Origin of the sequence: Nostoc sp., from assembly GCF_036916975.1 — a bacterium.
Lineage (GTDB): Bacteria > Cyanobacteriota > Cyanobacteriia > Cyanobacteriales > Nostocaceae > Nostoc.
The window spans coordinates 1-94537 of sequence record NZ_JBALFF010000006.1; the positions used below are offsets into that span (position 1 = coordinate 1).

Annotated in this window: 92 protein-coding genes and 6 pseudogenes; 19 read left to right on the forward strand and 79 right to left on the reverse strand. The window is 44.8% G+C overall.

Annotation, left to right across the window (positions count from 1 at the left end):
• Nucleotides 1–47 precede the first annotated feature (47 nt).
• The 3 genes from V7K73_RS00575 (at nucleotide 48) to V7K73_RS00585 (ending at nucleotide 1941) form a co-directional block, all read left to right on the forward strand.
• On the forward strand, nucleotides 48–554 hold the full coding sequence (locus V7K73_RS00575; protein ID WP_334876159.1) for a DNA polymerase: 507 nt from the start codon (nucleotides 48–50) through the stop codon (nucleotides 552–554).
• Nucleotides 555–1145: 591 nt separating this feature from the next.
• Nucleotides 1146–1448: a hypothetical protein gene (locus V7K73_RS00580; RefSeq protein ID WP_069069453.1), complete on the forward strand. Its 303-nt coding sequence runs from the start codon at nucleotides 1146–1148 to the stop codon at nucleotides 1446–1448.
• Between the two features lie 277 nt (nucleotides 1449–1725).
• Nucleotides 1726–1941 (forward strand): hypothetical protein, encoded by a 216-nt coding sequence (locus V7K73_RS00585; RefSeq protein WP_334876161.1) that lies wholly within the window; start codon nucleotides 1726–1728, stop codon nucleotides 1939–1941.
• Nucleotides 1942–2056: 115 nt separating this feature from the next.
• Here V7K73_RS00585 and V7K73_RS00590 read toward each other — a convergent pair whose 3' ends face one another.
• From V7K73_RS00590 to V7K73_RS00600, 3 genes are all read right to left on the reverse strand, one after another.
• The gene (locus tag V7K73_RS00590; RefSeq protein WP_334876163.1) at nucleotides 2057–2839 is read right to left on the reverse strand and encodes a helicase-related protein; all 783 of its coding nucleotides are present in this window, start codon (nucleotides 2837–2839) and stop codon (nucleotides 2057–2059) included.
• A 168-nt stretch (nucleotides 2840–3007) separates the two neighbouring features.
• On the reverse strand, nucleotides 3008–3226 hold the full coding sequence (locus V7K73_RS00595; protein WP_442936717.1) for a hypothetical protein: 219 nt from the start codon (nucleotides 3224–3226) through the stop codon (nucleotides 3008–3010).
• Between the two features lie 58 nt (nucleotides 3227–3284).
• Nucleotides 3285–3947 carry a Uma2 family endonuclease gene (locus V7K73_RS00600; protein WP_334876165.1) on the reverse strand — a complete coding sequence of 221 codons (663 nt, stop codon included), beginning with the start codon at nucleotides 3945–3947 and terminating at the stop codon, nucleotides 3285–3287.
• A 117-nt stretch (nucleotides 3948–4064) separates the two neighbouring features.
• Between V7K73_RS00600 and V7K73_RS00605 the strand changes: the two genes are divergently transcribed.
• Both V7K73_RS00605 and V7K73_RS00610 read left to right on the forward strand, forming a co-directional pair.
• Nucleotides 4065–4337 (forward strand): hypothetical protein, encoded by a 273-nt coding sequence (locus V7K73_RS00605; protein WP_334876167.1) that lies wholly within the window; start codon nucleotides 4065–4067, stop codon nucleotides 4335–4337.
• The gene (locus tag V7K73_RS00610; RefSeq protein ID WP_334876168.1) at nucleotides 4334–4699 is read left to right on the forward strand and encodes a clan AA aspartic protease; all 366 of its coding nucleotides are present in this window, start codon (nucleotides 4334–4336) and stop codon (nucleotides 4697–4699) included. The genes V7K73_RS00605 and V7K73_RS00610 overlap by 4 nt, the downstream gene beginning before the upstream one ends.
• A 34-nt stretch (nucleotides 4700–4733) precedes the next feature.
• On the opposite strand, the gene V7K73_RS00615 is transcribed toward V7K73_RS00610, so the two are convergent.
• From V7K73_RS00615 to V7K73_RS00625, 3 genes are read right to left on the reverse strand one after another with little or no spacing between them, the layout of a single operon-like run.
• Nucleotides 4734–6095, reverse strand: coding sequence for a hypothetical protein (locus V7K73_RS00615; protein ID WP_334876170.1), 1362 nt, complete (start codon nucleotides 6093–6095; stop codon nucleotides 4734–4736).
• Nucleotides 5995–6501, reverse strand: coding sequence for an ImmA/IrrE family metallo-endopeptidase (locus tag V7K73_RS00620; protein WP_334876172.1), 507 nt, complete (start codon nucleotides 6499–6501; stop codon nucleotides 5995–5997). Before V7K73_RS00620 ends, V7K73_RS00615 begins: the two co-directional genes overlap by 101 nt.
• Entirely contained in the window at nucleotides 6488–6874 is a 387-nt protein-coding gene (locus V7K73_RS00625) for a helix-turn-helix domain-containing protein (protein ID WP_334876174.1), read from the reverse strand. The genes V7K73_RS00620 and V7K73_RS00625 overlap by 14 nt, the downstream gene beginning before the upstream one ends.
• Before the next feature lie 227 nt (nucleotides 6875–7101).
• Here V7K73_RS00625 and V7K73_RS00630 point away from each other — a divergent pair, with 227 nt between their 5' ends.
• From V7K73_RS00630 to V7K73_RS00640, 3 genes are read left to right on the forward strand one after another with little or no spacing between them, the layout of a single operon-like run.
• A complete protein-coding gene (locus V7K73_RS00630) occupies nucleotides 7102–7380 on the forward strand; it encodes a multiubiquitin domain-containing protein (RefSeq protein WP_334876176.1) in 279 nt (92 codons plus the stop codon).
• Between the two features lie 9 nt (nucleotides 7381–7389).
• The gene (locus V7K73_RS00635; RefSeq protein ID WP_334876178.1) at nucleotides 7390–7776 is read left to right on the forward strand and encodes a hypothetical protein; all 387 of its coding nucleotides are present in this window, start codon (nucleotides 7390–7392) and stop codon (nucleotides 7774–7776) included.
• Nucleotides 7773–9008 (forward strand): hypothetical protein, encoded by a 1236-nt coding sequence (locus V7K73_RS00640; protein ID WP_334876180.1) that lies wholly within the window; start codon nucleotides 7773–7775, stop codon nucleotides 9006–9008. The genes V7K73_RS00635 and V7K73_RS00640 overlap by 4 nt, the downstream gene beginning before the upstream one ends.
• Nucleotides 9009–9013: 5 nt before the next feature.
• On the opposite strand, the gene V7K73_RS00645 is transcribed toward V7K73_RS00640, so the two are convergent.
• The 8 genes from V7K73_RS00645 to V7K73_RS00680 form a co-directional block, all read right to left on the reverse strand.
• Nucleotides 9014–9442 carry a DUF7680 family protein gene (locus V7K73_RS00645; RefSeq protein WP_334876182.1) on the reverse strand — a complete coding sequence of 143 codons (429 nt, stop codon included), beginning with the start codon at nucleotides 9440–9442 and terminating at the stop codon, nucleotides 9014–9016.
• 2 nt (nucleotides 9443–9444) lie between these two features.
• Complete coding sequence (locus V7K73_RS00650; RefSeq protein ID WP_334876184.1) at nucleotides 9445–12681, reverse strand: ATP-binding protein; 3237 nt, start codon at nucleotides 12679–12681, stop codon at nucleotides 9445–9447.
• 86 nt (nucleotides 12682–12767) lie between these two features.
• Complete coding sequence (locus V7K73_RS00655; RefSeq protein ID WP_334876186.1) at nucleotides 12768–12995, reverse strand: hypothetical protein; 228 nt, start codon at nucleotides 12993–12995, stop codon at nucleotides 12768–12770.
• Between the two features lie 32 nt (nucleotides 12996–13027).
• Nucleotides 13028–13183 (reverse strand): hypothetical protein, encoded by a 156-nt coding sequence (locus V7K73_RS00660; protein ID WP_334876188.1) that lies wholly within the window; start codon nucleotides 13181–13183, stop codon nucleotides 13028–13030.
• Nucleotides 13180–13473, reverse strand: coding sequence for an HNH endonuclease (locus V7K73_RS00665; RefSeq protein WP_094345565.1), 294 nt, complete (start codon nucleotides 13471–13473; stop codon nucleotides 13180–13182). Before V7K73_RS00665 ends, V7K73_RS00660 begins: the two co-directional genes overlap by 4 nt.
• A 350-nt stretch (nucleotides 13474–13823) precedes the next feature.
• Nucleotides 13824–14513 carry a hypothetical protein gene (locus V7K73_RS00670; protein ID WP_334876190.1) on the reverse strand — a complete coding sequence of 230 codons (690 nt, stop codon included), beginning with the start codon at nucleotides 14511–14513 and terminating at the stop codon, nucleotides 13824–13826.
• A gap of 2 nt (nucleotides 14514–14515) precedes the next feature.
• Nucleotides 14516–14650 (reverse strand): hypothetical protein, encoded by a 135-nt coding sequence (locus V7K73_RS00675; protein WP_334876192.1) that lies wholly within the window; start codon nucleotides 14648–14650, stop codon nucleotides 14516–14518.
• Between the two features lie 208 nt (nucleotides 14651–14858).
• Nucleotides 14859–15941 carry a tyrosine-type recombinase/integrase gene (locus tag V7K73_RS00680; RefSeq protein ID WP_334876194.1) on the reverse strand — a complete coding sequence of 361 codons (1083 nt, stop codon included), beginning with the start codon at nucleotides 15939–15941 and terminating at the stop codon, nucleotides 14859–14861.
• A 215-nt stretch (nucleotides 15942–16156) separates the two neighbouring features.
• Here V7K73_RS00680 and V7K73_RS00685 point away from each other — a divergent pair, with 215 nt between their 5' ends.
• Complete coding sequence (locus tag V7K73_RS00685; protein WP_334876196.1) at nucleotides 16157–16297, forward strand: hypothetical protein; 141 nt, start codon at nucleotides 16157–16159, stop codon at nucleotides 16295–16297.
• Nucleotides 16298–16519: 222 nt separating this feature from the next.
• Nucleotides 16520–16696: an FAD-dependent oxidoreductase gene (locus tag V7K73_RS00690; RefSeq protein WP_334876198.1), complete on the forward strand. Its 177-nt coding sequence runs from the start codon at nucleotides 16520–16522 to the stop codon at nucleotides 16694–16696.
• A gap of 245 nt (nucleotides 16697–16941) precedes the next feature.
• Here V7K73_RS00690 and ppk1 read toward each other — a convergent pair whose 3' ends face one another.
• From ppk1 to V7K73_RS00720, 7 genes and pseudogenes are all read right to left on the reverse strand, one after another.
• Complete coding sequence (gene ppk1 / locus V7K73_RS00695; protein WP_334876200.1) at nucleotides 16942–18966, reverse strand: polyphosphate kinase 1; 2025 nt, start codon at nucleotides 18964–18966, stop codon at nucleotides 16942–16944.
• Nucleotides 18967–19253: 287 nt separating this feature from the next.
• Nucleotides 19254–20075: a phosphate ABC transporter ATP-binding protein PstB gene (gene pstB, locus V7K73_RS00700; RefSeq protein ID WP_334876202.1), complete on the reverse strand. Its 822-nt coding sequence runs from the start codon at nucleotides 20073–20075 to the stop codon at nucleotides 19254–19256.
• Between the two features lie 135 nt (nucleotides 20076–20210).
• A pseudogene (locus V7K73_RS29730) lies at nucleotides 20211–20318 on the reverse strand (histidine phosphatase family protein); the annotation flags it as partial.
• The gene (locus V7K73_RS29735) at nucleotides 20290–20529 is read right to left on the reverse strand and encodes a DUF1816 domain-containing protein (RefSeq protein WP_442936718.1); all 240 of its coding nucleotides are present in this window, start codon (nucleotides 20527–20529) and stop codon (nucleotides 20290–20292) included. The pseudogene V7K73_RS29730 and the gene V7K73_RS29735, both read right to left, overlap by 29 nt.
• A 235-nt stretch (nucleotides 20530–20764) precedes the next feature.
• On the reverse strand, nucleotides 20765–23296 hold the full coding sequence (locus tag V7K73_RS00710; RefSeq protein ID WP_334876204.1) for a glycogen/starch/alpha-glucan phosphorylase: 2532 nt from the start codon (nucleotides 23294–23296) through the stop codon (nucleotides 20765–20767).
• A gap of 58 nt (nucleotides 23297–23354) precedes the next feature.
• Nucleotides 23355–24989, reverse strand: a complete 1635-nt coding sequence (locus tag V7K73_RS00715) for an alpha-D-glucose phosphate-specific phosphoglucomutase (protein ID WP_334876206.1) — start codon at nucleotides 24987–24989, stop codon at nucleotides 23355–23357.
• Nucleotides 24990–25587: 598 nt separating this feature from the next.
• A pseudogene (locus V7K73_RS00720) lies at nucleotides 25588–27118 on the reverse strand (hypothetical protein).
• A 52-nt stretch (nucleotides 27119–27170) separates the two neighbouring features.
• Here V7K73_RS00720 and V7K73_RS00725 point away from each other — a divergent pair.
• Nucleotides 27171–27338, forward strand: coding sequence for a hypothetical protein (locus V7K73_RS00725; RefSeq protein WP_334876208.1), 168 nt, complete (start codon nucleotides 27171–27173; stop codon nucleotides 27336–27338).
• A gap of 614 nt (nucleotides 27339–27952) precedes the next feature.
• Complete coding sequence (gene glgX / locus V7K73_RS00730; protein WP_334876210.1) at nucleotides 27953–30043, forward strand: glycogen debranching protein GlgX; 2091 nt, start codon at nucleotides 27953–27955, stop codon at nucleotides 30041–30043.
• Between the two features lie 509 nt (nucleotides 30044–30552).
• On the opposite strand, the gene V7K73_RS00735 is transcribed toward glgX (V7K73_RS00730), so the two are convergent.
• Entirely contained in the window at nucleotides 30553–30684 is a 132-nt protein-coding gene (locus tag V7K73_RS00735; protein WP_334876212.1) for a hypothetical protein, read from the reverse strand.
• A gap of 1107 nt (nucleotides 30685–31791) precedes the next feature.
• Between V7K73_RS00735 and V7K73_RS00745 the strand changes: the two genes are divergently transcribed.
• Nucleotides 31792–32898, forward strand: coding sequence for an amidohydrolase family protein (locus V7K73_RS00745; RefSeq protein WP_334876214.1), 1107 nt, complete (start codon nucleotides 31792–31794; stop codon nucleotides 32896–32898).
• Nucleotides 32899–33093: 195 nt separating this feature from the next.
• On the opposite strand, the gene V7K73_RS00750 is transcribed toward V7K73_RS00745, so the two are convergent.
• Entirely contained in the window at nucleotides 33094–33258 is a 165-nt protein-coding gene (locus tag V7K73_RS00750; protein ID WP_334876216.1) for a hypothetical protein, read from the reverse strand.
• Between the two features lie 104 nt (nucleotides 33259–33362).
• Between V7K73_RS00750 and V7K73_RS00755 the strand changes: the two genes are divergently transcribed.
• Nucleotides 33363–34370, forward strand: a complete 1008-nt coding sequence (locus tag V7K73_RS00755; protein ID WP_334876218.1) for a sensor histidine kinase — start codon at nucleotides 33363–33365, stop codon at nucleotides 34368–34370.
• A gap of 366 nt (nucleotides 34371–34736) precedes the next feature.
• Here V7K73_RS00755 and V7K73_RS00760 read toward each other — a convergent pair whose 3' ends face one another.
• Nucleotides 34737–35150 carry a DUF3775 domain-containing protein gene (locus V7K73_RS00760; protein ID WP_334876220.1) on the reverse strand — a complete coding sequence of 138 codons (414 nt, stop codon included), beginning with the start codon at nucleotides 35148–35150 and terminating at the stop codon, nucleotides 34737–34739.
• Between the two features lie 316 nt (nucleotides 35151–35466).
• Here V7K73_RS00760 and V7K73_RS00765 point away from each other — a divergent pair, with 316 nt between their 5' ends.
• Nucleotides 35467–37776 carry an NACHT domain-containing protein gene (locus V7K73_RS00765; protein ID WP_334876222.1) on the forward strand — a complete coding sequence of 770 codons (2310 nt, stop codon included), beginning with the start codon at nucleotides 35467–35469 and terminating at the stop codon, nucleotides 37774–37776.
• 287 nt (nucleotides 37777–38063) lie between these two features.
• Here the strand turns inward: V7K73_RS00765 and mgtA are convergent, their stop codons facing one another.
• The 49 genes and pseudogenes from mgtA to V7K73_RS01010 form a co-directional block, all read right to left on the reverse strand.
• A complete protein-coding gene (mgtA, locus tag V7K73_RS00770; protein WP_334876224.1) occupies nucleotides 38064–40727 on the reverse strand; it encodes a magnesium-translocating P-type ATPase in 2664 nt (887 codons plus the stop codon).
• Nucleotides 40728–41206: 479 nt separating this feature from the next.
• Nucleotides 41207–42052: a potassium channel family protein gene (locus V7K73_RS00775; protein WP_334876226.1), complete on the reverse strand. Its 846-nt coding sequence runs from the start codon at nucleotides 42050–42052 to the stop codon at nucleotides 41207–41209.
• Entirely contained in the window at nucleotides 42049–42384 is a 336-nt protein-coding gene (locus tag V7K73_RS00780) for a chaperone modulator CbpM (protein ID WP_334876228.1), read from the reverse strand. The genes V7K73_RS00775 and V7K73_RS00780 overlap by 4 nt, the downstream gene beginning before the upstream one ends.
• On the reverse strand, nucleotides 42381–43325 hold the full coding sequence (locus tag V7K73_RS00785) for a DnaJ C-terminal domain-containing protein (protein ID WP_334876231.1): 945 nt from the start codon (nucleotides 43323–43325) through the stop codon (nucleotides 42381–42383). Before V7K73_RS00785 ends, V7K73_RS00780 begins: the two co-directional genes overlap by 4 nt.
• Before the next feature lie 221 nt (nucleotides 43326–43546).
• Nucleotides 43547–44011, reverse strand: a complete 465-nt coding sequence (locus V7K73_RS00790; protein WP_334876234.1) for a hypothetical protein — start codon at nucleotides 44009–44011, stop codon at nucleotides 43547–43549.
• Between the two features lie 184 nt (nucleotides 44012–44195).
• Nucleotides 44196–44564: an AtpZ/AtpI family protein gene (locus V7K73_RS00795; protein ID WP_334876236.1), complete on the reverse strand. Its 369-nt coding sequence runs from the start codon at nucleotides 44562–44564 to the stop codon at nucleotides 44196–44198.
• Complete coding sequence (locus V7K73_RS00800) at nucleotides 44561–44971, reverse strand: F0F1 ATP synthase subunit epsilon (RefSeq protein ID WP_334876237.1); 411 nt, start codon at nucleotides 44969–44971, stop codon at nucleotides 44561–44563. Before V7K73_RS00800 ends, V7K73_RS00795 begins: the two co-directional genes overlap by 4 nt.
• Nucleotides 44968–46389: a F0F1 ATP synthase subunit beta gene (gene atpD, locus V7K73_RS00805; protein WP_334876239.1), complete on the reverse strand. Its 1422-nt coding sequence runs from the start codon at nucleotides 46387–46389 to the stop codon at nucleotides 44968–44970. The genes V7K73_RS00800 and atpD overlap by 4 nt, the downstream gene beginning before the upstream one ends.
• A 178-nt stretch (nucleotides 46390–46567) precedes the next feature.
• Nucleotides 46568–47518: a F0F1 ATP synthase subunit gamma gene (locus V7K73_RS00810; protein WP_334876242.1), complete on the reverse strand. Its 951-nt coding sequence runs from the start codon at nucleotides 47516–47518 to the stop codon at nucleotides 46568–46570.
• Between the two features lie 2 nt (nucleotides 47519–47520).
• Nucleotides 47521–49176 (reverse strand): alternate F1F0 ATPase, F1 subunit alpha, encoded by a 1656-nt coding sequence (locus V7K73_RS00815; protein ID WP_334876244.1) that lies wholly within the window; start codon nucleotides 49174–49176, stop codon nucleotides 47521–47523.
• Nucleotide 49177: 1 nt separating this feature from the next.
• Complete coding sequence (locus V7K73_RS00820) at nucleotides 49178–50017, reverse strand: F0F1 ATP synthase subunit B family protein (RefSeq protein WP_334876246.1); 840 nt, start codon at nucleotides 50015–50017, stop codon at nucleotides 49178–49180.
• 4 nt (nucleotides 50018–50021) lie between these two features.
• Nucleotides 50022–50330 (reverse strand): F0F1 ATP synthase subunit C, encoded by a 309-nt coding sequence (locus V7K73_RS00825; RefSeq protein WP_334876248.1) that lies wholly within the window; start codon nucleotides 50328–50330, stop codon nucleotides 50022–50024.
• On the reverse strand, nucleotides 50317–51000 hold the full coding sequence (locus V7K73_RS00830) for a F0F1 ATP synthase subunit A (RefSeq protein WP_334876250.1): 684 nt from the start codon (nucleotides 50998–51000) through the stop codon (nucleotides 50317–50319). The genes V7K73_RS00825 and V7K73_RS00830 overlap by 14 nt, the downstream gene beginning before the upstream one ends.
• Nucleotides 50990–51295 (reverse strand): ATP synthase subunit I, encoded by a 306-nt coding sequence (locus V7K73_RS00835; RefSeq protein WP_334876252.1) that lies wholly within the window; start codon nucleotides 51293–51295, stop codon nucleotides 50990–50992. Before V7K73_RS00835 ends, V7K73_RS00830 begins: the two co-directional genes overlap by 11 nt.
• A 594-nt stretch (nucleotides 51296–51889) precedes the next feature.
• Nucleotides 51890–52060 carry a hypothetical protein gene (locus V7K73_RS00840; protein ID WP_334876254.1) on the reverse strand — a complete coding sequence of 57 codons (171 nt, stop codon included), beginning with the start codon at nucleotides 52058–52060 and terminating at the stop codon, nucleotides 51890–51892.
• Between the two features lie 53 nt (nucleotides 52061–52113).
• On the reverse strand, nucleotides 52114–52845 hold the full coding sequence (locus V7K73_RS00845; protein ID WP_334876256.1) for a ZIP family metal transporter: 732 nt from the start codon (nucleotides 52843–52845) through the stop codon (nucleotides 52114–52116).
• Nucleotides 52846–52891: 46 nt separating this feature from the next.
• Nucleotides 52892–53641 carry a DUF6920 family protein gene (locus V7K73_RS00850; RefSeq protein WP_334876257.1) on the reverse strand — a complete coding sequence of 250 codons (750 nt, stop codon included), beginning with the start codon at nucleotides 53639–53641 and terminating at the stop codon, nucleotides 52892–52894.
• A 469-nt stretch (nucleotides 53642–54110) separates the two neighbouring features.
• The gene (locus V7K73_RS00855; protein ID WP_334876259.1) at nucleotides 54111–54446 is read right to left on the reverse strand and encodes a hypothetical protein; all 336 of its coding nucleotides are present in this window, start codon (nucleotides 54444–54446) and stop codon (nucleotides 54111–54113) included.
• A 4-nt stretch (nucleotides 54447–54450) separates the two neighbouring features.
• Nucleotides 54451–54987 (reverse strand): hypothetical protein, encoded by a 537-nt coding sequence (locus tag V7K73_RS00860; RefSeq protein WP_334876261.1) that lies wholly within the window; start codon nucleotides 54985–54987, stop codon nucleotides 54451–54453.
• Between the two features lie 126 nt (nucleotides 54988–55113).
• Nucleotides 55114–56250 carry a ferrochelatase gene (locus V7K73_RS00865; protein ID WP_334876263.1) on the reverse strand — a complete coding sequence of 379 codons (1137 nt, stop codon included), beginning with the start codon at nucleotides 56248–56250 and terminating at the stop codon, nucleotides 55114–55116.
• Nucleotides 56251–56260: 10 nt separating this feature from the next.
• Nucleotides 56261–56569, reverse strand: a complete 309-nt coding sequence (locus V7K73_RS00870) for a hypothetical protein (RefSeq protein ID WP_334876265.1) — start codon at nucleotides 56567–56569, stop codon at nucleotides 56261–56263.
• A 143-nt stretch (nucleotides 56570–56712) separates the two neighbouring features.
• Nucleotides 56713–57267 (reverse strand): HdeD family acid-resistance protein, encoded by a 555-nt coding sequence (locus V7K73_RS00875; protein WP_334876267.1) that lies wholly within the window; start codon nucleotides 57265–57267, stop codon nucleotides 56713–56715.
• Between the two features lie 39 nt (nucleotides 57268–57306).
• Nucleotides 57307–58581 (reverse strand): FAD-dependent oxidoreductase, encoded by a 1275-nt coding sequence (locus V7K73_RS00880; RefSeq protein WP_334876269.1) that lies wholly within the window; start codon nucleotides 58579–58581, stop codon nucleotides 57307–57309.
• Between the two features lie 70 nt (nucleotides 58582–58651).
• Nucleotides 58652–60190 carry a phytoene desaturase family protein gene (locus V7K73_RS00885; protein ID WP_334876271.1) on the reverse strand — a complete coding sequence of 513 codons (1539 nt, stop codon included), beginning with the start codon at nucleotides 60188–60190 and terminating at the stop codon, nucleotides 58652–58654.
• Nucleotides 60191–60259: 69 nt separating this feature from the next.
• Nucleotides 60260–61831: an oleate hydratase gene (locus V7K73_RS00890; RefSeq protein WP_334876273.1), complete on the reverse strand. Its 1572-nt coding sequence runs from the start codon at nucleotides 61829–61831 to the stop codon at nucleotides 60260–60262.
• A gap of 162 nt (nucleotides 61832–61993) precedes the next feature.
• A complete protein-coding gene (locus V7K73_RS00895) occupies nucleotides 61994–62731 on the reverse strand; it encodes an SDR family oxidoreductase (RefSeq protein ID WP_334876275.1) in 738 nt (245 codons plus the stop codon).
• A gap of 80 nt (nucleotides 62732–62811) precedes the next feature.
• Complete coding sequence (locus tag V7K73_RS00900) at nucleotides 62812–63165, reverse strand: DUF5335 family protein (protein ID WP_334876277.1); 354 nt, start codon at nucleotides 63163–63165, stop codon at nucleotides 62812–62814.
• 132 nt (nucleotides 63166–63297) lie between these two features.
• Nucleotides 63298–63837: a general stress protein gene (locus tag V7K73_RS00905; protein ID WP_334876278.1), complete on the reverse strand. Its 540-nt coding sequence runs from the start codon at nucleotides 63835–63837 to the stop codon at nucleotides 63298–63300.
• A gap of 158 nt (nucleotides 63838–63995) precedes the next feature.
• On the reverse strand, nucleotides 63996–64421 hold the full coding sequence (locus tag V7K73_RS00910) for a hypothetical protein (protein ID WP_334876280.1): 426 nt from the start codon (nucleotides 64419–64421) through the stop codon (nucleotides 63996–63998).
• 661 nt (nucleotides 64422–65082) lie between these two features.
• Entirely contained in the window at nucleotides 65083–65463 is a 381-nt protein-coding gene (locus tag V7K73_RS00915; RefSeq protein WP_334876282.1) for a hypothetical protein, read from the reverse strand.
• A gap of 53 nt (nucleotides 65464–65516) precedes the next feature.
• Nucleotides 65517–65699: a hypothetical protein gene (locus V7K73_RS00920; RefSeq protein ID WP_334876284.1), complete on the reverse strand. Its 183-nt coding sequence runs from the start codon at nucleotides 65697–65699 to the stop codon at nucleotides 65517–65519.
• A gap of 172 nt (nucleotides 65700–65871) precedes the next feature.
• Nucleotides 65872–66003 (reverse strand): hypothetical protein, encoded by a 132-nt coding sequence (locus V7K73_RS00925; RefSeq protein ID WP_334876286.1) that lies wholly within the window; start codon nucleotides 66001–66003, stop codon nucleotides 65872–65874.
• Entirely contained in the window at nucleotides 65996–68128 is a 2133-nt protein-coding gene (locus tag V7K73_RS00930) for a plasma-membrane proton-efflux P-type ATPase (protein WP_334876288.1), read from the reverse strand. The genes V7K73_RS00925 and V7K73_RS00930 overlap by 8 nt, the downstream gene beginning before the upstream one ends.
• Before the next feature lie 31 nt (nucleotides 68129–68159).
• Nucleotides 68160–69350: an acetate/propionate family kinase gene (locus V7K73_RS00935; protein WP_334876290.1), complete on the reverse strand. Its 1191-nt coding sequence runs from the start codon at nucleotides 69348–69350 to the stop codon at nucleotides 68160–68162.
• Complete coding sequence (gene glgX, locus V7K73_RS00940) at nucleotides 69347–71554, reverse strand: glycogen debranching protein GlgX (protein WP_334876292.1); 2208 nt, start codon at nucleotides 71552–71554, stop codon at nucleotides 69347–69349. The genes V7K73_RS00935 and glgX (V7K73_RS00940) overlap by 4 nt, the downstream gene beginning before the upstream one ends.
• Nucleotides 71555–71648: 94 nt before the next feature.
• Nucleotides 71649–72656 carry a slipin family protein gene (locus V7K73_RS00945; protein WP_334876294.1) on the reverse strand — a complete coding sequence of 336 codons (1008 nt, stop codon included), beginning with the start codon at nucleotides 72654–72656 and terminating at the stop codon, nucleotides 71649–71651.
• Between the two features lie 182 nt (nucleotides 72657–72838).
• Nucleotides 72839–74617 (reverse strand): alpha-glucan family phosphorylase, encoded by a 1779-nt coding sequence (gene glgP / locus V7K73_RS00950; protein WP_334876296.1) that lies wholly within the window; start codon nucleotides 74615–74617, stop codon nucleotides 72839–72841.
• Nucleotides 74618–75382 (reverse strand): DUF3417 domain-containing protein, encoded by a 765-nt coding sequence (locus V7K73_RS00955; RefSeq protein WP_334876298.1) that lies wholly within the window; start codon nucleotides 75380–75382, stop codon nucleotides 74618–74620.
• A complete protein-coding gene (pgm, locus tag V7K73_RS00960; RefSeq protein ID WP_334876299.1) occupies nucleotides 75379–77073 on the reverse strand; it encodes a phosphoglucomutase (alpha-D-glucose-1,6-bisphosphate-dependent) in 1695 nt (564 codons plus the stop codon). Before pgm ends, V7K73_RS00955 begins: the two co-directional genes overlap by 4 nt.
• A 55-nt stretch (nucleotides 77074–77128) precedes the next feature.
• Nucleotides 77129–78061, reverse strand: a complete 933-nt coding sequence (locus V7K73_RS00965; protein WP_334876301.1) for a polyphosphate kinase 2 family protein — start codon at nucleotides 78059–78061, stop codon at nucleotides 77129–77131.
• A gap of 34 nt (nucleotides 78062–78095) precedes the next feature.
• Entirely contained in the window at nucleotides 78096–79727 is a 1632-nt protein-coding gene (pgi, locus tag V7K73_RS00970; RefSeq protein ID WP_334876303.1) for a glucose-6-phosphate isomerase, read from the reverse strand.
• Nucleotides 79724–80512 (reverse strand): triose-phosphate isomerase, encoded by a 789-nt coding sequence (gene tpiA, locus V7K73_RS00975; protein WP_334876305.1) that lies wholly within the window; start codon nucleotides 80510–80512, stop codon nucleotides 79724–79726. The genes pgi and tpiA overlap by 4 nt, the downstream gene beginning before the upstream one ends.
• 20 nt (nucleotides 80513–80532) lie before the next feature.
• Nucleotides 80533–81152: pseudogene (locus V7K73_RS29740) on the reverse strand (histidine phosphatase family protein).
• Nucleotides 81149–82201, reverse strand: coding sequence for a class I fructose-bisphosphate aldolase (locus V7K73_RS00985; protein ID WP_334876308.1), 1053 nt, complete (start codon nucleotides 82199–82201; stop codon nucleotides 81149–81151). Before V7K73_RS00985 ends, V7K73_RS29740 begins: the two are co-directional and overlap by 4 nt.
• Before the next feature lie 185 nt (nucleotides 82202–82386).
• Nucleotides 82387–82833: an RpiB/LacA/LacB family sugar-phosphate isomerase gene (locus tag V7K73_RS00990; protein WP_334876310.1), complete on the reverse strand. Its 447-nt coding sequence runs from the start codon at nucleotides 82831–82833 to the stop codon at nucleotides 82387–82389.
• Nucleotides 82834–82924: 91 nt separating this feature from the next.
• Complete coding sequence (locus tag V7K73_RS00995; RefSeq protein ID WP_292793293.1) at nucleotides 82925–83101, reverse strand: hypothetical protein; 177 nt, start codon at nucleotides 83099–83101, stop codon at nucleotides 82925–82927.
• 58 nt (nucleotides 83102–83159) lie between these two features.
• Nucleotides 83160–85568: a phosphoketolase family protein gene (locus V7K73_RS01000; protein ID WP_442936719.1), complete on the reverse strand. Its 2409-nt coding sequence runs from the start codon at nucleotides 85566–85568 to the stop codon at nucleotides 83160–83162.
• A 22-nt stretch (nucleotides 85569–85590) separates the two neighbouring features.
• Nucleotides 85591–86115, reverse strand: coding sequence for a universal stress protein (locus V7K73_RS01005; RefSeq protein WP_334876312.1), 525 nt, complete (start codon nucleotides 86113–86115; stop codon nucleotides 85591–85593).
• 31 nt (nucleotides 86116–86146) lie between these two features.
• Complete coding sequence (locus tag V7K73_RS01010; RefSeq protein ID WP_334876314.1) at nucleotides 86147–86710, reverse strand: DUF3611 family protein; 564 nt, start codon at nucleotides 86708–86710, stop codon at nucleotides 86147–86149.
• A gap of 25 nt (nucleotides 86711–86735) precedes the next feature.
• Here V7K73_RS01010 and V7K73_RS01015 point away from each other — a divergent pair, with 25 nt between their 5' ends.
• Nucleotides 86736–86927 carry a hypothetical protein gene (locus tag V7K73_RS01015; RefSeq protein ID WP_334876316.1) on the forward strand — a complete coding sequence of 64 codons (192 nt, stop codon included), beginning with the start codon at nucleotides 86736–86738 and terminating at the stop codon, nucleotides 86925–86927.
• 30 nt (nucleotides 86928–86957) lie between these two features.
• Here V7K73_RS01015 and V7K73_RS01020 read toward each other — a convergent pair whose 3' ends face one another.
• On the reverse strand, nucleotides 86958–87326 hold the full coding sequence (locus tag V7K73_RS01020; RefSeq protein ID WP_334876318.1) for a Crp/Fnr family transcriptional regulator: 369 nt from the start codon (nucleotides 87324–87326) through the stop codon (nucleotides 86958–86960).
• A 525-nt stretch (nucleotides 87327–87851) separates the two neighbouring features.
• Here V7K73_RS01020 and V7K73_RS01025 point away from each other — a divergent pair.
• Nucleotides 87852–88025, forward strand: a pseudogene (locus V7K73_RS01025) (IS701 family transposase); the annotation flags it as partial.
• A gap of 219 nt (nucleotides 88026–88244) precedes the next feature.
• Here V7K73_RS01025 and V7K73_RS01030 read toward each other — a convergent pair.
• From V7K73_RS01030 to V7K73_RS01040, 3 genes are read right to left on the reverse strand one after another with little or no spacing between them, the layout of a single operon-like run.
• On the reverse strand, nucleotides 88245–88952 hold the full coding sequence (locus V7K73_RS01030; protein ID WP_334876322.1) for a hypothetical protein: 708 nt from the start codon (nucleotides 88950–88952) through the stop codon (nucleotides 88245–88247).
• Nucleotides 88915–90270 carry a replicative DNA helicase gene (gene dnaB / locus V7K73_RS01035; protein WP_334876324.1) on the reverse strand — a complete coding sequence of 452 codons (1356 nt, stop codon included), beginning with the start codon at nucleotides 90268–90270 and terminating at the stop codon, nucleotides 88915–88917. Before dnaB ends, V7K73_RS01030 begins: the two co-directional genes overlap by 38 nt.
• Nucleotides 90267–91160: a MarR family transcriptional regulator gene (locus V7K73_RS01040; protein ID WP_334876326.1), complete on the reverse strand. Its 894-nt coding sequence runs from the start codon at nucleotides 91158–91160 to the stop codon at nucleotides 90267–90269. The genes dnaB and V7K73_RS01040 overlap by 4 nt, the downstream gene beginning before the upstream one ends.
• Before the next feature lie 283 nt (nucleotides 91161–91443).
• Between V7K73_RS01040 and V7K73_RS01045 the strand changes: the two genes are divergently transcribed.
• Nucleotides 91444–91812, forward strand: a complete 369-nt coding sequence (locus V7K73_RS01045) for a transcriptional regulator (RefSeq protein WP_104906684.1) — start codon at nucleotides 91444–91446, stop codon at nucleotides 91810–91812.
• A gap of 703 nt (nucleotides 91813–92515) precedes the next feature.
• Here V7K73_RS01045 and V7K73_RS01050 read toward each other — a convergent pair.
• Both V7K73_RS01050 and V7K73_RS01055 read right to left on the reverse strand, forming a co-directional pair.
• A complete protein-coding gene (locus tag V7K73_RS01050) occupies nucleotides 92516–92974 on the reverse strand; it encodes a hypothetical protein (RefSeq protein ID WP_094333533.1) in 459 nt (152 codons plus the stop codon).
• Nucleotides 92967–93752: pseudogene (locus tag V7K73_RS01055) on the reverse strand (ParA family protein). Before V7K73_RS01055 ends, V7K73_RS01050 begins: the two are co-directional and overlap by 8 nt.
• A 564-nt stretch (nucleotides 93753–94316) precedes the next feature.
• Here V7K73_RS01055 and V7K73_RS01060 point away from each other — a divergent pair.
• Nucleotides 94317–94537, forward strand: a pseudogene (locus tag V7K73_RS01060) (hypothetical protein); the annotation flags it as partial.

Sequence of the window (94537 nt, forward strand, 5' to 3'; positions counted from 1 at the left end):
TATTAGACTTATTCAAATAGCTGCACCAAACCATCCAGTACTGCTAATTGATTTACCAGCTATTCCCAAAAGCGATCGCCAACTGCTCAAAAAACAAACTCCAAATTTATGCCCAAGTAAAATATGGAGTAGCAATGACATTAGAACAAGCAAAAGCTTTCAGTCAACGATTCTTTGAAGCTTATCCTGGAATAGCTAGGTGGCATGAAAACATCAAACGTAAATACATCCAAGGCATTAAGGAAAGTCGTACACTAGCAAATAGACGACGGAGATGGGTAAACAAGCCCCGACTATCAGAGCTATTTAATCATCCAGTACAAGGTTTAAATGCCGACATCAACAAATTAGCTATGGTAAAACTTTCAACGCCATTAGCTAAATTCAGAACAAAACTCATCTGTGTAAGACATGATGAAATTGTACTGGAATGTCCAGAGACTGAAGTTGACCAAGTTAGCCATATATTACACAATTGTATGGTTGCTGCTGCCCAAAAGTTTCTCAGCCCTATTCCAGTTGTTATAGATATTAAAACATCAAATAGCTGGTGAACTATCCCAACTTGCCGAGTCCGACTGAAGTTGGATTTGCAGTCAAGCTATTCTGAGAAGATTTATCAAAAACTCAATTGCTCTCCTCACAGTATAGCTCGTGCAAAAATGTGGTTAGAGGGCATTTCGTTTTTGACTCGAAGCACTATCCCCGCCCTATCCCAATACCGTTTCGTTAAGGACATTTATCTGTTGGGCGGGCTGTTCTTGAGCAGGGGAAGCAGGGGGAGAAAAAGGCTTAACCAAGTGTATTACACCCTATCCACTATTTATGGCTATTCCTGAATGGCTATTCTAGCCATCATAAATAATGGAACTATTTTAACTATATCTGCTTACGCAGATTTAGAGTGAATCCAGAGTTTAAAACCCGCTTAATTGGGTTTGATTTGTGTGTCTATAAACCAATACGGTTCAGTTAAGCAAAGCGCAAAACAAAGCCCCGGAAATGTTGGGTTTCGTTCCTCAACCCAACCTACGCAGCTTAAGGTTTTTGGCGCTAACTGAACCGTATTAGTCTATAAACTCTGTGACTGACAAATACCTGATGTCATAAATGAGTTAAAGCTTTTAACTATTTGAGGTGTATTAATGTCTAATCCCCGGATTTTGGGGGCAAGAGAAATTCATCTAATTTCACTCTACAGTCACTGGGAATTTGGTATGAAACCAGAAGAATTTTATGCCAAATGGGATGTGAGTTATGAACAAATTGCCTTAATATGCTGTCGTTCCGATTCTACGGTCAGAGGTTGGTTTAAGCAAGGTAAATTTAGACGCTATCCTCAGCCTAATGATTTACGACATTTGGCATTCATGGACTTTTTACTGGAACATTTTGAAGAAGTTCCCGAACAACTTTGGCAATTGCTATGTCTGACTCATTCGCCTTGATCTCAATAACATTTCTCTTCTACATATAGCAATCCGGTTTGATTCATGAAAGGTTTTTAAAACAAAAGCTTTGCCCTGCAAGGTTTTCAGATTGAGTACACAATATTCATTCCAGTCTGAACGCTATATATCTGTCCAATAAATCTAATGCACACATAATTCTAATTGTCAATATCAATTTGACCTGTCTTTGAGTATACCTCCTCGTTTAAGGTAAATATTGGCGATTTAAAAGCACATAACATGGTTATTTTACAGCATTTTTAAGGGGTAAAATATGACTTATTCTGAGCAATTAAAACCGTGGTGTATTGTCCATGATATTCCCAATCAAGAAAATATTGTTGTGAAAAGATTCCGCCGACGTGATGATGCTGTTGCTTATCTGCAAGTGTTGAGGCAGTCAGGCAGAGATATTGTTTTTAAAATCATTTTTAAGGCTAAAAACGTCAAGATGCCACGGGGAAATGAAGCTTTGAACGGTTCGTTTTGAGAAGATTTGAAAATAATAAGAATACTAACTTACCGGATAATATAATCCCGTATTTTTGTTAGATTACCACCCCATACCCCACTAAGCCAGTAATATAAATCTTAAAACTGTAGTCTCAACAATTAATGGTTTGTAGCAATTTTTCAAATAAGGGATCGCCAAAATTCATTAAACCTAGTGAAGGCATTTCATCAAAAACATTGGGATAAAAAGTAACAGTATAATTTTGCCCTTTGTAATTCAGTTGCCAAGTACGTTCGCTCCTTCTCTCAAACTGCACACCATTAGCTTTTAAAATTGCTGAGTAGGTGAATAACTGCTCAATAGTTTCTGGCGTAAAGGGAGCTGAAGCAATTGGTTTTTGAATTTCCGCTAAGTCAGCTTCTAAATCCATTGCTACCATTTCTTCAATTGCTAGACGAGGTGGTGGGCTGTTTAACACAGAATCGAATTGAGACATTAAAACATCCTCTTCTTCTGGATCAGCACTCATAACAGCCCTTTCAATAAAGGTAGGAACTTGGGCTAAAATCGGCTGAAGATTACCAACAACAGTGGCAAAGGCATTAATGCGATCGCGCAATTTTCGATAAACTTTCGCCTCGACAGTGCCATCATAGTAAAAATTGTGAATTCGCACAGTTGGATATCTTTGTCCAATGCGGTCAATTCTCCCAATACGCTGTTCGACCCGCATGGGATTCCAAGGCATATCATAATTAATCAACACACCGCAATTTTGTAAATTCAACCCCTCAGAAGCAGATTCAGTACAGAGGAGAATTTTGATTTCATCTTGGCGAAATCGGCGTTTAATTTCTTCCTTGGGAACTAGACACCACTCCCCATTCTGGTACAGTTCCCCACCACGACCTGAGTAACAAGCTACTTGGCTCACTCTAAAGCAGGAATGTAGAAATCACTGATGGTATTATGGGTGTTGCTGGTGTAACTAATTTTCCAAGGATATTCACGTAGGTTTTTCAAGTTTCTAACCAGTTATCTAATTTTAATTATCAATGGAGTCTAAAGTTCTGCCTTGATAAGTATGGCGCTGTTAGTCAATTTATGTAAATATTTCTGTTAATTCCGGTTGGTTCTTCCAAGCTCCAAATAATTGATTTAGTCTAGCTAGTCTCTCCTCGTCTGTTAATGGTGGTTGTGGTTCTGTAATTTGATTGGTAATAAATTCTACGTCTATGATTATTTCTGTCCCATCGGGAATATTATTAAGTTGTTCTATAATTTCAATATTTTGACCACGCTTGATACCTCTAACCTTCATATTTGATTATCTCCTTATTAGTTAAGTGATGACTAATGACTGTTAACCGTCAACAAAATTAAAGTGTATTTGGGTCAATTCCTTGCTGTTGTAATCTGGCTAATAAATTTTGCAATTGTTCTTCTGGGGTTTGGTATCTGTTCCCATTTTCGTCATACCAAAATAGCCATTCTCTTGTTCGTCCTTGATAATTACCCTGTTCCCGTCCAATACCTAAACCAATTTCGGGCATCCAAATTTTATCCCCTGGTTGTAAAATGTATTCACCATTAATTAAGCGATAAACTTCTAAACGTTGACGTTTACGACGTAACCGTGTTGGTGCATAAATAACATAATACAAAATGCCTAATTGTGCATAATCAATTTTTTTCTGTTCATATTCGCCATTGTAAGTTTGAGAAACAACTTCTAAAGCTAAAATTGGTGGAATACCCTCTTCTTCCCACAAAACATAACTAGAACGTCCATTTTCTCCCACAAAACGTTCAACACCCAAACTCAGGAATCCATCCGGGACTATGGCTCCTTTATTGGGTGTATAGTAAACTCCCATGTTAATGCCGAAAAACCAGTCATCGCGGTTTTGCCAAATAGCGGCTAAGATAGCTAACAATAAGTTAGGAATTAATATTTGTAGTTCGTTATCCACAGGGGTATCATCTGAATCTGGTAATTCTGCCGATGAAGGTAGGCATTCTAAAGGATTGTAGTTATACATAACTTTTAAGCGAAGACAGAATACTGTCACTACAGGCTAACGCCTACATCAAATTTTATCAAATAAATACTACTAAATACTACAATGCTTTAAGAAGTAAAAATAGGTGTAATTGTGATGAAATCAATTTTCTGGAGTGTAGAAGAAGTAGCCCTAAGAGCTAAACAGTTTTACGAAAACGATATTCGTCAAAATGTCGAGTCTGGTGACAATATCGGTAAGATGATTGTAATTGATGCAGAAACTGGTGAATATGGGATTGATCCAACTGGTGTAGAGACTGCGTTAAAGTTAAAACAGAAAAACCCTAATGCTAGATTGTTTACTATACGGATTGGTTATGATGTTGCTGTAAGTTTTGGTGGTGCAATGGAGCGTACTGCTGAATGATTTATGGAAAAGTAATCGATGGTAGGGCAATAATTCCAGTGGTTTTTCGTTTACCTTCGCAACCAGATTTTTCTTTAGATTTTGTCATTGATACTGGATTTAATGACCATCTTACTTTACCATCACAGGCAGTCAGTGCGATGAATCTTCCCTTATATTCTAGTACCGAAGCCAGGTTAGCCGACGGTAGTCAAGCTTTATTATCTATACATTTGGCAACAATTGTATGGGACGGTATAGAAAGATTAGTTCCAGTTTTAGCTGCTGGTTATAAACCTTTGCTTGGAACTTCTCTCATGGCAGGATATCATCTAGAAATAGATTTTCAAGATAATGGTTTAGTTTCCTTAGAAAAACTCTAATCTATTAGTTGTTGTTTGGCTGGGTTCTGAATTATCAGAATAATTTCAATTGTCCACCTTCATTAAATGGTATCTCAGGTTGCACATAAGACACTTTCGCTTTGATTTCATCCATAGCCAACCACAAATCTAACAACGCTTTTTCTTCGGGAATACGTTTCTTTTCATCACCAATGCGCGGAATTACTTTCAACGCTACTTCAAATGTCCGCATAAATAAATCGTTGCTAACTAAGCCAGTATTTTTGAGAAATCTACGGACTGGTTCTGTATTGTCTTCCTCTTGGTAAAGGGCAATAATGGCGTGGAGTCCATCAACTAAATATCTGGCAGAAAATTCCGTATCCGTGACGGAGAAGGCGCGTTTTTTCAAGCGTTGTTGCGGGGTGAGTAATTTACAGTAACCGCTTCCAGAATCGAGTATTTTGTGTTTTTTGACTAAATCGGAAACATCAAAACCACCGACTGCTAAAGCCAGTTGTCTAGCTTCATCGAAGGGGAATTCTCGCGCTTCAAAGGTATCCCATGCCAAGATGTACCATTGGGTTAAAGGGTCGATACCGTTGAAGTCTTTACCTTCTAATAGCTTTTGTAGTCGGTATTCGACTACTGCTTGGCGTACTTCTTCAAATGCTGCTTTGGGTTCAACTTGATTCCCGGCGCTGTCGAGAATGGAACTATATTTGGTAAACACACTCAAAGCTGAACCGAAAGCACTTAAGCACAAGTTTATACCAGGGGGTTTAATGCGGCGTTGCGGATCTGCTACTCTATCAGCAGCAGGACGTGAATCTTCAGTTAAGCATTTTTCGAGTTCTGGCGCTTTTTCAAAGACGATATTTCGCACGTCAATTCGCACGTCATCCCACCATGCTTGTTCGGCGTTAGGGTCGCGTTTGCGGCATACTAAAAGCACTGTGCTGGATACTGCGTTTTTCTGTGCTTGGTGTAAGTTTTGCGGGTTTTCGGTACTGACTGCCCAAGATGCGGTAATCTCAAAACCAGCATCGATGAGGGATTTGGCTAAGACATCCCACGCGCCGGAGTCTTTGTGGTTGAATTGTACTGTCATCACGCCGTCGTCGCGTAATACTCGATGGTATTCAGCGAAGGCCATTGCCATTTTTGCTTCATAGTCTTGGTTGGCGAGTTTTTCAGGGTTATCGCCCATATTGCGGAAGCGCGAAGGGTTGGCGACTGCTTCGCGGTCTTTGTCAGTGAGTTCTAGGTAGAATAATTCGGGGAAGATGTCGCCAAGGGTGCGTTTTAGCCAGACGTAGAAAAAGTCTGAGATATCAGCGTAGGGAATTGTGCCATAGTAAGGTGGATCTGTGATAACAGATTTCTGGATTACATTCTCCCTTTTTGACCGCCATTTGAACCAAAAAATCTTCAAAGTCTTTTTCTGGAAACATCAGTTCAGCAGCAAACACCTCTGCGCCAATTTCAATTTTGTCGTTTACATTGTCATCACCACACCACAACGTTTTATAGTCACGGTCAACCAAAAAATGCTTTAGTTCATGACCCATTGTAAAAATTGCAGGTGCGTCAGGAAGAAAGCGGTTAACCATAATAGTTACACCGTGTTCATCGTTAAAGAAAGCCCCCCGCAAACTTTTGAGTTTTACTCTGGGGGGCGCACCTTTTACAGGCCATAAATCAAATTTAATCCCGTATTTCCTATAAATAAGTCGTATATCTGACCGCAGTATCCGTGGAGTATTCAAGCTATACTCTGTCCTAATTTTGCGTGCAAGGGCTTTCATCTCCTCGTAGTACTCATAATCAGTCTGCTTCATCCTGTTTTTTCCTCTTGCGCCCTGGTTTCGACTGCTTCTGAAAACTTCGAGCTTTACGAAATTCTGCGTATTTGCTTAGTTCCTCTATGTCTTCAGGAGACAACTGTTTAGCTGCGCGTAACAATGCAGTGAGTTGGTCGTTAGCTGGAGCTTCTTCTGGCGGGAAAAAAGTCAAAATTGACACTCCAAAGAACCGCGCAAGGCGTTCAAGGTCTTCAATGGTTGGGCGATAAGTGGCAGTTTCCCAGCGAGAAATTGTGTTAGCAGTAGTTCCCAGATCCTTAGCAAGCGCTTCTTGGGACAACCCCTTACCTCCTCCATAACTCACACGTAAATTTCGGATTTGTCCTCCGATATACTCCATTAAACTCATGTGTTTTGTAATTTTTGCGACTATCCTCATCTACTTAACTATCCTTTTATAGGATATTACTTCCTTTTGCTGTTGACGTTTCCTTGTAGTAAAAGTTATCCTCCTGAAATAGGAAGACAATTCAACACCAATAGGATGATAAAGCTGCTTCAGTATTTTTACGGCAAAGTGTCATCCTTAGACAATCAGTACTCAAAAGTTCAATTCAATACATAAGGCGTATTCCCATGCAAATTGATGCTGCAAAAGATACCGAATCCATCTCCAAAAAACCAAAAACAATTACTGTCAACGTCAACGAACGCCCTGTAACCTTCTCAGAGCATAAGGCTACAGGCTTGGAAATTAAGCAAACTGCCATCAAACAGGGCGTAGCGATTCAGGAAGATTTTGTACTGTTTGAGGTCAAAGGCAATTCTCCCCTTAAGCAAATTGGAGACTGCGAAACCATTACCCTGCATGAAGGGCAAAAGTTCCGCGCCACTGCACCCGATGACAACTCATAGGGGATACCGATGACACCTGAAATTGAACAAGCGATCGCAGAAATCAAGCAAGCCTTTCCAGAGCATCCTGTTGATATAGAAGTAGAACCAAATGGAGGCGCATACATCATCGTCAATAATATGCTAATTGGCGAACAGTACGTACCTTCCACTAGCTGGGTAGGCTTCTTGATTACCTTTCAGTATCCCCATGCAGATGTGTACCCACATTTTCTTGATGGGGGGTTGCGACGGGTTGATGGTGGTCTAATCAAAGGCGATGGATTATCTGCTTCTAACTCTTGGCGAGATCGTCCAGCAATCCAAGTATCGAGGCGTTCCAAGCGATTGAACCCAGCTATTGATACGGCTGCAACCAAGTTAACCAAAGTTATTTCGTGGTTGAGAAGCCAATGAACAAACCTATTGAATTCAGAATTGATCAGCCACTTTATCAAAAGCTTCATCAGCATCTTTTTCCTGGCGATGGTGATGAACATGGCGCGGTGATTGCAGCAGGTATTGTAGAAACCTCTCGCGGTATCCGCCTGCTGGCGCGTGAAGTTTTTCTAGCGCCAGACGGGATTGACTATGTACCTGGCACTCGTGGCTACCGTGCTTTGACTGCAAAGTTTGTAGCTGAAATATCAGGTTACTGTGCAGAACACAACCTCTGTTACTTTGCCGTACACTGTCATGGCGGTAGAAACGAAGTTTGTTTCTCAGCTGATGATATCGCATCTCACGAACGAGGTTATCCGGCGCTGCTCGATATTACTCGTGGCGGCCCGGTGGGGGCGCTAGTGTTTGCCAAAAACGCCGTAGCAGGGGATATCTGGACTCCCTCTGGTCGCTTTCAACTCGACCACATGACCGTTATCGGTTCGCATATTCGGCGACTTTATCCTGCGCCCCAACCCCGACTGTGTGCCGCCAATCCCATGTACGACCGCCACGCACGCTTGTTTGGCGATGTCGGACAAGAAATTTTCGCCAATTTAAAGGTGGGAATCATCGGACTTGGCGGCGGAGGCTCGTTGATTAATGAATGGTTATCCCACTTGGGAGTAGGACATATCATCGATGAAGCGATCGCACATTTGCTAGTAGATGCCGATTTCTTGTTCTTGGCAGCGGACTCAATGCAAAGCCGTTTAGTTTTCAACGCGCTGGTGCATCAGTACCTGATTCCAGGGATTCAGATTGGTGCTAAGGTTGCTGTTGATAAGCAAACAAGGCAAGTTGGAGATATTTTTACTGCTACTCGACCCGTACTTCCTTATGCTTATGGTGGTTGCCTGCACTGCCATGAATTGATTCCGGCTGGTAGGTTACAACAAGAAGCATTGAGTGAGGAAGAACGGCGAACTCAGCGGTATGTTGAGGATGAAGATATCGCTCAACCCAGCGTCATTACACTCAATGTTAAATCTGCCGAGCAAGCTGTGAACGATTTTATGATGATGTTCACAGGGCTTTATCAACCAGAAGTCCAACTGTGCCACCAATTAAGGTTTGCACGAGAACGCAGCATTATTAATGTGGAGCGGCGTGCCAACGATGATTGTTTGGATTGTAGCAGCAGTTCTCGCAGTCGTCGCGCCAGGGGCGATCGCTATCGTCTCCCCTGCCGAATGCCAATAGCATAGTGATACTAATCACCAAGCAACACTCGAATAGCCTTTAATGCAGCATTGCGCCGCCCATTACTCACTTTAGAAAACCAGTAATGGGACTCCTCATTACTCATCGCTGTAATCCCAGCAGTAATATTAGCAATGCGTTCTGGTTTAGAGAGGGGCTGCAATACTTGAAACAACAGTGCTAAGTTTACTCCCGACTCTTCATCAAGAACGTAAGGTGACTGGCGACTATGACTTAGGGTTTTTGGGTCGTAATTGTTACCTTTCAAACAATTATATATTGCCTGTTTCGCCTGCACTAAAGCATTGCCCTTTAAACGCCCAATTCTTTTAGCAGAAGGACGCTTTTTTTCACCGGCTTTTTTATAAGCACATTGATACAACTCCAGGGCAAAGTTATTATTATCTGTAGGAACCACTCGCAATTGAAACTCTTGCATCTTTAGTAAGTTACTTTCGCCGTCAAGTTCAGCCTGTCAACCGGATTACGATTCAGGGCAACTTTGATATTACTGATTTCTGCGCCGTTTGGTTGCACTGGAGATGAAAATTCAAATACTAGCTTCAGCGACACGTCAGCTTTTACATCCGGGCTACTTAGCAAAGTGTTAACAGCCCCCTGAAAACTCTGAAATCCTTTAACTGGCCCTTGATACTCTAACCTGATAAACTGTTCATTAACAGTAATAGTTGCCGTTTGATCGATTTGCAAGGGTAGCTTGATCAACATAGGGAAAACCGTCATCAACTTGCGGTAGTCCATCACTTGCCCAACGGAGATTTCCAGCGACTGGATACCCTGAACTTGATGATCTTGGATGCGATCGCTTAATTCATTAAACACCCTATCGAGTGTTCCCTCCAAATCAAATTCTTCCGGTTTAGCTTTAAACAGAGATAAATCATCCCAATCATCGCCAATTTTTTCCCTACCGTTAGGTGTGCGGGGTGTACCAGTACCGTAGGTTAAAATGCTTGCTGGGGTTTCCTTCTGGGCAACTTCGCCATTGCCGTAGTCAGCTACAATTTTGAAAGTTGTGGTTTTAGCGATCGCTGTCTCATGTTCATCACTAGGGCGAAACTCTCCTGTAACCAAATTCCCATCCTGATACAGCTTAATCGTCAAAGCCCCTGATGCTTTCCACCGTATCCGCACAGGTTTTACCGATTCTGTATTGGACAAGACTTGAGCATTCAGTTCAATTTCTCGCGGTTTCGGTGGTTCGAGAATTCCCCGGCGGTAGAGTTCCATCCTCTCAGAAAATTCTATGGATTCGGGTAGGGTAATTTTACCGTCATCAGTTTTTATAAACAGCTTTTCTCCCACCTTCATATCCCAACTACCAGTCTGCAAACCTTGGCGGATGGTATCTCGCAGCTTAGATAATTCGGCATCGACAAATATATTTAAACTCAAATCTTTGGCGAAAGCTTCTTTTAATGCTTTAGTTGTCCAATGGTTTAACCCAGACAGCCACACCTTCTGCAAAATATAAGCAGGGGCATAGGATGGTGCGTCATCAGCACGAATTTTCTGACAATCTTTCAGTGCTTTTAAGATGACATCTTGTTGATTATTTTTACCCTTCACATCGCTAGAATCTTGGGCGGGAAGAGTATAGTGCATCAAACCCTTGGGAGCTTTTACTGGGTCATTAGCAGGGTAAAATAAATGGCGGTAGGCATTTGTTAAAGATACTCTTACCCCTAAATCAAGAGAACCTTTTTTATCTTTGAGTTGTTTTTGCTGATTTTCTGATAAATCTTGCAAGCGATTGGGAGAATTTAGAATATTTTGAATAGCCCGAAACTCCCTAGCATTGTCAATTGCTCGTTCTAATTCTTGCCTGTTGGCAACTAAAAATAACAAACGATTTCTAAAAGTACGGAATTTACCCGACTCACCTGTTTCATTAAAAATTCTCTCCACCATTGGCGGTGAACCTTCGGTAGTTACAGAAATAGTTGCCTCGTTAAAGTCAATTAAACACAGGGCAATACTATCCGATACATCATCCACATCTGCTGGTGATTCTGGTGCAGAAACTAGCTTGAAGAATTTATCAGCAAAAATCGTATCGCGGCGATTTCGCAAATCGTCTTTCGCCTCGGTAATTCCAACTTGGGCTTTTTCTTCGGCAATAATTTTATTGATTGATGGTTCTTCCTTGAAACGAGCCAGAGTCGTCATTGGATCATTTTCCAAGTACCAAGCAACTTCACTCAGTCTTTCTAAGGCAGTATCAACAAAGCCAATTTCTAACCCTGGTGTCAACAAAGATAAATTTAATTCGGCGCGACGAATCCCCGCAGATATACCTTGAGTGATGGAATGCAAAAAAATAGTCCGGGCTACCCAGGTTGAAAAGGGAGGTTTACCAGCAGCAATCCATTCTGCATCTTGTAACTGAGCGTGTGCCTCTCTACCATCTTTGTTGTAAATGTCTGCTTGGATCGTAATCCGCATCAAGGGACGTTCTAAACGGGCAGTTAAATCGCTGGTGATTTCTTCTTCAATACCAACAGGAATGTGGTGAGAATGAATTAGCGGTATCCATACAGTAGTATCGTCCCACAGATAACGTATAACTCTAGCAAATAACCGCAAAGCGCCTCTGGTGCGTTGGAAGTTTGGGATCGAGGCAATCTTTTTAGTCAGCAGAGTAAATAATTCCGGGTGAAAGGGATAACTCTGCTCGATACTGTCGGCATAGCGTGCATCTTTGCAACCATCTGGTAAATTAATCCGACTAGCTTTATAAGTTTGTAAATATTCTCTAGCAGCACTGGTGGCAGCATTGAAGCTAATGCTGCTGAACATCCTTTGTTTAACTATATTGTAAATTTCAATATCAGTGCTGGGTTTAATGATCCGCTCTTGCCTCGCGGTAGCGGAAATGGTTTCCCGGATTTCGGTAGTTTCTTCGCCAAAACTGTCAGTGGAGGAAGCCAGCGTGTAAACAAATACTAAATTATTACAAGATGCTGCTAAATCCATGAGGGCGAATAAAAAAGCAACAACCTGTCCGGCTAAATCGCTATTCCCAACTATAACAGCTTTGGCTTTTCTCAAGTATGTGGCAATTTCATCAAGGATAATAACAGTGGGCTGACCCTGTGTTATCCTTTCTAAAACTACAGTGCCTGGACTAACTCGCTGCTCATCGGAACCTTTAAGCAAGCTATAACCTGCTACACCATTAATTTGATAAGCAATTTCTCCCCAAAGGGTATAAGTGGTAACGCCAGTGTCCGCATGGAAAACACCGTTAACTGGATCGAGGTCTTGACAAGCGATCGCCGCTGCTTGAATCGGTCGGTCTGGAATTAAATTAATGTTATCAGTAAAACGGTCTAGTCCAGAAATCTCTCGTCCATGTTTGGCAATATGCCACAAAGCAATTTCATCGTGAGTTTTACCACCACCAAAGCTGGTTTCCAGTCGGATAATGGGGGAGCCGACAGCAGCACCCACCAACCGCCCGAATACTTCAGAGATTAGGGTTTTTAAACCATCGGTAGCAAATGTATTGGCGAAAAATGCTGTAGGGTCTTGGTAGACTTGGGGCGCTTTCCCTTCCACAACCAGTCGCAGCTTGGCGGCGAATAATTCGGGGGAGAGTTCCCCTGCTAAAATTTCTTCTCTGGGAAGACACGTTTGAAATACTGGCGAAAGCATTGGTATATATCAATAGTTGTTAGTTGACAGTTGCAGCTATTTTCAGGTAAATAGACCACAAGGTGGGGGCAATTCATGAATTGCCCCTACGACAGATGTGGTTCAAATACACGAAAACTGCTGTAACTAACAACCGCCAACAGTAGCTTGTTTTTAAATATACAATAAGTATAAGTGTAAAAAATTCTGATTTCCATAATATTGTAAGCAACAGTATACAAAGTCCCCAAAGCAAAGATTTGCGATCGCCTCCGGCGGGCGGGTACGCCATCGCGCTCATCTGCTTTGCCCCTGCCACTCTCATCAACCACCATGCGATACTCCCGGAGGGAGTCAGCCCTTTGGGCTATCGCAGTCCTGAAACTGACCGACAAGTGTTTGCTCCCGCAACTGCACTCTCATAGCGTGAGTGTGAAAGCGCAGATATTACAAAGGGCAATCGCACTTCATGTAGTGCCAGGGTGCGTTCATCAAGGTTCTGCAATGTTCGTGCATCACTCATTTGAACAATGACAATTGACCAGGAGAAATATTGCCTCGTCGGAATCGATGGTAGTAAAGATGACAACCGCTACATAACGGGGCAAGATTTTCTAAGCGATTGTCAGAAGGATCAAAATTAAAGTGGTGTACCTGAAGTGTATAGACTCGGCGCTGGGATAAAGTTAGCTCTGGTGGCTTTTGTCCAGGACGCAGGCAAACGCGATTACATCTAGTACAGCGCCAATCAAAAGATTCTTTGATAGAGGTGGCGATTTCTTTCCAATTCTGGGGATAGCGGCTGGTACTCATGAAAATACTTGAGAGAGCAACAACATGAGGTAATTCTAATCGATTAAGTACTCTTAAGGTAGTATTTGTGGCACAGAAACGTGTTTAGAGCTTTGATGAGTATAGTACAGACAGCTTTTATACCAACAATAGAATCAGGACTAAAAGTGATTGAGAAGTGGTGAGGCAGAAAGCGATCGCCTAACTATCTCCTAAGTACAAAGGAATATTTATTACGCTTTCAATAATATTAATATTTAAAGCTGCTATTTTTTTGAGCAAAAAAAAATCTAGCACTCGTGAGAGAAATTAAACTGGTGTTATGCCAAAAATCAACAAGTGTGTAGGCGTATTTAAAATTAATAAAAATACTAACTTACCGGATGATATAATCCCGTATTTTCGTTAAATTCCCATCCCATACCCGATTTATCCTTCCCCTTGCACCATGCCACAAAAAGCGGTGGGTGCAGCTTATTTCGCTGCTCGCGTATAGTTTCTACACTTACACCAAGTCTTGAAGCTAAACCTTCTTCCGTCAACGGTTGGATTCGCGGAGTATGCCCAATGAATGATGAATTGTTGTTGTACGATTTATTGCCCCGCTTTTGTTGATTGTTGAGATGATTTTGAATTTTAATAATCGCCTCAGTAAACTGTGTCATTCGGGCTGTTATCCCCTCAATTTTTTCTGATAAATCGGCGAGATTATGGATTGCTCCGGTTTCGTTGCTAGATTCACTTGAAAACTGTGACTCGAGCTTATCAAGTCGTGAGCAAATAGCTAATATCGTTTCATTCGTAAGACTGGGGTGACTATTGTTACCAGCAACCAAGTACTCCTCAACACTTGCCTTAATCTTAGAGTCCAGGCGTTTATCTAAATCATTGCCACCAATTGCATCAAGGTTATCTATATCATCTAGGTAGAGTTCGATAAATTGGATCAGCGTGGCTGTTGCCGTCGTGCCTTTCTCCCGGCAGCGGGCGATAAACTGCTCCCACATCTTTTGGTCACAGTTGAAAGATGCCAGTTTCTTGTTTTTCCCTGTTTGGCTCATGTCTAGGTAATGTCTAGGTAAACCGGGACTGGACGCAACCGAGTGAGCGCGTCATCCATCTTGATAACTACCTTGACACTATCATTTTGGAGCGCATGAGCGCGATGGCGTACCCGCCCCGCCCAGGGCAAACGCATCTTGTCAACAGAAAGAGCTTATTGTCAATAAGCTGAAAAATAGTCGCATTAATAGCTGCTTATTGACATAGATTTAGCGATCGCTTTGAAGCTTAGAAAATAAATCAAACGCGAAATGCTGATTTTTTCGTTGGTTCTTAACCTTGGTTGTGATCAAGAGTAATTTAGATGCGTTTGCCCTGCCGCCCCGCCGGAGGCGATTGCTTTTTTACCGATGTTTGCTTTTTTTACGCAGTGCGTGAGAAGTCCCAACACGCCCGACATGGTGAATGTACTTTGCAGTTGTCGCAGGGGAGGCATGGCCCAAATCTGCCTGCAAGTCAAAATCAGAAGCTCCATTTTTCTTAGCCAGCGTCGCATGAGTGTGGCGCAGAAAATGGGCACTGAACTTAATTCCCGCAAAAGCAGAAATTTCCGCCATCATCAACCGCAATCCGCGATCGCTTAGAGGTTTACCCCTATCCCGCCGACTGGGACTGGGAAACACCGGCTGATCATTGCTGGCATCGCCACGGTAATCTAGTAGCACTGCACTCGTCTCCGGATCGAGACTAATAGTCCTGGTTTTATTTCGTTTCCCCGTCACAGTTAACAATAGACAATCTCCATCCTCCCGAAACTGCCGCCAAAATAACCCCGGCGTAACTATACGCTTACCATAATCAGAAGTTTGCCGCGCAATTTCTCCCGCCCTCACCCCACTGTAAAAGACGAGAGTCAACAGTAGCCAATGCATCTTATTAGTGTTGTGTTGCAAATCTACTTCAATCGCCGCTTTTTCCAACTTAGCAATCTCGCGTTCCGACAGAATGCGCTCTGCGAGCTTATCGTCCCACTGGATACTTAAGTCCTTGCCCAAGTCGATAGCAAAATAACCAATAGAAGCTCTAGTACCCCACTCCCACAAACTTTTAATCGCCGCAGTGTATTTAGCTGCCGTATTTTTACTAAGCCCATAAGTATTTTTCTGTCCCCGTACTGGCTTTTTATCCTTCAGCCAAGCAAGATTTGCGTGTAGATGGAATAACGTTACCATCCTCAAATCAGATATCCCAAACCGCGACTGCATATAATCAGCAAGCTCATAACCAATTTGCCGATATGCCCGTCGCGTTTGGTCGCTTTTAATAGTGACAGAATGTACCCATAGCTCAATTAGCTGCTCCGTCGAATTAATTCTCTGGCGGTTGGGAAAATAATAATCCACAAGCGCAACCCGGGCTTCATCAAGGGGCAGAGTCACCATCTCCACAGCAAGTGATTCTACGCTTAATACAGGTAAATTTTCCATAAGATAAATCCCCAACCCCCACTGATGATTATGATGCCGAGAATAACAATTCTCGGTATCTTTATGATAGTTGTTTCCCAGACACGATCCAATTGCCCATCTAGAATCATCTATATCGTATATACGTGGATATCCTGTATGCGATGATAGTAGTGAGAAGAGTAGGGGAAGTAGGGGGAGATGGGGAAGTAAGTAAATATTAGACAGAGAAGCAAATGGTAAAGAACTGGTTAGAAATCACTTCTCCACAACAAAAGCGCGAGGGACTGGTGGAATATCCGCAGATAAATATAAAACTTCTGTCAGAAGAAGACCGGGAATTGAAGAATGGGGACGGCGTAAAGCCTGCGGCATAGCTACGCTTAACGCGCAGCGTCTCGTAGAGAATAAATTCGCCTGCTTTCTTGCATCATTTACAGCACTTTTAGATCAAACCCGCCACAAAAATGAATCCTAAAACAAAGCTTAGTATTGGTTTTAGTACTTTTATCTGTGGCACGTTTGATTGCAATTCGCTGTAAGAGTTGCTAGGTGGCACGATACTAAGAGCAGTTCACAAAGCAGCAACTCATACACCTATGCAGCAAGCGTCTCATCCCACAGTCATCCTGGGTGGTGGCTTCGCTGGACTGTTTACAGCTTTACACTTAAGCCAGCAAAATTATTTCCATCCGATTATTTTAATTGAACAGCGCGATCGCTGTGCGAAAACACTTGCGCCACTTGTGCTGAACGGATTATTCCCGCCTCATTGAACGGATGACTTAACGTGTATAAAAACAACAAGAATAGTAGATGATAATCATCCCTTGGAACCTAAAGCAATTATCCCAGTAATGCAAATCCAAGGGTCTACTTTTCTCATTTCAGTAAATTCACTGCAACAGTATTTCTCTAGAAAGGTACATAAAAGTATAAGTTAACTTTCAGGAAAATCTGCATCGTGGGCTGATATGCCTGATTGTGCCATTCGTACATACAGCCTATTTTTATTAGAGAATTACTGCATCATTTCTATCAAAATATTTTGAGCGCTACGTTCTGGCTCATTTTTATTAGGGTAACGTTGGATGTAAGAGCCATCTGGCTGCAACTCCCAAGCTTGGCGATTATCTGCTAGCATTATTTTGAGAATTTTTTGTAAATTCTGCACAATATCATCATCTTCAACTGGTACAACTGCTTCCACGCTGATCGCACGAATATTTTCGCTAACTTTTGGAACACCAGGACGCAAACAACAAATACCCCGCACAATTAGGTCAATTTGTACTCCAGCAAGAGATGCTTTGTATAAAGTGGCAATAATTTGGGGGTCAACCAAAGCATTCATCTTAGCGATGATATGACCTTGATTACCGTTTTTGCAGTGTTCGATTTCTCGCTGGATCAGGGCAGTAATGCGAGCGCGCATATTAATAGGTGATACCAGCAACTTGCGGTAAGAATCTTTACAGGAATAACCAGTCAAATAATTAAATAAATCAGTTAAATCTGCCCCTAAGTCTTCTCGACAACTAATTAGTCCTAAATCTGTATATAAATTTGCTGTTTTGGAATTATAATTTCCAGTCCCAATATGGAAATAACGACGAATATTTTCTCCCTCTTGACGCACCACTAGCAAAGTTTTGCTATGAGTCTTTAGTCCCACCAATCCGTATACTACATGAACACCAGACTTTTCTAATTTATTAGCCCAAGTGATGTTATTTTCTTCATCAAAGCGAGCTTTTAATTCTAAAATAACAGCAACTTGTTTGCCATTTTCAGCCGCAGTAATCAAAGAACTGACAATTTCCGAATCTCCCGAAGTCCGATAAAGTGTCATTTTAATTGCCAACACATCAGGGTCATGAGCAGCTTGAGCAATAAATTCCTCTACAGAAGCGCCAAAGGATTCGTAAGGATGATGTACTAGCAAATCTTTTTGCTGAATCACCGAGAAAATACTTTTTTCCTCATCATTGAAGTTGGCAATTTGACTTTGTTGATGAAGATGACGCAGACGAGACGGAATTACTGATGCCCAAGGTGGATCTTTAAATTCAGGTAAAGGTAGCACCATAAACGACATCAAATCTTTTAAATTCAGCAGCCCTTCTATCTCATAAACATCACTCTCAATCAGTTTCATTTCTGTCATCAACATCTGTCGTACTGATTGAGGCATTGATGGTTGAATTTCTAACCGCACCACCGAGCCAATGAATTTGCGCTTATATAACTCTTGTTGAATTGCTAATAGTAAGTCATCGGCTTCTTCTGCTAATTCTAAATCTGTATTGCGGGTTAATCGAAATAGGTGATATTCCTCAATGACCATTCCAAGAAATAAAGCTTCTAAATTGTGAGCAATTACTTGCTCTATCGGCATACCTGTCCAGTGATTTAATTTCCCATTATCTATTTGCAATTCTTGAGGTAAGGGAATAAATCGAGGTAGAATAGTGGGAATTTTGACTCTAGCAAACTTTTTCTCTCCGGTGTTTGGGGCTTTTACTACTACTGCTAAATTTAAACTGAGATTCGCCATTCGTGGAAAGGGATGGCTAGGATCGACGGCTAGAGGAGTGAGAACTGGAAAAATCCTTTCTTGAAATAGTTTTTGAAAGTAACTACGCTGTTCGGGATTAATGTCAACATAATTAAGTAGATGAATGCCTTGCGCTGTCATTTCTGGTCGAAGCGTCTGCTCAAAATAATGATGCTGTTGAGTCACCATTGGATGCAGATATTGATCGATTGCTTCTAATTGTTGTTCTGGGGTGCGACCATCGGGAGTTCGCTGAATTAACTGTGCTTTAACTTGTTCTTTGAGAAGTGCAACACGAACCATGAAAAATTCATCAAGATTAGCACTAAAGATGGCAATAAACTTGAGTTTTTCTAGTAATGGAGTCCGAATATCTAACGCCTCATGTAAAACTCGGCGGTTAAATTCTAACCAGCTTAATTCTCGACTAAAGTAGTACTCCGAGTCATGCACATTAATAGTTTTACTAATATCTTTGACTTTAGACATATTTGGATTTACTAAAAGAATGGTATGACATGACAATTATCAAAAATAATTCAAATCTAACTTACGCACTGTACAAATTAATCATGGTATACATTTACCAATAATATGTAGGTCGTTTTAGGCTTTCATTAATCATTCTTTGATGCTAAATAGATCCACACTGTAGGGGCAATTCATGAATTAACTGTACGACTCTAAGACTTTTTAAATTTTGGATCATGGAATTGAATTATTCAAAATCCAAAATTCGCTTAATTTATCAAAACACTTGCTCTCAAAACCCATATTTAACCAAATCGACCGCTGACGTAATCTTTTGTATCTTTCTGCTTAGGGTTATTGAAAATAACTTGTGTTGAGTCGTATTCTACCAAATAGCCAGTACGATCGCCTGTTTCTGTGGCGCTAACATTGAAAAAAGCTGTTTGATCAGATATTCGTGCCGCTTGTTGCATGTTGTGAGTAACAATGACAATGGTATATTGCTCTTTGAGTTCCTGAATCAGTTCTTCAACCCGCAAAGTGGATAGGGGATCAAGGGCGGAACAAGGTTCATCCATAAGTATAACTTCTGGTTGCCCAGCGATCGCTCGCGCAATACACAACCGTTGTTGTTGACCACCAGATAAGGCTAAACCACTTTGTCGCAGTTTGTCTTTGACTTCATCCCACAAAGCCGATCGGCGTAGACTCCGTTCTACCAATTCATCCATGTTATCTTTGTAGCCGCAGACTCTGGCTCCAAAAGCAACGTTGTCATAAATTGATTTGGGAAACGGGTTTGCTTTTTGAAACACCATCCCAATTCGACGACGCACCTCTACAGCATCAATTTCTGGTGCATACAAATTTTTATCGTAAAAATAAACTTTACCTTCGACTCGAGATGACTCAATGAGGTCGTTAAGACGGTTATAGCATCGCAGTAATGTACTTTTACCACAACCAGAAGGGCCGATAAAAGCTGTAACCTGATTTCTGGGAATATTTAGCCAAATATTCCGCAACGATAGAAACTTCCCGTAATAAACGTTGAGGTTTTCTGTGCGTAAAACGGTGTCAGTATCATTTACTATGCTAGTGTTATTAACTGTCAAATTGTTTAGCATTGATTTTATTGGTCGCTCTATATGGACTAAGTAAAGCTTTGCGTAAAATTGTGGCGAATTGAGGGTTGAAATTTAAACGCTCCAGGTCCGCAAAGGTACGCAGAGAATTCGCGCTCGTATTAATGAAATATTGTACTAAGTGCCTGGTAAATTCCGCAGATGTTCTGGTAGATGGTAGCGATCGCCCAATACTTGCAGTAAAGGGCCATGAATATCAAATTTGAAAATACTGACTGAAGCCACAAATCGTCAGGACATCAGGCTGACATTGTTTGACTAGTGCAACGATATCCCTGGCTTCTTCCTGATATAAGTCTTCAACGTAGCCACTTTTATAAAGTTGTGCCTCTTTTTCACTATCAAAAGGGCCAAAGTAATAAATACAGCGCGGAATATTGGTGTTAATTTCTACCCACCAAGCAAACTCTAACTGATTAGATTGAAATAAATTCATCACAGATACCAATGATAAAAAAAATAACAGCGAGCAAGATGTTTGTCCTTCCGTGCGGGAGGCTGTGCCAACGGACACGCTCTCGCGTTCGCACTACAAATAAATCTGCCAAATCGGGATGCATCCACATAATTTTGTTTGTAGTTGGTGCTTTAGCGCTAAAGCACAACTACAAAACGAACTTGATTGACTCAAACTTAACTAATTCGTAATTACGAATTACGAATTATTTTACCTACACTTTTAAACCAGCCTTGGCTTGAACATATTCTGCTAGTTCAATATTTACTGGTACCGTATTCCAGATTTCTTGACAATATTCTTGGATGGCTCGGTCAGAAGAGAATTTGCCCATCCGTGCTGTATTGAGAATTGACATCCGCGTCCAGTGTTCCGGGTCACGGTAAGCTTGATTAACCTGGTCTTGAGAGTCAAGATAGGACTGGTAATCTGCAAACAGCATATATTGGTCTTGGTGCAATAGCGAGTCTACTAATGGACGGAACAGATTAGTATCACCATGAGAGAAAAATCCGGAATTGATCAGGTCGATCGCTTCTTTCAGTTGAGGATTGTTATTGTAATAATCCCAAGGGTTATAACCTTTGGATTTTAAATCATATACTTCTTCGGTTGTCAATCCAAATAAGAAGAAGTTTTCATTTCCCACTTCTTCGCGGATTTCGATATTAGCACCATCAAGTGTGCCAATAGTCAGCGCCCCATTCATGGCAAATTTCATATTGCCAGTACCAGAAGCTTCTTTACCAGCAGTAGAGATTTGTTCTGAAAGGTCGGCGGCTGGATAAACTCGTTGACCAAGCCTCACATTGTAATCTGGTAAGAATATTACTTTCAAGCGATCGCGCACATCAGGGTCATTATTAACAACATCACCAACGGCGTTGATTAATTTAATAATCAGTTTCGCAATGAAGTAGCCAGGAGCAGCTTTACCACCAAAAATAAATGTGCGAGGTGTAATTTCAATGCTGGGATCGTGCTTGATGCGGTTGTAGAGCGTGATAATGTACAGCACATTCAGATGTTGCCGCTTATACTCATGCAATCGCTTCACCTGAATATCAAACAGCGATTCTGGATTCACTTCAATACAATTGGTTGTCTTAATATATTCTGCCAAATTGCCCTTAATATCCTGCTTAATCTGCCGCCATTCTCGACGAAAATTAGCATCTTCAACAAAGGCTTCGAGTTGCTTAAGATCGTCTAAGTGATTAATCCAATTTGTACCAATTTTGCGACTGATTAAGTTAGTCAGTTGGGGATTACTTACTACTATCCAACGGCGTGGTGTGACACCATTGGTCTTGTTGCTAAACTTCTCAGGGCAAAATTCGTAAAAATCGCGGAGAACATCACGCTTGAGTAACTCTGTATGTAAGGCGGCGACACCATTAATCGCATGAGAGCCAACACTTGCTAGGTTTGCCATGCGGACATACTTTTCACCAGTCTCATCAATCAATGATAGCCGCGCTAGGCGATCGCCATCATCAGGATATTTAGCGCGAACTTGGCCAAGAAAACGCTGATTGATTTCATAAATAATTTGTAAATGCCTGGGCAGTAAACTATTAAATAAGCTTAAAGACCACTTTTCTAAAGCTTCTGGCAACAGAGTATGGTTAGTGTAGCCGAAAGTGTTTTGGGTGATTTGCCAAGCCTGATCCCAATCTAGCTGATGTTCATCTACCAACAACCGCATCAATTCAGCAACACCGATGGATGGGTGGGTGTCATTGAGTTGCACAGCATAAGACTGGTGAAAGTTATTTAAGCTTTCTTCTTTTCGTAAGTGAAGACGGATCATGTCTTGCAGGGAACAAGAAACGAAAAAATATTGTTGTTCTAAGCGCAGTTCCTTACCTTGAATTAACTCATCATTAGGATAGAGAACTTTGGTAATATTTTCTGAAACCACCTTTTTGTTCACTGCACCGTAGTAGTCACCGACATTAAACGCCTGAAATTCAAAGGATTCAGGAGCTTCAGCTTTCCACAGACGTAAGGTATTGGCAGTGTTGACTTTATAACCGAGTATGGGTGTATCGTAGGGAACACCTTTAACAACATTATGGGGAATCCAACGTACCCGATAGTGACCCTTTTCATCGTTATAGGCTTCAGTGTAACCGCCGAACTTGACATCTATGGTTTCCTCTGGACGAGGAATTTCCCAAGGATTGCCGAAACGCAGCCATTTATCAGTGATTTCAACTTGCCAACCATCCCGAATTTCTTGGTCAAAGATCCCAAATTCGTAGCGAATTCCATAGCCAATTGCAGGGATTTCTAAAGTCGAAAGTGAGTCCATATAACAGGCGGCGAGACGACCTAACCCACCATTGCCTAAGCCTGGTTCCTCTTCAAGTTCGCGCAATTGTACAAAGTCTAGCCCAGATTCCTCAACTGCTTGGCGCACTTGGTCGTAAATTCCCAAGTTGATTAAGTTGTTACTCAAGTGCGGCCCCAAGAGGAATTCTGCTGATAGATAACAGACAACTTTGACACCTTTTTTAATGTAAGTTTCTACGGTGTTGAACCAGCGTTGTAAAATGCGATCGCGTACTGTGTAAGCCAAAGCCATGTAATAATCATTGGGCGTGGCCGCAGCCGGAAACTTACCCTGAATGTAAAAAAGATTATCAGCAAGCGCCCGTTTGAGGGTTTCTATACTTAACCCTGTGCGATCGTCTTCAAATTGCAAATTTTGCAGTATTGGAGATTTCTGAAATGTCGTCATAATTATTTCCTGTGGGGAATGGGGAGTAGGGAAGGAGGAAATAACTCCTAACTCAGCACTAAGTAATCACAGTTGGCTGTTCTCGTCCTGTCAGTTCGCGGATCTGGGCTATCTCCTCAACAATGGTGATTAAAGAAACAAGTGCTTGCTGTGGATCGAGATCATGTTTTGCCGGATCTGGCTCGTAGCTTTCTAGATAAACTCTAAGGGTTGCACCTTGAGTACCCGTACCAGAAAGTCGCACCACAATTCGGGAGCCATCGGTAAAGCCAATGCGAACACCTTGTTTTTCGCTCACGCTGCCATCAACAGGGTCGGTATAACTAAAGTTATCACTGTATTCAACTTCATAATTACCGAACTGCTTGCCTTTGAGAGTTGGCAACAAAGAACGCAGTCTTTCTATTAAGTTATTAGCTGGCGCTGTCTCTATCTCTTCATAGTCATGGCGCGAGTAATAATTGCGTCCATAAGTCTGCCAGTGTTCCCGGACAATCTGCTCAACAGATTGTTGTCGTACTGCTAGGATATTCAGCCAGAAGAGAACAGCCCATAGCCCATCTTTTTCGCGGATATGGTTAGAGCCGGTACCAAAGCTTTCTTCACCGCAGAGAGTCGCTTTACCTGCGTCTAAAAGATTGCCGAAGAACTTCCAACCAGTGGGGGTTTCATAGGATTCAATGCCAATTTGAGCGGCGACTCGATCCACTGCTTGACTAGTAGGCATCGATCGCGCTACTCCTGCTAAACCCGAACTATAACCAGGGACTAGCTTGGCGTTGGCGGCTAATACTGCGAGGCTATCGCTAGGAGTGACAAAGAACTTACGCCCTAAGATCATATTGCGATCGCCATCTCCATCAAAAGCTGCCCCAAAATCAGGCGCATCCTCGCCGTACAAAATATCCACCAACTCATGGGCATAAACTAAATTTGGGTCAGGATGTCCGCCGCCAAAGTCTTCTAGGGGTGTACCATTACATACAGTTCCCACTGGTGCGCCCAAACGTTGCTCAAAAATGGCATGGGCATAGGGGCCAGCTACCGCGTGTAAGGCATCGATGCTAATCCGAAAATTTCCTCTGGTTAACAGTTGGTGAATCCCTTCAAAATCAAACAGGGACTCCATTAACTCTTCATAATCGTGTACAGAGTCAATCACCTCAACTACCGTCTCTGCCAAATGTGACTCACCTAAAGTTTCTAAATCTACATCTGGTGCTTCGAGAATTTGGTAGCTATCAATGATTTTACTGCGATCATAGATCGCCTCTGTCACCTTTTCCGGCGCTGGGCCACCATTATTGATGTTATATTTCACGCCAAAGTCACCATTTGGCCCGCCCGGATTATGACTTGCAGACAAGATGATGCCACCAAATGCCTGATACTTGCGAATAATAGCGGAAGTCGCAGGAGTAGATAAAATCCCCCCTTGACCAACTTTAATCCGCCCAATGCCATTAGCCGCAGCCATTTTCAAAATGATTTGAATGGCTTGGCGATTGTAATAACGACCATCACCACCCAGGACTAGAGTTTGCCCCCCCAAGTCCCCTACAGAATCAAAGATAGATTGGATAAAATTTTCCAGGTAGTGGGGCTGCTGAAAAGCTTTAACTGCTTTCCGCAGTCCAGAAGTACCGGGCTTTTGATCGGGGAAGGGAGTCGTAGAGACTTTACGCATATTCATAGATAATCTTTAACAAGGCATTTTCTCTTACAGCTTTGCATAAGTTTGTTACAACAAAAATTGCCACGTATTAAACTTTTAGACATCGACCGAATTTAAATATGCGTTATGCAGAACCCTTGTAGAGACGTAGCACTGATACGTCTCTACATTCTTAGTCCTGACGAGATAATTGTGATTGCGATTGTGAAGCTTTATAGCCAGCCAGTGCTAGCTCTGTACTCTTTTCCATTTCCTGAGTGTACATGCCAAGGCTTGCAGCACCGTTACACTTTGCCCGATAGCGACAAGTTTTGGTGAACTCATTATTTAAAACCTTTTAGCTCTAAAGGGTTGATTTTTTATTTGCAGATGCGATCGATATATAAGAGGATGTTTGAAAAGTCCTTTTCTTAGTAGCAAAATGTTTTAGATCCCCTTAAATCCCCCCTTTTTAAGGGGGGACTTTGATTCCAGTTCCCCCCTTAAAAAGGGGGGTTAGGGGGGATCAACAAGTGCCTAAAATCACAGCTAAATACTTTTCAAACAACCTTTAAGACCAGTGCGCTAAAACGCAACTACAAACCTTAGTGCTACGAATTACGAATTACGAATTATTTTAGTAAGGCCATTTCCAGTTGACGATTTCTGGCTGATCAATACCGTGCTTGTGAGCATAATTCCGGTTGTTAATAATTTCGTTCTTCATGCGTTCTCTAACATAGACAGCAGCAGAACCCAGCTTTGGAACCCGATCAATCACGTCAATCACCAGATTGAACCGATCAACTTGGTTGTTGATCGCTAACTCAAGTGGTGTGTTAATGCTGCCCTTTTCCTTGTAGCCGCGCACATGAATATTTTGATGGTTAGTCCGATGATAAGCAAGTTTGTGAATCAGCCAAGGATAGCCGTGGAAGTTGAAAATTACAGGCTTATCTGTGGTGAAAAGACTATCGAAATCCCAGTCTGATAATCCATGTGGATGTTCTGTATCTGGTTGCAACTTGTACAAGTCAACAACATTAATAAACCGCACCTTGAGGTCGGGGAACTCATCTCTTAAAATGGCAGTTGCAGCTAAGGCTTCCATAGTCACAACATCTCCACAAGATGCCATGACGACATCAGGAAGATCGGGTTCTTGCCCATGATGGTCATTGCTTGCCCAGTCCCAAATACCGATGCCTTTAGTGCAATGTGCGATCGCTTCTTCTATGTTGAGAAACTGGAGGTGTTTTTGCTTATCTGCAACGATGACGTTGACGTAGTTGGTGCTACGTAGGCAATGATCGGCTACAGAAAGTAGACAGTTAGCATCGGGAGGTAGATAAATCCGGGTAACTTCAGCACTCTTATTAGTAACCAAATCTATGAATCCTGGATCTTGGTGGCTAAAACCGTTATTGTCTTGTCGCCAAACAGTAGAGGATAGTAAGATATTCTCAGAAGAAACAGGCGATCGCCAAGCAACTTCATTTTTGCTGATTTCCAGCCATTTGGCGTATTGGTAAAACTGCACCATCCCGAATGGGGTTGATAAATTTATTGGAATGCCAAGCCGTTGCCAGAGGCCCAGTTTCTGCTTCACCATCACCAACAACTGCCGTCACAATCAAATGCGGGTTATCGAAAGCAGCACCGTAGGCGTGGGAGAGGCTGTAACCTAACTCGCCGCCTTCATGAATCGAGCCAGGAGTTTCAGGTGTGCAATGACTACCAATTCCACCAGGAAAGGAGAACTGTTTGAAAAACTTCAGCATACCTTCCTCGTCCTCGCTCTTATCAGGATAAACCTCAGAATAGGTTCCTTCTAAGTATGTCGGCCCAAGGATGCCCGGAGCGCCATGACCGGGGCCTGCGATGTAAATCACGTCCAAATCATATTTCTTGATTAAACGGTTGAGATGAACGTAGATAAAGCTCAAACCGGGACTTGTACCCCAGTGTCCTAACAGGCGATTTTTGATGTGTTCTGGCTTGAGGGGTTCTTTTAGCAGTGGGTTGTCCTGCAAATATATCATGCCTAGAGCTAGATAGTTGCATGCACGCCAGTAAGCATTTATCTGACGCAGTTCTTCAGTACTAAGTGTGGCAGATTTGTCTTGTTTTAAATCTGAAGACTTGGGCTTAGAAGGAGAAATAGTCATAGATTTTGAATCCTACTAATCTATTTTTAGTTAAAGAATCTTTGAACACGCGATGTCTGAAGACAAGCCGCTTGCGATCGCCCTACAGCCCTTCTCAAGACAGGAGACGCTACGCATAGCTTGGCTTTTGAGTCGGGGTACGGGCATCTTACGACGGGTGTCTCCTATTATTCCAAAGAGAGAAGCTAGCGCCTACCGTAGGATGCCCAAAGGGCTGTAGGCAGAAGTCGATCCGCCGACGCTCAGAGTTATCTGAGCGTCTACACAGTTTTAAAACCCGATGTTTCAAGACTAAATATGAATATCAAAGAAGTGATGTAGTACAGTGCATCTACCATTGGGTACTACATTGATCAATCTCAAAATAGTTAAGCGGATATCAATCGATAACTACGGTTTTAGTCGCGGTTTACTTACACAATCAGCTACTTCCAATACAGTTTGCATAAGGTTAGCAATTAACAAGACCCTGAAGTAATTGAGTCAAAAAATCGATCTTTCCCCATTACAAAAATCTCGATTTTTAGCTAACCCAATCCTATTGTCCGCACTTCACTATTCACTACTATCTTGTTTAAAATTACCTGATGTCTGGATTAAAAGGGTGAATATGCAGTACATACGCTATAAGTACCTATATTCTGATATATCTTCTAACTTTAACATCTAACCAAGGGTAGAGAAAATATAGTTTAGAAGTTAAATAAATTACGCTATAAGTTTAGTGTTATATCTAAAAAAATAGATTAGTTATAAATATTTGCATTTTAGTTATAAAAACTGGCATAAACTCAGTTAAATATTAACCAACTATTAACCTATTTATGATTTTTTATGTCCCTTTTTACCAAAATGCTTCTTGATATTTTGCCAGGTCAACCTTTTCCAATTGGCGCTACAGTTACTCCTAATGGTGTCAATTTTTCGGTATTCTCTAAAAGTTGTACTGGACTGGAATTATTGCTCTTTGATGAGCCAAATTCAGCCCAACCCAGCCGTGTAATTCAGCTACACAAAAAGCATAATAAAACCTTCTACTATTGGCATATCTTAGTCTCAAATATTGGTGCTGGGCAAGTTTACGCTTATCGGGCGTATGGACTTTATGCGCCAGATCAAGGACTAAGGTTTGATAGCAGTAAGGTACTACTTGACCCCTATGCGCGAGCGGTAGCAGGTTGGGATAATTATAGTCGTGAAGCTGCTAGCTGTTTTGGCAAGGATAATTGCGCCCAAGCGCTACGGGCGGTGGTAGCACCAGATCCCAAAACCTACGACTGGGAGGGGGATCTTCCCTTACGGATTCCTTATGCAACAACAGTCATTTATGAACTGCACGTAGATGGTTTTACTCGTCATCCATCTTCTGGTGTGTCTTCCGAAAAACGCGGTAAGTATGCAGGACTGATTGAGAAAATTCCTTATTTGCAGGAATTAGGAATAACCGCAGTTGAATTATTACCAATTCATCAGTTTGATCCTGATGATGCACGTCCTAGTCACAAGAACTACTGGGGCTACAGTACGATCAGCTTCTTTGCACCCCACAGCGATTACAGTTCCCGTAGCGATCGCCTAGACCCCATAAATGAATTTCGCGATCTGGTCAAAGCCCTTCACCGCGCCGGGATTGAGGTGATTTTAGATGTTGTCTTTAACCATACGGCAGAAGGTAGCCAGGATGGGCCAACATTGTCATTTAAGGGATTAGACAACCAGGCTTATTATCTTCTGGAAGCAAACCAAGCTGAATATAGTAATTACAGTGGTTGCGGTAATACTTTGAAAGCGAATCATCCGATGGTTACGCGGATGATTTTAGATAGTTTATACTACTGGGTAGCCGAAATGCACGTAGACGGTTTCCGCTTTGATTTAGCATCTGTCTTATCTCGGAGCAAATTAGGTCAACCCTTTGCCGATTCACCTGTTCTCTGGGCGATAGAAACAGACCCAGTTTTAGCGGGAACCAAGGTAATTGCTGAAGCTTGGGACGCGGCTGGACTATACCAAGTAGGAAGCTTTTTAGAAGGTAGCAGCGATCGCTTTGCAGAATGGAATGGACCTTACCGCGATGATGTGCGCCGTTTTGTAAAAAGCGATCGCGGTATAGTAAGTCAGTTAGCGGCTCGCGTCATGGGTAGCCCAGATATCTACTTACGACCAGACTACGAACCGAATCATAGTATTAACTTTATTACCTGTCACGATGGTTTCACCTTAAATGATTTAGTTTCTTACAACTACAAGTACAACGAAGCTAATGGGGAAAATAACAGTGACGGCACAAACAACAACAATAGTTGGAATTGTGGCGTAGAGGGGGTTACGGACGATCCAGAAATCGAAATACTGCGCTTGCGACAAATCAAAAACTTCTTCACCATCCTTTTATGTTCCCAAGGAACGCCGATGTTGCTCATGGGAGATGAGATTAGGCGATCGCAAAAGGGGAATAACAATGGTTACTGCCAAGACAATGAACTGAGTTGGTTTGACTGGAGCAGTATCGAAAAACACCAAGATTTATTGCGCTTCGTTCGAGGACTGATTCACTTTATCCAATCCTTAAAAATCTTTCGACAAAAGAAACTTCTCAGTGTTACTCATGGCTCTCGTAAGCCACACATCATCTGGCATGGTACAAAACTAAAGCAGCCTGATTGGGGGAATGATTCTCGTAGTCTGGCATTCACCCTGCGTCACCCAAAATTTAATGAGCATCTACATATTATCCTCAATCTTTATTGGCAGCCGTTGACATTTGAATTACCACTTTTGGGTAGTGGAGAAGGCTGGCATCAAATTGTAGATACTGCTTTGCCATCTCCTCAAGATTTCTCCAATTTGAAAACTGCACCCTTAATTGCATCTCAAGAATATCAAGCTGAGAGGCGGTCAGTGGTGGTGCTGATGGCACGTTAGCCTACCACCCCCGTTTTCTAAACGGGCATTTCCTGATAGCAGTAACTACAGCGCCAGTAAAGTTCTCCCAAACGCACATGACGGAGTAAAATGTCTGAACAGTTAGGGCAAAAATGCTTACTTATCATCGATTGACTGATTGTTGTAGATATACTCAATTTGCGAGGACTCGTTAATAAAGCTTTATTAAGCATATATTTCACTAAACTTTGTCAATTTGTTGATGAAGGTTAGTATGACACTCTAATGTTAGAAATCATGTTTAACCAAGCGTTTGATTGGTGTATAAGTTGTACAAGTTTTACTAAGATATTTTATTTTTAACCTTTATCTAATAACTTTTGAGCGTTTATCTGTCCTATGGTGTAATTCCATTTAAAAAAATATTTACAACATATAAATTGGCTGTAGTAGAAGTATGCATCTGTATGCCTCTACCCATATATCATTATTCTTGAATAAATTCTGTCTCTTGTTCTTTTTGGGATAATTTATTCTTTGGAGGTCTCTTAACCAGCCGAAGTTTCATCCACTGGAAGGAAACAAGGTTGATTAACAGACCGATGATGAACAAAATCAGCATAAGCACAACCTGATACCAAGCGATCGGTTGCACCATCAAATCTGCAACAAGATGGCAAAAATTTAGTACGGTATATAATACGGTTAAACCAAACTGAATGCTTCAGTAGCGACTCGAATCAGTAAACACAGTAGCAACGATCGCAGCCATCGGGAACACAAAAAAGCCCAACATTGGACTCTAGATGTCACTTTTGCTGAAGATGCTTGTCGCGTCCGTACTGGTCATGCTCCACAGAACTTGGCATTGCTGCGACGGATTGCACTTAATGTTTTGAATTTGGAGCAATCTTTTCAACGTAGTAATCGTCAAAATCGAATCGAGCAGCTATGGATAATAATTATATGCTGATGATTCTTGCTGCTTGTTTATCCCAAAATAATGATGCATCTTTATCCGCTTGTCAATAGGATTTGAGATGCGCTTACCCTGAGTGGGGTAGACGTTGGGCGACAGCGGACGAATCGCGCTTATGTGCAATATCTTTGCCTAAAGAAAGCGGTGAAAGTTCGCCTGCGACGCTTCTCTAGGAAGTTATTGGTAAGAGCAATTATGTTTTAGCAAGCAAATGAAATCGCGTGTGATTTGTATAAGTTCTACTAAAACATTCTACAGGTAGATATTATATTGGGCAAATTTTGTAAACATTCAATTTAGAGCAAAAGAAACCATAGCTCTCGATTCAATCGAAACTTGACTCGGTTCAGACAAAGCTAAAAGCTAAGTTTCTTAAATTCGACGATTAACGGGTCTGGCTCAGAAAACAAGAGCGAAAAATCAAGTTTCTTGACTAGCGATTTTAGATTTTGGATTAAAAGAATTTTTGGTTCATGCCCCGACGCCACTTGCTTTATGCCGGGAAACCCGTCCACCGCAGTGGCTCCCCCTTGTGGGCGGAATAAATCTAAAATCCCATTGCTCCTAAATCTGACGCTCGTTCGCTCTTAGCGTCTCCCCTTGGGAGATGACTCGCTAACGCTTCTCTACGAGAGGCTTCGCCAACGCTATCAAGCCTTCTCCCCTTGTGGGCGAGGTTAATCCAAAAGACGCTCTCTACGAGACGCTAAAAGCGAACGCGGACTCGCTAACGCTCCGCTATCGCAAATCCAAAATCCAAAATTGTTTGACCATCGTGCAGACAAATTGCAATAAAGGAAACAAACTCATGACACCCCCAAACGGAACGGAACACCGGGCAATCGTCGATACCCACCGGCATCCGATCGGACCCAAGCTCGCCGCCAAAATGGCGGAGTCAGGTCTGTACGACCCGAAACAACCATTCCCGCAGGCCAACGATAAGGACTTGATCTGCTATCGCGAGTTTTTCGATTTGGACTACGCCATGCCCAAGCAGCGCGAGGGCGGCGTTACTCTCAGCCTTGCTAGCAATGGTGGCGAGGTGGAATGGTTTGCGCGGGACCTACTTCAAGTCAGCACGGGCGACGCCCTCAAGATCCTGAACGACGAATACCTAGAGATCAGGGATCGCTATCCCGGCGAGTTCGAGCTGATGGCCAACGCACACGCGCTCGAAGAGGACTGTCGGCCGATTGTCGAGGACATGATCCGCCAAGGCGCCGCCTTGGCGATTGCGGTTTCGTCCAGTTACGGCGACGGCGCGCACCGCGCCTTCCTCGACAGCCCCAAGGCGGAATGGCTGTGGGAGTTTGCGGAAGCGAATGACATCGTGGTGCATATCCATCCACCGATGCAGTCAATCGGGCACGAGGCGCTTATGCAATACCGCCTCAACGAGGCGGTTGGCCGACCCTTCGACTCGACCGTGAACGGTGCCCGGATGATCGGCTCCGGCGTGTTCGATCGCCACCCGAAGCTGCAGGTGCTGATCGTCCACATGGGCGGCGGACTCGCCTCGGTCCTTGGACGCCTCGAATTCAATTGGCACCTCAACTACAACGGTATCCGCAACCCGCCGGCCGGCAAGCCATACACGAACAAGCGGTCGCCATTTGACTATTTCAAGACCAACATCCTGGTCGACTGCGTGGGGTTCAACCCAATTGGACTACGCGCCGCGGTTGAGATGTGCGGTGTAGACCGAGTGGTGTTCGGCTCCGATTACGGCCCGATTCCATACGGGATCAAAGAGCATGTGCAGATCGTCGAAGACGTGCTTCCGAGCCCGGCTGAGCGCCAACAGGTGTTCTGGAAGACGAGCAACCGCGTATTCCGCCTGGGCCTATCCGATACCAGTGGTGTGGAGCAGTCGGGTAGCTGTGGTGAAGCAGTTGGGGTGGAGTCAATATAACTCTCTTTGAGGAATTAACCGACAAAGCGATCGCCATTCCCTCTCCTTAAATTCCTTTTGTTGTCCTGACGATTTTTCAGGAGAAAGCAGAAGAGAAAATATTTAGTTCTTGAAGCCTGTTTCGCAGATATAATCCAAGTTGCTAGTTACTCTTATGAGCGATCGCTTTCGGACGATAATTGATAAATATTTACATTAATTAACAAGAAACTCATGGGTTAAATACTGAGCCTCGGCGAGGGGATGGGAGATTGTTCTGGGGTGGATTGGGGTGGGTGCGATTGGCTCTGCCACTGCCCCTTGGGCAATCGCTGTTCTAGCGATCTCCTGATGGTAGAATAAGTCTAAAATTAAGAACATTCATAATGTTACATGAATTTCTCTTAGCAGAACGTGACGAAATTCTCGCCTTGTGTTCAAAAAAGATCGCGCGTCTTGCTGATTCCAGAAGTTCGAGCGACGAAATGGAAAAAGGATTACCTGTGTTCTATGATGAACTCATTGAGGTATTACGTGCTGATATAGATGAATCTGGGGAAGCACATAACAATTCTATAGAAAGTGTTCACAGAGCCTCCGCAGAGCGCCGGGGGAAAGAGTCATTAAAACTTGGCTACAGCATTTCTCAGGTTGTTCATGGCTACGGCGCTCTTTGTCAAGCTATCACTCAGTATATTCAGGAGAATAGTAGTGAAACAGCATCCCCTCGTGAATTCAATCGATTAAATTTCTGCCTCGATATCGCTATCGCTGAAGCGGTTACAGAGTTTAATCGAGGTCAGCGCGAGAATGCAGAGCGGGATGAGGTTCAGCGTCTTGGATTTCTAGCACATGAGTTGCGAAATGCGTTGACCTCCGCTACTTTAGCTTCCCAACTTATAATCACAGGGAAAGTCGGAACCAATGGAAGTACATCTCGTATTCTTGAAAATGCCCATAGGCGTATGAGAGACATTATTGATCGTTCACTTGTTGAGGTGCGACTGTGGAACGAACCAACTGTCCAATATCAGAGATGTCGAGTTATTCACCTAGTCAGTGAAGTTGAGGCTACTGCATGGTTTGAAGCAAGTGCGAAATCAATTGAGGTGCGTGTTGAGGTAGCGCCCGAATTGGAGGTTTTAATAGATCGTCACCTAATAATATCTGCCCTATCGAATCTGGTTCAAAATGCCATTAAGTTCACCAAGCAGGGTGGGATTGTATGGATACGCAGTAAGGCTGTAGGTGGGCGTGTTTTGCTTGAAATAGAGGATCAATGTGGAGGACTCCCGCCTGGTGAGGCGGAAGAACTCTTTAAGCCTTTTTCTCAGATGGGAACAGATAAATCAGGATTGGGGATTGGGCTTACAATTTCACGACGCGCCGTGTCGCTAAACAAGGGTATACTCTCAGTTCGCGATGTCCCCCATCAAGGATGTGTGTTCTCAATTGATTTACCCTTAGCCTCCTCCCCTCTCCCCACTACATAATCTTCTAGCTCCATCTTCGCTGCGCTCACTTATGTAAACTCCAACTATTTTTCTAGTCTTTTTAGCTTTGGATAAAAAGAAATAATTTTAGTTACTAAATCTCTATTATCACTACAGATTTACCACTACCAAAATGTTTAGACTTGCTAAAAATCAACTATATGTTAGTATTTCCAAAGCATAACGGTAACCAAGGTTAGGACTCAACTATTTAACAACGCTATAGATGTTATTAGTTATGAGTTTCATACTCAACCAAAATATCCACTCTATCTTGCATTTCTAGGTCGTATATCTCCAGACAAGGAGCGACATCATTATTAAATGCTGCTATCAGATAGAAAAGACCGCACGCAGCTACTCAACTTAATTGTTGCAGTGATTATTATTTATTTTTTTTAGCCCTGAGCGAAGATATTTAGGTAGGAAAGCCTTTTCGATAATATAACTAGTTGTATAGTTTTGAGGGATGAGATGTAGTGCTTGTGCAGTTAAATCGTTTAAGTCTAGTGGTTGTTCACAGGATACATATTGACCAAGCCATATAAGGGCTATAACTTGTCCTTTTTCTTCTGAAGAAAAATCGTCTAGATATTTATGTAGTACTCTGACTGATGTTCTTCCTGTCATTTCAAAATCTTCTAAATAATTAGACAATTTGTCTAGAAAAGTTTCTGGTATATTTACTTTACTAAACAGTATATCTGATGACTTTGGGCAATAGATTAACTCAGCAAGCTCAATGATTTTATATACTTTACTAATTAATAAAAAATTCATATTTATCTTCAAGCTAAAATCACAGTGAATAAGGACGAATATTGATAAGCCCTTAATCTGTACTTCATAGAGTATGACAGATGGGTGCTTGAGATTAAATATTTATTCAAGTTTGAAATGTATAAAATAAGTTCATAGTGTTTGAGTTTATTACAAAAATTAATATATGTAACAGGATCTCACTATAGCTAGAGTATTTTTTCTTAATTGTGTATATCCTTAACCAAGGAGAGAGTGATCACCACAGAAAAAGCTCTAGGATGAAAGATGTTAATAAAAGTTTGAGTTCTTGATTTTAGGATCAGGTTTTTGTCCTATGGTCAAGCGATCGCTTGAAGCATCACTCACCGGGATTCAAGAGGCTAAAAGAGCGTTTGCTCGCAAGGATTGGACACAAGACAATCTAGCAGCAGAAGTCAACCTCAAGACTAGACAACCAATTTGGAGGTTTTTCAGTGGTCGTCCAGTTGAGCGTCATACTTTTATTGAAATTTGTTTAGTGTTGTCACTGAATTGGCGGGAGATTGCGACTAATCCTCCAGCAGAATTCTTGTCACGAGAAGAATACGCCCAGCCTCCTGTACTGGATATTGATAAACTAGTGCAAAAAGTGCGATCGCAACGCTTCGACAAAATTCAAGACCAGTGTGGTATTTTGCAGTTATTGGATATCAGCCGTCCAGTTGCGATCGATGACATATATGATGTGAATATTTTGGAGTCAATTGCCAGTCTTCAGTGGTTAGAAATCACTGATTTGCAAAACCTTGATCCTAAAGAATTTGACCGTTTTGGCTTAGGTGAAGCTGACGAAAAACAAATACCTGGTACACAAGCAGTTGAAACCTACTCCAAGCTCAGGGTGCTGGGCAAACCAGGAGTAGGTAAAACCACCTTTTTGCAATATCTCGCCATTCAGTGTAACCAAAACGCATTTGCGGCAAATCAGGTGCCGGTCTTCATCACACTGAGAAACTTTGCCCAAGAGTCTAAGATTACCAACGAGTTCAGCCTATTAAACTACATCCGCCAGGAATTTATCACATCTGGAATTTCCGATCCCTCAGTCATCGAAACCTTGCTGAATGAAAGTAGGGTATTACTGTTGCTTGATGGCATGGATGAAGTTCTTAACCAACAAAGCAATGCTGTCTTAAACGAAATTCGGAGGTTTTCAGAGAAGTATCACAAAAATCGGTTCGTGGCGACTTGTCGAACAGCAGCTCAAAAACTCAGACTCCGAGGCTTTACCGATGTTGAAATTGCCCCATTTACCTTAGAACAAATCCGAGCCTTCGCTCAAAAATGGTTTGTGGCCTTTACCAAGACCAACCAAAAAGATGGTCAAGCCCACTCCGTTAAGTTTATTCAGAAGTTGGAATTAGATGAAAATTGGCAATTTCGCCAACTCGTCGTCACACCCCTATTTTTGCATCTTGCCTGTTGGGTGTTTCACGGTAAAGAAAAATTTCCGACTAAGCGGACTGACTTTTATAAGGAAGGTTTAGACCTTCTATTAGGCAAATGGGATGAGGCCAGAGGCGTTGAACGGGATGACGTTTACCGAGGGTTTTTATTATCACAAAAACTCAAGTTATTCAGTCAGATTGCAGCCGCGACATTTGAGCAGGGTCAGTACTTTTTTGAGCAACGCATCGTTGAGCAATACATTGGTGACTATATTGACAATCTAAGCAACGTGCCAATGGATGCAGAAGAACTGCAAATAGAAAGCGAAGCAGCGCTGAAGTCAATCGAGGCTCAACATGGGCTACTGGCAGAACGGGCGCGGGGAATTTTTTCCTTTTCCTATCTAGCATTTCAAGAATATTTCACAGCGAGGAAAATCGTTGCCAGCCATAACCTAGAGGCATTTGGGCAAGCGCTATCCGGTCTAGTCAGTCATATCACCGACCCCCACTGGCGCGAAATCTTCTTGTTAACCGTTACCATGCTCAGGAGTGCAGACTCTCTAGTACAGTTGATGAAGCAACAGATTGATACACTCGTTGCCCAAGATGCTTATTTACAAGAGTTTTTGACCTGGGCTAGCCAAAAATCTCGCAGTATTCCTACCGAATCAAAAGATGCGACAGTTCGAGCATTTTACCTAGCCTTGAGTCGGACTCCTCACATAGCTTCGCACTTTGCCCTAGCCAGCAGCCTCGACCAGGGGATGTTTCTGGATGCGGCATTAGATGACCTGCTGGTGGAGTGTGCAATTGATGGAAACCAGGACTTTGCTCACATCCACGCCTGCGGAGAAGCTATGAGCAACATTCTGGGTATTGTTCTGGATGTAGGACTCCATAAATCCCTGCAACAACTCTCTGACGAATTGCCAAATTCTCATCAAAGCCAACAACGGTTTGAGCTATGGTCGCAAACGAACTATTCAGCTTGGGCTGAACAGGTAAAGAAGACGGTCGTTAATTATCGCAATATTAACCACGAGTGGCAGTTTAGCTCTGAGCAACAGCAAGTGCTGCAACGCTACTATGATGCTAATCAGTTACTACTCGATTGCCTGCATAGCAATTGTGAAGTGACGGCTGCTATCAGGCAAGAAATTGAAGCCACTTTATTGTTGCCTCAGAAGGAACTTGAGGATAGGGAATGGCAATAATTCTTTTGGTTAATTCCTGAAAGAGGTTTGGATTGCAAAAATCATCAAGAATTAAGTTTTGTGTCGTAGTTAATCAACTAATTCACAAAATCAAACAACACCAAATCATAGTACAGGAGCAGAATATTTTATCTGAACCATTCAAATGATTCTCTCGTACTTTTGATTCAGACTACCCGGTTATTGAGCCTCCCTTGTAGTTACGGTTTTTTCAATCCCGCTTTGCACTTAAAATCTTAATCGCAGGTTTTGTTATGAATTTAAGTATTGCCTATACAGAATTGGTATTAGGTATACCCATATTTCTTGATAAACCAAGTTTTTACAAATTGAGTCAATACGCAATAGCAAGTTAGGATTAAAGCTAACCAAAGAAAATAAACGGCTGGCAAAGGAACAAACCCCAAACTAGCCCCAATTGGAGAAAATGGCAGATACATTCCGACTCCCATCACAGTAGCGGTGATCAACAGCATGGGCAAAGAAGCCCGACTCTGGAAAAAAGGAATCTTAGGCGTGCGAATCACATGGACAATCAGCGTTTGAGTCATCAGACTTTCGACAAACCAACCTGTTTGGAACAAAGCTTGATTGTCTACAGAAGTCGCCCCAAATACAAACCACATCAGGGCGTAGGTGGAATAGTCAAAAATGGAGCTAACTGGGCCAATGAAGATCATAAAGCGCCGAATATTATCAACTTTCCATTTTGGCGGCTTGATTAGGGCTTCTTGATCCACATCATCGAATGGGATGCCCGTTTGCGAAAAGTCGTAGAGGAGATTATTTATTAATATCTGCACTGGCTGCATCGGTAAAAATGGCAGAATCGCACTCGCACCCAAGACACTAAACATATTGCCAAAGTTAGAGCTAGTGCCCATTCTAATATACTTGATGATGTTGGCAAAAGTCTTGCGACCTTCGATTACCCCAGATTCCAAGATTAACAAGTTTTTTTCTAACAAAATAATGTCTGCGGACTCTTTAGCAATATCGACTGCCGTATCAACTGAGATGCCCACATCTGCCTCCCGCAAAGCGGCTGCATCATTGATGCCATCTCCCATGTATCCGACAACGTTGCCTTTTTTTCGTAGCACCTGTATAATTTTTGCTTTTTGAGTCGGAGAGAATTTAGCAAAAATAGTTGTGTTTGCAGCAGATGAAGCTAATTCATCATCTGATAGAGATTCAATATCGCTACCTAATAAAATGTTTTGGACAGGCAAGCCAACATCTTTGCAGATTTTACGAGTAATGATTTCATTGTCCCCGGTGATAATTTTTATATCAACTCCATGTCCTTTGAGGGCTTTAATCGCTTGGGCTGCGGAATCTTTGGGTGGATCGAGAAACGCAATGTTGCCCAACAGAACCAAATTACTCTCATCGGTAATGGCATAATGCAATTGATCGGTTGGCATCATTTTGTATGCCACCGCAACTACCCGTAACCCTTCAGAGTTTAGTTTTTGTTGTAAATCGGCAACCTTGATATGGACTGACTCATCCATTGGCAAAACCTTCTCATCAACTTTGAGTTGGGTGCAGACTTTTAGGACTTCTTCAACTGCACCTTTGCAAATTAGGATATGCTGTTTTCCCATTTCTTCGACAACGACAGACATCCGACGACGCACAAAGTCAAAGGGAATTTCATCAAATTTCTGGTAGTTTTTCTCAATGTCTAAAGATGCAAGTTCTTGATTGTGAGCGAGAACGGCGACATCTAATAAATTTTTTAAGCCAGTCTGGTAAAAGCTATTGAGATAGGCATATTTGAGAACGTCTGTACTCTCTTTACCGTAGGGATCTAAGTGTCTCTGTAAGACGATTTTATCTTGAGTTAGAGTGCCTGTTTTGTCAGTACAGAGAATATTCATGGAGCCAAAATCTTGAATTGCATCAATATTTTTGACAATCACCTTTTTCTTAGACATGGTAATTGCCCCCTTGGCCAAATTGGCCGTGACAATCACAGGTAACATTTCTGGAGCCAATCCCACAGCCACAGATAAACCAAATGTGAATGCCTCGATCCAATTGCCTTTAACCACCCCATTGATCAAAAAGACTAGTGGAGCCATGACCAGCATAAAGCGCAACAGCAGCATAGTTACGCCATTCACGCCTTTGTCAAAGCTCGTTCGTGGTTTGCGTCCACTAACGGTTTTAGCCAGTGATGCTAGATAAGTATGACTACCCGTTTCGGCGACAACGGCTGTTCCAGAACCACTGACTACGGTAGTACCCATAAAACAGAGATTAACTAACTCTAGTGGGTTTTTCTCCTTGTGATCTGGGAGTTCTGGGTGTTTTTCAGTGGGTAGAGATTCCCCGGTGAGGGTTGACTGACTGAGGAATAAATCTTTGGTAGCAATCAGCCTGACATCGGCTGGAATCATATCTCCGGCTGAAAGAAAGATGACATCACCAGGAACCAGCAACTTTACGGCAATTTCCTTTCCTGCTGTTATTCCCTTCTCTTTTTTCGGTGCGGCACCCAAGCGACTCACCGTTGCCGTTGCGCTCACCATTTCCCGCAGCTTTTCGGCAGCTTTGTTCGACTGAAATTCTTGCGAAAAGCGCAGTAAACCACCGAAAATAACCATCGCAAAAATGATGAGGGCGGCTGTGGGACTCCCAGTTAACAGTGAAATCGTCGCCAGAACAATGAGTAAAAGCGAGAGGGGATTAGTCACCGTTTTCAGCAGTTGGATATACCACGCGATCGCTTTTTCACGGGCGATCTCATTCAACCCAGATTTTCCTAATCTCTGCTTGGCTTCAGTCTCAGTCAGCCCCTCCAAAGAAGTGTCAAATAAGTGCAGAACTCCATCTACATCATGTTGAGCGATATCGATGAGCGCGTTAGATGCATCTCCAGATGAGCTAGATCCCGTTTTAGGCTTTTTGGATGAATTGGGAGACTGGCTTAACGTCTTCATAAGGTAAGCTCCAAAACGTGGAGAGTTGGGGATTCATCGGTTTGATTTTTTGGGTTTAGTCAACTGATTTGCGTTAACTTAGGGACTTCCAAGAAATAAATTATCCAAATAAGTAGAGCGGCGTGAATAATTCAAGGTTTGTAGTGAGGACTTTAGTCCTCATTTAAGAGATCGAGCCACTCACTAGGAACTCATCTCAAAATTTTTTACATTACTTAATCTACTTTGATTTATTCTCGCCTACTTACTTAAACGAACCACAGAGACACAGAGAACACAGACAAAGGAGAAATAGAGAGGGTTTTTGGGTCAGTTTTGGGACATTTTTTATTTGGAAGTCACTAAATCTTTTTGCTGCTTAACGCGACTCGGCAAAGTGGTGTCGAATTTTTGCCGCGATTTGTAGTTTATTGTTAGCTTACCCTTTAAAATTGGTGAAGGTATTGTTCTTGAGGAAGATTTTCTATGAAAGCAAGGTTTTATTTAATTTGCGATGCTTTGGAAGTTATTGGTCTAAATCTTGTCCTGAAGCCGGCTTGAATTTCAGTTCGCAGTGCGGTAATTTCTGCTTGCAGGGCTTGAATTGATTTTGCACCTGCCAGTTCTGCTTGATCATTCTCGGCATCCTGATCAACAAAAAATACTGCTAGGGTTGCTGTTGCATAACCACAGACCGCGATCGCATACAGTGCTAGTAAAAAGCATAATACCCTTCCTTCTGCCGTCTTTGGAAAGTAATCAGATCCCATCGTGGTCATCACCATTGCCGTCCACCACAGTGCAGTGCCATAGTCAGTGATGCCAACAGTACCAACAGAAAGTTTGTGTTCAAACGCATAAATTCCAGTTGCTCCAACCAGGATGACGATCGCGGTTAGTCCCACCACATAGCCCACTCCTCGACGCTGAACACTTGTTGCGAGTAACCGCATTCCTCTATTGGTTCGTGCCATAACTCCCAACAAATGTAACCCACGAATCACATGAACTGATTGCAAAGACTGTATGACTCCCACAATCCGAAAGGTTCGCACAGCCGGGATCAGCAGAGAAAAGACGATTAACCAGTTGTGTTTGAGGTAAGAAATTTTGCGGGGAGCGAGAAGAAATTTGATCCCAAAATCCACGATAAAGGTGATCCAAATCATGATCCCGATCCCTACTAGGAGAGAATTCAATCCCCAAACTAGCTCAACGATAAACAGTCCTAACCAAGCGAAGCCCAGCACCAGCATCGGCATTTCTAGCCAATCTTCCCACTGTTGCAGCACTTCGCTGCGCTCTTGATCTAACGCGGGCTTTGACCGTTGGTTCAGATCGCTCATAACGGGTTCGTTCGCGTAGCGTGTGCAAAGCACTCTGGATGAGACTGATACACCTTTAGCTGTGCCCGTAATTGGGCAATTTCAGTCGTCATATCTAGCACCATTGCCGCTCCGACTAAGTTCAGCCCCAAATCTCGACGTAAGCGTTGAATCTGAGCAATTCGCGCAATTTCGCGGGAATGCAGCAAATCACCGATGGGTTCGATTACGCCTAACTCAACGTAAAACTTCACCAGCGTCATCGAAGTCTTGGTGATTAACGCAGCATATTCAAAGCTGTAGAGTTGCTCACCTTCGGGTGAAACCACGATTTTGGAAAGGCTGAAAGTCATAATTTTATCTCCTCTAACTGGGCGCGTGGATTAAAGCTAGTGTTTGCCTGGATTTTTTCGTAGTATTCTTGCTCGATCGTACTCAGGTCTTTTGGTGTGACAATTTGAAGTTTGGCAAATAAGTCACCTCGTCCCCCTTTGGGCAATGTCCAGCCTTTGCCGCGCAGCCTCAGCGATTGCCCCGAGCGCACCCCTTTAGGAACTTTCATCGTCACGCTACCATCGGGGGTTGGTACGCTGATTTGTGCCCCTAAAACCGCTTCATCGGGGCGAATTGGAATGTCACAAACCAAATCATCGCCCTCAAATCGATAGAAGGGATGGGTTAAAACTTCGATAGTTAAATACAAATCGCCACGCTGTTGAGAGAACGGACTAGGAAGACCTTTACCCTTGAGCCGAATTCGACTGCCTGGTTTTGCACCTGCGGGAATGCGGACGTTGATCGTTTCCTCGTCGAGTTGCAGTCGCTTTTGAACACCGTGAAATGCTTCGGAAAATGTGAGTGCGATCGCAGCTTCAGTATCCGGTGCAGGAGCTTGAGAACGAAATCCACCATTAAAATCATCAAAGCCACCAGTGGAGGTTTGACGTCTCGATCGACCCAGCAGATCGTTAATAAACGAATCAAAATCGCCGTACTGATCGAAGTCGCCCGTCCCAGCATTAGTTCCGCTAGGTGTCGGCGTTTCAGTGTAACCAGGGTGATTCCAGTGCTGACCAAAGCGATCGTACTTCTCCCGCTTCTCTGGATCAGAGAGTACTTCATTCGCTTCGTTCAGTTCTTTGAACTTTGCCTCTGCATCTTTGTCTCCAGGATTGAGGTCAGGATGGTACTTACGGGCAAGTTTGCGGTAAACTCGTTTGATTTCTTCAGGGGTTGCGGTTTTACTCACTCCCAAGATGGCATAGTAGTCTTTAAAGTCTGTTGCAGTTGGCATCACTGACCTCTTGATTGCGGGTTATTCTGCGGTGGGTAGTAAGTTAGTCCCGATTCTCACAATTTTTCATGTCCAGTTCCTCAGCCTGTTGGTGGAGTTTTTGTTGCCTTTACTGACATCTTGCACCTTCTCAATAGGGGTTGGTGGGCAGTGCCACCCTACGAAACTATCTGTGATAAGCGCCACCCTTAGCTACAAGCAGCCGCTTATGCTGTAAAACTCTAAATTTTCTGGCAATTCGCATAGATAAAATAGTTATCTGTCACATTGACTTGGGCTTGAAACCCAATTTTTTCTAGGTGTTCTTGTAATTCATCAGCCTGATAAAAAACTTTAACTATAGCAAATTCCTGCCCATTATTTAATTTGCGAAGTTTATAGATGTTCCGATCATCTTGTAACAGATGATTTTTAGCTGTAGATGTAGGTTCAAAGCGAGAATCAATAATAAATATTTGACCACCAAGACGTACAGATTGATAAACTTTTTGCAAAAAGGAATTGAGTAAGTTCGGTGGTACATGAGAAAGCCAAAAACTAAAAAAAACTAAATCATATTCAGCAAACCATTGTTGATTCAGTTTTTCACCACGCTCATAACGTCCTATTCTATAGAACCATTCATCATACTCTGTAGCTCTATTTCGGTAGTAATCTATTTGTTGTTGAATAATTTCAATTGTCATAATTTTTGTACTTTTTTGATTTTTTGATTTAGGACTATTGAATCTCTAAAATATATTCCTACACTCCATAAATTATTAACACCGAATAATCTCAATATTTTTTGTAATTCTTATTGAAGCACAAACGTATGATATTTTGAAGTGCAGAATGTGGGTTTTACCTAACTGCAACCCATTGTCCTAACTATTCTTCTGGGTTGAGATCATCTGCTGAAGATGGGGGAAAATCATCGGGTGGTTGAGTTCTTGCCATACGTTTCTGCTCCTTCGATACCCATTCCCATGCAATCAAACAACCAATGGTTAAACCTGCCAGCATCAGGGCTAATGTCCATGAAAACTGACCGGGAAATCGGAAATCGAGCCAGATGCCTAGTGCCATCGCTAACAAAGTTGGTGCGACCACTGACCAACCGATCAAGCCTGCAAAACCTAAACCAAACCAAACACCACCATAAGGTTTTGCTTGGCGAGCATAAAGTTTGCGACGTTCTTTATTAGCGATCGCTTTGGCAAAGAGATGCATTTGCGACTTCCGGGAGGGAGTTTTCATACATATTCACCTAACTGAATAAAGTGCCGAATTGTGTTTATCTCTAGCTTTTCTAAAACTGAACGTGCTGTTTTTTCCCGTTCATCGATTAAGTGAAACTGCTGCTCAACCGTTTTTTTCAACATTCCCAAATCACCACCTTGGACGGCATTTTGGGTAGCAACTGTTACCTCATCGTCATGTTTGATCAAAATTCCTTGGTCGATAGCGAAGAATTGTTCTTGTCCTTGCGGTGAGACAAAGGATAGCAAACTCGGTATCAGCGTCGCCACAAAATCTATATGGCGAGGTAGTAAGCAAAATATCCCATTCTCCGCTTCAGCAATCACTTTAATCGCAGCTGTTTCAATCAGGATTTTGGTGGGTAAGACAACTTTGAGCCGCATTTCTGATGGTGGGTCGGTCATGATTTTTTGCTCTCCTCTGGTGCTTTTACGACTTCATTAATTGAGCCGATCATGTAGAGCGATCGCTCTGGTGTATCAGAAAACTCGTCATTGAGAATGCGATCACATCCATCTAGTACATCGTCTAATTCGACTAATTTCCCTGTCAAACCTGTAAACTGGGCAGTGGAAAAAAAAGGTTGAGTCAAAAACCGTTCTAAACGTCGCGCCTGGGATACTACTTTGCGATCGCCAAGGGATAATTCTTCTAAGCCCAACATTGCAATGATATCTTTCAGTTCCTCGTAAGTGGTGATGGTTTTGCGGACTGCTTGGGCAATCTGATAATGGCGATCGCCAACGATATGAGGCATCAGCATTTTGGAATTCGATTGCATCAAATCCACGGCGGGATAAAGCCCTTCACTCGCCCGTTTGCGTGACAATACAATTGCTGCTGATAGATGTGAAAACACAGCAACAGCCGAGGGATCGGTGAAGTCGTCCGCAGGTACATAAACCGCTTGAATAGAAGTAATCGCCCCCGCCGATGTATTGCAAATGCGCTCCTCTAGTTGAGCAAGTTCGGTGGCGAGGGTTGGTTGATAGCCCACCCGCGAAGGTAGTATCCCCATCAGTCCCGATACTTCTGAACCCGCTTGGATAAAGCGAAAGATATTATCGATCAAAAGCAATACATCTTTTTGGGAGCGATCGCGGAAGTATTCTGCCATTGTCAGCGCTGCGTGTCCTGCCCAAAATCTGACTCCCGGCGGTTCATTCATCTGTCCGAAGACCAAGACAGCATTTTGGAGAACGCCCGTTGCTGCCATTTCTTGATATAAATCCAGACCTTCGCGGCAGCGTTCGCCAATGCCACAAAATAAACTTACGCCTTGGTGCTGCTTCACCATGTTATGGATCATTTCCGTAATTAGCACCGTTTTACCAACGCCTGCACCGCCAAGCAAACCTGTTTTACCGCCCCGTTCCAAAGGTGTGAGCAGATCGATCACTTTGATCCCAGTTTTGAGAATTTCGGCTTTGGTAACTCGTTCTGACATGGCGATCGGCGTGGCATGAATCGATCGCCATTCGCCACCTGTGATTGCTTCTTTCTCATCGATCGCTTCGCCAAATAGGTTTAACATTCTCCCTAAGAGGCGATCGCCTACGGGAACTTGTAATGGGTGCTGAGTATCAATGACAATCTCGCCGCGTGTCACCCCGGCGGTTGGGACAAGTGCTACACCCCGCACTACCTGAGCGCTCAGATGTGCAACCACCGCGATCGCAATATTACCTGCTTGTAACTGGGTATGTATATCTGGCAACCGTTTGGGAAAATGGATATCGATGATGCTGCTCCGCACGGAGAGGACGGAACCAAGATTTTGCTCTTGGGAATGATTTGAGGTGGAAGATGTAGAATTTTGCATAAATTCGTGGCGAATTGAGGGTGGAAATTTAAACGCAGAGGAACGCAAAGGTTAACGCAAAGGAACACAAAGGTTTAATTAAGGCAATTCTTTTTGCTAGGAATTTGTGAAATTATGTATTTAGAACATCCCCTTCCAAGTTTTCCCAGTCCCCAGTCCCTAATCCCCAGTCCCTTTTTCAATGGCTTAATTCAAAGGCTGAAGTAATTTCTAGTAATTCATCTGTAATTGCAGTTTGGCGTTGTTGCTGAAATTGACCAGTAAACTCTGTAAGCCGCTCTGCGATGTTTTTCTCGGCAACTTGCATAGAAGCGAGACGGCTAGCATTTTCGCCGGCGAGGGACTCACCAAAAGCACGATAGAGCAAGATAAAGAAATATTGTCGTAATAGAGACGCAACCAAAACATCGCTCGGCATCGTAAAAGTTGGTAGAGTCCGCGATCGCGGTTCGACTGCGCTCACCTCTGGCCATGTTTCGTTTTCGATATGTTGTAGCCATGCGCGATCAAGTGGCAACAGTTGCAGCTTGTACGGTTCGCATAAGGTATTGGAATGTAAGTGGTTGTAGAATAAGAAAATTCGGACAATTTGCTTGCTATCGCGCCATTCGGCAATGTGTAGTAAAATTTCTTGAACCATTGATGTAATCTCAGTTAGCGAACCTGCCATAGGGAAAGTTTGCTCGATCGCATAGCCTGCGGTTTCTAAATGGGAGATAATTCTCGATCCGACGGCAAAAATCGCCAGATGTTCGGGTGAGATATTCAACTTCTCTAATTCCGCGATCGCATAACGGCTAATCTGTTCGTTAAATTGACCGCACATCCCTTGCTCAGAGCCAAAGATAATCACGCCGCAGGAAGCAAAGGGTAGGGGGCAGGGGGCAGGGGTATCAAGCCCCCATATTTGTCTCCCCTGCTCCGTTCTCCCTGCCCCCTGCCTCTCATGTATTGCCTTTAGTACGACATGCAAACCCATTTCGATTGTATGGTTATACTCAGCGAGGGAAGTAACCGCCTGTTCATACTGATGGATATTTAACGCTGCTAATACTTTCATCATTTTCACCACGGCTTGCAGTTCTTGTGCAGTGTTGATTTGGCGTTGGAGAAGCTCAATAGATGACATAGCTACTCCTTTATATCTTTTGTATCAACTGGATCTTTTGAATCCTTTGTATCAGTTGAATCCTTTGTATCAGTTGGCTCTTTTGTATCAGTTGAATCCTTTGTATCAGTTGGCTCTTTTGTATCAGTTGAATCCTTTACAACTGTCGCAATCGCAGTTTTGGCAGTCTTTAGTAAGAGATCGCGATCGCTATCAGTCAATACGGCTCCGCTTTCGATTTGTAGGCAAAGATCGGCTAACTGGGTGGATATGGCTTGGGCGATCGCTTGCTCTGCAATGGCAATTTTAGCGATGGGAACGGAATCGAGCAAGCCTGCTGTCACCGAAAGCATCACGGCTATTTGCACAGCAGCCGGCATTGGCGCATATTGCTTTTGTTTGAGCATCTCCCGCACCCGTTGCCCGCGTTCTAAAGTGAGCCGAGTCGATTCTTCTAGGCGCGTACCAAAGCGAGAGAAAGCCTCTAGTTCTTCAAATTGAGAATAGGAAAGACGTAAATCTCCTGAAACAGCACGATAGGCAGGAAGTTGAGTTTTGCCACCCACCCGCGAAACCGACTTACCGATATCGATCGCTGGCAATACTCCCTTTTGAAAGAGGATTGGTGAAAGATAAATCTGTCCATCGGTAATGGAAATTAGATTAGTCGGGATATATGCAGCAATGTTTTGAGCCTCTGTTTCGACAATTGGCAGCGCAGTTAAGGAACCACCACCTCGTTTGTCGTTGAAATGCGTAGAGCGTTCGAGTAAGCGCGAGTGAATATAAAAAATATCCCCTGGATAAGCTTCGCGTCCAGGTGGGCGGCGCATTAAGAGGGATATTTCTCGATAGGTGCGGGCATGGTTGGTGAGGTCATCGTAAACGATTAGCACATCACGCCCTTGATCTGCAAAATATTCCGCCATCGCAGTAGCGGCATAAGGAGCGACATACTGTAAGCCCGGTGGCTCTTCTCCTGCTGCCATGACAACTGTCGTGTATGGCATTGCGCCCTGTTCTTCGAGGTCAGCAATTAGCTTGGCAACAGCCGCACTACGCTGTCCGATCGCGCAATAGATACAGAGAATATTTTTGCCTTTTTGATTGATAATTGTATCGAGGGCGAGACCGCTTTTACCCGTTTGGCGATCGCCTAAAATTAATTCTCTCTGTCCGCGTCCAATGGGAATCAGGGCATCGATCGCTTTGATTCCCGTTTGCAAAGGCACATTCACGGGCGCACGATCCATGATCGCTGGGGCATTGCGTTCGGAGGCACGGCGTTCTGAAGTTCGCACTATGCCTTTGCCGTCGAGGGGACGACCGAGGGGATCGATCACTCTTCCTAGTAGCGTGTCGCCCACAGGCACATCAAGTACTTTACCAGTGCGTCGCACTTGGGTACCTGACTGGAGTTGATCGCTAGAATCCAGCAAAACTACGCCAACTTCTTCGGGATCGAGGTTAAACACCAATCCCAGACTACCACCAGTAAAACGGACAATTTCTTCTGACTGCACATTGGGCAAACCGATGATTTTGGCAATTCCTTGCCCAATGGATTGGACAATCCCAATCTCCTGCGATCGCAATTTTGCTTCCTGCTGATCAAGAGCTTGAGTATAAAGTGCAAAAGTATTTTGTAAAACTGTCTCTAAACCTTCTTCCTTTTTCACATCATGCGTCCTCTGAGTTCTGATTTGTTCCAGCTTCTTCTGCAAAAACCGTAACCAAATTTTCGGTGATGCTATCTAAGTAAGTATCCATACTCCACGCTAGTTTGTAGCCTGTGCCGCGTAGTTCGATCCCACAAATCAGACTAGATTCAATTTCATAGGTCGGTTCGATTTTGCCTGCAATTTCATAACTCGATTCGATTTTGCCTGAACCCACCGCCTTAAAGTAGTCTTGCAAAACCGTGGCGATCGCTGCACAAATATCCGTCGGTAGGGTGAACGTACTAACCAACGTCAACGGAATGCTATCTTTTGTCGAAGCTGTTAAAGTCGTCACCAATTCGGCACGCTCTGTTTCGGTGAGATCGCGCAACTTCTGCAAAAATACCCTAGCAATCTGTGTTTCTAACTCTGACTCCGCCAAATCTGTCAACACCCGCCGCACGGTTGCTTGTAATTGCTGCATGGTGCGATCGCCCACCTCGTGCAAAAAAGCATCTTTTTGGCGTTGCAGACTGGTTTGCCATTGCGATCGCTCTGTCGCCACTGATTCCTGCATTTCTTTCAACAAGCCTTGGCGGGTTTGCTCTACTTCTGATTTTGCTTGAGTGAGCAATTCTGTCTTTTCGTCTGTGAATTTCTGCTGCATTTCCTCATAATGCTTAACCTCCTGTTGTGCTTCTTCTTTTTGTTGAGATGCGGACGACAAGCGATCGCCAATAGTCTTCTCGCGGCGTGCCATTGCTTTCGTAATCGGTTTATATAGGAAGCGTTGCAGCACAAAGATCAACACAAAAAAGTTGAGGATTTGGGCACAGAAGGTAAACCAGTTAATCTCCACTTGATTAGCCTCCTGCTTTGGCGATCGCACCAATCACATAGTTCCAAAATGGATTGGCAAATAGGAGAATTAGCGCGATCACAAAGCAATAAATAGCGATGGATTCGATAAATGCTAATCCCACAAATAAGGTGCGGGTAATTGTATTTGCTTCGTCAGGTTGTTGGGCGATAGAACTGAGTGCTTGGGAAACAGCTTTACCTTCGCCGAGGGCTGGGGCGATGGAGCCGATGGCCATAGTCAGACCCGCCGTTAAGATTGACGCAGGGCCAATAATTCCTAGTACAATTGAAAGCGATTCATTTTGAGCCATAGTCTTCATCCCTCGCAGAACCAATATAAACAACTGCTAAAATTGCGAAAATATATGCCTGAATTAAGCCTGTCAATAAACCTAAAGCCTGCATAATTGCTGGAAAGAAGAAAGGCGCGATCGAGATTAAAATCGCCGCAATCATCCCGTCACTCATCACATTCCCAAACAAACGCACTGCTAAAGCTAAAGTCCGTGAGAGTTCGCTAATTATATAAAAGGGAAATAAGATAGGATTTGGCTCTAGGTAATGGTGCAGGTATTTCCAGATTCCTTGCTCACTGATATTGAAAACGGGAACGGCAAAGAATACACATATCGCTAGGGCGGCAGTGGTGGAGAGTGAAGCGGTGGGTGGATGATAACCAGGAACAATCACTAATATATTCGAGGTGGCAATAAAAATAAACAGGGTGCCGACAAAGGGCAAATAGCGATCAGGGTTTTGTCCACTGGTTTGCTGAATTTGATCGCGTAAATTGGCAACTAAGACTTCCAGCAGATTTTGCCAGTGGGATAGCTGTGTGTCTGTAGAGAGTTTGCGCGTTACCAACCAAGCACCAACGCCCAGCAGTAGCATGATCATCCATGTAAAGACCAAAGTGGCATTAATCGATACAAATCCCCACTGCCAAAACACGATCTCATCTGGACTAAGACTAATGTGCATGGAGTCTCCTAGGCCATTTCTGCTGCAACTTTTCAATGGTGCGATTGCGTACCCAAATGAACGCACCTAAGCAAACGAGCAGATGCCAAAGTGCGTTTTCTTGGGCGATCGCTAGCACGAAAGCAAATCCGGTGATGGCGATCGCTAGCCGTCCAAAAAAACTGCCTAACGTTAATAAAATTGGGCTTTGGGCTGTAGGTAATTTCTGCACCGTCATCCACAAGCCACGAAAGTAGAGATTTCCCAGCAAAATTCCTAACACTAAAGTAATAGGTAAAAAGAAGAGGCTGTTCATCTTAAATCTCCTAAGAGGCTTTTTCAGACTCTAATATTGGAATGTATTTGATAATGACTATTGGTTACTGAAAGAAACATTTTTTAAACACAAAATAAACATTAACCAATGACTACCGCCTCAATCATCCAGATAATAAGCCCCCAAAAGTGTGAAAGTAACTGCATCACTGGGCTAACCATTTCTTTGGGTAAGTCGTTGTAGCCATCTTGCGATCGCCATTAATTAGTCTGACACACTTCTGTTAGAAATCATGTTTAACCAAGCGTTTGATTAGCGTATAAGTTGTATTGTTTGTACTAAAAACTTTCAAATCGTTACGAGCAAGTAAAATGTTCGTCATGTTTGCTTATAAGCTATATTTACTAATAAAATCAGCTTGATTCTAAATTCTCACTTAAGGGACAGTAGTCAGAGCAATCAAGTGCTTGTTCTGTGAGGACATGTGCAGTATAAATAATGGTTGTTTGTAAAGAAGCGACAGTTCTGACAGGGAAGTTGATGGAAGCAGTTGAGCGCTATAATTTTTGCTCTTGTAACTTTCCAAACATCTAGCAATTTGAAAATGAAAATTCCCAAAAATATCATCGAGCATCAGGGAATGAAAAACAATGCTTCATCAGGTGTAATGGCTTTTTCCAGTCTTAGCAAATCTGGTTTTTTCACAGCCGGTTTGACAATAATCAGCTTGGCTTTACTTAAAGGAACGAGATTTAAATTCCTTTTCTCCAAAATATAAAATTTGATAAGTTTATCAGTAGACATATTATTTACATTCATAGAAACGAGAGTTTTGTGAACAATACAGAATTGGTGAGTTATTCAAGATAAGACGAGAACAGCATTGAAAGTGCAAAACTCCCGATAAACGTCAAGGTAGATAAGTTTGTATCTTGAGTTTGATGCGCTTCGGGAATAATTTCTTCAACGATCGCCACCATCAAAGTACCTGTTGTAAATGCAAGCACAATTAACTTGGGCAGATCAGTTTGTCCGCGCAACCCCCAATAGCCCAGCGTCGCCCCCAGCCAGACAGGAATCAGAAATGCCGCAAGTAACCAAAATCGCTGTGTTCGCGGCATATTTTGACTCTTAAACTCTGCATTGGTGACAAATCCTTCGGGAATGTGAGCCACAACTCTCCCCGATGCTAGCACCACCCCTAAATGAGGCGCGATCGTCAAACTGGTGCCAATCATTAATCCATCGCCAAATAAGTCGATGGCAATGCTCAAAAAGATTACCCAACTAACGGTATTGTGATCAACGCCCCGCAGTCGATTCTTGCTTAAGTTGAGAAACTGATTAATCCACACAAAAAAAGCTCCACCCAAAAACAACGCTAAAATCGTTGCCCAAACAGGTTTAGCGATCGCAACTCTCGGTATCAGTTCCGTGGATGCGATCGCTAGCAGTACGCCAGCAGCAGCGTGCAGTGCAAGTCCTAATGTTTGTTTTGATGACGGTAAGGCTTCAGCAATCATTGCTCCCATAAAGTTGCTGACAACGGGCAAAGCTGATAGTGTTAGAGCAAATAGAAATTCCTGCATGGTCACGCTCCGCTAGTCGTAACAAACTTTTTGATGTTTGATCGGTCTACCGATAGATTGCATCATCGATTGTGGCTCGGAAGAATTCGCCCTCTGACTCAAACCGCTCAGTGCCGAAGTACCATCCAACTCGCAGACGGGTCGGAATGGTGTAGCCACAAAATGTACCTTCTTCATCTACAATTGCACCGAAGTCCACATCATGAAACTCAGCACCTTCTGGATTGCCCCAGCGCGGCAGCTTGAAAGTCTTGAGCCGACCCGTTTGATCAATGGTAAAATCAAGTTCTGCTCTCTCGCCTTGCACTACAAAACTGGAATGTAAATGTGATGAATCTGTTATTGTCCATGACACATCATCACCACAAAATACAGATGGCAAACACACTGACTCAGACTGAAGACGACCAACATTAGATCGCGTAATATCAGCCCCTGAACCTATCATCACCGGAAAAATTCCTAAAAGCTTCCATTGCATAGCACCTACGCCGTCTATGAGGCGATCCGATCCCCAAATTGGTAAGCCGTTCATCCATGCCGTAGCACTCCAAATCAGTCCACTCTTCCAGCAAATGACCTGCTCTGCTTTGAATGGAATCCAATTCTTCAATTTTATTTCGCCGTGCATCTGCAATCTAACCGCAGATGCGATCGCAGTTCCAGGAGCGATCGCGTGTTCGAGATATCGTCTTACTGCTTCTGGTAGATGAGCGAATTCGTCTGAATGAAATACACGATCCTTAGATGTCGCTGAATCCCATAGCGTATTGAGAGAAATCTGTTTAGTCATCATTGCCGCCAGTATTTTTAATTCAGAATTTGATAGATTGTAATGATAAGAATAATTGCGAAAATAGCTGTATAGATCGATTTAGTATATTTGGCTAGCCAATTGGGAAGATAAATAGAAAAATTGCCTTTTGTGGAATTTGAATATTTACGGGCGATTAGAGTTAATGGGCAGGAAAATTTAAAATTCAGTAGGGTTATACCTTCTATAAATACAAATCCATAACCAATCCAGAGCCAGAAATCGAGTTTATTTGCGTAGCTTGCCGCCGTAGGCATCGCGGCATAAAGCATATAGAAAATCACAAAGTTGAAGAATACCTATATCAACGTGTGAATAATTTTAATCAGCGTCAATTTGGTTTCACTTTTCATAAAAGCAACGCAAGAGCCAAAATGTCTTTACTTTATTTCGACTACCTACTTATCGGTATTTTTGACTTAATTAGTATTGACTCATGATAAATTACCCATCATTTCCGTATAAACCAATCAACGGGGCGGCGTAGTGAAACTGGCGAAGGATAATTCTTCAAATAACCCGATCGCAAGATAAATTGAATATTTTCGCTAATCCCAATTGATTGATTTAGAGTTTGTCTCGTTGAGGCTTCTTCCAATATCTGAGTCATCGGATGAATGGCTATACTCTTTTCCCGCACTTTCAGGAAAAGTCTTTGCATTCGTTTGCCAGTTTCCAGCAGTGTTGCCACCGAATTGTCCTTACTGGTAATGAGAAGCCAACCAGCCGATTGCGACACTTCCTGTTTAATTTTATCAAGCCCTGTCTCTCGAAAATCCTTTTTCATTACATTATCTTTGAAGATATTTGATATCTTCTTTTTTCAGCACATTAGTTAAAAAATCGGAACGAACAGTGCGGCGATTTTTTATTTTTGCGATATCAAAAGCATTTTTTAACTCTTTTTTTTTCAATTTTACTTCCATCACTTGTTTGTCCTGATTGGTCTTAGCTAGCAAATTCCAATTGCAGCCGTAGCCAAAATAAGTAGCGGCATATTCCAGATTTTGAATAAAAGTACCGATTGATAAAATCGTTTCTCTCTGAGTTGGGTCAACGGCAGGTAGCCATTTACTTTTATCGTTGCCGATAATCCAGTGATAAGGTTCGAGATATTGAACAAACCACGGCTGCGTGTTGTGTCCACTCGGCGCGAGGGAGGCGAGAAACAGAATTTCTTTTTCATCCAGTTTGAGAGCTTCTTTGTTATCGTTTGCTGGTTTTATATCCGCCCTTAAAAGATTCTTTTTATCACTCAACAAATAAGATGTTGTCACAGTTGCAATTATTGTCCCTCCTGCAATACTGATAAAATTTTTCCTGTTCATAACGCTCGTAATTGAGGGTAAAGAGCAACTAATTTGAATTATGAAAAATTAAAAAATGCGGAGTATCCTTTTATATAAAGATTGGTGGATAAATCCCGCACTGTGGTTTTTAACCTATTTCAAAGTTCAGTCAAAATCAAGTCTTCTAGTTTGAATATGCTCGTGGTGTTGCGGCACTGACAGCATTGCTTCAATGTGAGGATTTGCCCATTCTGCGGCTATTTTCAGAAAATCAGGATCGTCATTGACACAATCAAGTCGTGTGTAAGTCACCGTTGGATATTGACGCTGCAAAAATTGAATCGCATCTTCGACATCGAGAATAGTTTCATAATTATCTGTCACCCAGCCGAGGGGTTTAAATAGAATAGTTTGGGCACCTGCTGTAATCAAGCTTTTGGCAGCTTGTTTCAGATCGGGCTGTGACCAATTGATGAAAGGTGTGTCATGATTCACCCAACCGATGGAGACTAGCGGATATTGATGCTGCAACTGTGCTTGGACGCGATCGTAAAGAGCTTGTCCATCAATTACCCCAGTTAACAATCCTTGCGCTTTTTCTGGGCCACCGTGAACCGTTAATACAATGCCAATCTGAGATTCAAAAAAGCGATCAACAAATAGCTGATTCAGAGTTTCCTTAATCCGTCGCGCCATCAAATCAATGTAGGCAGGTTCAGTCGCAAAGGCTGGAATATATCGAATTGCTTTGAATGGCGAATGTTCAGGCTGATTTACAGATGCAGTTGCAGCAATAACTTCATTGACTTGCTCGACAGCTATTTTGCCCGTGAATGCAGAATCGACCACAAGCATTGGATAAATTAGCAAATTCTGAAAGCCTTGCTCAATAATATCTGTTACAACTTGTTGTACAAAGGGCTTACAGAAATAAAATCCTTTGAACACTTGCACCCGATTTCCCCATTGGTGTTGTAACTGTTCCTCAATACCAAGACGTTGTTTTTCAAAAATCTCATTTTCGGGCGACATGAAATGATCATGCTTTACCCCAAAATTGTACAAATCTTGAAGTGCGAGAAACCAACCAGCAAGAGGGTATAGCCATTCTGGAATCGGCACAAATTGAGATGCAATGTACTTAGTTGCAGCTTGGTTATAAACACTCAGAGCGCGGTAAGATTGCACTTCACCATACCCTGCAAGCAAAACTGCAACGCGTTCGCGCAGCGTCGGCTCTGCCGAATCGCTATTTTGGGTTCCGACGGGTTGCGTCCCTTGAGATTGATGACTAATAATCATTGCTTTAAGCCTAAGTAGATTGTTTTTTAGAAGTACGTCGTAGATGAAGCCACATAGAAATTCCCGTAAAAAGTAATATCAGCAAGCCGAGAGCATTCAGGAAGGGATAAATTACTTCTAGATTAAGTGCCCCAAAGTGTCCCTTGTGCAAATTTAATAACCAGTCAAATGCATCTCCTTTGCCTGCCAAATCAACGATCTGATAAACCGAGCCTGTAATGGCTGTCAGCAATAGAGGCAACAACATAATGGGAGCAAGTATGCGATGAAAACGGCGAATATCTTGAAAATATTTGCTGTTCTTTTTGGAGGTTGTCATAAAATAATTCCTTATTTGTTGCTTCAAAGCTTTAGACAGCTATCGACAGAATAATTTTGTCTAAGTAGAGCGGCCTGAATAATTCAAGGTTTGTAGTGAACGCGAACAGCGTCTCGTAGAGAAGACTTTAGTCCTCTGCTTTTCTACTGTAAAGCGGGGCGCTGTCCTGAATGCAGAGTTAGCATCCAAACTCCATCGAACAAAAGATTGATTCCAATGAAAGTGCCAATCAGCCAAGCTGCGTTAAATGGAAAGTTAGACCAAATGAAAATACCGAAAATAATGCCGATGATTCCGCTCACCAGCATTAATCCCCAGTTAGATGAAATCCGGCGCATTTGAAATGCGATCGCTACTTGAATCATGCCTTGCACAAAAATAGTAATACCCAACACTAAGGTCAGGGCAAGCACCCCATCAAATGGATTTGCCACTACTAAAATTCCAGAAAGGAGATACAAAAGACCTAAAATTAGCTTCCCGACAACTTTACCTGCACCTCTTGATTGAAAGGCATAAACAATTTGAGTAATTCCAGCAAAGATGAATATCCAGCCAAACATTAAGGTTGAAGCAACGCTGGCAAAGAAAGGAAATGCAATCGCTATTATGCCCAACACAATCATGAGAATAGCGATCGCGGTTGTCCATCCAGAACTAACAACTTGCCTATCAATTTCAGGCTCAATAACTCTCATCTTGATCTCCTTTTAAATTTATATAAAAAATTTGATGGATCAATTTTGTACAAATTGTGCTACTAATTTACGATTTGTGATATCAATCGAGCCTTGGCTTAACCCAACTAGTTGAGCGACTCGAAAGGCAGAAGCGATCGCTCCTTCATGCAAGCCATCACCAAGGTAGGCTCCCGCATGGTAAGTGTTGTTCTCGCCATTACTGGCAACTACTTCATCTCGATATTGAAAAGATTCAGTGGTATATAACGGAGTGTGATGTTTTTGAATGTGAATGAGGCGATCGCTAGCAATCAACTCCTCTAGTTGGAACGAGAGAAAATAATTTGGTGGTGATGAGATGTCACAAATCTGATTCAGGCAACTGTTATAACCCCATCGGCTTTCTGTCTGAAAAAAATCAAATTCTGAGGGTTGTTTAACGCCATAGCGGTTGTATATGGAACTATCTGTATGCAGTAAGGTGGTCGCATAATTGGCTTTCCAGGCAGAAAACCGTTTGATTTCAGCATCGGTTGGATCTGCTAACAGCGCCATCACTTGGTCGGGTGGCGTAGCAAACACGACTTTATCAAACTCCTGAATTTCACCCGTCCTTCGCACAATTTTCACAGCATCCGAGCTTCTGAAAATCCGGTCAATCTCTACATTCAGCAAAACCTCACCCTGGAATCGCGCCAGAATTTTTTCAATGTAAGAATACACACCGCCTTTAACCCTGAGCCAGTGGACTGCGACATCCTTGCGTAAGACAGGCATTGCCAATTCTGCCGGAAAATCATCAATCAGTGCCAACGGCATTGAATAGCTATACATAATTAGCAATTTTAGCCAAGTATTACGAATACAGGGCTGTTTCAAGTATTGCGACAAAGGCTGATTGTAGAAATCTTGCAGGTGAGCAAATCGTATTCTTAGCCATAATCCAGCAGAACGGGCATAGAGGGTATCGAGGCGTAGATATTCGAGCAGGCGGCGAATACCTGTGAAGTTCTTCTGGATTGTGACTCCCGATAAAAAGTGGCTGCCATTTTTTAAAAACATCGCTGAACCCATATTCACAGGTTCTAGTTCCACCCCTAACTCTTCCATGAGGGCGATGAAGTGGTGAAACACAGTCGGAAATTCCAGTACTCCATTTTCCAAAATTTCCTGACAATCGGATTGGTTCGGCTGAACGTTCTTGTTCAGTGTCCGAATATGTCCACCTAAAGTAGGTTGCCGTTCAAACACAGTGACATGATGCCCCTGTTTATCGAGCAGATAGGCTGTCACCATGCCACTGGCTCCTCCCCCAACGATAGCAATTCTCATGATTTACCTCTCTCTCAATTAATAAAATAGATAAAGTGCGGCAGCTACGCCCGTCGTAGACATCGCCTGTTTAGCTGTTGCCTAAAATCACGTCACCTGATAACCGTTGATACAGCAGTGCGCCTGTCCAAAAAGTTGCAGCAAAACCCGGATAGCCAGATGAGGCATTGCAGAAATAGAAATGGTTGAGTGAGGTTTCGTGATTCAGTCGTCCCATACCCATATTGCGCGGTGTCAGACTGGAGCCGTAGGAATTACCATTGGGACACCAGCAAAAACGCTCATTGGTAGTAGGGCTACCTGTGATATGGAAGACCATGTATTTTCTAAAGTTCGGTACATAATGTTTTTCCACAACATCAAGGATGGAATCTAAGATTTCTTGTTTTTTCTGGTTGTAAGCTTTGCCATCGCTCTCCCGTAATTCCTGGAAGTAGTTGTAATTGGCAACGGTAAGGAATTCCACAATCTGGCAGTCTTCTGGGCAATCCCGGCTCGCTTTAGTCAATAAAGTAGGCGTTGTGATGGCAAAACTAGGATTAGAAAAGTCATTGCGATCGTACATCTGTGCAAAGGCTTCATTTAGATCGTGATGCCCTGTATGAAAGAGATTCCACTTGCCAAATCCATATTCTCGGAGGTCGATATTTTTGACGACACAATAAGCCATGTAGTTAGATGCCGAATATTCATAGTTGAGTTTTCGACGCACACTTTTAGAGAATTGTGATTCCCCGATCATCTTGGCGGCTTTTTTGGGGTCAATATTGCAAATTACGGTGTCGCTTGTAAATTCATGGGTTTGATGGGTGGTGAGATCCATCGCCTGAACTCCCGTAACCGTTCTGTCTGTGACTCTAAAATTCGTAACTTCATGGTTGAGCAACACCTGTCCCCCATGTGATTCGATGACATTGACCAACGAATTAATCACGTGTTCAAAATGCTGGGTTGGGTAAAATGCGCCCGCTTGATAGCCTCGGAATAATATAACCCAAGCATAGAAGGAGAGTTGATTTGGAGGCAGCAAAAAATCAGGCCATTGCAGGGCTAATAGAGTTTGAGCGGCTTGGGGTAGCTGAAACTTGTCAAATACATCCTGAAGTGTGCTGTTGAGATACTGGATAGTAGAGAATACCTCATTTGGATGTTTTAACAGTTCAATTGGCTTGATCGGTGGAGATAGTCTTTTCAAGCCTGCACTAGTCTTTTCCACTTCGTTGACAAATTGGCGAATCAGATCGCCATGAGCCGGAAACAGATTAGACAATCGCTGGATCAGTTCCTCTGGCTCCGAGGGAATATCCAACCTATGCTCTGGCATTCGCATGTGATCAAAGCCGTCCGAGTCATAACGTTCAAAAGTTACTTCTTGCTCTAACCCTAGTTTTTTGAGTACCCGATTGACGGTTTGCCCTTCACCGCAGTCCCAGACATAGTGAAATTGAGCGTTAAACGTATATTTTTTAGCCATCGTAAACGTATGCCCAAAGCCTCCGGGATGCTCATGGGCTTCGAGAATTTGCACAGTCTTGCCAGAGTTTGCCATCAAAGCGCCAAAGACTAATGCTGATAAACCACTACCGACAATCAGGTAATCCGGTTTCATGAGAGAGTTCCTCGAACAATAAAAATCTGAGTTCTGTCCCGTTGAAACGCCCGTTAGTGAAGGCAAAACTTACCTAAACGCTTTGACTAAAGCCTTAAACTCGACTTGCAGTGACTTGTCATGAGGCGAGATAGGTGGGATCTGGCGATCGATACCGAGGAATTTGTAGACCGCCATCTGAGCAGCTCGCACCGAATACTCAACGGTGAAGACGACATCATCAGGAATTTCCACAAATTGGCTGATGAAAGCGAGGTTCTTCGAGCTATGAGGGATCGGCAATGGTCGATCGCTGCGTAAACGAGGCATAAACATACTGGTGATGTACGGCATTCTGCAAGGAATGCAGTTTGCCGATTCCACAGTGTCCAAATCGAATCGTAAATGACCGCAGAGTTCTCGCAGAATTTCTTCACCGTTGCACTCGCTCATGGGCTTAGGCACGAAGTTACCCACGCGATCGCCAAAAAGGGCATATCCCCAGAAGACTTGTACATCAGCAGGCTGGTTTATAAAGTGGGGTTGATAGGCGAGTACAATGGACATCAGCCAATTTGAGTCTTTGAACGTGATTAGTCCCCCAGTCCCCGCTTGATTGCCGCTAAATTTGGCGATTTTATCGAAGAATGCGGGGTTTTTCAGCGTCACCGTAAAAGACTCCCATAGAGATTCGGCAATGCTGCTATTGAAAACAGCCGGATTACCAAAATCTGGGCTTTCCGCCGCCAGCTTTTCCCACAGAGTCCAACTGGTGCAGTCCTGTTTATTCAGCTTCTTGGGCGCAGTTGTCATCGACCCTAGACTTGAGGCATCGGTCATCGATCCGTTCTGTAAAAAAACCAGGTCGCTATCTTTAACCGCGATGGTTTTGCTTTCACCACTCTGCTGATAATGAATACCTGTCACTACTAGCTTACCCTCTGCGGTGGTGCGCTCCAGATCCGTCACCTTGCAATCGACGAGGAAATGGACATTTTGGGCAGCAAGCCAACTCTGTAAGGGAAGAATCAATGAATCGTACTGATTGTAGATAGTGCGCTTAACCCCTGCGAGGGTTTCAATCCGAGAGAATTCCAGCATGAAGCGATGCAAGTAACGCTTAAATTCAACAGCACTGTGCCACGGCTGGAAAGCAAACGTAGTAACCCACATATACCAAAATTCAGTCTCGAAGAATTCTGGGGAAAGCCAATCTGTGATACAACTAGCACCCAACTCAGTTTCATCAGCTTGGGTAAGCTTCAGCAATTCCCAACGATTTTGCATAGAAAAGCCCATCGAACTTACAGGGACTTTCGCCCGTCGCCTGTCAACCAGACGCGCCATAGAATTTGACTTGTGCTGCTCATTGAACTCCATCGTTTCGTCAAATACCGTTTTACCGGGCGAACTCAGGGAGGGAATCGACTTGAAAAGATCCCAAGTGCATTCGTAATTGTCCGTCGTTAACATCCTTCCCCCCCGCATCGAATAGCCATCTGTAGGGTTTCCGGCTCCATCCATACTCCCGCCCAGGAGGGGTTTTGCTTCTAGGATAAAAATATTTCCGCCAGGGAGTCCGCCGTCTCGAATCATGAAGGCGGCGGCGGCCAAAGAGCCAATACCACCACCTAACAAATAGGCATTAGATTCTTTACCCATATCAACTAAGTCTTTGCAAAGCTTGGTTTAATCGTGTCTTATACCATTTCACACAAACCCTGATACATATAGATTTCTCGTAGGGAACATTGCTGTGCCCCTACCAACGTATTTGTATCATTATTAAAGTCAAAGGGTATTACGTCTTTTTTTAGCCTAAATCTAAAGTTCTTGACGTGTGGGACGGATGATGATTTCATTCACATCAACATCACCGGGTTGCTCAATGGCATAAGCGATCGCCCGCGCAATAGCATCTGCATCAATAGCGATCGCATAAAGTTGATTAATTCCTGCTGCTGTGTCTTTATCGGTAATGGTAGTAGTCAACTCAGTAGCAACCGCTCCTGGTGAGATATTAGTCGAACGGATTTCACCGTTTGACTCTAGTCGCAGCCCTTCAGAGATCGCTCGCACTGCGTATTTAGTAGCACAGTAGACTGCTGATCCCGGAAACACTTTATGTCCGGCCACGGACGATAGGTTAATGATGTGACCAGACTTTTGCTGACGCATAATCGGCAACACAGCAGCAATCCCATAGAGAACGCCCTTAATGTTGACATCGATCATCCGATCCCACTCCTCCACCTTTACTTGGTCGAGGGGAGAGAGGGGCATCAAGCCAGCATTATTAATTAATACGTCGATCCGGCTGTATGTACTCAAAGTTTCCTTCGCCAAGGCTTCCACTTGTGAGCGATCTGTTACATCTGTCACTTGGTAGGTTGCAGTCCCTCCTAATTTAGCGATCGCTGCAACCAAATCTTTGAGCCGATCTTCGCGGCGGGCGGCCAGCATCAGTTTGGCTCCACTAGCAGCAAGTCGCTTCGCGGTCGCCTCACCTAAACCACTGCTGGCTCCGGTGATGATGACCACTTTGTTTTGAATAAGAGACATATTGATTCTTGCGGGTTATTGAGTGTGGGTTATGAAACATTGGGTGGTGTTTCAGCTGAACTCAGCATTATGCAACCATATCAAGTAGCTTGTAGCTGAATCAACGTTTTTCTCCCAGCAGCGTCAGTAATCCAAATCGCTATCATCACACCGTTGGAGTTCTGTCCTGTTAAAACTTCAGTTGGTGAATCGATCGTGTGACCGTATGTCATTTCATCTTTACCGACTTCGATCGCCAAATTATCACCCTTCCCGGGGCGATCGTAAATCATCCCCATTAAAGGTGCGTTCTGAATCAGTTCTTCGTCACCAAGTTCTGAATCGATGATTTCGATTGAAATATGCCGTCCCCGATTACCATTTGAAAACTGATCAAAAAATTCACCCCATCGCTCACGCGGCACAGATTTGTTGATGTCAATTTTACTTACCATGATGATTCCTTTAAATAATTTCCAAAAATTAAATATGCGTTATCTAGAACCCTTGTAGAGACTTAGCAGTGCTACGTCTCTACATTCTTTGTCACCAGATATCTAATGTTGGCAGGTTAAGAGTTCAAAGCCTTAGGCAGGAACTGAAATGCTGATTTCATGACTAATTCTGTCTAGCAACTGCTTCGCCTGACTAACATCATCGTTGCTGCCTGTCACAAGGATTATGAACTCGCCTGCTCGGATTTGAGTTTCGTACTTCAGTATCTCGTGCTTCGGGATTCCTAACCCGGATAAAGCACCCGCCAGTCCTCCTACAGCAGCAGCACCAGCAGCACCAACAAGGGTTCCTTCCAACCAACCCGCCAATATTCCCGCAATGGGGCCAGCAATGATGATCGGAGCTACTCCGGGAATAAACAGCACTCCAGCTCCTGCTAAGATGCCAAATAAACCTCCGACGAAGCTACCCCAATAACCACCTCCTACGGCTCCAGCTTTGGCACTATCTTTCCAGGTGAGAAATCCCCGGACATGTTCAGTAGTTTGGTAGTCTTTACCAATGATTGAGAGCTTTTGCATATCGAAGCCTGATTTTTGCAGATATAATACAACCCTTTCTGCTTCTGCATGGGAGGGGAAATGAGCAACAACCGTATGTGTATATGTCATGAGTTTGTCTCCTTTCTCTATGTCAAGCTAATTCATAATTATTAATTCATAATTCATAATTAAAAAGGGTTTATCCCTAATGCTTATCAAGCATTTGGAGTTTTTTTAGGGTCTGAAACAGTCTTTAATTACGAATTACGAATTATTTTTATCGTGTCTTACTTCTTTGTAGTTACTGTTGCGGCTTCGGCATCTAGTCTGGCGGCGATCGCTTCTAAAGTTGCTTTTTCAGCCTCTTCGAGGGTTGCGATCGCTAAGAACGTCGCCGTAGCTGCATGGTTTTCAGCTCTATCTGCCCGATGTTCGAGTTTCTTTGCTTTGCGACCCGTTTTCCATTCCTCGACATGGGACTTCACTTCAGATTCTTTTTCCTCGAATTGAGCTTTGAGCTTTGCCCGGTACTCATCGAATTCTTGTTTCTTAGCGTCTAGCTTTGCTTTCGCTTCATCAAGTTGAGATTCAATCTCAATTTGAGTTTTTTTCGGTGCAGATTGAATACTTTCTCTCAGCGATTTTACCCGCTCTTCAACCGCTTCTAAATTGTCATGAAGATTTTTGGTGAAGTTATCAATTGCAGTACTCATGATAATTGCTCTAGTATGTTGAATTTCGGAAATATGGCTCTATTATGCTTCAAGTTGAGATTTAATCCCAGATTGAGTTTTTTGGCCGCACACTTAATAGTTACAAATTTTGACAAATTTAACCTCCACCTTTGGAACGTTTTAGTAGAAGTTATACAATTCACACACTATTTAAAACCTTATTAAAACATAATTGCTCTGATAAACGATTCTCCTTTGTTCCTCTCAGCAAGACTTTCGCTGCTATATTTAGACCGAAGGCTTTACACTGCGCTATCCGCCAGTCGTACAGAATTCATTCTGAATTCTGACTCCTGACTCCTGAATTCTATTTCGATAAACAAATACTCTCGAGTTTTTGAACTTTTCTATCGTATTATCTATAGCGATCGCTTGATTACTTTCAATACCCAAGATGAAAATGTGAGATTTTTTAATCAACCAATTTAAGAAAAATTCAGCTATCCTGAATGGGCTAAACGCCTCGCTATCGCTAACAGGAGCGGAGCCGGAGACGTTTCGGTTAGCTCCGGTCAGAATCAAGATGCTCTCTACGTTCGCGCAGCGTGTCGCAGACAGACACTACGCGTAGCTTGCTTCCACGGAGTGGTACGCTATCAGTCCCCATATTTCTCACAATTTTTCATTCTCAATCCTCACTTCAGGGACAGTAGTCAGAGCAATCAAGTGCTTGTTCTGTGAGGACAATAGAGGGGTGTACTGTGCAGTATAAATAATGGTTGTTTGTAAAGAAGCGACAGTTCCGACAGGGAAGTTGATGGAAGCAGTTGAGCGTTGTAATTTTTGCTATTGCAACTTTCCAAATATCTAGCAATTTCAAAATAAAAATTGCCAAAAATATCATCGAGCAGAAGGGGATGAAAAACAATGCTTCATCAGGTGTCATGGCTCCTTGCTGTCTTGTCAAATCTGGTTTTGTCACAGCCGGGTTGACAATAATCAGCTTGGTTTTACTTGAAGGAAGCAGATTTAAATTCTTTTTATCCAAAATATAAAGTTTGATAACTTTATCAGTAGACATATTATTTACGCTCATAGAAACTAGAGTTTTGTGAACAATACAGAATTGGTGAGTTATTCAAGATAAGACGAGAACAGCATTGAAAGTGCAAAACTCCCGATAAACGTCAAGGTAGACCAGTTTGTATCTTGAGTTTGATGCGCTTCGGGAATAATTTCTTCAACGATCGCCACCATCAAAGTGCCTGTTGTAAATGCAAGTACAATTAACTTGGGAAGATCAGCTTGTCCGCGCAACCCCCAATAGCCCAGCGTCGCGCCCAGCCAAACAGGAATCAGAAATGCCGCAACTCACCAAAATCGCTGTGTTCGCGGCATATTTTGACTCTATACTCAAGTGCTTTTTAGAGGACTCCTTTGTTTTGACCGTGGTGGGAGCAAAAGCCGGTAAGCGAGCAGTTTCACGCGGTCATTCACGACGAACCACGCCAGCGCATAGCCCCAAACGAACAGTGCCCAACCCCAGCCGAGAGGTGTCATAAATAGCCCATATACCGCGATTAACGTCGCCACGACTTGTGTACCAAGTACGGCTATCCATAAAATCCGCGCGGGACGAATAGCACCGTGGAGATCCCCAGCACAAGGCGCATATTCCATGCCTCGGGCTTATCTCGGTAATGAACATTGTCATAGGCGATGGACAGGATGGCACCATCGTTGAGCAACGCCAGCATCACAATCATCACCGCCGTCACCGGGTAAAAGTTAAAGAACAGGATCGACAAGGTCATGAACAACAGCACACGCAACGTCTCGGCGATACGGTAGATCGCGTAGCTGTTCATCCGTTGGAAAATGCGGCGGCTTTCCTTAATCGCGTCAATAATCACCGACAGTCCGGGCGTTGTCAGCACAATGGAAGCCGCCGCCCGCGCTGCGTCTGTTGCGCCTGAAACGGCGATGCCGCAGTCGGCTTTCTTCAGCGCGGGGGCATCATTCACCCCGTCACCCGTCATACCGACAATATGTCCGTGTTTTTGCAGGACATCTACAATGTGGAACTTGTGTTCGGGGAATACCTGGGCAAAACCGTCGGCATTCTCAATGGAATCGGACACTTCTGATGTCTCTTGCTTTTCCGAGTCGCCCAAGCTACCAGCATCGAGGATATTTGCGCCCATGTCCAACTTTTTGGCGGTTTCCTGAGCGATCGCTAATGCATCGCCCGTCAGCATCTTGATGTTTACGCCCATCTTTGCTGCGCTTGCAATGGTTGCCTTGGCATCTTCCCGTGGCGGATCGAACAGCGGCAATACACCAAGAAACTGCCATTTTCCATCGCCCTCAGCCCGCGCCACGCCCAACGAACGAAAGCCACGGGTTGCAAATTCGTTGACCGCTTTCTCGACAGCCGACTTCACCTGCCCAGCATTGGTGGATAATGCTAGAATGACTTGCGGCGCACCCTTGGTCACTTTGAAAGTTTTTCCGTCTTTGGCTTTAACGGTGGCTTCGGTGCGTTTATGCACTGGGTCGAATGGCGTGAAGTGAACGACTTCGTAAGCCTTTAACAAATCCTTGTCTTTCAGTCCATCCACAACGGCTAGATCAATCGTGTCGTTGTTTTCCGCGCGCGACGCCAGCGCCCCGTTGAGGATGATTTGATCAGTCGGAACATTATTCACGCTGAACGGATCGCCCAGTGTCAGCTTGTTCTGGGTCAGGGTGCCGGTCTTGTCCGCGCATAACACATCCACGCCGGCCAGTTCCTCAATAGCGACCAATCGGCTGACAATCGCTTTTTTCTTGGAGAGCAGGCGTGCGCCAACCGCCATCGTTACCGATAACACTGTTGGCATCGCCACGGGAATCGCAGCTACGGTCAGCACCAGAGCGAACTGCAACGTAGTGAGGATCGGGTCGCCACGAGAGATCGCGACGGTAATAATCAACGTCACCAGAGCCAGCGCGAGGAGGATTAGGTAGTTGCCGATCTTTAAAACCGCCTTTTGAAAATGGCTGACAGTTTGCGCCTTCTGCACCAGTTGCGCCGTCTTGCCGAAGTAGGTGTTCGCACCCGTGGCATAGACCAGGGCGCTGCTCTCACCCCGGCGAACGATCGAGCCGGAAAACACCGCGTCGCCAGGGTTAAACGTGGCAGGCAGGGATTCGCCCGTCAGCGCGGACTGATCCACCGACATGGGATCGCCGTCCAATAAGCGGGCATCTGCTGGCACGATGTCGCCAAGCCGCAGTTGGATGACATCGCCAGGCACCAACTCACGCGCTGGCGGGGTAATCCACTTCCCATCTCGTTTCACCTGGGTCTTGGTTGCGAGCTTTGCCTTCAGGGCAGTAATGGCGTTGCCCGCAGCACTTTCTTCCCAGAATCCCACCACAGCGTTGGTAACTAGCAGTAGCAGGATGATGAAGAAATCCGGCCAGTGCCGCACCAGGCCCGAAAGAATCACCGCCGCCTCGATCATCCACGGGATCGGTCCCCAGAAATAAGTAAAGAATTTCAGAAATGGATTGGTCTTCTTTTCCTCGATCTCGTTAGGACCATATTCAGTCAGGCGCTTCTTCGCCTGTGCTTGGCTGAGTCCGTCTGGCGACGACTCCAATTTTTTTTCCACCTCCGGCAGTGGCAGAGTTTTCAGATCGTCTTTCGCATCGGGTTTGGATTTGGTAGCTTTGGGCTGATCGGCAACGAGTTTGATCATGGGTATTCCTTTGGTTTATTTTTTCCTTTTTTCAGCCAAATTTAAGGGTGTGGCAGACCAAGCGGGCAATCATCAGTGCTTCATCTGTGTGAATTACGCGGACGGGAACCCTGCTGGTCTGTGCAGAAATCACGTCCTCATTCGCTGCGTTTCGCTTTGCTTCGAGTTCGATGCCAAGGAAACCCAGCCCATCGCAAATCCGGGCGCGGACTGTGGGGGCATTCTCCCCGATGCCCCCTGCGAACACCAATGTGTCCACTCCGCCCAATGCCGCCGCGAATGCGCCGATCCATTTCTTGACCTGGTAGCAAAATAGTGCGATCGCGATCGCCGCCCGCTCGTCCTGCATTTCCCGATCGAGCAAGTCACGCATATCAGAACTGATTTCAGATATTCCCAGCAACCCGGACTGGAAATTAACCATCTCGTTGAATTGCTTCGCGCTCATTTGTTCAGTCCGCGCCAGATACCAAACCAGTCCCGGATCGAGATCGCCAGAACGGGTACTCATCGGCAATCCGGCGGTCGGCGTAAAACTCATGCTAGTGTCCACGGGTTTGCCGTCATGCACCGCCGCCAAGCTTGCGCCATTTCCGAGGTGAGCGAGGATAACCCGACCTTGTGCCACTGCCGTTCCGTCCAGGCGGGCTAGTTCTCCCATCAAGAACGAGTATGACAACCCGTGAAACCCGTAGCGTCGTACACCCTGCGCCTCATAGCGACGGGGGATTGGCAACAGCCGAGCCACAAGCGGCAAATCATGGTGAAAAGCCGTATCGAAACAGGCCACTTGGGGCAGATTTGGAAATCGCTGATGAAACGCCTCGGTCAACAATATCTCTTCCGGCAGATGCTCAGGGTCAAATGGACTGAGCTGATGCAGTTCCTCAATCATTTCCGCAGTAATTCGCTGCGGCTGGCTATACTTCGGCCCCCCATGCACCACGCGATGCCCTACCGCGCTCAAGTTACGCCCACTATGTTTTTCAATCCAATCCATCAGAGCGTCCACTGCCGCCGTGTGATCCGGTGCCGACACTAACCGCGAAAAGTTATCTGCTGGGTTTAAGCCTTTTACCTGCAAACTGGCTGCCGGCAGCCCAATTCGCTCAATCCCGCCCTCCAGAATCCGTTGGAGGGAGTCGCCGGACTCGAACAGCGCAAACTTGATGCTCGACGAGCCGCCATTAATCGTCAGGATGTGCGGGTTAGCTGGTTTCATTTGGCCTCCGTGAACGCTGTCTGCAACCCCTGATCGTGCGTACATCGAGCCAGAAGAATAACGCTCGATCGCGGTTTCAAAGAGTAATTGTCTAGATTTTCCCAATGCGTTTCCTCACCCGCAGCGAACAGGTCTTGTGGCGCAACGCATCCAGTATCGATGGCTAGATGCCACCGAGTCTCTGGCAGTAGAGGGGGCAATCTGAAATCGATCGCATCGACACTGGCATTAAACAACAGACAAAGTGCGTGCTGCTCATCTTCATGGATCAGACAGGCAAACTGCTTTGCTTGGGGGTCAGTCCAATTGGGCAAGCCTCCTTGCGGGCCAAACCACTGGATCTCAGCATCCGTATAGAATTTCTCCTGACTCAGAATGGGATGGGCACACCGAAAGGCGATCGTGCCACAGGTGAAACGAAAAATCTCCTGGTGCTGTTCCAGACAACTCCAGTCATGCCAACTCGTGGCGTTGTCCTGGCAGTAGGCATTGTTATTGCCGCCTTGTATGCGACGAAATTCGTCCCCGCCGAGCAGCATCGGCACACCCCGCGATATCAGCAGGGTCAGCAGAAAATTCTTGATCTGGCGTTTTCTGATGGACGCGATGGCTACGCCCGCCGCAGGCATCGCGGCATCTGTCGTCTCGCCTTCAAAACCGTAGTTCTCGCTAAAGTTGGTATCAGTCCCATCCTGGTTGTTCTCTCCGTTTGCTTCATTATGCTTATGGCCATAGCTCACCAGGTCGTTGAGAGTGAAACCGTCGTGGCAGGTGACGAAATTGATGCTGCCTTCGGGTCCTTTGCCGGACTTGGTATAGATGTCGGCACTGCCACAGATCCGACTGGCAAACAAACCGAGCATCCCCTCATCGCCACGCCAGAAACGCCGAACATCGTCTCGGTACCGCCCGTTCCACTCTGCCCAGCGCCGCTCTGAAAAGCTACCCACTTGATATGCACCACCGGCATCCCACGCCTCGGCAATGATTTTCACATCTCTTAAGATCGGGTCTTCGGCGATCCGTTCGAGCAGAGGGGCATTAGCTAATAACTTGCCGGCACCGTCCCGTCCAAGAACCGATGCCAAGTCAAACCGGAATCCATCCACGTGCATCTCAACCATCCAATAACGAAGCGCGGCCAAGATGTGGTCTCGCACCACGGGATGATTAGCGTTGACGGTGTTGCCTGTGCCTGTGTAGTTCTTATAGTAGCGTTTGTCCTCCGCTAGCGTGTAGGCGATCGCGTTAGCCATTCCGCGAAAACAGAGCGTTGGGCCCAGTTCATTGCCCTCTGCTGTATGATTGAACACTACATCCAGGATCACTTCGATATCGGCCTTGTGCAAAGCCCGAACCATTTCCTTGAACTCTAGTTTCTGCTGGCCTAAACCGCCTGAGCTGCTGTAGGAGGCTTTAGGCGCAAAGAAAACCACCGGATCGTAGCCCCAATAATTCCTGAGCAGTTGATTGGTTTGCGGATTCCGGCGCGGTATAGGAGTATCATTGAACTCCTGGACGGGCATCAGTTCCACAGCCGTCACCCCCAGGGTTTTGAGATAGGGAATCTTTTCCATTAGACCGCGATAGGTGCCCGGATGATCTACGCCCGACGTGGGATGAATGGTAAAGCCACGAATATGCATTTCGTAAATAACGGTCATCGACCACGGATGCCGGGGTGGAGAGTCTCCATCCCACTCAAAGGACTCGTTGAGAAAGACACATTTTGGCATCGACCTGGCATTGTCCACCTTTGAGAAAGACAGGTCTGGCTCTGATGCCAACGGATCATAGCCGCGTGCCGTGGCGAAATCCCACGGAGGCAGTTGCGAAACCGCGATCGCACAGGGATCGAGGAGAAGCTTGTTGAAATTGAAACGATGGCCAAGACTTGGTTCGTAAGGCCCATCCACGCGGTAAGCATAGAATTGACCGGAAAGGATTCCCTCCACCCAAACGTGCCAGACATCACCGGTGCGATTGCACGCGGAATCGAGATCGATTGACCTGGTAGGCACTGCGTCTTCAGGATGGTCAAACAACTCTAGTCGAACGCGGGTGGCATCACGGCTAAAAATGGCGAAATTCACCCCTCCTCCAGTTTCCTGGGTTCCAAAAGGCAAAGGAGATCCCACCCGCACGCCAGCGCGTGCGGATATCTCCGAGATATAATCGTGCAGATCATGTGAAGGATCTTTCATTGGTAGTCTGCCCAGAGATGGGAAATTAGCACCCACGGATTAAACCAATTCGCAATTCGCAATTACGTTTTGTGACTTAAACCCCCAAAGTTCGTTAAGGGTTTGCGATTAATTTAGTGCCATTTGGCTCTACAACATCCCTCATTGATTGAATGCCTTCTTGCTTTCTGATCTCGCTTTTCTCCTGCCCCAATCCCATAGTCAAAGCCGTCATCCCGGCAAGACCCCCTAGTTGCATGGTTTCTACGGCTGTGCTGGGTACAATGACGATCGTGGCATTGTCCTTCAAACCCTCATAAAGCATATTCATCGCCCTCAAATGCAGAGCCACAGGGTTGTTGATATAGGTCTTAGCCGCTTCCCCAAATTTCTCTGCCACCTGTCGCTCAGAATCTCCGAGAATCACACGCGCCTGACGTTCTCTTTCCGCTTGAGCCTGCATCGACATCGCATCCTCCAAAGCCGAGGGAATCAGTACATCCTTAACTTCCACTGAGATAACATTGATACCCCATGACTCAGTGCGCTCGTCAATAATTTTCTGCAAATCCTTACTAATCTTCTCTCTGCCTTCCAGCATATCTGATAGCATGGTCTTGCCGATGACATCCCGCAGAGCCGTTTGGGAGGCCCAACTAATAGCACTTTTATAGTCGGCGACATCCAGAGCTGCTTTCTTAGGATCTACAACCTTCCAAAACAAAACTGCATCTACGTCAACCGGCACCGTATCCTTAGTCAAAGTCTTCTCCGCCTGGAAAGAAGCGGTGATCACGCGAGTGTCAATCCGGTAAGGTATGGTGTCAATGATCGGAATAATGAAAATGAGTCCAGGTCCCTTGAGAGCGAGGAATTTTCCTAACCGCAATACCACCAATCTTTCCCACTCATTCGCCACCTTAATAGCGCTCGAAAGAATTGAAGCTAACACACCTCCAACACCAATAATTACCATTAAAAGAAGTAATGGGTTAGTAGTGTAATACGGGACGGAGTTTTGCATAAATAAGGGCGAATTTCCCGTGCTTTGGGACGTACTCGCTATAAGCTTTCCCGCTTGAAGTTGATAGCCAAATAATGGATAAGAGCTGATTGTTTTCATTTCAATTACCTTGATGAGTTAGACACTTGAATTCGATAACCGTGATTCGTTTTTTCTGAACTAGTAGTCTGTCAATTTTGTTTTGAGGGGTTTTTGGTAGTGCGGGCATCTTGCCCGTGTGAGCGAGACGCTCACACTACTTTTGACTTCCGCCTTGCGGCAATCCTCCATGCAAAAATTAATCATCGCTGCCACAGGATTCGTGTATCTTCCAGTGGAATCGCAACGCCGTCGCAGTATGGTAATATACGCACCGTATATTCTGTGGCTGGGCGTGTTGCAGATACTTGGGTGTTAAAGATGTAACCGTTCCCCGTGGTCAATGGCTGACCGCGCTTCATTTCCTGCCGCGACCTGTTGCCGCCGTTCACTCCGTTGGCATATAGTTCTACCCGCACACTTTTTGGGTCAAGGCTACCGAAAAACACTTCAACTGTGAATGTGTGTCCTTGTGCGTCGCTCACAACCTTGATTTCGCCGAAGCGCAACGAAGCCCAGTTATCTTGCAGAGTGTGCTGCCAATCGACGATTTGCCTGCCGACTTCGCCGTTGTTCGCGGCGCGATCGCGGTAGGCAGTGGCAGCCGGAAGGTAGTGTTGCTCAGTATATTCACGTACCGAATGGGTGGCGGAAAAGCGCGGTGCCAACTGCGCCATACTTTCTCGCATCCGCTTGACCCATGCTGTGGGGATGCCGCTGTCGTTTCGGGTGTAAAACTCTGGGATCACTTCCTGCTCTAGCAGATCATAGAGCGCGTTGGCTTCTACCGCGTCCCAAGCGGGATCTTCGCCATGCTCCTGTCCGTCCCCTAATGCCCAGCCAACTTCAGGATTGTAGGCTTCCGCCCACCAGCCATCCAACTCAGATAAATTGATGCCGCCATTGACAAGTACCTTCATGCCGCTCGTCCCGCAAGCTTCCCAAGGTCGCCGGGGCGTGTTGATCCAGACATCCACCCCTTGTACCAGGTGTTCGGTCAGAAGCATATCATAGTCACTGAGAAAGATCGCATGGGGGCGGATCTCAGGTTGCCGGATGAAACGTACCCATTCTTGAATCAGGGCTTGCCCCCCCTGGTCTGCCGGATGCGCCTTGCCAGCAATGATGAGTTGCACCGGACGCTGCGGATTGGTCAAGATACGAAGCAGGCGATCGCGATCGTGTAGCAGTAAGTTTGGTCTCTTATAGGTAGCGAAGCGACGGGCAAAGCCCAAGGTTAATGCGTTGGGACTAAACAGATGCTTCGCCCCATTAATCGCATCCGGCGTGTCGTTGGAGACGATCAATTGCTGGGACAAGCGTTGGCGGGCGTATTCAACCAGAGACTTGCTGGCGGCTGTCCGAAACTGCCAGAGTGTGGTGTCACAGACGCGGCGAATGTCCTGCCCCAGGTTTTCTGTCGTGCCCAGCCAGCGATCCTTTCCACAGGCTCCCGTCCACAGATCATCGGCGGGAGCCGAGTCCCAGCTTGGCATGTGGACTCCGTTGGTTACGTGTCCGACCGGTACTTCGTCCTCTGGCCAGTGTGGAAAAAGCGGCGTGAAAATGTGCCGACTCACCTGACCGTGTAAGCGACTCACCCCATTAACCGCCCCACTTCCACGGATTGCCAAATAGGCCATATTGAAACTCTCGGACGAGTCATTTGGATTCTGGCGGCCTAGTGCCAGCAAATCATGGACTGTAATACCCAGCTTGTCTTGGGCATACCGACCAAGGTATTGCTCGATGAGAGCCGGAGCAAAACGGTCAAAGCCAGCAGCCACCGCCGTGTGGGTGGTGAAAAGGTTCCCCGATCGCGTGACCGCCAGTGCGACTTCAAAAGGCTGCCCGGTTTCGTTCATAAAAGTTCTGGCTCGTTCTAAAATGGCAAATGCCGCGTGTCCTTCATTGAGATGGCAGACTTCCGGCTGGATGTCGAGGGCATCAAGTAGTCGCCAGCCGCCAATACTGAGTAGCATTTATTGCTTGAGGCGTAACTCTGGTCCACCGCCATACAGTTGGCTGGTAATGCCTCGATGGGCAGGAAAGTTCGCTGCGTCATTGCTGTCTAGCAGGTAAAGCTTCACGCTGCCAACTTGTACCTCCCAGGCGCGTAGCCAAACCGAGTAACCGGGCAAGACAATCTCCAACCGCAACCACTCACCGTTTGGGTGGCGCAAGGGTGCGATCGGTAACTGTCCGGGATCGTTGTAGGGATAAAGGGCTTGCTGTGCGCCGTCCTTGTCAATCACCTGACGAAAATAGCCCTGTTGGTAAAGCAATCCCACAGCAACCACCGGTACACCCAGGTCACTGGCGGCTTTGAGCTGATCTCCGGCGACATTGCCGAGTCCGCCTGAGTAAATGGGCAGCGCTTCACTCAACATGAATTCCATGCTGAAATACGCGACACATTTCAATGGAGACTGCGGATACCGTTGCTGAAACCAGGCTGGTGCAGTTGCCTCCTGACGCCTGATTTGCAACAAGTCATCCACATTCTTACAGAAGGCTGGATTGGCTAGCGCCCTCTGGAGTTTGTCCCTTGAGACAGTCTGTAAGACCACCCAAGGGTTTTGAGTCAACTCCCAAAGCGCAGGATCAAGCTGCCGCCAGACTTCATCGGTAGCATGGTTCCACGACCAACGCAGATCCAAAGCTAGTTCGGCAAGGGAATCGAACCCCTCGACATCTGTCGGTAAAAAACGGTTGTTCCACGTACTGAAAGGTGTTTGTTGGCTCATGGGTTCTCCTTTTGGTTTGCCTTGGACGCAATCCCCAACTTCTGTGGGGATGTCGCCAAAGCAGCGCTGACAATGGTCTGTGCTTCCTCAAGGATGTGGCGTAGATGCTCTGTTCCTTGGAAGCTCTCTGCATAAATCTTGTAGATGTCCTCGGTTCCTGACGGACGTGCCGCGAACCATCCGCTTTCGGTCATCACTTTCAACCCACCAATGGCAGCACCGTTGCCTGGTGCATGAGTGAGTACCTTCTGAATTTTTTCACCCGCCAGTTCGGTGAGCGTCACCTGTTGCGGTGAGAGGTTTGCCAACCGTTCCTTTTGCTCTGGAGTAGCGGGTGTCTGAACGCGGTCATAGACAGGCTCACCGAATTCGTGCGTGAGTTCACGGTAGATTTCGCCGAGATCGTGGTCTGTCCGCGCTGTGATTTCCGCCGCCAGCAAACAGGGAACGAATCCGTCCTTGTCCGTCGTCCAGACGCTGCCATCCAGACGAGCGAACACCGAACCCGCGCTCTCTTCTCCGGCAAATCCCAATGAGCCATCTAGCAATCCTCCCACAAACCACTTGAAACCGACCGGCACCTCGAAAAGCTGCCGGCCAATTTTGGCAGTTATCCGGTCAATCATCTGGCTGCTGACTACCGTTTTGCCGATCGCCGCTTCCTTGTGCCACTTCGGTCTGTTTTGAAAAAGATAGAAAATTGCCGCGCAGAGGTCGTGATTAGGCGGCAGCAATCCTTCGCTTCTGGTGACAATGCCATGTCGGTCGTAGTCGGTGTCACAGGCGAAGGAAAGATCAAAGCGATCCTTCATCTCGATCAGTGGTTGCATCGCATAGGGCGAAGACGGGTCCATGCGAATCTGTCCATCCCAATCCACCGTCATGAAACGAAAGGTGGGATCGACCGTCTCGTTGATAATGGTCAGGTTTAAACCATGTTGCTCCGCAATCCTCGCCCAGTAATGGACACCAGCACCGCCAAGGGGATCAACGCCGAGACATATCTTGGCGCTGCGAATGATATCCAGGTCGATTACATTGCCCAGGTCGTTGACGTAGGCGGTCAGATAGTCGTGCCGATGCGTCGTGGCACTGTGTATAGCCTGTTGGTAGGGAATTCGTTTCACTCCTTGGAGTCGGGCTTCCAGCAGCGCATTCGCCGTTGCCTCAATCCAAGCAGTGATCGTGTTGTCGGCTGGTCCACCCGGCGGCGGGTTATATTTGAAGCCACCGTCATCGGGCGGATTGTGGGAGGGCGTGATCACAATCCCGTCAGCGAGTCCGCTTTTGCGATCGCGATTGTAAGTCAGAATTGCATGAGAAATCACTGGGGTTGGGGTGTATTCGTCCCCAACGGCGATCATCACTTCCACTCCATTTGCTGTCAGCACCTCAAGTGCAGTAGCGCCAGCCGGAACAGAAAGCGCGTGCGTATCCATACCGAGATACAGAGGGCCAGTGATTTTTTGTCGCGTGCGATAGAGGCAAATCGCCTGAGTAATTGCCAGGATATGCCATTCGTTGAAAGCCCGTTTCAAGGACGAGCCGCGATGACCAGATGTGCCAAAGGACACTCGCTGTTCCGGTACTGATGGGTCGGGAACCTCGGTGTAGTAGGCGGTGATCAGCCGTGGCACATCGACTAATATTTCCAGTGGTGCCGGCTTTCCAGCCAGGGGACTGATTTTCATGACGCTTTCCTCAAAGTCCGTGATGGAGTTAGTCTCCGTTAAAGGATTGTGGTCTTTATTTCTGACTCTCAAGCATTTCCTTTGCTTGCAAAAGTTCCTGGTGTTTTGCTTCGCTGACCTTGGGATAGTTGAGATTGAGTGCCTTCAATTGGGCATAAATGATGCCTGCTACCACTAGGCGAGTAAACCATTTGTGATCTGCTGGGATCACATACCAGGGTGCCCATTCTGTGCTAGTGTGATTAAACATTTCTTCATAGGCAACCATATAGTCGGGCCAAAACGTGCGCTCTCTCGCATCATTAACAGAGAACTTCCAGTTTTTCTCAGGAAGTTCAATCCGTTCTAGAAAGCGTTTTTTTTGCTCTTCTTTAGACACATTCAGGAAAAACTTGAGGATAATAGTCCCGTTGCTACTCAGATATTTCTCAAAGTTGTTGATTTCCTCATAGCGACGTTGCCAAATATGCTTATCGATCAAGTTAGGCGGAATTTGTCGCTGCTCCAGAATTTCTGGATGAACTCGTGTTACTAAGATTTCTTCATAATTAGAGCGATTAAAAATGCCAATTTCTCCTCGTTCTGGTAAAGCTCTGGAACATCGCCATAAATAGTCATGATCCAACTCTTCCCCAGCAGGAACTTTGAAACTATGCACCTGACAGCCTTGAGGATTGATACCCGACATCACATGTTTGATGGTACTGTCTTTACCAGCAGCATCCATTGCCTGGAAAATAATGAGCAAGGCATAAGTATCTTGGGCATAAAGCATATCCTGATATTTTGCTAAAGCTTCAATACCTTCTTGTAGTTCACTTTCAGCTTCAGACTTCTTTAGATAATGGGCTTTGTAAGCTGGGTCATGGTCTTTGGCAAGGGAAATTTTCTGCCCTGGTGGAACAATAAAGGGACGAATCAAATCGTCAAGTTTTTTGATCGGAAATGGGTTTAATGATGAATCATTGTGGCTATGTTTATCGGTCATAGGTTTAACGCTCAACTGTCTAAGGTCAATAGCACTAAAATCTGGCTTTCCTGTAGTGCCGAATCAGGGTATTGGTTGAACTATCGTGCTTGAGTGGGTTCCTATCCTCAGTCTCAAGTTCAGGAATGATGCGCGCAGCAAGGGCTTTCCCCAATTCGACTCCCCATTGGTCAAAGGAGTCAATGTCCCAAATAGCACCTTGAGTGAAGACACTGTGTTCATACAGTGCGACGAGCTTCCCCAATGCCGCCGGAGTCAGCCGTTCCAGGAGGATCGTGCTGGATGGACGGTTGCCCTCGAAGGTTTGGTGCGGTACTAGCCATGCTGGTATGCTCTCAGCTTGTACCTCTTGGGGCGTTTTGCCAAAAGCTAGCGCCTCTGCCTGGGCAAACATGTTGGCCAAGAGTAAATCATGGTGGTGCCCAAGAGGGTTAAGCGGCTGAGTAAACCCGATAAAGTCGCAGGGGATGAGCTTGGTTCCCTGATGAATCAGTTGGTAGAAGGAATGCTGCCCATTAGTACCCGGCTCCCCCCAATAGATTGGCCCAGTTTGGTAGACGACCTCAGTCCCATCCTGCGTGACGTGCTTACCATTACTCTCCATCGTCAACTGCTGGAGATAAGCGCTTAAGCGCTTCAAGTAATGCTCATAGGGAAGAACCGCCATTGTTTGTACATCAAAGAAATTGTTGTACCAGAGAACCAGCAGACCCATGAGTACTGGTAAGTTGCGATGGAAAGGAGCTGTGCGGAAATGCTCATCCATCTGATGAAAACCGTCCAGCATGGCGCGAAAAGCTTCGGAACCAATGGCGATCATTGTCGAGAGACCAATGGCCGAGTCCATTGAGTACCGCCCGCCAACCCAATCCCAAAACTCGAACATATTGGCGGTGTCGATCCCAAACTGAGCCACCTTTTCGACGTTGGTCGAGACCGCCACGAAATGTCTGGCAACCGCATCGGGATGGTTCAATGTCTTGAGGAGCCAGTCGCGGGCTGTATGGGCGTTGGTCATCGTCTCCAGGGTCGTAAACGTCTTTGACGCGATGATGAACAGCGTCTCCTCAGCATCGAGGTCGCGGGTGGCTTCGATAAAATCGGTGCCGTCGATGTTGGAGATGAAGCGGAAGGTTAGGTCGCGCTGGCTGTAATGGCGCAATGCCTCATAGGCCATTACCGGTCCCAGGTCAGATCCACCGATGCCAATATTGACGATGTTGCGGATACGCTTGCCCGTGTAGCCCTTCCACTCTCCACTGCGTACCTGAGTGGAACAGTCAGCCATCTTATCCAGCACGGCGTGAACCCCAGGCACAACGTCCTCGCCGTCCACGACGATGGCTTGCCCTTTGGGGGCACGCAGGGCGATGTGCAGAACTGCCCGCTTTTCTGTGACGTTAATTTTGTCCCCGCGAAACATGGCATCAATGCGCGATCGCAGACCGGACTCGGCCGCCAATTGCAACAAGAGCGTCAGCGTCTCATCCGTGATCCGGTGCTTTGAATAGTCGAAGTAGATGCCGATCGCCTCAGTTGTCATGCGCTCCCCGCGCGTTGGATCGTCTGCAAATAACTGCCGCAGATGCAACTCCTGGACTTTCCGGTAATGGGCTTCGAGGGCTTGCCATGCCACACGCTGGGTAAGGGGGATGATTGTTGTCATGCTACCTCCACTTGGCTTTGCGTCTGACTGATCCCAGCCTGAACAATGGCTAAAAACTGCTCGGCATTCAGGCTGTCGCCGCCAATCAGGACACCGTCCACACCAGGTCGCTTCAGGAACGTGTCGGCGTTCTTCGGATTGACGCTGCCGCCGTAGTGGATGACAAGGGTCTGAGCCGATCGCTCCCCGAACATCTGACCGAAGCAATGCCGAATGAGGGCGTGCGTTTCCTGAGCCTGCTGAGGTGTGGCGTGATGTCCGCTACTGCCGATCGCCCAGACTGGTTCGTAGGCGATGCTCAGGTGGGTTAAGGTAGCTGCCGACAGTCCGTCCAAGCCCTGAAACAGTTGCCGTTCGAGTACTGTTTTGGTCTGGTTTGCCTGGCGTTGTTCTAGAGTTTCGCCGATGCAGAAGATTGCATCGAGTCCGGCGGACAGGGCAACCCTTACCTTGTGGTTGATAAACGCATCGGATTCGCCCAGTTTGTGGCGGCGCTCGCTGTGTCCGAGGATCACGTACTGGCAGCCGAGATCGAGGAGCATCGTCGGGCTAACCTCGCCGGTGAATGCGCCTTCTTTGGCGGGATAGAGGTTCTGTGCGCCGAGCGCAATCCGGCTGCCCTTGAGGATTTCCCCGACTAGGGACAGATAAGGAAAAGGTGGACAGACCGCAACAGTAACACTATCATCAGTGCCCATACCAGCCGCGATCGCCTGGGACAGATGTCTGGCTTCAGCTGCGGTGGTATACATCTTCCAGTTACCAATAACAAATTTCTGAGCCATGGCCGGTTTCCCTTGGTTGTTTACAGAAGCTTTTGGCAGTTGAGTATTTCATGAGAAGCATTCCACAAAGCGATAACTGGCACTGTGGAGTGGTGGGGGTCGAAGGCGAAAATACTGATCGATGCGGTGCCAAGGGGGAAATGTTGGGCTTCATCCACCGTTAATCCGATCCAGCGTGCAGCCAGAATGCCGCCGAACTGACCGTGGGAAAACAGGGCGATATTGCCATCCAGGGAACGCAGACGAGCGATGAGTCGATCAGCACGATCGGAAATTTGGGTGGGCATGTCACCGTGGGGACAACCGTCCCGAAAAATAGTCCAGTCCGGGCGCTCCTTGCGAATATCCACGGATTTCCTTCGTAATCACCATAGTCCCATTCGACCAGATCCGGTTCAATTTCCGGGACTTGATCTAGCCCGACCAACGCACAGGTTTGTTGGGCGCGTTTGAGTGGGCTGGTCAGCACATGGGAAAACTGGATATCCCGGAGGTGCTTGCCAAGTTCCCGTGCCTCGGACTCGCCGTTTGCAGTCAACGGAATATCCGTGCGACCTGTGTGTTTACGGTTGAGCGACCACTCGGTTTCGCCGTGCCGAATCAGGTAAAGGCGTAGGGGGGTAGGTATACTTGTTTTCATGCTCCCGTCCCTTCCATCGCGGCATTATATTCGCCCCGACGCGCCGCCCAATTGCACTTAGCTCGATGCAACAAAGCCTGCTGTGCCTTTGACACATTCGCCTCTTTGCCTTGCCAAATCTCCAAAGCTGGTTGCTGGATGGCGCGGGCGAAGGAAAACGCCAATGCCCAAGGCGATGGGCTTTGCCCCACCGTAGGTGAACGCAATTTGAATCTAAGATTCATGGCATTCAAACGAGCCGAAGCCAGTTCACTGGATTGTCCCCCCGACAAGAACGCAATCCCCGGAACAGCAGCAGGGACTGCCCGCAAGAGACAGTTCACCGTGGCATCAGCCACCTCGTCCACCGATTCTTGTTGAGAACAAGTCAATCCCGGAAGCACCATATTGGGCTTCAGGATCATGCCCTCCAACATCACCCTTTGCCTGTAGAGTTGGTTGAAAACACTTCGCAGAACTTCCTCCGTTACCTCGCCGCACCGTGACAGGCTATGCACTCCGTCCATCAGCACTTCCGGCTCGACAATGGGAACTAGTCCGGCTTCTTGGCACAACGCCGCATAGCGAGCCAACGCTTGGGCGTTGGCCTCGATGCAACCCCGGCTGGGAATACCATCGGCGATGGTAATCACCGCGCGCCACTTGGCAAAACGAGCGCCTATTTGAACATATTCCTTGAGGCGATCGCGCAAGCCATCCAGACCTTCGGTGATCTTCTCTCCAGGATGACCTGCCATATCCTTAGCACCGATGTCAACTTTGATGCCGGGAATGATTCCCGCATTGATGATAACTTGAACAAAGGGAGTGCCATCTGGTGTTTGCTGGCGGATCGTCTCGTCGTAGAGGATCGCGCCACTAATGTATTCACCAAGACCGGGCGTGGTGATAATCAACTCTCGATAGGCGCGTCGGGCTTCCTCAGTCTGCGGAATGCCTAGCTTTGCGAATCGTTTGTTACAGGTTGGATTACTTTCATCCATTGCCAGCAGACCCTTATTGTCAGCAACAAGCATCTTCGCGGTTTCTATCAGCTTTTGGCCATTCATTTCGGGTTGCTCCACTTTGGAAGGTGCATCTTTTGGATGCAAAGAAATGAATCAGGTGAAGAGGCAAGGAGCGAAGGTGCAATCATCATTTCGGCAACCTTTGATTTCATATTTTTTGCTGGCGTACAGTCAGAATGTATGTTTACCCTGAAAGTTTCTCTCTGTTGCCCGTTAAGAGTTCCTTTTCACCTCAATTCCAATGCCGCTACTTTCTGAAGACGTCGCTGGAAACGTTCATCTTGCTGGAAATGAGCAGCCAGAAATGTCTGAATCAATTCCCAGGATTCGGCATATCCGGTGACTTGTCCGCCCAGACACATCACATTCATGTCGTCATCTTCCACCCCCTGATGAGCGGAGAATGAATCTGCGATTAATGCCGCCCGCACGCCTGCTACCTTGTTGGCAGCAACACAAGCTCCTACCCCGCTACCGCAAATGGCTAAACCGCGAAGGATTGTGCCCTTCGCCACCGCCTGGGCTAGTGGTACAACAAAATCCGGGTAGTCATCTCCTTTAACCAACTCATAAGCACCAAAATCCTCAACCTCGTGGCCAGCCTCCTTTAGAGCCGCCGTCAGTTGCGCTTTCAACTCAAACCCACCATGATCTGCCGCGATCCCAATGTGCATTATTTCCCCCCCAAGCCGATGAGCGGTTTCTCTATTGATGTTGCACCTAATGGGGCGCAGGGCTGCGAAGCTGGAAATGATGCCTTTTCACTCACCGCTCCACCTCGGCGAATGTTCCATCCGAATACAGCTCATAGCGCTTGCCATCCAAAACTGCGATCAACGGAAAATCACTCTCCTGTGGCTTCTCCAAAGACTGCCAGCGCCGCTCTTCCCAATCCAGTGTGAACGGAGTGTTCCGACCTTTAACTTCAATCTGGGTGGTCATGTTCGATCTCCTTGAAAAATTCCAAAAATGTAGAAACAGCACACGAAAGCACGTGCCTTCATTTGGGGTTGCCCCACTTCCAATTGCGGATTTCCGGCAAGTCTTCGCCGTGCTTGTCGATGTAATGCTTATGTTCGATCAACTTGTCCTGCATCATCTGCTTGAGATAGGCTCCTTTACTGCCCAAATGCAGCAGACGATCCACCACGTCTTGCACCAGATGAAAGCGATCCAGGTCGTTTTGCACCCTCATGTCAAAAGCCGTTGTGATCGTGCCTTCTTCCTTGTAGCCCCGGACGTGGAGATTGCGATTGGTACGGCGGTAAGTCAGCCGATGCACCAGCCAGGGGTATCCATGAAAGCCAAAGATGATATGCTTGTTTTTGGTAAAGAGCGAATCGTAATCCGTTTCGCTCAGTCCGTGCGGGTGTTCGCTCTCGGACTGCAACTTCATCAGATCGACAACATTAATTACCCGAATTTTTAGATCGGGCAGATGTTCTCGCAGGATGGAAACGGCAGCCAAAATCTCTAGCGTCGGCGTATCTCCACAGCAAGCCATCACCACATCCGGCTCGGTATCCTGGTCGTTGCTAGCCCATTGCCAGATGCCAATGCCTTCAGTGCAATGCAATATCGCCGCGTCCATACTCAGCCATTGCGGAAGCGCGTGTTTGCCAGCAACCACCACATTCACATAGTGTCGGCTGCGTAAGCAGTGATCAAAAACCGATAGCAGACAGTTCGCGTCGGGTGGCAGGTACACACGCACAATATCGGCTTTCTTGTTAATTACGTGGTCGAGGAAACCTGGGTCTTGGTGCGTGAAGCCGTTATGATCCTGCTGCCAGACGTGGGAGGCAAGCAGATAGTTCAGCGATGCAATCTTCCGTCGCCAGGGCAGTTCCGATGTTACCTTTAGCCACTTGGCGTGCTGGCTGAACATCGAATCAACAATGCGAATAAACGCCTCATAGCTGTTGAATAGCCCGTGCCGCCCAGTTAGCAAATAGCCTTCCAACCAACCTTGGCACTGGTGTTCACTGAGCATCGAGTCCAGTACTTGTCCGGCTGGCGCGAGGAATTCATCATTTTTTTCTTCCCGCGCTTCCCACTGACGATTAGTGACTTCAAACACCGCGCCCAAAAGATTCGAGAGTGTCTCATCGGGACCGAAGATGCGGAAATTCCGCTGATTCAGCTTGACTACATTACGCAGGAATTGGCCCAGTACGAGGGTATCTTGACCGTCAACGGCACCAGGTGAAGGCACATACACCGCGTGGTCGCGGAAGTCTGGCATTTGCAGGTCGTGCAGTAGTATGCCGCCGTTGGCGTGGGGGTTCGCACCCATGCGGCGATCGCCCTTCGGGGCTAGTTCAGCTAATTCTGGCAGGAGACATCCGTTTTCATCGAACAGTTCTTCTGCCTTGTAGCTTTTCATCCAACTTTCCAACTGCTGGACATGATCGGGATGCTCGGAGTTCACCAGTAGCGGCACCTGGTGCGATCGCGATGTGCCTTCGATTTGCAGACCATCCACGACTTTCGGTCCCGTCCAGCCCTTGGGTGATTTCAGGACGATCGCCGGCCAGCGCGGGCGAGTAGTATCCTTCTGGTTCCGCGCATTGCTTTGGATTTGCCGAATGTCTGCGATCGCCTTGTCCAGGGTGCTGGCCATAAGTTCGTGCATTCTTTCCGGCTCGTCGCCTTCCACAAAGTAAGGTGTCCAGCCGCAACCTCTAAGAAATTGCTCTAACTCCTCATGCTCGATGCGAGCTAAGACGGTTGGGTTGTTGATTTTGTAGCCATTCAGGTGCAGGATTGGCAGCACGGCACCGTCGGTAATTGGGTTGAGTAACTTGTTAGACTGCCATGCAGTCGCTAAGGGACCCGTCTCCGCTTCCCCGTCGCCGATGACGCAGGCGACGATCAGTGAGGGATTGTCAAAGGCAGCGCCGAAAGCATGACTGAGCGAGTATCCCAACTCACCCCCTTCATGAATTGACCCCGGCGTTGTCGGCGCAACGTGGCTGGAAATCCCACCAGGAAATGAGAATTGCGTGAACAGCTTTTTCAACCCAGCTTCGTCCTGAGTAACGTTCGGATAAACTTCGCTCCAAGTGCCTTCGAGGTAAACGTTGCCCACAATTGCTGGCCCCCCGTGACCAGGGCTAGCGATGTAGAGCATATCTAGGTCATATTTCTTGATTACCCGATTCAAGTGTACATAGATAAAGTTCTGTCCCGGTGTCGTACCCCAGTGTCCAACCACCAGTGGTTTGACGTGGGAAAGTTTCAGAGGCTCCTTCAGCAATGGATTGTCGTAGAGATAAATTTGCCCAACTGACAGATAGTTGGCGGCACGCCAGTAGGCATCTATCTTATGGAGTAGTTCTGGTGAAAGGGTCTTTGTTTTTATGGTTGATTGCCCAATTTCTAAGCTCAATACGCTAGTCCGATCAATTGCTTTCACGGTTCTTCCCTCTTTATTTATCTTTATCAGGATTTGTATCTTTTATGACTAAAACAGAACAATTCGCATGGTCAACGACATGATTGCTGACACTACCTACGAAAAATTCTGCGATCGCTTCCAGCGGGGCGTAGCCCATCGCTGAGTGGTCATGCCGACCTAGTACGATCAGATCGGCATTCCACTCTTGAGCAACACTAGAAATCGTTGCCCCTGGCTCACCAAAATTGTGTTGGTATTCAGCAGAAATATTTCGGGCAGTTGCCTGATGACAGTATTCTTGTAACCAAACTTTTGCCTGCTCAATCTCTAGCTGAAGTGTTTCCTCGCGAAATGATTGAGAAAGCCCAGTGTTGATCGGATAGAGTCCAAACGTCCCACCTGACTCGAATCCTGGATTGATCGCAGTAAAATCTACGAGGCAATGAAGGATCATCAAATTAGCTTGCTCTTGCTGCGCTAAATTGACTGCCCAATCAAACACAATGGATGTTAAAGGAGAATGATTAATGGCAACCAGAATGCGTTTAAAGTTCATTATTTCGAGCCTTCAGGTTCATCTCACTTATCTAATGGTGTTCTACACGACTTGCAAGCCAAAATGCAATTCCAATTCCCACAAATTGAGCCACAATCATACTGATATTTGCTTGTACGACAAAAATATCAATCGGCTCAATCAGTTGTCCTGTCCGATAGACAGCGGCTCCTGGTGGAACTGATAGTGTTTTGAGAAGCAAGCCTCCAACAATTGTTTCGATACTGACTAACGTCAGTAACATTGCTGCCAAGTTGACTAGAACTCCTAGTTGTAAAACTTGAATTATTTTCTTGCGGCTAGGATGTAAAGCTGGTTCCGGGGCTGACAATTGTTGCCCAAGATGAACGTAACGAAAGAACCAGTAAATGCTTAAGCCTAAAGCCGCAATTCCACCAATCACGGACAGTAAACCGATCCCTGATTTGAGATTGAGGTTGAGAGTCGGTGAAAGAATCGCGAACCCTAAAATCAGTCCAGAAACAATGCTTAAAACAAACTGTATCCAAAATCCAGTCCACCCCAATGATTGCAGTAAACTAGCAGCTTGCTGCCTCTCTGAAGGATGAGATTTTGATTCTAGGTAGCTAGACATAAGGTATTGCTATAGAGTTAAAATAATGTCATTAACTTTTGCTTATTGCGAAAATATTAAGCGTTGGCGTAGCCCCCCGCAGGCATCGCTTTGGGGCTTAAAAAATAATCAAACGCGAAAGGAAAGATTTTTTCGTTGGTTCTTAACCTTCGTTGTGATCAAGAGTAATTTAGATGCGTTTGCCCTGCATTTTGATGAACTTTTTACTCATAAATAAGACTCCTTTGATTCACTGTTGATACTTGATTTAGACCAGATGCTGCAAGCGACTCAGACGCTTTGAGTAACTTTTCATCACCTCTACAGCAAACATGGGTGTTTCCTGAACAGCAAAGAGAAACTCTTCCTCATTAAGGAAAACCAGTTTGCTATCTACCTTGGCGATCGCTGTATAAGTTCTCTTTTTAACTCCTACAAGTACCCCGACATCAAAAACTTCACCCGTCTCAATGGTTTCTACAATTTTGCTATTGACTAATATATCTACCTCTCCTTCAATAATCCCATACATTTCACCACCAGGCTGTCCTTCTTCAAAGATGACTTGGCCTGCTGAAAATACTTTAGGGTCGGATTGTTTTTGAAAGATACTGACTGTTAACACAGGACTTAGCATTAGAGCAACCCCAAATTCTTTGTTTTTAAACGAAACCTTTATATAGCTTTAGGCGAACCCAGAAAAGTACACTACTTTCTGTCGATTAACTATCGAACTTCGCAAATTTCCTGATTAGCTGCCTGACATATCATTAAATCAGAAAGCATCAAATACTTCTTGTATCTTGCTAGGTAAATAATTTAAATTTTATCTACTACTTTTGAATATTTTATGAGGATTTGTATAACTTATACATCAACTAAAACATTTACTCAAACACGATCTTTGACAGCAAAACGTTATACTTTTTCTTGTGAAAATAAGGGGATATCAATCACTAGTACAGCTTGGCGCAAGTAAACCCACCATTAAAGTTGATGAAAAAGCGGTGATTTGAAACCCTTGTGAAAGCTAGGCGTATTTACGTCGAGAGGTACTAGGGTAAAACAATTGCAATTCGCGGCATCGATCTTCAAATTTTGACGAACTTGATAACGCGCTACCCAAGCCCCAGATGCAGCCATATCTCCCTGCTTTAATATTAGTGCTATCCGCGCTTTCGCTCAACTAGAATTAATGCGAACTCAAGAGTTAATTGAAAACTGGTATGAAGTCCAGAGAAATTTATCTCTTCAGGTGGCTCGTGACTTCATTCTGGAAAATCTTGAACAAAAGGTGGGTTTGAACTCACATAGTCAGACTCCTGTCAATGCCTAAGTTCTGTGATTAGCCCTTTCAAGGTGGTGAAATTCCGAACGAAGATTGGTTATTTCAACCTTCAAAAAGCCCAAAATCTGAGCGGATCACTCAGGATGATCACACTGAAACAACATATCTTCGTTAGTCACCTTGAAAGGGCTAGTTCTGTGATAAAGAAAAATCAGTGAAAACAAATTAAGTGTTATTTACGATTTGTGCGCCTTTTCTGAGGTTTTTCTATAATTTTACCCGCAATACTGACAAAATCTCTTTGACTGGGGCTTTATCTGCTTCTAGCTTCTCTATTCTGCTTAATAGTCGTTTTGAAATATACTTGCACTTTTTAACAAGGCGATCGCCATCCTTCCAAAACTCATAGTGATACCAAGCTTGGGGATAATCTTTGCCGTGAAGGGTGATGGTTTTCCACTGAATGGAGCCACTACCTAATCCTTTGTGTCGTCTAGTTTTACTAGGGCTATTTTTACTGGGGGGTATCTCTGACTGTTCGACATCGTTACTAGGGCTGTTTTCGATATCCCCCAGTAATGTGTTTTTACTAGGGCTAGGCAAAACACCCAGTAATACCAAAATTTCTCTAATTGGGCGCTTCTTGAACTCTGCTTCTTGAATATCCCCAAGTAAATGCTTAGGAATGTACTTGGTCTTCTTTCTCCCTTTTTCTTGCCAATGATAATAAGCCTGGGGATAGTCCTTTCCACCCCTAGTAATGGTGCGCCAATGAATAGTGCCATTACCCTCACCCCAATTTCTGCGCTTTTTACTAGGGTTATCTTTACTGGGGGGTATCTCTATTTGTTCAGAGTTTTTACTAGGGCTATTATCAATACCCCCCAGTAAAAGTTCCGATACAGGAGGCGGATGGTTTCGACAGCAGTTTGAAGACTCAGATATTTCCGGAGCGCAAATTCTGGATAATTCCATAGGACTTGTCAAAAAATACCGTTGCTGTGCCTGTTTCACCGTGTCGTGCCTTAGCCATGATGAGTTCTAATATTCCTTGATCTGTAGTATCTGAGTTGTAGTACTCATCTCGGTAAGCGAGAATAATATTGTCTGCAACCATCTCTAGAATTCCTGACTGGCTGAGGTCGCTCATCATTGGGCGCTTATTCTGTCTGCCCTCAACTCCCCTAGAGATTTGCGACAGTGCTAACACGGGTACATCCAGTTCCCCTGCCATTTTGTAAAGTCCCCTGGCCACATCTCCTAGTTCATAGCTACGGTTCCCTCCAGAGTCCTCTGCCATCATTTGCAGGTAATCAACTACAACTAACCCCAGTTTTCCCTCTTTGGCCTTAATTTGACGGCATTCTGACGCAATTTGTGAAACGGTGATGCCCCTTGAGTCATTCATGTACAGGGGTAATTCTGAAGCAACACCGACGATTTTGGCAATGCTTGTAAATTCCCAGTCTGCTAGGGGTTTATTACCTGAGCGATGTCTGCGGATGCGATCGCTTTTTAATGGTGTTAACTCTAAATGCTTGTAAGCGTTGCTAACACTAATTAAACTCCACAGCCTGTACTCCAATTGTTTCTTTGTCATCTCCAAGGAGAAGATGACCACAGGTAGATTGTGGAGTAGTATCATTTGGAAAGCCAAAAACAAGGCGATCTGGGACTTTCCCATTGATGGCCTACCAGCAACTATGGTAAGTGTGCCGCTTTCAAATCCCACCATCAAATTATCGAGTTCATGAAGTCCTGTAGGGTAAATGGGGTTTCCTGAATTTAAATCCTCGTAAGCAGCAACGTTAATCGTGCTGTTGTGTTCAGTGTCTGAAGATAGGGTTTGATTAGATAATTGGAAAATTTTCTGTTCTGATTGGTCAAGGATTTGTGGTAACTCAGTTTCTGTCTCGTAACCCAGATGTACAATTTCATTTCCAGCCTTGATTAACTGTCTACGCGCGAATTTGTCCATTACCAACTCGGCTAAAGCGTCAATGTTGACAGCTGACACTGTGCGGTCTACCAGAGTTGCTAATTTATTTCTCCCGCCGATACGGATAAGCATTTCGTGGTCAGTAAGCCAAGCTGTAACTGTGAGTAAATCAGTGGGTTTACCAGAGCAATGAAGGCGCTGGACGGCTTGATAGATATCTTTATGGGCACTAATGTAAAAGGCTTCGGGAATAAGGCGATCGCTCACCCTACCGATTGCTTCTGGATCAAGCATGATACCGCCTAAAATCGCCTCTTCCGCTTCGATGTTTTGGGGTGGCAATTTATCAATCACGTCGCACCTCCAGTATCAAGAGCGAGATTTTGCCTTTGCGACTCTTCCCAAGCTCTTTGAGCCTGTCGCTGCCGTTCTTCAAGTTCTCGACGGAACTCATCTCGAGCATTTTTTGTTTCAGTTTTTTTGGCTTGTACCTGTTTTGAAGCCAGATATTTTTCGTAATAAACTTCCCAGCGATTCCTTCCGGCTTTGTTCTTGTGAGCTAACCAAGCCTCAATGTCATTCACTGGCTGGCTAAGATTTTTGGTTTTTTCCTCACAAAATTCCAAAAAATTCGCTCGCTCGTCTTCTGAGAGAGTCTTTATAAAGTCTAAATAGTTCTTATTGATCTTAGGGTTTTGTAATCCCCTTTCCACAAGGCTTTCAGGCTCCGCATGGTGCGTGGCGATCGCGCATGGTGCGTCATGATCCATCGTGGTGTGTGGTGATCCAGCGTGGTGCGTGGCGATCGCGCTCGGTGCGTCATCACACCTTGGGTGCGTCATCACACCATCGGTGTCTTCACACACCTTGGGTGCGTCATCACACCTTGGGTGCGTCATTACACCATCGGTGTCTTCAAGAAATTCGGGTGTGTCATTGCACCATAATCCCTTTGGCTTCACCTTGGTTCTGACTTGCAATAGCTCTAGATCAATGAATCCCTTTGTGTCCAATTCCTTGAGAGCGCGGCTTACAGTTTGCCTGTGGACTATCCGCTCTGGTGCTGACAGCTTACGAGCTACCTCGGCGGCATTGATGTCAATCCCTTGGTTATAAGGATCAATGGTTCGGATGTAGTAGAGGATATCCCTCTGTGCTGGTGTGAGTTCACGGCAGGCTTTCAGCCATTCTTCATGCTGAAGTGGATAGAAACGTCCCTGAATTTTTGAATTTGGTTGTGTCACAATTTTGCTAATACAAATGAAAAGACAAAATTTCACCTCGATCCGTTGGGATAGAGACTAATTTTTTAGGTGTCCATCATTAACACTTAGTCAACGAACTTTTATATTCAATCGTGACAAGGTATTTATTTGATGGCTATGCTAGTAATCTGAAGATTAAAGATATGTCTGGAAAAAAGCACTCCTAGCAAGAGTTTGGTAAGATTAGGGTATACATCATCGTTGTTGTTTCATCAAACATCAAATAGTATAACCGTTAAACTTAAGTATAATTAGCAAAGCAATGCAAAGTTTTGTATCAGAAAAAACTCAAAGTTATCAGCAGTTATTCGATGAGATGATGAATCGCTTCAATTTGGAAGCGAAGAAAACTGCTGAACAGGCTAAAGTGTCGGAAGTAATGTTATCACGCTTTCGTCGCGGGAAGGCGGATCTAGGAGCATCAAAACTAATATCGCTACTTTTGGCTATTCCGGTAGAAGCTAGGGTATGGTATTTATCTGAGTTATTTGGTCAGAGGCCAGGAATTAGCCTGCGATCGCTGATTGCTGAAGCACCTCCAGAAGAACAAGCTGAAGTTTTACGACTAATTGCTGATATTTTTGTGAATAACAGCCGTGAGGCTACAGATCCAGTGCAGTTCCTTACTTAAAGCTTTATAGCTCACCGTTCGCAATAGGATTATAGGATTTAACGCATTGCGGAAGTCCCCACCCTCAACGTACACGCACAAGTGGGGATAGGGAGCGGGGGATGAGGATTGCATCTGATATTTGTTTTTGCACAGCAAAAACAAATATCAGATAGATGACGAATCGTACTTGTTTTTCTGGTAAGATATTAAGTGTCTTGACCACCAATGCCGTAAGCGAAAACCAAGCTAATAGGTAAGTGTCGCAAGAAAAAGATTTGGGTCTTGGGAACCAGGACTCCTGCCCTTGGAGGGAATGTCAGACTTTCTAGTACTACGGAGTTCTGGAGGCTATTCCCGATGAATTGGGAAGCTCCGTCCGTCTTACGGCAGGGTAGTTGACCTAAGAGGAATTATCCACCAAGTTGCAAATATCCCAGATATTGGGGCAGATATAGCATAACTGACACCAGGGGCAAGATAGTACAATTTTATCTAAAACAAAGGTTTGTAGTATGCTAATGACAGGACTAAAACCCTTATTCTTTCGTTATAGTCTTGTCTAACAAGAAGCAAATAACTCTTGGTTGATTTATCTAAAAGCAATATTCAAAAGCTTATACAGTAATACTTTTAGCCTATCTTGCCCCTAGTGTCAGCTACGCTATATTTACCCCATATTAGTGCAATTACCTTAACCTCTCACAAATGGATTAGGGTTAACTTAATCGTTAACGTTAATTTTCTTAGCCAATGTCTGAAATTTGCGTTGTTCACCAGCTTGTTTACGCTGTTGATAACGTTTTCTAGCTTGGTTTAGTACCTCTTGCAATAATTCCTCATTTTCTGAGCAGACGATAAATGCAGCTTCTAGGAAAGTATCTCTAGTAATTTTATTTACATTGCAAAACGTATCTAGCTTGGTATCAATATCCTGTTCTAACCTGATTGTTCGCCTGATGATCTGGGTTAACTCTAACTGCTGTTCTTGATTAGAAGTGCTTACCTTATCGTTTATTACTTCCTCACTATCTAAATCTGGTTTTGGTTTTTCAGGTAAATGACTAAATTCAGTAATTTTGTCATTTAGTAAGTTATCATATTGTACTTTTACAAGTGTTGTATCCCGTGCTGGAACACTTGGACGTGTCTTTTTCTTAAGGCGCTCAAAAACATCAGACATTCTTTTGTAACCTCTCGATAATTTGTTGGAAAGGAGTTTCGAGTTGTTCAAAGCCTAGAGAGGACAAACTTACACCTTTATCTATAGCCTTTTTAAATTGTTCAGATTCTAAAATTGAAGGTAAAACGACTATTTCTTCGGCAATTATTCGCATTGCACTGATACTCGCCTTACTTTGTGCGACTTGGTTATTACCTACCCATTTATCTCTGAATGGCAAGATGCCAAGCACTATCCCTGAAAAAGCATCAATTTCTTGAAGCTCCTCAACTAAACTCAGAGTTCGGATGAGAGAATTTACACCTTTGGATGATGCTTCTACAGGAATGATAATATGGTCAGCTGCCCCCAACGATGTAAGGCAGATTTGCGATCGCTGAGGTGGCGCATCGACAATGCAATATTGGAATAAATCTGATATCTCTTTTAAGCGTTTGCTCAGAACAATAGCTCCCATACCGCTCCCAGACAAAAATTATTGAGCATTATCTAATCCATCATCAGCAGGAATTAACCATAGGTTTTCTCCGATTTCGTAAATACCATCTTCAGTATTGATCTGTTTTTTGAGAACTTCTAGAAGCGTGGGTTGATTCTGCTGAACTTCGTGCCCCAGGTAAAAAGTTAGGTTCGCTTGGGGATCGGCATCAATCATCAGTACACGCTGTCCTGTTTGAGCAAGCATTCTACCCAACAAGATTGCAACAGTTGTTTTTCCCTGGCCACCGGACAAGGATGCACAAGTAAGAGTTAACATTTTACTGACTACCAGCAGCATAGTGTAAATTAGTCAATATCATAATGCATAATGTTGTTTTTAAGTTGTTTAGTCATTATATAATTTAGTCATTTATAAATGACTAAATTGTGCTTAACGCTATTTAGTCATTACTTTAGCTCTCAAAAAGTCCTACTCTTCGAGAAGATAGCTGTAAAGATAGGTTTTTGTCCCGTTTAGTTGTTGCTGATTTTAGTCAAGACATAATTTAGTCATTCAAAAAAGACTAAATTGTATAATGACGTAATCTAGTAAAACAGTTTTATTTTATGAATAAAATAAAACTTGAAAAAATGCTGTTGGGGGCTATGTAGGGGCTATATGTACCCCAAAATGGTTTGGGACTTTGATGAATACTTAACACCTACATAGGGTATATATAGGGGTCTTATGGGGTATATTTGACTGTTTGACACTTTATACCCCACTTAGCCCCCAAGGGGGTATGATAAGCTCTTGAGGCTGGAGAAAAAAGAGGTAGTCATTTTATTCTTCTATCCTCTGCTCCCCCATATCTCCTCAACTGCTAACTTTTACAAATTGAACCGTATTACCTTTCCCCCAATGTCGAACATTCATACCTTACAAAAAATTTTTCCTGCTGGCTTTGATAACGGTTATGGAAGCCTCAAACTTTTTGTCGATGGCTTTGAAGTAGTTCGTGTGCCGAGTTATATTTCCACATCTGAGATGGAAGACGTACCCGGACGGGTAGTTTTTAACGGTACTGCTTACACAGTTGGAGAATCAGCTTTCCGCACAGGTTATCATTTTGACCGGAATAC

What these genes read in the sequence shown, in the direction of transcription:
- V7K73_RS00765 (WP_334876222.1), top strand. Translation starts at nt 35,467, where the DNA reads ATGGTCAAGCGATCGCTTGAAGCATCACTCACCGGGATTCAAGAGGCT.
- V7K73_RS00910 (WP_334876280.1), bottom strand. Translation starts at nt 64,421, where the DNA reads ATGAGTACTGCAATTGATAACTTCACCAAAAATCTTCATGACAATTTA.
- V7K73_RS00780 (WP_334876228.1), bottom strand. Translation starts at nt 42,384, where the DNA reads ATGACTTTCAGCCTTTCCAAAATCGTGGTTTCACCCGAAGGTGAGCAA.
- V7K73_RS00640 (WP_334876180.1), top strand. Translation starts at nt 7,773, where the DNA reads ATGAACAAACCTATTGAATTCAGAATTGATCAGCCACTTTATCAAAAG.
- pgm (WP_334876299.1), bottom strand. Translation starts at nt 77,073, where the DNA reads ATGAAAATCAGTCCCCTGGCTGGAAAGCCGGCACCACTGGAAATATTA.
- V7K73_RS00915 (WP_334876282.1), bottom strand. Translation starts at nt 65,463, where the DNA reads ATGTCTACTGATAAAGTTATCAAACTTTATATTTTGGATAAAAAGAAT.
- V7K73_RS01050 (WP_094333533.1), bottom strand. Translation starts at nt 92,974, where the DNA reads ATGTCTGATGTTTTTGAGCGCCTTAAGAAAAAGACACGTCCAAGTGTT.
- V7K73_RS00800 (WP_334876237.1), bottom strand. Translation starts at nt 44,971, where the DNA reads ATGACCGACCCACCATCAGAAATGCGGCTCAAAGTTGTCTTACCCACC.
- glgX (WP_334876210.1), top strand. Translation starts at nt 27,953, where the DNA reads ATGTCCCTTTTTACCAAAATGCTTCTTGATATTTTGCCAGGTCAACCT.
- V7K73_RS01030 (WP_334876322.1), bottom strand. Translation starts at nt 88,952, where the DNA reads ATGGAATTATCCAGAATTTGCGCTCCGGAAATATCTGAGTCTTCAAAC.
- V7K73_RS00850 (WP_334876257.1), bottom strand. Translation starts at nt 53,641, where the DNA reads ATGATGACTAAACAGATTTCTCTCAATACGCTATGGGATTCAGCGACA.
- V7K73_RS00990 (WP_334876310.1), bottom strand. Translation starts at nt 82,833, where the DNA reads ATGCACATTGGGATCGCGGCAGATCATGGTGGGTTTGAGTTGAAAGCG.
- V7K73_RS00955 (WP_334876298.1), bottom strand. Translation starts at nt 75,382, where the DNA reads ATGAGCCAACAAACACCTTTCAGTACGTGGAACAACCGTTTTTTACCG.
- V7K73_RS00745 (WP_334876214.1), top strand. Translation starts at nt 31,792, where the DNA reads ATGACACCCCCAAACGGAACGGAACACCGGGCAATCGTCGATACCCAC.
- V7K73_RS00635 (WP_334876178.1), top strand. Translation starts at nt 7,390, where the DNA reads ATGACACCTGAAATTGAACAAGCGATCGCAGAAATCAAGCAAGCCTTT.
- V7K73_RS00605 (WP_334876167.1), top strand. Translation starts at nt 4,065, where the DNA reads ATGAAATCAATTTTCTGGAGTGTAGAAGAAGTAGCCCTAAGAGCTAAA.
- V7K73_RS00845 (WP_334876256.1), bottom strand. Translation starts at nt 52,845, where the DNA reads ATGCAGGAATTTCTATTTGCTCTAACACTATCAGCTTTGCCCGTTGTC.
- V7K73_RS00620 (WP_334876172.1), bottom strand. Translation starts at nt 6,501, where the DNA reads ATGAAGCAGACTGATTATGAGTACTACGAGGAGATGAAAGCCCTTGCA.
- V7K73_RS00890 (WP_334876273.1), bottom strand. Translation starts at nt 61,831, where the DNA reads ATGGGTAAAGAATCTAATGCCTATTTGTTAGGTGGTGGTATTGGCTCT.
- V7K73_RS00715 (WP_334876206.1), bottom strand. Translation starts at nt 24,989, where the DNA reads ATGAATATGCGTAAAGTCTCTACGACTCCCTTCCCCGATCAAAAGCCC.
- V7K73_RS00875 (WP_334876267.1), bottom strand. Translation starts at nt 57,267, where the DNA reads ATGAGAGTTATTGAGCCTGAAATTGATAGGCAAGTTGTTAGTTCTGGA.
- V7K73_RS00895 (WP_334876275.1), bottom strand. Translation starts at nt 62,731, where the DNA reads ATGTCTCTTATTCAAAACAAAGTGGTCATCATCACCGGAGCCAGCAGT.
- V7K73_RS00645 (WP_334876182.1), bottom strand. Translation starts at nt 9,442, where the DNA reads ATGCAAGAGTTTCAATTGCGAGTGGTTCCTACAGATAATAATAACTTT.
- V7K73_RS00710 (WP_334876204.1), bottom strand. Translation starts at nt 23,296, where the DNA reads ATGACGACATTTCAGAAATCTCCAATACTGCAAAATTTGCAATTTGAA.
- tpiA (WP_334876305.1), bottom strand. Translation starts at nt 80,512, where the DNA reads ATGGCTCAGAAATTTGTTATTGGTAACTGGAAGATGTATACCACCGCA.
- V7K73_RS00595 (WP_442936717.1), bottom strand. Translation starts at nt 3,226, where the DNA reads ATGAAGGTTAGAGGTATCAAGCGTGGTCAAAATATTGAAATTATAGAA.
- V7K73_RS01020 (WP_334876318.1), bottom strand. Translation starts at nt 87,326, where the DNA reads ATGCTAAGTCCTGTGTTAACAGTCAGTATCTTTCAAAAACAATCCGAC.
- pstB (WP_334876202.1), bottom strand. Translation starts at nt 20,075, where the DNA reads ATGCTAAACAATTTGACAGTTAATAACACTAGCATAGTAAATGATACT.
- V7K73_RS00985 (WP_334876308.1), bottom strand. Translation starts at nt 82,201, where the DNA reads ATGAATGGCCAAAAGCTGATAGAAACCGCGAAGATGCTTGTTGCTGAC.
- glgP (WP_334876296.1), bottom strand. Translation starts at nt 74,617, where the DNA reads ATGCTACTCAGTATTGGCGGCTGGCGACTACTTGATGCCCTCGACATC.
- V7K73_RS00825 (WP_334876248.1), bottom strand. Translation starts at nt 50,330, where the DNA reads ATGGCTCAAAATGAATCGCTTTCAATTGTACTAGGAATTATTGGCCCT.
- V7K73_RS00785 (WP_334876231.1), bottom strand. Translation starts at nt 43,325, where the DNA reads ATGCCAACTGCAACAGACTTTAAAGACTACTATGCCATCTTGGGAGTG.
- V7K73_RS00905 (WP_334876278.1), bottom strand. Translation starts at nt 63,837, where the DNA reads ATGACATATACACATACGGTTGTTGCTCATTTCCCCTCCCATGCAGAA.
- V7K73_RS00690 (WP_334876198.1), top strand. Translation starts at nt 16,520, where the DNA reads ATGCAGCAAGCGTCTCATCCCACAGTCATCCTGGGTGGTGGCTTCGCT.
- V7K73_RS00685 (WP_334876196.1), top strand. Translation starts at nt 16,157, where the DNA reads ATGGTAAAGAACTGGTTAGAAATCACTTCTCCACAACAAAAGCGCGAG.
- atpD (WP_334876239.1), bottom strand. Translation starts at nt 46,389, where the DNA reads ATGCAAAATTCTACATCTTCCACCTCAAATCATTCCCAAGAGCAAAAT.
- V7K73_RS00810 (WP_334876242.1), bottom strand. Translation starts at nt 47,518, where the DNA reads ATGTCATCTATTGAGCTTCTCCAACGCCAAATCAACACTGCACAAGAA.
- mgtA (WP_334876224.1), bottom strand. Translation starts at nt 40,727, where the DNA reads ATGAAGACGTTAAGCCAGTCTCCCAATTCATCCAAAAAGCCTAAAACG.
- V7K73_RS00830 (WP_334876250.1), bottom strand. Translation starts at nt 51,000, where the DNA reads ATGCACATTAGTCTTAGTCCAGATGAGATCGTGTTTTGGCAGTGGGGA.
- V7K73_RS01045 (WP_104906684.1), top strand. Translation starts at nt 91,444, where the DNA reads ATGCAAAGTTTTGTATCAGAAAAAACTCAAAGTTATCAGCAGTTATTC.
- V7K73_RS00775 (WP_334876226.1), bottom strand. Translation starts at nt 42,052, where the DNA reads ATGAGCGATCTGAACCAACGGTCAAAGCCCGCGTTAGATCAAGAGCGC.
- V7K73_RS00870 (WP_334876265.1), bottom strand. Translation starts at nt 56,569, where the DNA reads ATGACAACCTCCAAAAAGAACAGCAAATATTTTCAAGATATTCGCCGT.
- V7K73_RS00795 (WP_334876236.1), bottom strand. Translation starts at nt 44,564, where the DNA reads ATGAAAACTCCCTCCCGGAAGTCGCAAATGCATCTCTTTGCCAAAGCG.
- V7K73_RS00655 (WP_334876186.1), bottom strand. Translation starts at nt 12,995, where the DNA reads ATGGTGGTTGATGAGAGTGGCAGGGGCAAAGCAGATGAGCGCGATGGC.
- V7K73_RS00935 (WP_334876290.1), bottom strand. Translation starts at nt 69,350, where the DNA reads ATGAAACCAGCTAACCCGCACATCCTGACGATTAATGGCGGCTCGTCG.
- V7K73_RS00670 (WP_334876190.1), bottom strand. Translation starts at nt 14,513, where the DNA reads ATGAGCCAAACAGGGAAAAACAAGAAACTGGCATCTTTCAACTGTGAC.
- V7K73_RS00865 (WP_334876263.1), bottom strand. Translation starts at nt 56,250, where the DNA reads ATGATTATTAGTCATCAATCTCAAGGGACGCAACCCGTCGGAACCCAA.
- V7K73_RS00600 (WP_334876165.1), bottom strand. Translation starts at nt 3,947, where the DNA reads ATGTATAACTACAATCCTTTAGAATGCCTACCTTCATCGGCAGAATTA.
- V7K73_RS01010 (WP_334876314.1), bottom strand. Translation starts at nt 86,710, where the DNA reads ATGTCTAGCTACCTAGAATCAAAATCTCATCCTTCAGAGAGGCAGCAA.
- V7K73_RS00900 (WP_334876277.1), bottom strand. Translation starts at nt 63,165, where the DNA reads ATGGTAAGTAAAATTGACATCAACAAATCTGTGCCGCGTGAGCGATGG.
- V7K73_RS00995 (WP_292793293.1), bottom strand. Translation starts at nt 83,101, where the DNA reads ATGACCACCCAGATTGAAGTTAAAGGTCGGAACACTCCGTTCACACTG.
- V7K73_RS00725 (WP_334876208.1), top strand. Translation starts at nt 27,171, where the DNA reads ATGTCTGAAGACAAGCCGCTTGCGATCGCCCTACAGCCCTTCTCAAGA.
- V7K73_RS00930 (WP_334876288.1), bottom strand. Translation starts at nt 68,128, where the DNA reads ATGATCAAACTCGTTGCCGATCAGCCCAAAGCTACCAAATCCAAACCC.
- V7K73_RS01005 (WP_334876312.1), bottom strand. Translation starts at nt 86,115, where the DNA reads ATGAACTTTAAACGCATTCTGGTTGCCATTAATCATTCTCCTTTAACA.
- V7K73_RS00965 (WP_334876301.1), bottom strand. Translation starts at nt 78,061, where the DNA reads ATGACCGATAAACATAGCCACAATGATTCATCATTAAACCCATTTCCG.
- V7K73_RS00630 (WP_334876176.1), top strand. Translation starts at nt 7,102, where the DNA reads ATGCAAATTGATGCTGCAAAAGATACCGAATCCATCTCCAAAAAACCA.
- V7K73_RS00665 (WP_094345565.1), bottom strand. Translation starts at nt 13,473, where the DNA reads ATGAGTACCAGCCGCTATCCCCAGAATTGGAAAGAAATCGCCACCTCT.
- V7K73_RS00610 (WP_334876168.1), top strand. Translation starts at nt 4,334, where the DNA reads ATGATTTATGGAAAAGTAATCGATGGTAGGGCAATAATTCCAGTGGTT.
- V7K73_RS00625 (WP_334876174.1), bottom strand. Translation starts at nt 6,874, where the DNA reads ATGAGTTTAATGGAGTATATCGGAGGACAAATCCGAAATTTACGTGTG.
- V7K73_RS00945 (WP_334876294.1), bottom strand. Translation starts at nt 72,656, where the DNA reads ATGAAAACAATCAGCTCTTATCCATTATTTGGCTATCAACTTCAAGCG.
- V7K73_RS00840 (WP_334876254.1), bottom strand. Translation starts at nt 52,060, where the DNA reads ATGTCTACTGATAAACTTATCAAATTTTATATTTTGGAGAAAAGGAAT.
- V7K73_RS00680 (WP_334876194.1), bottom strand. Translation starts at nt 15,941, where the DNA reads ATGGAAAATTTACCTGTATTAAGCGTAGAATCACTTGCTGTGGAGATG.
- V7K73_RS00755 (WP_334876218.1), top strand. Translation starts at nt 33,363, where the DNA reads ATGGAAAAAGGATTACCTGTGTTCTATGATGAACTCATTGAGGTATTA.
- V7K73_RS00885 (WP_334876271.1), bottom strand. Translation starts at nt 60,190, where the DNA reads ATGAAACCGGATTACCTGATTGTCGGTAGTGGTTTATCAGCATTAGTC.
- V7K73_RS01015 (WP_334876316.1), top strand. Translation starts at nt 86,736, where the DNA reads ATGTCATTAACTTTTGCTTATTGCGAAAATATTAAGCGTTGGCGTAGC.
- V7K73_RS00750 (WP_334876216.1), bottom strand. Translation starts at nt 33,258, where the DNA reads ATGTTCTTAATTTTAGACTTATTCTACCATCAGGAGATCGCTAGAACA.
- V7K73_RS00880 (WP_334876269.1), bottom strand. Translation starts at nt 58,581, where the DNA reads ATGAGAATTGCTATCGTTGGGGGAGGAGCCAGTGGCATGGTGACAGCC.
- V7K73_RS29735 (WP_442936718.1), bottom strand. Translation starts at nt 20,529, where the DNA reads ATGAATTTATTTCAATCTAATCAGTTAGAGTTTGCTTGGTGGGTAGAA.
- V7K73_RS00760 (WP_334876220.1), bottom strand. Translation starts at nt 35,150, where the DNA reads ATGAATTTTTTATTAATTAGTAAAGTATATAAAATCATTGAGCTTGCT.
- V7K73_RS00925 (WP_334876286.1), bottom strand. Translation starts at nt 66,003, where the DNA reads ATGGATAGCCGTACTTGGTACACAAGTCGTGGCGACGTTAATCGCGGT.
- V7K73_RS00580 (WP_069069453.1), top strand. Translation starts at nt 1,146, where the DNA reads ATGTCTAATCCCCGGATTTTGGGGGCAAGAGAAATTCATCTAATTTCA.
- V7K73_RS00675 (WP_334876192.1), bottom strand. Translation starts at nt 14,650, where the DNA reads ATGCGTTTGCCCTGGGCGGGGCGGGTACGCCATCGCGCTCATGCGCTC.
- pgi (WP_334876303.1), bottom strand. Translation starts at nt 79,727, where the DNA reads ATGACAACAATCATCCCCCTTACCCAGCGTGTGGCATGGCAAGCCCTC.
- V7K73_RS00855 (WP_334876259.1), bottom strand. Translation starts at nt 54,446, where the DNA reads ATGAAAAAGGATTTTCGAGAGACAGGGCTTGATAAAATTAAACAGGAA.
- V7K73_RS00790 (WP_334876234.1), bottom strand. Translation starts at nt 44,011, where the DNA reads ATGACAATTGAAATTATTCAACAACAAATAGATTACTACCGAAATAGA.
- ppk1 (WP_334876200.1), bottom strand. Translation starts at nt 18,966, where the DNA reads ATGTCTAAAGTCAAAGATATTAGTAAAACTATTAATGTGCATGACTCG.
- V7K73_RS00660 (WP_334876188.1), bottom strand. Translation starts at nt 13,183, where the DNA reads ATGAGTGATGCACGAACATTGCAGAACCTTGATGAACGCACCCTGGCA.
- V7K73_RS00835 (WP_334876252.1), bottom strand. Translation starts at nt 51,295, where the DNA reads ATGAACAGCCTCTTCTTTTTACCTATTACTTTAGTGTTAGGAATTTTG.
- glgX (WP_334876292.1), bottom strand. Translation starts at nt 71,554, where the DNA reads ATGAAAGATCCTTCACATGATCTGCACGATTATATCTCGGAGATATCC.
- V7K73_RS00585 (WP_334876161.1), top strand. Translation starts at nt 1,726, where the DNA reads ATGACTTATTCTGAGCAATTAAAACCGTGGTGTATTGTCCATGATATT.
- V7K73_RS00860 (WP_334876261.1), bottom strand. Translation starts at nt 54,987, where the DNA reads ATGAACAGGAAAAATTTTATCAGTATTGCAGGAGGGACAATAATTGCA.
- V7K73_RS00650 (WP_334876184.1), bottom strand. Translation starts at nt 12,681, where the DNA reads ATGCTTTCGCCAGTATTTCAAACGTGTCTTCCCAGAGAAGAAATTTTA.